Consider the following 95,229-nt stretch of genomic DNA (forward strand, 5'->3'; position numbering starts at 1 on the left):
TCTCCCGGTAGACCAGCGCACCCCCGCCGATCGCGGCGAGGCCCCCGACGGCGAGGCCCCCGAAGACGAGCGAGCGGCGCGAGATCGACGCCCGGCGGGCCGCGCCCGACCCATTCCGCGCGTCGCGTCCGACGGCGTCGTCGCCGCCCGAAGGCTCGTCGATGTCACTCACGGCGACTCCGTCCTGTGTTGCGCCCCCCGGCGACGGATTTTCGGGTTCCCCCTCGCCCTCGGGCGTACCTCGACGGTATCGCGATGCACGCCGCTCACCGCACACGAAACCCCGCGGCGGCGCGACGTCGCGGGCAGAGCGGACCGGTCACCGCATCGATCATCCCTCGGGTGACACCGCCCGGCGGAGCGGTCCACCCCACACATGGCCGATGCTCAGCCCGCGCCTAAGAACGCTCACGAGACTCGCCCCATGCAGACGTCCTCACCGCCGCGGTCTCTGTCGCCCGTCGCCCTCCGCATCCGCGCCGTCCTCAACGACTGGGACCCGATCGGAGTCCATCTCATCGGCCGGGGATGGCCCGACGACGAGTACGACGACCTCATCCAGCCGATCCTGAAAGCCCTCGAGTTCGCCCCGAGCGTCGACGAGCTGGCCGACGATCTGCGGGAGGTCGTCGAGGTCGACTACGGGCTCCCCTCCCCCGACGGATGCCACGACGCGGCCCGCTCGCTCCTCGCCCTGTCCCGCTGACCGCTAACCCTCGGCGATCCGGGGCGCAAGCCCTGCCGACCGGTCAGGACCGGGTCCTATCGTGCGGTTCATGGTCGATCTCTCCCGCCCTCAGACGCCCGATCCGTACCCGCTCCTTCCCGCCGCCGCGTCGTTCGACGTGGCCAGCGACGACATCGGCGACGGTCAGCCGCTGAAGGACGACCAGGTCGCCGAGAAGGGCAACACCTCCCCCCACCTGCGATGGTCGGGCGCCCCGGAGGGCACCAAGTCGTTCGTCGTCACCTGCTTCGACCCCGATGCGCCCACGCCGAGCGGCTTCTGGCACTGGGTGCTCGTCGACATCCCGGCCGACGTGCACGAGCTCGCTACGGGGGCCGCTGCGGACGACCTGCCCGGCGCGGCCTTCCACGTGCGCAACGACGGCGGCGAGAGCGGGTTCATGGGCGCCGCTCCCCCGCAGGGCGATCAGCCCCACCGGTACTTCTTCGTCGTCCACGCCGTCGGCGAGGAGACGCTCGGCGTCGACGCGGACGCGAGCCCCGCCGTCGTGTCGTTCAACCTGGCCTTCAAGACGCTCGGCCGGGCCATCCTGTACGGCACCTACCAGCACTGAGGCCGGGCGATGACGAAACGCAGTGAGGGCTTCGACAAGGACGAGACGATCGCGGACGTCGAGGAGCGTGTGAAGGTGCGCTTCCCCGACGCCTCGCCGGAGGTCGTGCACGACGAGGCGGTGGCCGCCGTCGACAAGTACGCCGACGCCCCCGTGAAGGATTTCGTCGACATCATCGCGGAGCGCGACGCCCGCGCGGCCGTCGAGGACGCCCTCGGTTCCGAGGCGTGATCAGCCGAGCTGCAGTTCCGCCTCGGTCTTCGGATACGAGCGCTGCAACCATTCGCCGAACTTGCGGGTCTTGAGGCAGTTGGCCCGGTCGGCGCAGCGGATCACCTTGTCCTGCTGCGTGTAGATCCGGTAGGTGTCCACCTTGCGGTCCAGCACGGCGCCGTCGAGGTTGCGCGGCAGGTTCTCGGACGGGTAGCCGACGAAGTACCGGATGCCGGGCGCCACCGCCGCGTCCGACGAGAGCGCTTCACGGACGACGGTGCCGACCACCGAGTGATCCGGGTGGTCGCCGGGGGCGAAGGCGCTCCCGCGCGGAATGTGCGTGAGCGTCGCACTCGGCCTCACGGCGTCGCCGAGCTCGCGCAACGATGCGACGAGTTGGTCGCGGGTGATCGCCGGGCCCCCGTCCACCGGGGCCAGCGAGCCGATCGAGCCGTCGATCAGCTTGCTCAGGGTGGCGAAGCCCGTCGCCGCGAAGCCGCCGTCCGTGATGTTGCCGTCCGGCAGCCGTACGTAGGCGACCGAGATGCGGGGATCCCCGTCCGGGCTGAGACGGCGGATGTGCAGGCCGGTGTCGAGGGTGATGTCGTCGGCGTGCCAGAGCCCCTCCTGCTCGCGCATGGCGTTGTAGGCGCGCAGGATGCCGAGCTCCCGGGCCTGGACGTACTCCATGCCCTTGCCGGCGTCGCCCGCCGTGAGGAAGACGGTCCGGACGCACTGACCCGCGGCGATGGCGTCGGAGATCGTGGGGTTGGCGAAGATGATGTCGTCGTCGGGATGGGCCCAGACGGTGAGGAGCGTGGGCGCCCCGTCGCAGACCTGTGCGGCCGGAGACGTGGGCGGACCCGGGGTCGGCGTCGGGGTCGGAGTCGGCACGGGAGCCGGGGCCGGGGACTCGGGGGCAGACGCCGACGGAGAGGGCGACGCCGCGGTCGGCGAGGTGGTGGTGTCGATCGCAACCGGATCCCCGGCGGGCCGTAGGAGGGCGAAAGCGAAGATTGCCGCCACGGCGACGAAGAGCACAGCCGCGATCGCGATCGCGGCGATGAGGCCCGCCGACCCCTCGCGTCGCGCGCCGGTGAGAGGCGGGGGGACGCGGGTCATCGTGTTCCTCCGGGCGGCGGGTGTGGCATCCCTCCCGCGTCGCGGGGGTGGTCTTGCAGGTGGCCGGTATCGGCCGATCCGCTGCCCGAGTGTAGGGGACGCATCCCTCACGAGGCCACCTGTGCCGCCCTCCGCGCCGACGCGAACCACCTCACATGGTGAATCCATGCCGCACGACGGGCGAGTTATGGAGTGAGTACTGGGGTGTTTCAGGCTCATGACAAGTAACGCAGGGTGACTTACCGGGTGACTTTGGCCTGTTATCGTTCACGGGGTAAGCCGACAAGCTCGCCGGTGGGGGGAGGAGCTGTACATCGTGACGTCCGACCTGCAGGTGAGTGCTGCTTCTGCTGACGCGGAACCGCTCGACGCGCGGGTGCCACGGGAGGCCGCGGCACCGACTCCGATGTACCGCCGAGATCCGTGGCGGCGGCGCTACCGGCTCAATCTCGCGCTCACCGACCTGTTCTCCCTCGTGTGGGTCGTCTACGGCACGCAGCTGCTCTGGTTCGGTCTCGGGAACGCTCAGGTCGCCGCCGGTCGCGACAGCCGGATCAGCGACCTGTCGTACTGGCTCTTCTCGGCGATCCTCATCATCACCTGGATGTGGGCGCTGTCGTTCGTCGACTCCCGCAGCGACCGGGTCATCGGCACCGGTTCGCAGGAATACGTCCGCATCGCCGACGCCAGCTTCCGCCTGTTCGGGACGGTCGCGATCATCGCGTTCCTGACGCAGATCGACGTCGCTCGCGGCTACCTGCTCATCAGCCTCCCCCTCGGCATCCTGGTCCTGATCTTCACGCGCTGGATGTGGCGACAGTGGCTGGTGGCGCAGCGCTCACGCGGTCTCTACTCCGCGAACGTGCTGCTCGTCGGGTCGCTGCCCTCCGTCACGCAGTTGGCGCGCGAGTTCGGTCGCTCGCCGAGCGCGGGCTATCGCGTCGTGGGTGCTTGCGTCCCCAACGGCAAGATCGCCGACGTCATCCCCGGTACCTCGATCCCGGTGATGGGGCACGTCGGAGACGTCACCCGCGCCCTGCAGGTGACGGGCGCGGACACGGTCGCGATCACGAGCGCCGATGACCTGCCCGCCGACAAGGTCAAGCAGATCTCGTGGAGCCTCGAGGCCGGCCGTCAGCACCTCGTCCTGGCTCCAAGCATCATCGACATCGCCGGCCCTCGACTGCACACGCGACCCGTGGCCGGACTCCCCCTCATCCACGTGGAGACGCCCAAATTCTCCCGCGGGCAGAGCTTCCTCAAGCGCAGCGTCGATCTCGTGGCGGCGTCCGTCGGCGTCGTCCTGCTGAGCCCCCTGCTCATCTTCCTCATCATCGCCGTCCGTCTCTCCAGCGACGGTCCCGTGTTCTTCCGCCAGACGCGCGTCGGGTTCCGCGGACGCGAGTTCACGATGATCAAATTCCGCTCCATGGTCGTCAACGCCGAAGACCTGCTCGAACAGCTCGCCGCGCAGGAGCGCGACTCGGGCAACGAAGTGCTGTTCAAGATGAAGAACGACCCGCGCGTGACCCCCATCGGGCGCATCATGCGGAAGTTCAGCCTCGATGAGCTGCCCCAGTTGTTCAACGTGATCGGAGGGTCGATGTCGCTCGTCGGCCCCCGCCCGCCGCTGCCCTCCGAGGTGGCCGTCTACGCCGATCACGTGCACCGCCGCTTCCTCGCCAAGCCCGGGATCACCGGCCTCTGGCAGGTCAGCGGGCGCTCCTCGCTCTCGTGGGAGGAATCGGTCCGCCTCGACCTCTCGTACGTCGAGAACTGGACGCTCCTCGGCGACTTCGTCATCCTCGGCAAGACCGCCCGCGCCGCCCTGGCGCCGGGCGAGACGGCCGCGTGAGAATCCTGCGCTCCCTCGCGGGTCCGCGAACCGGCGTGTCCGTGTCGCGTCGATGTGAATCTGAAAGGCTCTGATCGTGCGTTTGTCTGTGGTGGGTTGCGGGTACCTGGGAGCCGTGCACGCGGCTGCGATGGCGTCGATCGGGCACGAGGTGGTCGGCATCGACGTCGACGAGCGCAAGATCGCGTCGCTGTCGAAGGGAGAGGCGCCGTTCTTCGAGCCCGGTCTGCAGGAGATCCTCACCGAGGGCATCGCGTCGGGCCGCCTGTCGTTCACCACCGACATGTCGGCCGCGCAGGGCGCGAAGGTGCACTTCGTCGGCGTCGGGACGCCCCAGCAGGCCGGCGGCCACGCCGCCGACCTCACGTACGTGGATGCCGCCGTCGACGGGCTGCTCCCCTTCCTCAGCGAGGGCGACATCGTCGCCGGCAAGTCCACCGTGCCGGTGGGGACCGCGGCTCGCCTCGCCCCGCGCGTGGCCGAGCGCGGCGCCGTGCTCGTCTGGAACCCGGAGTTCCTGCGCGAGGGCTGGGCCGTCCAGGACACCGTCGACCCCGACCGCCTCGTGGCCGGCGTCCCGTCCGAAGACGGCAAGCCCACCGCCGAGGGCGAGCGCACCGCCGAGGTGCTGCGCGAGGTCTACCACCCGTCGATCGCGAAGGGCACCCCCTTCATCGTCACCGACTACGCGACCGCGGAGCTGGTGAAGGTCTCCGCGAACGCGTTCCTCGCGACGAAGATCAGCTTCATCAACGCCATCGCCGAGATCGCCGAGGTCACCGGAGCCGACGTCACCACCCTGGCCGACGCCATCGGGCACGACGCCCGCATCGGCCGCCGCTTCCTCGGCGCCGGCATCGGCTTCGGCGGCGGGTGCCTGCCGAAGGACATCCGTGCCTTCTCCGCTCGCGCCGAGGAGCTGGGCCGCGGCGAGTCCGTCGCCTTCCTTCGCGAGATCGACGCGATCAACCTCCGCCGCCGCGACCGCGCCGTCGAGCTGACCACCGACGCCCTCGGCGGCAGCGTCTTCGAGAAGAAGGTCGCCGTCCTCGGCGCTGCCTTCAAGCCCCACAGCGACGACATCCGCGACTCCCCCGCGCTCGACGTCGCCGTGCGCCTGCACGGCCTCGGTGCGCGGGTCACGCTCACCGACCCGGCTGCGATCGAGAATGCCCGTCGCATCCACCCCCAGCTCACGTACGAGGCCGACCTCGACGAGACCCTTCGCGACGCCGATGCCGTGATCGTCGTGACTGAATGGGACGAGTACCGTCGCGAGCTCTCCCCCGAGCACGCCGCTTCGCTGGCCCGGGGGCGCGTCGTCGTGGACGGACGCAACTGCCTCGACCCCGTCGCATGGCGTGCCGCGGGCTGGACGTACTTCGGCATGGGTCGCCCCTGACCGCAGATGCCGCACTCACGAACGCCCCGGCCATCGGCCGGGGCGTTCGTCGCACGAGGAGGGGAGCGACGTCAACGGTCGCGACGCGGCGGGCTTGCACGACCTAGACCGGAGGGACCCCTCCGTGCGAAAGGCCCGCCTCATGTCATCCCCCACCGCGAAGCCCGACTCCCCCACCGATCTGCACCCCCGTTCCTGGAAGTACGTCCTGCGCACGAGCGTCCGCGAGTTCGGCGCCGACCAGTGCACCGACATCGCGGCGAGCCTCGTCTATTACGGCGTCCTCGCCCTCTTCCCCGGGCTGATCGCGGTCTTCTCCCTCCTCGGCGTCGTGGGGCAGAGCGACGCCGCCGCCGACACGGTTCTGGACATCCTCAGCCAGGTGGCCCCGGGAGGCACCACCGACCTCCTGGCCCAACCCATCCGCGACCTCGCCTCATCGCCCGCGGCGGGCTTCGCGCTGGTCTCCGGTCTCGTCCTGGCGATCTGGTCGGCATCCGGCTACGTCCGCGCGTTCAGCCGAGGGATGAACCGCATCTACGAGATCGACGAGGGGCGCCCCTTCTTCGCCCTGCTTCCCGCCCAGCTCCTGCTGACCGTCGTGACGGTCGTGCTGGTGGCGTTCTCGGTGCTGCTCCTGGTCGTGTCGGGGCCCGTCGCCGAGGCCGTCGGATCCGCTCTCGGGCTCGGTGGCGCCGTCGTGACGACGTGGAACATCGTCAAGTGGCCGGTCCTCCTGGCCGTCGTGGTCGTCATCCTCGCCGTGCTCTACTACGGCGCACCGAACGTGAAGCAGCCGCGCTTCCGCTGGATCAGCGTGGGTGCGATCGTCGCGATTGTGATCCTCGCGGTGGCGACGGTCGGCTTCGGCCTCTACGTGACCAACTTCTCCTCCTACGACCGCACCTACGGCTCGCTCGCCGGCGTGATCGTGTTCCTCCTCTGGCTCTGGATCGCCAACATCGCCATCCTCTTCGGGGCGGAGCTGGATGCCGAGCTCGAACGCGGTCGCGAACTGCAGGCCGGAATGCCGGCGGAGCGCCGGGTGCAGCTACCCCCACGGGGCACGGCGAAGATCGAGAAGGCTCGCGAGAGGAAGGAGAAGGACGTCGCCGAGGGACGCCGCATCCGGCTGACCCGTGGCGAGGATCGCGACTGACCGCCGCGCGAGCGACCTCGCATTTCCTCCTCGGGCGTGACGAACACGCCCCGCGACGCGTCTGCGTAGTGACGGTCCGGAAGGGATCACCGCCGGACCCCGTGCAGAAGGAGGATGCCATGCGCAACAAGATCATCCTGATCGGCGCCGTCGCGCTCGTCGCCTATGTCGTGGGAACCCGCACCCCGCGCGTGCAGGTCAAGAAGCGGGAGTCCGTCGGGCACCAGATCGTGCGGCTCTGGGACGACCCCAAGGCGCGCCGCCGTCGGCACAAGGCGGCGAAGAAGGCCGCCCGCGCCGCGCGCAAGCGCGCCCGCCGCACCTTGCACGACCTGCGCTCCTGACCCGACGCCACCGAGAGAGAAGGGAACATCCCACCATGGGACGCACCGCCTCGAGTCGGACGCTGATCCGCTCGCGCCACAGCACCGCCGCCGCGCTGATCGGCGCGGGAGTCGTCGCCGTCATCGCGCTGATCGGCTTCCTCCCCCTCGTGGGCTTCCTCGCGGGCGCGACGGCGAGCACCGCCGGATTGGTGCCGTTTCCCGCGGTGAGCGTCTCGCTGGTCACGCTCGTCGGGCTGCTCGTGACGATCGCGCTGCTCGCGGCGTCCGCGACCCGCCGCCGGGCACCCGCGGCGTGGGCGTTCTCGGCGACGGCGGTGGTCGTGGCCGTCGTCGTGACGGCGTTCCCGCTCATCGCCGTGGTGGTGGGCTCCGTCGAGCGCGCGGGCGACCTGGGCAGCGTCGTCGAGCAGCTCGTGCAACGGTTCGGCGATCAGGGCTGATGCACGCCTGTGGATGACGCCCCCACACCAGGGCATGCGCATGCAAGAATGCTGCCGCGAGGAGGAGCCATGAACCCATCCCTTTCCGAGGTGCTGCACGACGAGAGTCACGACGACGACGACCTTTCGGCCGGCTTCCCGCCCAAGTGCCCGGCATGCGCGACCACGATGCAGCCGCACTCCTCCGGCGACGCGCGCGAGTGGTGGCGGTGCGGCGAGTGCGCTCTCCCCCTGATCGTCTGACCGGGCGGCTACGCTGAGCCCGTGGGGGCCACCATCCTGATCTCGATCTCCGCCGTCGTCTCGGCGGTGCTGGTCGGCTTCGTCGCTCGGCGCATCCTCGGCACTGCTGTCGGGTGGCCGCGCAGCATCGTGGTCGGCCTGCTCGTCTTCTTCCTCGGTGTGCCCTCGGCCCAATGGACGCTCCGGCAGACCGGCCTCACCGATACGGCCGCCCCCGTTCCGGCGAACGACGTCTGGCTGTGGGTCGGACTCATCGCCCTGTCGCTCGCGTGGGTGTTCGCCCTCGGCGTCGCCGCGCTCGTCGCGAGCGAGGCGATCTTCCCCACGCGCCCTCTCCCCAACCCGATCGACCTCGTGCGCGCCGCCCTGCGCCAGCGCAAGCGCACCCGCCGCTACCTCGAGATCCTGACGATCGCTTCCCGGCACGGCGTGGGATGGCTGTTCCACGGCGGTCACTCTCGCGTCGAGGAGGAGCTCAGCACCTCGGAAGAGCGCGCGAACGCGATCGTCGCGACCATCAACGACGCGGGAGTGAGCTTCGTCAAGCTGGGCCAGGTCCTCTCCACCCGCCGCGATCTCATCCCCGAGCCGTACCTCTCCGCCCTGTCCTCCCTGCAGACGAACGCCACCACGCTCGCGTGGGACACCGTCCGCGGGGTCATCGAGGCCGACCTGGGCGTGGCCATCGACGAGGTCTACGCGCAGGTCGATCCGGTCCCCCTGGCCGCGGCCTCGGTGGCGCAGGTCCACCGTGCCGTCCTGCGCGACGGCACCCCCGTCGTCGTGAAGGTGCAACGTCCCGCCGCCCGCGCCCAGGTCGAAGCGGATGCCGACATCATCGGCCGTCTCGCCCACCGGGCCGAGATGCGCACCCGCGTCGGCCGCGATCTGCGGATCGAGTCGGTCGCGCGGGGTTTCACGAGCACACTGGTGGAAGAGCTCGACTACCGGATCGAGGCCCGGAACACCCGGATGATCCTCTCCACCCTCGACCTCATCGACCGCGCGGAGCCCTCCCGCCGCGGTGTCGTGACGGCTCCCCGGGTCTTCGAGACGGCTTCGGGGCAACGCGTGCTCACGATGGACCTCGTCGACGGCGCGGCACTGAGCGACAGCGTCGATCGCCTCGCGTCCTTCTCCGCCGAAGAACGTGATCGTCTTGCTCAGACGCTGATGTCGACGGTCATCGAACAGATCCTGGTCTATGGCGTCTTCCACGCCGACCTGCACCCCGGCAATGTCCTCCTCAAGGACGACGGGACTCTCGGGCTCATCGACTTCGGTGCCGTCGGGATCATCGAACGCAGCCGCCGGCAGCACATGACCGCCTTCCTCCTCGCCGCATTGAGCGAGAACGACGTCGCCGCCACCGACGCGCTCCTGCTGATCGTCGATCCCCCGGACGGTCTCGACATGGACGCGTTCCGCCACGACGTCGGCGTCGTCCTCACGACCGAGCACCTCCGCACCGACGGCCAGGGGTCGATCTTCACCCGCATGGTCGACGTGATCCGCCAACACCGCATCGCTCTTCCCGGCGAGCTCGCCTCGGCTTTCCGCAGCTTCGCCACCCTCGAGGGGTGTCTTCGCGTCCTGGTCGACGACTTCGACATGGTCGGTCGCGCTCTTCCTCTCATGCCGACGCTGCTGCGTCGGACCCTGTCGCTGAAGCGCATGGCCACCGATCTGCAAGCGCAGGCCGTCATCTCGCTGGCGCGCCTGGAGCGGATGCCGCAGCGTCTCGACGCCCTGCTGTCGGGTGTCGAGAAGGGGTCGATCGGCGTCACCCTCCGCAGCGACGACGGGAACGACGTCAGCGGGATCCTCGGTCGCGTGACGGCCGAGGTCGCGTCGACGCTCGTGTCGATCGCCGCCGTCGTGATCGCGGTCGTCCTCGTCATCGCGGGAGGCGGTCCGGTCCTCGGCGGGTCGGTGACCCTGTTCGCCGTCCTCGGCGCGGTGATCGGTCTGTTCGGGTTCCTGGGGCTCCTTCGCATCGTGCGGAGGACGTTCACCCGACCGCGGTGAGGCGTCGGCGCGCCGTGCGCGATGCCGACCGCACCTCGGCAGTACGGTGAGCGCACCACCGACCGGTGGACGGGCTCCGAAGGAGAAGTCCCATGATCGCTCTCGCCGTCGTCGTCATCGCCGCAGCCGCCTGGGCGCTCACTGCGCTCGCCACGGGGATCGGACTCGGGCGGGTCATCGCCCGCGCAGATTCGGAAGAGGCGAAGGGGTCGTTGTCCGCAGCGCCGCGCCTGTCGGGAACGGTGCCGTCGTGAGCGGAGACCCGCCCCTCTGACGCCGGCCCGGCGCCTGACCTCCCGGAGCCGTGCGGCCGCATACCGGGCGTTCTCCCGCCTGCCGCGCCGAGGAGGGGCTACGCGTCGGCGCGCGGGAGCCGATCGTCATCCTCGGGGTACGCATCGTCGTCCACCCGGCGCCCCTCCTTGCTCGCGTCTTGCTTCTGCGCCGCCTCGCCCGCGCCCGCAGACCGAGCGGCGTCACCGCTCTCGCCGAATCCTCTCGAGGCTTCACCCGCGGCCCCACCCGAATCCTCGTTCGGCCCTGCGGTCGGAACCGCTGACTCGGTCGCCCCCGAGGCGATGTCTTTCAGGATGCGACGGGGGTGCAACGGCCGGGGGTCGTATTCCCGCCAGTCCGGTGCGAGCTCGTTGAGCTCGTCGACGACCTGAGCGCGACCCTGCTGATACATCGCGTGAAGGCGGCCGATATGGCGCGGAAGCGCCCGTCGTAGCTCGCGCAACCGCTCGGGTCCCATGATCAGACCGACCAGGACGGCGACGACGATCATCTTGTCTATCCCGAGGTCGAACACGTCAGCTCCTTCCGCTCGAATCGGCGCCCCGCAGGGCGTTCTCCCGCGCGTGGCGATACTCACGCCGACTGAGGGGACGTGCCACGGACGACCCTGCGGCTGACGGCGCCGGGAGGGCCGTCAGGGCCGCGAGGATCGACGAGACCGCCTGCGTCGCCTGCCGTTCGAAGGCGAGCCACGCGGCGTCGGTGCCCCCGACGGGGTCGAGCATGTCGTCCTCCTCGGCATCGCGCGGAGGACGACTGAGCCGTGAGCGCGACGCCGCCTGGACGAGGGCCGCCCAGCTCGGAGCTCGACCGGGAACCGTCTCCACCAGACGCGAGAACTCGCGGATGGTGAACACCGACGAGATGAGATCGGGGCGCAGATCGAGAACGACGCGACGGTGTGCGCGCTCCGCACACAGCACGGTATCCGCCGTGCGCAGGAAGCCCTCGTCCAGCCGCCGTGCGCGATGCCCCTCCAGGCTCAACCCGTAGGTGCGTCCGAGAGCGACGACCTTCTCGTCGGCAGGGCTGGAGGGCCGGGCGAGCGTCCCGGCGCTGTCGAACGTCAGGTGAGCCCGGTGCCCGTGGGGCGACCGTGAAGACAGCAGGGCTGCGACGAAGGCCGAACGGATCACGTTCGCGGTGCAGATGATGACGACGCGGTCGGCGCTCACGGTCACCTCGTCTCCTCGTGGCACGGTCGCCCCGTCGAAAGGAAGCACGGGGGTGAGCCCAGTAAAGCGGTGCTGCGGGATGCCGCCGTGCCATCCCTCCATCTCGACCCCGACGGCGATGCTGGTGAAGTCACGCCGGGGACCGGGCGAATGTCGAACGCCTCCGGAGCGACACGAGAGCGTGGACCGGAGCATGAGAGGACGGTCCTCCTCGAAAGGTCACCTCATGGGCATTTTCGGCAATGCATTCTCCGGCTGGCATCTCCTCCTGATCCTCGCCGTCGTCCTGCTGCTGTTCGGGGCGTCGAAGCTGCCGGGTCTGGCGAAGAGCGTCGGCGAGTCCGTTCGCATCCTCCGATCGGAGAGCAAGACGCCCGACGACGACGCCGATGACGCCGCAACAGCCGCTTCGCCTGCGGTGACCGATCGCGCCGCCGACAGCGGGCGCACATCGCCGTCGGCGTGAGCCGCGACGTGCGCGAGCGCCGTCGAAGCGAACGGATCCGGTCGGATGGGAGAGGAGGGGCGATGCCCCTCCTCTCCCATCTTTCGGAGCTCCGGCGCCGACTGATGATCGCGGCCGGCGCCATCCTGATCGGGGGCGTAGCCGGGTTCCTCCTCTCCGACCTCGTGATCGGTGCGGCCGCTGAGCCGCTGTCGCACGTGCACGGCCCCTCGGTCGCCACTTTGAACTTCACCCGACTCGGCGAAGCCTTCGACCTTCGATTCAAAATCGCTCTGACGCTGGGCATCGTCTTCGCCGCCCCGGTCTGGATCTGGCAGGTGTGGGCGTTCCTCGTACCCGGACTCACGTCGCGCGAGCGGCGGATCGGCGTCGGTTTCGTCTGCGCCGCCGTCCCCCTGTTCCTCGGAGGCGTGGTCTTCGGATGGCTGATCATCCCCCAGGTCGTGAACCTGCTGGCCGGGTTCGCGCCGGCGGCATCGACCACGATGCTGACCGCGGGTCAGTACTTCGACTTCCTTCTCAAGCTGGTCGTGGGCATCGGGATCTCCTTCGTTTCGCCTCTGGCCCTCGTGGCCCTGAATGCCGTGGGGGTGCTGAGCGCCCGGGCGATCATCCGAGGATGGCGGGTCGCCTTGGTGGCGATCATCGTCTTCTCGGCCGTGGTGACCCCCGCCTCGGACGTCATGAGCATGCTGCTCGTCGCTCTGCCCCTGTGCGTGCTCTACGTCGGCGCCGCGATCTGGACGTGGATCCACGATCGACGGAAGGCCCGCCGCGCGCGCTCAGGCGCCTGACGGACGTCCTCCGACGAAGTCCCGGAGGTGACGGTCGGCGCAGACGGCATCGACGAGTGCCCTCGTTGCCTCTCGGGACAGGGCGATCGACACCCCGCGGGGCGCCTCGACGACGAGCCACGTCTCGGCGTCGGCGGATCGACGGATGAGGCCGATCTCCCATTCCTCGAGGTGACCGCGATCGCGAGCCGTCGCGGCTCGCGTGCGGAGACTGACCGCGACGCCGCCGCTGCGATGGTCTTCATCGTCGGGATGCACGGTGCGACCGTGCTCCGTCGCGCACCAGTCGAACGCGCAGGGACGGGGGTCGGAGTCGAAAGCATCTTGTCGATTCATGGCGCACACCTCTCTCAGAGGACCGCCCGAGAGGGCGGACCGAACGGGGGTGGGCACGACACCAGTCTGCCGCGAACCTCCGACACTGCCGTCAGCGCCCGGGCGCGAGGCCGTCCGGCGGTGTCGGGACGAGGTCGCGAAGAGGAACATCGAGGACCTCCGACAGCAGCACCAGGGTGCGAAGCCGGGGATTCGCCGCCGTTCCCGGGTTCGACTCGCCCTTCTCGAGCTTCCGGTAGGTGAAGGTCGCGAGTCCGGCCGCATGCGCCACCTGCTCCTGAGACAGGTGCTTCCCGGCCCGCGCGCGGAGAAGTCGCACTCCGAGCTCTCGCGCGAAATCGGTCCAGGAGTCGGGCGCTTCGCTCATGCTTCCAGCTTGATCGGCGACCAACTCTCACATGAACATGTGAACATGCTGCCCTGGTACGGATTGCAACTCCGTCAGCGCCAGGAGGACATGGTGAGCGGGAAGGCGCTCGGGGTGATGGGGCGAGCGATCCGCGTGCGGGCCGCGACGTTCCACCGATCGCGCCCCACCACCTCGTGCCGCGTCCGCCCGCGCTCACGGACGCGGCTGCGCGCCTCACCCGCGCACTGCTCCTCTGCGGCCGACCGTTGCGCGCGCACGCGGGTGGGACATTTCCCGCGCCCACCGTCGTTTCCACACCCGGGCGGCGGTTTCTTCACGACCTCGGGGCGCGGTCCGCGGAGCACAGATGAACCCTTCCGTCTCAATTGTCGACTCACCCCCCACCTCGGATGACGTCACCCCTCTCACGGCCGAGCGACGCATTCCCTGGCAACGCCGGTACGCGCGACTCGTCCTCGCGATCGACACGATCGTGGTCGCGGTCGCCGTCTTCGGGTCGCAGCTCTTCTGGTTGGGCCCGCACGCGGTGGACGTCGCATCCTCTCCGCTGGACTACACCACTCTCTCGCTCGTCCTCTCCGTCGCGTGGCTCGCGGCCCTGACCGTCTGGGGAACGCGCCATCCCCGGGTGATCGGCTACGGGGTGACCGAGTACCGCGTGACGCTCGCAGCATCGTTCCAGTTGTTCGGCGCACTGGCGATCGTCGCCTACCTGGCAGGGGCCGACGTCTCCCGCGGATACTTCCTCCTGAGCCTCCCCATCGGGACCACCGCCCTGCTGACCGGGCGGGCGGTGTGCCGCCTCTGGCTGCGGAACCGCCGCCGTCACGGCGTGATGAACGCCCGCGTGATCCTGGTGGGCGGAGCAGACGAGAACGCCCGCGTCGCAGCGGAACTGGCGCGACAGCCCGCCGCCGGACTGCAGGTCGTCGGCATCCACGAGCTCGCGGGCGATGCAGCCGCCGCGTGGGACGACGCGCAGGCGGCGTCTCTGCGACGGCTCCTGACCGACCTGCGGGCCGACAGCGTGCTGATCTCGGGGGGCGCCCAACTCGAGGCGCGCGACATCCGACGGATCGGGTGGAGCCTCGACCCGGGCCAGCAGCATCTCATCGTGGCCGTCAACCTCACCGACGTCGCGGGACCCCGCCTTCATACGCGCCCCGTCGCCGGGCTCCCCCTCGTGCACATCGAGACGCCGCAGTTCTCGGCGACGCAGCGCCTCCTCAAGCGCGCCTTCGACATCGTCGGCGCCGCGACGCTCCTGCTCGCACTGTCCCCCGTATTCCTCGTGCTCGCGCTGCTGGTCCGCGCATCCGGCCCCGGTCCGGTGTTCTACCGCCAGGAACGCGTCGGTCAGGGCGGCACGCACTTCGGCATGATGAAGTTCCGGTCGATGGTCGACGGCGCCGACGCCAAGCTCCAGACCCTTCTCGCCGAGCAAGGGCGGGAGGGGACACCGTTGTTCAAGGTGGTCGACGACCCCCGCATCACGCCGGTGGGTCGCTGGCTCCGCAAGTACTCCCTCGACGAACTGCCCCAGCTGTTGAACGTGCTCGCAGGTCAGATGAGCTTGGTGGGCCCCCGCCCGCAGCGCGACGCCGAGGTGGAGTTCTACGACGACGACGCCCACCGCCGCCTCATGGTGCGCCCCGGCATGAGCGGCCTCTGGCAGGTCAGCGGTCGGTCCGCGCTCGCCTGGGACGATGCGATCCGGCTCGACCTCTTCTACGTCGAGAACTGGTCACTGGTGGGAGACCTCACCATCCTCGCGCGGACGTTCAAGGCGGTCCTGGTTCCGGGCGACACCGCTCACTGACTTCGACCGACGAGAAGAGGCGCCGACCATCTGGCCGGCGCCTCTTCTCGTCTTCGATGCGCGTGCTCAGATCGTGCGGCGGCGTCGACGCCCCGTCGCGGACGAGACGGGAGTCACGAGGGTCTCGTTTTCACTCGACGAGTCACCCTCGACCGGGACGGAGGTCCTGCGCTGCGAGAGGGTTCGCAGCCCGCTGACGTTCTCCGGGGGCAGCTCCGATGTCCGCCGACGAGGGCCGGTGGTCTCGTCTCCGTCCACGACCTCCGCGACCCGGCCCCTCCGACCGAATCGCCACCAGGACGCCTTCACCGCGCCGCGCGGCGCCCCGTATCCGTAGTACCCGCCGTACCGGCCCCCGTAGTACGACGAGTCGACGCCACGGAGGGGAGCCCGGTTCAGGACGACCCCGAGGAGATGTCCTCGCGTCTTGCCGATGTTCTCGGCGGCCCGGGAGAGCATGTCGTCGGTCGTCCGTCCCGCGGTCACCACGAGGACCGCACCGTCGGCCCAGCTCGCGATGACGGCGGCGTCGGCCACCGCGAGCGTGGGCGGGGAGTCGACGATGACCACGAGGTCCTCGGCCAGCTTGCGCGCCAGGGCCTGCATCCGCTGCGACCCGACCATTTCGCTCGGGTTGGGCGGGGTGCGCCCGGCAGCGACGACGAAGAGTCGACCGTTCTCGTCCACCTGGTGGGCGACCTGCTCGATCTGGGCGCGCCCGGCGAGCACGTCGGACAGCCCCACATCGTCGGAGAAGCCGAACATCCCACCCAGGACCGGGCGACGCAGGTCGGCGTCGACGAGGATGACGGCCTGCCCGGTCGCGGCGATGCTCACGGCCAGATTCGCCGCCGTCGTCGACTTGCCGTCACCGGGGAGCGGGCTCGTGATCACCATCACGCGCGCGGGCCTGTCGACGTCGACGTACTGCAGGTTGGTGCGCAGCTCGCGCATCGCCTCTTTGTGCGCGAACGAACCTCGGCCGTCACGGATGTCGTCGAAGGAGAAGACCGCGCGCCCCGACGCCAGTTCCTTGTCGACGGGCAGGATGCCGACCACGGATGCCGCGATGGTGTCGGTGATGTCCGAGGCTGTGCGTACGCGGCGGTCGAAGGCCCGGCGCACGAGGGCGAACACGACTCCCGCGAGCGCCCCGACGAGGGCGCCGATCCCGATGTCGAGCTTCACGTTCGGAGAGGAGGGCGAGGTCGGCAACCGCGCGGAGTCGCCCGCGATCAACCGCACGGCGCTCTCGCCCCCCTTCCCCGTCTGCAGCTGGTCGACCTGCGTCGTCATCCCCCGGATCCAGGCCTCGGCGAGGTCGCGGGCCGACTCCGGCGTCGGGCCGGTGGCATCGACGCGCACGTTCACCGTGTCGACGGGGTTGGAGACGCGGACGCGTTGCACCAACGCTTCCGGACTGTCGGTCAACCCGAGCTCGGACTTCGCCGTCTCCGCGACGCTGCGCCAGTAGCCCATGTCGATGAAGGACTTCACCTTCGACAGCGCGAGCTGATCGCCGGCGAGCGCGGCACCCGTCGATCCGTCCGAGGCGACGGCGGCGACGTACCCGCTGGCGTCCGCGGTGTACACCCGGGGTTGCACGGCGCTCCACGCCAGTCCCACCAGGCCGCCCGCGATCGTCAGGGCGACGATCGCCTTCCAGTACGCGCGCAGGATGCGCACCACTCGCTGCATGTCCACTCGTGTCCGCCTTTCCGCGCCCGCCGGATAGACCCGTCGGACCGCCCGCAGCATAGGCATGCGCGACGCGACGGCGGGACCGGCCCCTCCCCCGCCGCGACCGGGCGAGGAACCGAGCGGGTCGCTCTGCTGCCGTCGGAAAGGGTGACGCGGATGGGGTGATGAGGGGATGACGAGGAGGATGAAAGAGCCGCCCTCGATCCATCTCGTCCTCCCCCTCACCTCCAGGATCATTCCTGCGCGGTCGGCGACCCGTCGCGCGCACGAACGCGTCCGACCGGAGGCGTTCGGTTCCTGAACAGGAGGTACCGATGCTGATCGATGTGGACAGCCTGCCCACGAACGCGCGCTCCACCCGTCGCACGAGCCGCTTCTGGGCGCCCCGCGACGGCACGCTCGCTCGTCTGCACGACGCGCTGAGCGGCGACGTGGTGCTGGTCCGTGGTCCGGCCGGGGTGGGGAAGACCTCCCTGCTGCGCCAGTTCGCCGCTTCCCTCGAGGACGACCCGGAGCGCGGCGTGCAGCTCATCGATGCCGCCCAGGTTCCGGCGATCCCCGTCCCGCGCATCCTCGAGGCCTTCGCCGAGGGGCCGCCGGTCCACGTGCTCCTGATCGACAACTTCGTCGACGAAGCCGGGGTGACGACCGAGCACCTTCTCGGCATGCTGCGCAGCGATCCCACCCTCCGCCTCATCGTCGCCACTCGCGTGTCGACGGGGCTGGAGAGCCCGCTCGTGGCTCTGGAGTTCGACGTGCAGGTGATCGCCGCCGACGACCTGCGCATGACCCGCGACGAGTTGACCACGGTCCTCTCCCTGAACGGCGTCCCGTGGACGGACCCCGCCGTCGACGTGCTGACCGAGCTCACCTACGGCTGGCCCGCCCTCGTGCAGCTCGCAGGCACGCGTCTGCGCCTGGAAGGGACGTCGCTGCGGACGCAGGACGACGCCGTCGGTGCGGCGCGTTACGCGGTCGCCGCCCTGACCAACGACATGGAACAGCGCCTCGCCCTGCCCATCACCGACGAGATGCGCCTCCTCGCCGTCGCGCCCTACATCACCGCCCCCTTGGCCGAGGCGATCGGGGTGGACACCACGACCGTCCTCTCGCGCGATCTCCTGAATCGCATGCAGGCGGCGGGCCTGGTCTGGCCGGGCTCCACGCGCGTCACCCTCGCCGAACCGATCCGCGAGCAGTGGTCGGGGGTCATCACCGCCCGCAGCCCCCAACTCGTGTCCGCCGCCCGGCTCCGGCTCCTCGATCACCTCGTCGAGGGAGGAGAGCCTCTCCTGGCCGCTCAGCTCGCCGCCGACGCCGGCCAATGGAACACCCTCGCGGGAGTGCTCCGATCGTCGGGGCCCGAGATCTGGGCACGTGATCACGACGCCTTCACCCGTCTCGTCGCCGCCCTCCGCGCGAGCGGGCCCGCGGACCCGAAGGTCGTCGGCACCCTGCTCGCTCTCGACACCGAGACGGCGTCATCGCCCGAGACCCCGGCGCAAGCGGTCAGCGCCCTCGGCCGTCTCACGGATGCCAAGAGCGCCGCCGCGGCCGACCTCGATGCGCTGATCCTCCGCGTCAGCCTGCTTCGCGCTTCGGGCCGCTTCGCGCTGGCGACGGAGGCGGCGACGCTCCTCTCCGACGCCCTGCGGCGCCGCCATGACCTCACCGGCGAGCCGGTGCACGAGGGGTGGTACCAGATCGGGATGACGGCGTTCGCGATGGGCAAGCTCCGCGAGGCGACCGTGGGGCTGGGACAGGCCGAGCGCACGGCGCCTCCGGCACGGCGCATGCGCGTCCGCGGAGCCCTCGCCGTCATCGCCCTTCTCGAGGGCGACGTGCGCGGCGCTCGGCGCATCATCGAAGGCAATCGCGAGGACCCCTGGCTGAGGTCACCCTGGGGCGAGGGCATGCGCGTCGCCGAGGCCTGGCTGCTCCTCGAGACCGGCGACGCCGCGAAGGCCAGGGAACTCTTCGACGGCATTCCGGCGACCGAGGGAGCCCGCGAGCTGTGGCCTTTCGCCGCAGCGGCGCACACCCTCTCGTTCCTGCTCTCGGGTGCGGCACCCGATGCTCTCGGACTGCTGCGCGCCTGGACGGGGCGCGCGCGCAGCACGCCTCCCTCGCACTTTCAATCCACGCAGATCCTCACCGCACGAGCGAAGGTGCTGATCGCGCTCCGTCAAGCGAGGAAGGCGCTGGCGCTGTTCGAAGGACCCTTCGCGCTCTCGCCGGTGACAGCGCCCGCGATCGCCCTCTCTCAGCTGTATGCGGGACGCACGCATGAAGCCTTCGTCATGAGCGTGAAGTGGGGCCTGCACCACGAGCCGTCCGCTCGTGCGGCGCTGGAGAGTCTCGTCGTGAGCGTCGTCGCGGATGTGCGGCTCAACGGCGTCGACGCTCACCGTACGGCGGTGCAACGAGCGGAGGCACTCAGCACGCGTCACGATCTGTGGGGTCCGTGGAGCGCCGTCGCACCGGAGGATCGCGCTCTGGTGCTGCGGCTGCTGTCTCCCGCCGCGCGTGCGCAGGTCGCCGAACGTGCGTCGTTCTTCGCATCGTCGGTGAGCGTGCCCCATCTCACCAAGCGCGAGCAGGTGGTCCTCGCGCATCTGACACCCACGTCGACCATCGCGGACATCGCCCGCGCGCTCGTCGTCTCGCCCAACACGGTCAAGACGCAACTGCAGAGCCTCTACCGCAAGCTCGAGGTGTCGGACCGGTCGAGCGCGATCCGTGCGGCCCACGCCTGGGGACTCATCGAGGGCGACGGCGAGGGCTGACCGGGTGGTCGCGCCGCCGTCGACGCGACCACCCCACCACTGCGCGTCCGACGAAGAGCAGGACGAACACGACCACGACGCCGGGAACGGTCAGCGGGATTCCGGCCCCTCGCAGGACCATCAGCACGACGACCAGAGCCGCGACGGGCAGGAGGACGCCCGCCGCCCGCTTCAGCTGGCGAACCGTCAGAAGACCCTTCGCTCGGCGGCGCGGAGGGCGGGACCCCACGTCAGAACCCGCGTCCATCGGGCGTCGATTTCCGCAGCTCGCTCGCGATCTGCGATCCGAACACGCCGAACCAGGCGATCGCCAATGTCGCGGCCGTGAACTCCAGGTTGCCGCCCAGCACGGTGTCGCCCCGGAACAGGGCGAGCATCGCGCCGGTGAGAGAGGTCGCTCCGACCGCGACGAGGATGACGACGCTCGCCCCCCGCATCCACGGGCGCCGCCGCACCAGGGCGACCTGCCCCATCGCGACGATCGCGAGCAGGAAGCCGATCACGGCGAATGTGATGTGCACGAGATCCTGTGGGAGCGCTCCGGGCGTGAAGGGAACCGGACACCCCGGCGAGCAGGTGACGGCCGACGCGACACCGAAGCACAGGCCGCACAAGAGAAGAGTCGTGGCGATGGGCCACCCGACACGATAGGCGCCATCCGGGATCCGGTGGAGAGCCCGGTCGACGAGGACGGCCGCGACGGCCAGCAGCAGCAGCGCGAGGTTGAACACCGGGGCCGTCGGCATCCCGGTCGCCCCGAGCTGACTGACGTAGTGCACGCTCGGGTCCCACAGGCGGCAGACCCAGATGAGCGCCGCACTCGCGAACGCGGCGGCGGCGCCGCCCGCGGCCTGGGTGACGTGTCGGCTTGCGATCGCGGTCGGGCGGATGCCGGCCAACCGGTCGACGGTCTCGGTCATCGGCTCCTCCTGGATCGGGCTCCGCCACATTACCGTTCGACCGGTTCCCCTTTCGCAGGGTGGGGGTGATGTGCGCATCATCATGGGTGATTTTCCGGGGGCGGTCCGCGGATACGCTCCCGTCCGCGTCGGATGCTGGGCGTGCGGGCAGAGCGACAGCGTCATCGTGCGTGCCGGGGGGCCGCACCGTCGGACCGTCGCTCTGCCCGCACCCCCTGCGCAGGCCGGGCGGCGGCTCGCTCGGGCCCGCCGGCGCGACGCTCATGAGGCCTCCACCGACAGGCGAATCCGCGGGTGAGAAACGGTGCTCCCACGCGGCACGCATCGTCTCCGGCTGGGAGGCTCGGAGGGAGCGGATGCCGAGTGGCTCTCCCCCAGAACCTCACTCTCCCGTGGCTCTGCTCGCTCACGGATGCGCGGCCCCGGTCACGGCACCCGGCCGCAGGGCCGCGCATCCTCCACCCCCCAAATCCACGACCACCGTGACCGACGAGGTCGGGTCGAGGCGCGGGTGGCGATCATCAGGAGGAAGACGTGACCGAGCGACCCGACCGCAGCCCCCACGCCCTCGGCGACGACCGCCCGTCCGAAGCCGCAGCGGACGACTCCGCGCTCGACGCGCTGCTCAGGGCGGTCGAGGGCGACGCCGGTCCTGTCTTCCCCGTCGGGTTCCGCGGATACGACCGGGATTCCGTGGACGAAGCCGTCCGCGAACTCGGCGAGCGCGTGCGGCGCAGTGCCGAGGAGGCGCACGATGCGCAGCTCCGGGCCGAGTCGAGGTTGGCGCAGCAGCGGGCGGAGCACGACCAGGAGCTCGCGGAGGCCATCCGTCGGCACACGGAGGAGAACAGCGCGCTCCGCGAGCAGGTGCGCGAGGCCTCTGCCCGCGCGGCGGCGGCCGAGACGCAGGTCTCCGCGCTCTCGAGCGAATTCGCGGGCCGCCGCAGCGACGACGACCCCGAGCAGGGCCGCCAGCAGTTCGACGCGATCCTGCGCGTCGCCGAGGAGCAGGCGTCAGTCCTCGTGCAGAACGCCGTCGGGCAGGCGGAGCGGCTGCTCGCGAGCGCGCACGCCGAGGCCGCGGCGATCCGCGACGACGCGGTCACCGAGCAGGCCCGCCTCCGCGCGGAGGCGCAGCACGATGCCGATCAGATCCGTCTCCGCATCGAGACCGAGGCGACCGCGCACGCGGCGCGGCTGGAGCGGGAGGCGGCTCACGCAGCCGAGCGCGTCTCGCAGGCCGAGCGGGAGGCCGTCGCGGTGCGCACCGAGTCGGAGAAGGGGGCGGCCGCGCTGCGCTCGCTCGTGTCGCGGGAGACCGCCGACCTCCGAGCCAAGGCCGAACGCGACGTGCGGGAGATGACGGCGCGGGTGCTCGAGTTCGAGGAGTCCCTCACCCGGCGGCAGGACGAGGCCCAGCAGGAGTTCCTCGTGCTGCACGACCAGGCCGTGGCCCACGCCGAGCGGATCACGTCCGACGCGAGCGAGCAGGTGGCCGCGGCGCTGGAGCACGCGCGACGCATCGCAGCCCGGGCCGACGACTACGAACGTCTCGCTCGCGCACAGGCCCAGCAGGTCGAAGCCGATGCGCAGGTACGGGCTCGCGAGGTACTCGATGCTTCACGCGAACGGGCGCAGACGATCGCCGACACGATCACCCAGCACGCCGCCTCGGTTCTGCGCGATGCGGAGGACCGCACACGCGACCTGCGCTGGCAGCAGCAGCAACTCGGCAGCTTCATGGCCGAGATGAACGAGCTGCTTCGCGCCGTTCCGCGAGGCGGATCGGGCGGGCGCGACCTCGGCGACGACGACGGCACGAACTCGGCCGGGCCCGATGACACCGACGGCGATGCGGCCGACGCGGACGAACACACGGAGGGTCTCGCGGCATCCTCCGATCACGGAGAGTGAGCGCCGAGCCGCTCCTGCTCCGACTAGCGTGGAGCGATGCGCACCGTTCCCCTCGGCTCCTCCGGTCTCTCCGTCCCCAATGTCGTGGCGGGCATGATGCGGATCGACGACAAGAGCGACGCGGAGGTCCGCGCGCTCTACCAGGCGTCGCGTGACGCCGGCATCGACTTCTTCGACCACGCCGACATCTACGCGCGATCCCTCCACTCCGCGGAGGAGCGGTTCGCGCAGGCCCTGTCCCTGACCGGCACGGAGCGCGCCGAGATCCGCCTGCAGACCAAAGCGGGGATCGTGCGGGAAGGGCCGTACTTCGACTTCTCCTACGAGCACCTCGTGTCGTCGGTCGAGAGCTCGTTGCGGGCCCTGCGTACCGACTACGTCGACGTTCTGCTGCTGCACCGGCCCGACGCGCTCGTCGAACCCGACGAGGTGGCCCGGGCGTTCGATCACCTCGAGGAATCCGGAAAGGTGCGGGCCTTCGGAGTCTCGAACCACACGCCCCGCCAGATCGACCTCCTGCGGACGGCGGTCCGCCAACCGATCGTCGCCAACCAGATTCAACTGTCCATCGCGCACGCGCCCGTCATCACGCAGGGGCTCGCGGCGAACATGGAAAGTGCTCGGCAATCGGTCGTCCTCGACGGCGGCGGTCTCGTCGAGTACTGCCGCATCGAGGGCATCACGATTCAGGCCTGGTCTCCGCTGCAGGGGACGCGCGGAGGCGGCGGTGTGTTCCTCGGACACCCCGAGTACCACGAGCTCAACGCGGTCATCGACTCTCTGGCCGACCGATACGGTGTCACGCCCTTGGCGATCGCGGTGGCATGGATCACGCGGCATCCGGCGGGGATGCAGGTCGTCCTGGGCACGACGACACCGGGGCGGGTCACCGAGGCTGCGGAGGGCTCGGACATCGAGCTCACCCGGGCGGAGTGGTACGCGCTCGTGCGTGCCGCAGGTTACGTCGTTCCCTGAGCGCGTCGCTCGTCAGTCACCGCGGCGACGGCGTCGGCCTCGGGAGATCACGACGATGGCGCCGATGACGACGACGGCTGCGCCGAGGAGCGGGATCAGGACGAACGCGAGACGCCCGGCTTCCGCCTCGGAATCCGGTTGAGCCTGCTCGGCGACGACGGCGGAGGCCGAGGAGGCCGTGACCGCGACGTCGCCCTGCACGCTCGCCGACCCGGTGGGTGCGGCGAACGCGGGCACGGGTGCGAAGGCGATCGCGGTGGCGAGCACCGCCGAGGTGATCAGAGGGGATTTTCCGGTGCGCACAGCGTTCCTTCCGTCGGGTCGCCCAGGCTACGCACGCTCCGGCCGGTCAGCCCGGCGGTAGACGAGAGGGGCCGGGGAGGATATGGAGCACGGCCTGTCGCCTAGGCTGGCACCGACCGCCGACGAGACGAGGCCCACGAATGGCGCGATCCCGACGCCCGTGGGGCGCCGTCCTCAGCGGCGTCGCAGCGGTGATCCTGGCGGCGCCGACCCTGGTCTTCCCCGCGGATTCGCCGACGGAGCCGAAACTCGGTTTCCTGGCGGTCGGAACGGTCGTGTTCGCTGTCGCTGTGGTGAGGATCCGGTCGGAAGGGATCGAAGGCACCACCGCCCCGCCGGAGGAACCCGTCACCGAGGAGTGAGCGCCTCCAGGGCATCCGCGGTGATCACAGAGATCGGTTCGGTGGGCAGTTCCCACGACGCGAGGGGTTCCATGCAGTTCTTCCGTTCGTGGGTGTCCGAGTAGGGGCGGCCGTCGCCGGTTGACGAGTGGAGCGGAGGTCAGGCTGCGCGAGCGAGGCTACGCGCGACCTTCTGCCCCTGAGGGGCAGGGCGAGCGGACGCGGATGCCGTGGCGGGCTCGGCGAGCGCGACGTCGAGGCTGAGCCCGCGCGAGGAGTTGGCGTCGTTCGCCAGGCGCTTCAGGAGGTTCTGGTCGAGCGCCTCGGGCTGCTCGGAGTCGAAGACGAAACGCAGCGGGATCGAGGGCTGCAGCCAGATCGTGGACCGGCCGACAGGCTGATCCGGACCATGCACCCAGGACAACGTGAAGCTCTCTCCACGGCGGAGCTTGGTCGCGACGACCACCTTCACGTGCGCCAGCATGCGGTCGTCGATGTCGATCGGCTCCGTCGAGGTGCCGTAGAAGAGCTTCGCCATGATGATTCCCCTTTGCTCGTTGCTCACGGATGAACTTACTAGGTAGACTAGCGAATAGGCAAGCGAGATATTAGGAGAGCGATGACAATCGAAACCCCATCGCCCCCGTCGTATTGGTACAGCGAGAGCTCGGACGACGAGCGTGGCGCACGGATCATGGAGGCGATGCGGGCATATCGTTCCGCCGAGATGGCGATGCGCCGGCGCACCCAGGAGTCCATGGCGATGGGCGAGAACGAGCTGCTCGTCCTCCGCTTCCTGACACGATCGGCCGCAGCGAACTCCGCCGTCACTCCGATCGACCTCGCCCGGCATCTCGGCGTGTCGACGGCATCCATGACCGCCCTCCTCGACCGGCTCGAGAAGTCGGGGCATCTCCAGCGCCGCCCCCACCCGTCCGATCGGCGGAAGGTTCTCGTCTCGAGCACGACCCATGCCGACGACGAGATGCGCGACACCCTGACCGGCATGCACGCGCGCATGATGCAGGCCACCCGTGGCATGACGGAGGAGGAGACGGTCGCGGTCACGGGCTTCCTCGACCGGATGCGGTGCGCCGTCGCCGACCTCTGCGGCCGAAGTGGGACGTGCTGTCCGCCGGCACGGGCTCAGCACTCCTCCCCCCTCTCGTCGGACGCTGCCGCGTGAGGACCTCCGTCGGTGTCGAGATCGTCCTGCACACCGAGGCCGAGGCGTTCGTCGTCCTCTCGATCACCCCCGCGGACGGGTGGGCCCACGACGAGACCCTGACGGTCGACACGGACGGACGGGCGATCCCCGTGGTCGAGGTCGCGGACGCGCACGGTACTCGCGCGCATCGCGTCGTCCTCCCCGCGGGGCTGACCCATGTGACCTATCGCGGTTCCGTCTCCCCTCCTCGCGCGCCCGCCCCCTCAGACGAGATCGACCCCGTCCGCTACCTGCGCCCCAGTCGCTACGCGCCGTCGGACGATCCGCGCTTCTCGGACCTGGCGCCCTGGCGCTCCTCCTCGGCGCGGGAGCGCGTACGCGAGATCACCCAATGGGTCTCGGAGAGGCTCGACTACGTCTCCGGCGTCAGCGGCCCCACCGATACCGCTTCTGACACGCTCCGCCAGGGCGCCGGAGTCTGCCGCGACTACGCGCACGTGACCATCGCCCTCCTGCGCGCCGCGGGGATCCCCGCGCGACTCGTGTCCGTCTTCGCCCCGGGACTCGACCCGATGGACTTCCACGCCGTCGTGGAGGCGTTCGTCGACGGACGGTGGGAGGTCGTCGATGCCACCCGCCTCGCGCCCCGTGCGCACTTCGTCCGCATCGCGACCGGTCGTGACGCCGCCGATACCGCCTTCCTGACGACCGTGTCGGGCACGGCGACGTTGGAGTCGGTCGAGGTGACGGCGGTGGCCGACGGCGGTCTCGTCCCGGACGATCCCGACGCGTCGATCCTGCTGCGCTGACTCCGTCTCGAGACGGAGGCACGGTCATGCCACCCCTGGGTAGCGTCGGGGCATGGACCTCATCGTGCGGTCGCCTCGCCTGCTCCCCCGTCTCGTCGTCGGGCTCGTCGGCCTCGCTGTCGTGGCGCTGGGCGCGATGGCCGTTCCCGCGCCGGCGCGCGCAGACGTCGGCGACTTCACCTTCGACTCGTTCTCGGCCGACATGACGCTCTCCCGAGCCGACGACGGGCACGCGGAACTCGCGGTGACCGAGACCTTGGTCGCACGTTTCCCCGGCGAGGATCAGAACCGCGGCATCATCCGCTCCCTGCCCGATGATTACGACGGGGTCCCCCTGCACACGCGGGTGGTCTCGGTCACCGATGCCTCCGGCGCTCCCATCCCCTACGACGTCGAGACGGACCGGCGCGAGGTCCGGGTGCTCACGGGCGACGACTCCTTCGTGCGCGGCGTGCAGACCTACGTCATCTCGTACACCCAGCGCGACGCCATCCGTTCCTTCGCCGACACGAACGCCGACGAGTTCTACCGCGACATCAACGGCACGCAGTGGGAGCAGCCGTTCGGTTCGGTGAGCGCTCGCCTCCGGGTCGACCCCGCTCTGACGGATGCCGCCCTCGACGGCGCCGCGGCGTGTTACGTCGGGGCGCAGGGATCATCGCAGACGTGCACCCTCGACCGCACGACGGACGGGGGCGGCCTCGTCTTCGACGCGGGGGCCGAAGGGCTGGCCCCGGGAGAGAACGTCACGATCGCCGTCGGTTTCGCGCGCGGCACCTTCGTCCCGGGTGAGGTGGTCCGCACCCCGCTCGAGCAGTTCTCCGTCGATGCGGCCCCGCTCCTGGCCGGTTCGTCGCTCGGCGCCGTGGGTGTCGGCGCCGTCGGTGTGGCCGCAGCGGTCATGGCTCGGCGTCGCGGACGCGACGCCGAGGGGCGCGGCATCATCGTCGCGGAGTACGACCCGCCGGCGGGAGTCGACGTGCTGCAGGGCGCGGAACTGGTGGCGCGTCGCGGAACCGGCATCCCCGCCGCGATCGTCGACACCGCGGTGGCGGGGCACCTTCGCATCGTCGACGACGGCGACGCGCGGAGCCTCTCGCTCGAACTCGTCACGACCGAGGGAGCCGATGCGCTGCACGGGGCGGTCCTGGAAGCCGTCTTCGGGGCGCACGCACGGCCGGGCGCTCGCGTATCGCTCGGCCCCGACCGTCAGGACATCGCGAAGGCCCTGCAGCGACTCCCCCTCGCCGCCGCATCCGAGCTGCGCGCTCGCGGGTGGAGCGAGAAGCAGCGTCTCGGACGCTCCCTCGCCGTGACGGGTGTCGCCGTGGCCGCGTTCGTCGTCGCGGTGCTGGCCCTCATCCTCGCCGCGATGGGGACGACCCCGGCGTGGTGGCAGATCGCTGCGATCCCGGTGACGGTGGTGCTCGGCATCCTGAGTTTCACACTGCTGCGCTACCGCGATCGGATCACGGATGCCGGGGCCCCGGCGCGCGACCATCTTCGGGGGCTGCGCGAGTATCTGCAGCTCGCGGAGGCGGACCGGCTGCGCGTGCTGCAGAGCCCCGAAGGGGCGGAGCGACGACGGATCGACGCGGACGACGCGCGCCAGGTGCTTCACCTCTACGAGCGCCTCCTGCCGTGGGCCGTCGTGTGGGGCGTCGAGAAGGAGTGGTCCGAGGCGCTCGACACCCGGGTCCGCGAGAGCGGCGACGACCTGCACTGGTACCGGGGCGGCGGCGGATTCTCGTCCGCCGCTCTGATGTCGACGATGGGGACCCTGCGCACGGCGAGCACCCCGGTCACGACGACCACGAGCGGCTCGGGGAGTTTCTCGGGCGGCTCCTTCGGGGGCGGATTCTCGGGCGGAGGCTCGGGCGGTGGCGGAGGCGGCGGACGCTGAATCGACCGGTCACTCGGCGACGCGCACGACCTCTGCGATGACGCGCGGGTCGGCGAGCACGCGGAAGTGCCCTCCGCTCGCCAGTTCCACGTTCCGGGCACCGGCGAGCTCGCTGCCCTCGGGGATGTGCGGGTCGAAGGGGCCGTAGACCGACACGATCCTCGCGTTCGCGTCGGCCGCGGCCGCGAGCGCGCGCATGGTCGCATCCCCCGAGGCGAACGCGCGCAGCGAGGGCGTGGGCATGAGGCGGCTGTACCGAGACCCGCCGAAGGGCGTCGCGACGGCGACCATCGCCCGCACCCGAGCCCCCTCCGGGTCGAAGGCCATCAGGTGCTTGCCGATCAGTCCGCCCTTGCTGTGGGCCACGAGGACGACGTCGTGCAGGTCGCGGGACGACAGGAGAGCCGCGACGCGGCCGGCCGACTCGGCGATGGGACGACGGTTGTCGCCCAGCTCCGTGACCACGTGGACCGGGTGTCCGCGGCCGTGCAGCGCGCGGGCGAGCGGCTCCATGAAGCGCCACGTCTCGTAGATCCCGGGGAGGAGCACGAGGGGGCGGCCCGAGCCTTCCCGGAGGTCCTCATCGACTGCACGCCCCCAGGCCGCGCGCACCTGCGCTCGCACGGCGTAGGCGTAGTCCTTCGCCCACCACGAGAGGTCGCGTGCTCCGGTCCGCACGGCGGTCACGGCATCCATCGGCATCCCCCCATCCTGCGGGCACGGACGCGGACCGTCTGCGGGGTTGCGGCGATGGTGCCGCACACCCGCACAGCGGACGCAACCCCGGGATCTCGTCGCTCGAGGCCGCCCTAGGCTCGGGCCATGGACATCTCTGACATCCGCTGGAACGAGCCCGCACGGCAGAAGATCCTCGACGACGCCGACAACGTGCTGCGGGAGGCCGTCGTGGCGATCGCACGCGAGAGCGACGGGATCTCGTCGGACGAGGCCTTCGCGCAGATCAACGCGCGGATCAAGGACCGCTTCATCGACTACGAGCCGGGCCCCGATATCCGCACCTACGCCGACGCGATCGCCGCCGGGGAGATCCCCACCGACGACGCCGGATGACCCGCGGCACGATCCTGCCACCCGGGCGCCAGTTCGTCCTCACCTGGGGCGTTCCGCACGAGTACGGCGGGCTGACCGCCGCGCTGCTGCAGCGGTCCCGCCTCTTCGCCGGTCGGGGGGCGACACCGGTGCACGTCCTGACGTGCGACGATCGCGACGACCGCGCCGCGGTCACCGCCGAGCTGACCCGCCGCGACGCCCTCGGCGCCGGAGTGCGCGTCACCAACCTGTGGGATTGGCTGCGCGAAAACGAGCTGCGCGGGCGTCCGGTCTCGAGCGGCGCCGGATTCTCGCCTCTCCCCTCCGACGCGGAGGAGGAGTTCACGGGCGATGTTCTCGTGCGCCGTCTCCGCAGGGATGCCGACGGCACGGTGCTGCAGATCGACCACCTGCGCCCCGACGGAACGCTCGCGGCGAGCGATCGTCGGGACGTCCCGCACTCATCCTCACGACCGCGACGGATCATCGTGACGTGCGACGCGAGCGGCGCCCCCCGTGCCGCGTGGCGCGGGGTGCGCCAGCTCTACGCCGCGTGGCTGGACCGCCTCACGGCGGGCGAGCGATCCTTCCTTCTCGTCGACAGCAAGGCGATGGCGCGATTCGCCGCCGGCTACCGCCGGCCGGGGGTCATCGTGCTGCACGTCGTGCACGGTTCGCACCGCACCGACGACGGCACGGCGATCCGCCCGTCCCGCGCCGAGGTCTTCTCGCGGTTGAGCGCCTTCGATGCCGTCGTGTTCTGCACCGCGCGGCAGGCCGGGGACGTGCGACGCGAGGTCGGCCCCGCGCCCCTCCTGGCCGTCGTGCCCCACCCCGTCGTCGTCGCGGGAGACGTCGATACGCGCAGCCCGCGCCAGGGCGCGGTCGTGCTCGCGCGATTGGAGCCCATCAAGCGGGTGGAGCATGCGATGGATGCCGTGTCCCGCGCCCGCGAGCGCATGCCGTCCCTGACGCTCGACGTCTACGGCGACGGCCCGGACCGCTCGCGCCTGGAACGGGGCGAGGCCGAGGGCGTCCGTTTCCACGGCTTCGAACCCACGGCGCGTGACGCCCTTCGCCGGGCATCGGTCCTCCTGCTGACGAGCCGCTCGGAGGCCTTCTCGCTCGTGGTCGCCGAGGCGATGGCGGCGGGATGCCTGCCGATCGCGTACGACGTGCCCTACGGTCCGCGTGAGTTGATCGTCGACGGCCGCACGGGGTGGCTGGTACCCGCCGGCGACGTCGACGCCCTCGCCGAGGCGGTCGTGCGGGCGGCATCCCTCGATCCGACGACACTCTCGCGGATGCGTCGACAGGCGGTCGAGCGCGCGCGGCTGTACGACGAGTCGCGGGTGCTCACCAGGTGGGCTGTGACGCTTTCGCGCGCCGCACGGCGTCACCGCCTTCGCGAGGCGACCTGGCGAATCCGCGAGGTCGTGCGGCGCCGCCTTCGGATCGGCTGAGACCCCTGCCGAACGCGCCTGAGCGGGCGTACGCTGCCTCTACCCGGCCCCGGCATCGCCGGCGCGGATGACGCCGATCCGGCGTCCCCGACGACTCCCGCCCGTCGAGCCCGTCCCCCACACGGCTCCGGACGGGAGTCGTCGTCCGGGTCAGCGGTCCTCGCCGTAGCCGCGGATGCTGCGGAGGTCGTCCTTGAGGTCCTCCTTCGAGGCGTCGCCCGGGACGATGTCGTTCTGCGGCGCGCCGTCCTGAACGGCCGCGTCCGCCGCCTGCTGTTCCTGCGCGCCGTCCTTCTTCTCCTCGACGCCCGCGTCCGTGGCGCCGTCCATGATGGGGGCGTCCTGCGTCTCTTCGCGATCGGTCATCGTCGTCCTCCTCGGTGACAGTGTTACGGCATCCTGACCCCTACCTGCCGCCCGGAACCGGGGCTTGCGCCGCTCGGCCCGGAATGCTCAGACGCCGTGGTGCGCGGGGTGACGCCGCTCGAGGGCTGAGCCCTCGACATCGACGTTCGGCGCGATGCGGTCGAGCCAGCGCGGCAGCCACCAGACCGACCCGCCGAGCACGTGCATGAGCGCCGGCACGAGCAACATGCGCACGACGAACGCGTCGAACAGCACGCCCAGGGCCAGCCCGAGTCCCATGGACTTGATGATCACGGAGTCGGAGGCGATGAAGCCGGAGAACACCGCGATCATGATGATCGCGGCAGCCGTCACGACGGTGCGGCCCGCGCGGAAGCCCTGGGCGACGGCCAGGCGCGGCGCCGCGCCGTGAGCCCAGGCCTCGCGCATCCCGGATGCGAGGAACAGCTGGTAATCCATGGCGAGCCCGAAGAGGATGCCGACGAGGATCACGGGCAGGAAGCTCAGGATCGGGCCGGGATTGTGCACGCCGAACAGGTCGCCGAGCCAGCCCCACTGGAACACCGCGGTCACCGCACCGTAGGTCGCGAACAGCGACAGCACGAAGCCTCCTGTGGCGATGAGCGGCACGAGCAGCGAGCGGAACACCGCCACCATGATGAGGAACGACAGGCCCACGACCACGACGAGGTAGATCGGCAGGACGTCGGCCAGCCCTTCCGAGATGTCGATGTTGATCGCCGCCGCTCCGGCCACGCCGAGGGCGATATCGCCGTTCACGGGCGGCAGCGCGCGAAGGTCGCGGACCAGCTGCTCGGTCGACACGGCGTTCGGCCCCTCGGCGGGGATGACCTGGAACGCGGCGAGGGTGCGGTCGTCGGAGACGGCGACGGGGGCGACCGCCGCGACGTCGTCCTGCGCGAACAGTTCGCGGGCCACGTCGAGCTGCAGGCCCTGGACGTCGGCTTCGGCGGTGCCCGCGGGCAGGGCGGCGGTGACGAGCAGCGGCGCGTTCGCGCCGGCGCCGAAGGCATCCTCCGTCCACGTGAACGCCTGGTAGGCGGTCGAGTCCTCCGCCTCGGACCCTCCGTCGGGCAGCCCCAGACGCATCGACAGGGCGGGGATGGCGACGACGAGCAGGGCGGCCGTGGCGACGAGCATCGTGACCACCGCGCGCACCGTCGACATCGGCCGAACCGGGCGACCGGTCGTCGCGACGGATCCGGTCTCGATCCGGGCGGCGCGCCGGGGGTGCTCATCGGCGTCGATCGCAGCGGTACGGGCGGTGCGACGGGGGTGCTCCGCGGCATCCGCGGCGGCGGCGGCGCGGGCACGGGCCGCGCGACCGAGGACGCGCATCCTCGCGAGACCCAGGAGGGCCGGCGTCAGCGACACCGCGATCAGCACGGCGACGAGCACGCTGACGGCGCCCGCGGTACCCATGAGCCCGAGGAACGGAATGCCGGTGATGTTCAGCGCGAGCAGCGCGACGATCACCGTCATCCCGGCGAACACGACCGCGTTGCCGGCGGTGCCGTTGGCGAGACCGATCGATTCGACGACGTCCGCGCCCTGGAGCAGCTGCCGTCGGTGGCGGTAGAGGATGAACAACGCGTAGTCGATGCCCACGGCGAGGCCCAGCATCACGCCGAGGATCGGGGTGACGGATGCCATCTGCACCAGGCCCGAGAACGACAGCGTCGCCATGGCGCCGATGGCGACCCCGACGAGCGCCGTGATGATGGGGAACGACGCCGCCAGGAGCGACCCGAGCACGACGACGAGGACGATCGCCGCGATCGCGACGCCGATGGCCTCACCGACCCCGAGGATCTCGGGCACGCCCTGGGAGATCTCCGTGTTGAAGGCGACGTCCACGCCCGCGACGGGGTCGGCGGTGAAGTGCTCGACCACAGCCTCCTTCGATGCCTCGGCGAGCTCGAGACGGGGCTGATCGAACGAGACGTTCACGATCGCGGTCGATCCGTCATCCGATACGAGCCGGATGGCGTCCGCGAAGGAGAGGAGTTCGGCGCCGTCGTCGAGCTGCGCCTCCTGCGCGGCGATCTGCGCGAGACCGTCGGTCACCTGGGTCTGCTGCTGTTCCAGGGCGCTGCGCTGCTGATCGAGCTGCGCCTGCTGGCCGTCGAGGGCGTCGAGCTGCGCCTGCTTCTGTGCGGCCGGGAGGGGCGCGGCCTCGAGCTGCGCGCGGGCCGAGTCGAGTTGCTGCTGACCGGCGTCCAGCTGCGCAGCGCCCGCGTCGAGCTGCTGCTGGCCGGACTCGGCCTGCGAGCGCGCATCGGCGAGCTGCGCGCGGCCGTCGACGACCTGCTGGCGCTGATCGTCGAGCTGCTGCTGGGTCGCGAACGGATCGGTGACGCGGGCGACGTCGGGGAGGTCCCCCGACGAGTCGACGAGAGAGGTGATGGCGCTCTTCTGGTCGGCCGTCAGAGCCGAGCCGTCCGTCGTGCGGAACACCACCGCTCCGGAAGCGCCGCTGAAGTCCGGCAGCTCGTCCTGCAGTTCCGCGATGACGTCGCCGGATGCCGTGCCGGGGATGTCGAAGCTCGAGCTCAGGCCTTTGAAGCCGACGAGGAACCCGCCGACGACGACGCCGAGGATCACCACCCACACGACGATCACGGCCCAGGCACGCCGGGCGGCGAAGGTTCCGAGACGGTGCAGCAGTTCGGCCATGCGGTGTTCCTCTCGTGCGGTGCACGCGGAGGAGCACCGTCGGCTCCGACCAGTCCCGGCAAAGATAACACGGACCGTCTCGTCTTGTTTTGCCGCGCCATCCCCCAGAATGAGGGCATGGTTCTATCGCGAAGCGGACCGGTCCGAAGCGAGGCGGCGCATCAGGCGATCCTTGACGCCGCGGTGGCCCTCTTCGCCGAGCGCGGCTACGACCACCTCACGATGGAGGGCATCGCTCGGCGGGCCGGGGTCGGAAAGCAGACGATCTACCGGTGGTGGCCGAGCAAGGGCGACGTCCTCGCCGAGGCGATCCTCGAGGGACGGCTGCTCGGCCGCGAGCGCGTCCTGCCCGACACGGGAGACGCGCGCAGAGACCTGGCCACCTGGCTGAACGGGCTGTTCACGCTGCGGGCCAGCGCCGACGGCGAGGGATTGCTGCGCTCTCTCGTCGCCGCGGCCGCGGGGAGCGCCGAGACGGGTCGACGGCTGCGCGCGGAGATCCTCGCGGCACCGCTCGTCGAGCGACTCTCCACCGCAATGGCCGGAACGACCGGACCTCGACTCGACGCGGCGGCCGATGCGCTCCTCGGCGCCGTGATCCTGCGCGCGCTCAGCCGTGAGGAATTCGACTTCGACGACATGCTGCACCTGGTCGACGCCGTGATCGGCACGCCGACACCCCGCCGCTGACGCACTCCGCTCGCCGCCTCGGGGTCGTCAGCACCCTGACCTCTACCACGCGGCGCTGACCGGCGTCCAGACCGGGAACGCTCAGCCGCGTCGCGTACACTGGAGAGAGCAAGGGGAGTACTCCCACCGCGACGATCTCGTCAATACGGTCCACGTCATCGTGAACCCGGGACGTCGGCCCATCTCGCCGGGTGGAGGAGACCTTGGTGTCTTGTCGTACACCTTTCTCCCTTGGAGGCCGCCATGGGCGTCACCCCCCTCATCTGGATCATCACGATCGCGATCACGGTCGCGTTCTTCGTCTTCGAGTTCTTCGCGCACGTGCGGAAGCCGCATGAGCCGTCGATCGCCGAGTCCGCCCGCTGGTCGGCGTTCTACATCGGGCTCGCGCTGCTGTTCGGTGTCGGCATCGGCGTGGTGTCGGGCTGGACGTACGGCGGCGAGTACTTCGCCGGGTACCTCACCGAGAAGGCCCTGTCGATCGACAACCTGTTCGTGTTCCTGATCATCATGACCGGGTTCGCGGTGCCGAAGATCTACCAGCAGAAGGTGCTGATGATCGGCATCGTCATCGCACTGATCATGCGCGGAGCGTTCATCGCCGTCGGCGCCGCGCTGATCGAGAACTTCTCGTGGATCTTCTACCTCTTCGGCGCCCTCCTCCTGTTCCTCGCGTACCGCCAGGCGTTCTCGCACGGCGAGAGCGACCCTGCCAACGGCAAGTTCATGCAGTTCGTCCGCCGCGTGCTCCCCGTGTCCGAGGAGTACAACGACGACAAGCTCACCGTCCGCAAGAACGGCAAGCGCTTCGTGACGCCGATGCTGCTGGTCATCATCGCGATCGGCTTCATCGACCTGGTCTTCGCTGTGGACTCGATCCCCGCGATCTACGGTCTGACGAACGAGGCGTACATCGTCTTCACGGCGAACGCCTTCGCCCTCATGGGCCTGCGCCAGCTGTACTTCCTCATCGGCGGTCTGCTCGAACGCCTCGTCTACCTGGCGCAGGGACTGGCCGTCATCCTGGCCTTCATCGGTGTGAAGCTCGTGTTCCACGCCCTGCACGTCAACGAGGTGCCCTTCATCAACGGGGGCGAACCGCTGCTCTGGGTGCCCGAGATCCCGATCTGGTTCTCGCTGCTGTTCATCGCCGCCACGGTGGCCGTCGCCACGATCGCGAGCCTGCGCAAGACCCGGAACGACGACGAGAAGAAGAAGCGCGAGACCTTCGACGGCGAGAAGGTCATCCACGCTCCCGAGGACTGACCCTCCGAACCGATGACGGGCTCGCGGCGTTCGCCGCGGGCCCGTCGTCGTCTGCCGCATCCGATCGACGAGCGCAACCCCGGCGAGACGCTCCGGTGGTCGTCCTACCGTGGCCGACATGACGCGATTCGGCTACACCCTCATGACCGAGCAGAGCGGCCCGCGGGCGCTCGTCGACTACGCCGTCGGTGCCGAGCGCGCCGGCTACGACTTCCTCGTCTCGAGCGATCACTACTCGCCGTGGCTCACCAGCCAGGGCCACGCCCCCTACGCCTGGACCGTTCTCGGCGCGGTGGCGCACGCGACCACCGACGTCGAGCTGATGACCTACGTGACCTGCCCCACCGTCCGATACCACCCCGCGGTCGTCGCACAGAAGGCGGCGACGCTGCAGCTGCTGTCGGAGGGCCGCTTCACGCTCGGTCTCGGATCCGGCGAGAACCTCAACGAGCACGTCGTCGGCGAGGGATGGCCCGCGGTCCATGCCCGTCAGGACATGCTCGTCGAAGCGATCGAGATCATCCGCGCGCTGCACACCGGCGACCTCGTCACCTACGACGGCGAGTACTTCCGCGTCGACTCCGCCCGCGTGTGGGATGCCCCCGACGGCGGCGTCCCGATCGGTGTGGCCGTTTCCGGCGAGCACTCCATCGAGCGCTTCGCCCCCCTCGGCGATCACCTCATCACCACGGAGCCCGACGGCGACCTCATCAGCGGGTGGGATTCCCACCACGACGGAGAGTCGCGCAAGATCGGCCAGATCCCGATCAGCTGGGATCCCGACAAGGATGCCGCGATCGCGCGCGCTCACGACCAGTTCCGCTGGTTCGCGGGGGGATGGGCCGTCAACGCCGACCTCCCGACGCCGGCGGGCTTCGCGGGGGCTTCGCAGTTCGTCCGGCCGGAGGACGTCGCCGACTCGATCGCCTGCGGCCCGGATCTCGACGAGCTCGCGGAGAGCGTGCGTCCCTTCATCGATGCCGGCTTCACCGACATCGCCATCGTCCAGGTGGGCGACGAGCAACAGCAGCGATTCGTCGATGAGATCGCCGCTCCGCTGCTGGAGAAGCTCCGCGCCCTGTGACCGACGGCGGGACGCGCCCGACGGCGCGTCCCGCGGCTCACCGGCCGAGGCGTCCCGTCTCGGCGACCCACTGTTCGAGGCGCCAGACGGGGAGGCGGAAGACGCGGGCGACTGCGACCGCCGAGAAGCGTCCTTCGACGACCGCGGCGATGGCGAATTCCCGCAGCGACGTGAACTCCCGACCGGCGAGGGCCCCCTCCCGCAGTTCCGCGAACGTGCGGGGCTGGCGCGTCGCGACGGGTCCCGAGGCATCCAGGACGTAGGGCGACCCCGCCTCGACGGCTCGGCGACGCGTATGCGGATGCTCGGACGCTGACGAAGCCGGTGCCGGCGCGCCGGTGGGCGCGGCCCCGATCCCGACCGGACCGCGGGTCTGCGTCCACGGCGCCGGCGGGAGCTCGCCACCCCAGGTGACCTCCGTCGCCGGCACGACGGCTCCTGCCTGCTCGCGCAGAGGCCGACCCTCGGGAGGGGCGATGACGCTCGACTCTCCGATCGGTTCGGGCATCGTCGGCGCGGCCCTCGCAGACGTCCATGGCGCTGCGGGGAGCTCACCGCCCCAGACCACCTCGCTCGGCACCACGTACGAGCTCGCGACGGGAGGGGCCGGCGCGGTCTCGAGCCAGGGAGCCGGAGGCAGGTCTCCGCCCCACACCACGTCGCTGGGAACCACGTAGGCGCTCTGCGGGGCCACGGACGGCTCGGCGGGGGCGGGGACGGCATCCCCGAACAGCTCGCCGACCTCGACCTCGAACGTCTCGGCGAGCGCGACCAGCGTCGCCAGCGACGCCGTCGTGCGGCCCGCCTCGATCGCCCGCACGCGGGACTCCGACAGCCCCGCCTCGAACGACAGGGTCAGTACCGTCAGGCCGCGCTCTTCGCGCAACCGGCGCACGTGTCGGGCCAGCGTGCGCAGCACCTCGTCGAGACGCCCGTCGAGGGGTGCCTGTGTCATCCGGTCCTCCCGTAACCGAGGATGCCAACCTGTGTCCGGGGGAGACAGTGAACAGTACCGCGTTCACGGCGGGCAACGCGGCACGCCGTCGACGGCGCGCCGCCCGCCCGTCAGCCCCGCAGCCCCGCCGAGCCCAGGACGCGCTCGACGGAGATCTCCAGCACGACGCGCTCGGGGTTCACACGGGGTCGGCGATACCGCGCCGCGTAGAGCTCGACGGCGTGGGCCACGGCATCCGGATCATCACTCACGCGGGCGGTGCCTTCGAAGCTCATCCAACGGGCGCCGTCGACCGAGCACACCGAGGCGCGCCCGCCGCGGACGGCGTTGACGAACTTCTGCGTCCCCCGCGATCCGATCACGCGCACGATGCCGTCCTCATAGGTGAAGCCGACCGGGACGGCGTGGATCCGTCCCGACCGACCGAGGGTCGAGAGGGTGGCCAGGTGGTATTCGCTCAGGAAGGCGAGGGCGTCATCGGTCAGCACCCCTCCAGCGTGCCACGCGAGACGACCTCCGACACGGTCTTCGTGGCCGTCTCCCATCGACGGATGCCGACGGCTCGGGCCGTTCTCTCGAGGGGGGCGTGGTCGGCGAGCACCCGCAGCGCGTCGCCGAGGCGCTCCAGCGGAACCCGGCGGGCGAGCGTGACGTGCGGCGTCCACGCCCCCGGTCGCGTGTGGTCGCCGTCGTCTCCCGCCCCCGCGAGGTCGTGCACCCGCGCGTGAAAGTCCAGCAGCGCAGCCGAGGGGACCACCGAGCGCGCGATCACCCGCGTGCGCCCCGTGCCGAACAGCACGGGAGCCCCGAGGGTCATTCTCAGGGGAAGGGCGTCGGCGAGCGGTGCGCCTTCCGTGTCGGCGAGGGTCGGCCGCACCAGCAGCGTGATGTGGGGACGATTGCTCTCTCCGGTGTGGCGCGCCTGACTCGGCAGGTCGGCCGCGACGAGGGCATCCCATTCCCTGCGGATCGCCGCGTCGGATTCGTCGTCGAAGACGAGCTCCAGGCTGACGATGTCGCTCACGGTCGGATCACCGGGTCGACCACCACGCCGCCGCCACCAGTGCCGGCTGGAAGAAGAGTCGTCCGAACCGCTTCTGGTCGGTGTCGAGGCCGAAGGCCGACCGCCCCTTGCGCCATTGATCGATATTCCCCGGGAAGATCGCGATGAAGAAGGCCGCCAGAGCGGCGCCGACACGTCTACGCTCCCTCGGTAGCGCGACGAGAGCGAGCCCGAACGCCGCCTCCACCACTCCGGAGGCCACGACCACCGCGTCTCGATCGAGCGGGCCGTGCTCCACGAGGGCATCCGGCACCTGCGCCTGGAAATCCCGCCGAGCGAACGTCAGGTGCGAGATTCCGGCGAACATCATTGCCAGGGCCAACGCCCAGCGCACGAAGGTCTTCATGGCAGCACGCTAGATCGCGATCGTTCTCCCCCCGGCGGGCTTGACGACGCACGTCCGGGCTCTTCGCCCCCTCGAACCGGGCGCTACGACACCGGTCCGGTTCACGCAACCCCCGGCCGCTGACGACGCGTCGCGCTTGACTGGGAACACGTCAGACGAGGAGGTGCCCCATGACGATGACAGACGCCGGATCCCCATCGATCCGCGAGGAGGATCTCGACGCGCTGCTCATTCGGGCCGCCTCCGGCGACTGCGACGCATTCGTCGCCTTCTACGACGCGACGGCGCCGCGCATCTACGCCACCCTGCTCGCGCTGACGGGTGTGGCCGCGAAGGCCGAGCTGCTGCTGGAGGGGATCTACGTCGAGGCGTGGGAACGCATGCGCGGCCGTGACGCTCCCCCGTGCCCGGGCATGCAGTGGATGTCGGCCATCGCGCATCGGCACGCGTCCGGGCGGGCCTGAAGCCGCGGCAGAGAGCCGGAGCCAGGTGGACCGCCGCTGTTCAGGAAGCGTCGACGGGGGTTGCGATCACGTCGCGCGTCTCGAGGTCGACGGTCAGGCCGCTCGAGGAGTTCGCGGAGTTCGCGTACGTCTGAAGGAGGGCGGGATCGAGCATCTCGGGCTCGACCGCTCCGAAGACGAAGCGCAGCGGGATCGACGGCTGGATCCAGATCGTGCTGCGACCGGCCGCCTCACCCGATGGATGCCGCCACGACATCGTGAAACTCTCCCCGCGACGCAATTTCGTGGCGATGACGACCTTCACATGAGCGAGAACACGATCGGGGATCTCGATCGGGCGCTCGGAGGAACCGTAGAACAGTGAGCCCATCAGCTCCTCCTTCCGAGGATGCCATCTTCGATTATTTTACTAGGTTGGCTAACTATCGCCAAGTGAATTCACGGAGAATCTGCGGGAAATCGGATTGTTGGACGGGGGCGCGAATTAGTTCGGTCCTCTGGAATCTCGGAGACCGAACTACAATGGCGCCACGGGGGCCCGACCCGGAGGAGACGTATGACGATCGAGACCGCGCACGACCCCGCATCCACCGCCGCTCGGGCGGTCGAACGCCTCCGCCTCGCCGAAGCCCGTCTCGCGCGACGGCGTCAGACGGAGTGCGGTCCGAGTGAGAATGCGCGGGCCGCGATGCGCCTCATCCTCGAGCGCGCGGACGCCGGCGCACGCATCACCCCGACGGAGATCGCCCAGTCGCTCGCCATCTCCACGGCATCCGTCACCGGAATGCTGGACCGCCTGCATGCCGGCGGACTGATCTCCTTCGAGGCGAACCCCGCCGACCGACGCAGCAAGTTCGTGATGCCGTTCGATCGGGACGCCGATCCGGATGCCGTCGACCCCGTCACGGCTCGCATCCGGGAGTTCGCGCTCGATCTGCCCACCGACACCGCCGGTCAACTCGCGCAGTTCCTCGACCGCGTTCGCGAAGTCGTCGACGCCGAATGTCGCTGACGGCGTCAGGTCGCCGCGACCGCCTCCGGCTCGGGCTCGTTCGTGATGCTCAGGCCCCCGGGCGAGCTCGCCTCGTTCATGAGGTCGTCGATCCATCGACGATTCAGCTGCGGGGATCGGCTGCCGTAGAAGTGGAAGACCAGCGGGATCGACGGCGAGATCCACAAGCTGCGCGTCCCGCTGCCGTCACCGAGCGGGAAGTGGAACATGAAGGGCTCGCCGCGACGCAGCTTGTTCATGAACACCATGCGCAGGTGGGACAGGGTTCGATCCTCGATGTCGAACGAGTGACCCAGGGTGTTGTAAACCAGTTTTCCCACCATGACAGCGTACCGCGCTCCACCCGGTTAACTACTGCTCGACAGCTTCTCTCGAGCCTCAACTAGAGTGCTCAGCGTGCCCCGACTCCCGCGTTCCCTCCGCACCCGGCGCCGGGTTCCCCGCGCCGTGCTGGTGGCGCTCGCCGTGGTGGCGGCTGTCGCCGTCATCGCCCTGATCGCGGTCGTCGGCAACCTCGTCACGACCCTCTTCCAGACGTTGGCCGCCCGCCCGCCCGCCGTGGACACGCGCATCGTGGCGCCCGACGAATCGAAGGCCGCGCAGGCGGCGAGCGCCCCCGACGGCGACGCCACCGAGCAGGCCGCGGCGCAGTGGCTGGCCTCGCAGCCGACCACCTACTGGCTCACCCCCGAGATCGACCCCGTCGACGAGGTGTGGGACCGCGTCGCACACCTCGCCGCAGAGGCCCGCGATCAGGATGCCGCCCTCTCCATCGCGGTGTACGGCCTTCCCGATCGCGACTGCGGCAACCACTCCGCCGGCGGTCTCGACCCGGAGTCGTATCGCGCGTGGACGCAGCGCATCGGAGAAGCGCTCGGCAACGCGTCGGACATTCAGAAGATCGTGGTGCTCGAGCCCGACAGCATCGCCCTGTCGTCGACGTGCGGTACACCGTCCGACCGCGCCGGCTACCTCAAGGAGGCCGTCGACAACATCCGCGGGACCAACACGTGGATCTACATCGACGGGGGCCATTCGTCCTGGCATCCGGTGAAGGAGATGGCCGACCTGATCCGCGCGACCGGCCTTCTGTCCGACGTGCGCGGCGTCGCCCTCAACGTCTCCAATTACCAGGACACGGCGGCCGAGTTCGACTACGCCCACGCATTGTCCGACGAGCTGGGCGGCACGCACGCCGTGATCGACACGTCCCGCAACGGCGCCGGCCCGGCGGGGTCCGAGTGGTGCAACCCGGCCGGTCGTCTCGTGGGCAGCCCCGGCGGCTCGTTCGGCGACGGCGTCGTCGACACGAATCTGTGGATCAAGCCGCCCGGCGAGAGCGACGGCGAGTGCAACGGAGGGCCCACCGCGGGCACCTGGTGGCCCTCGGCGGCCGTGGAACTCACGCGCGACCAGCGCTGACCGCGCACCCGCAGTCCGCGCCGCGCGCAACCCGTCGGTCGTCATCGTCGGGAAGTGTGTCAAGATTGCGCTCGTCGCTTCGCGACACCGCGTCTCGGGGGAGTACGCGGGCACGATCCCGTGCGAAGCCGGAAGAGTGGGTGAAATGAGCGACAGCTCCGAGTTGCTGAAGACCGCGGTCATCGTCGAAGACGATCCCGACATCCGTCACCTCCTCGTCGAAGTGCTCGAGTCCGCCGGGTTCTCGACCGTCTCGGTCGGAAACGGCATCGACGGTGTCCGCGCGGTCCTCGCCTACCAGCCGTTGATCACCACCCTCGACGTGAACATGCCCGGCATCGACGGGTTCGAGGCAGCCCGCCGCATCCGTCAACAGAGCGACACGTACATCATCATGTTGACCGGCCTCGAAGAAGAGGCCGACGTGGTGCTCGGACTCGGCGCCGGCGCCGACGAATACGTCGTCAAGCCGTTCCGTCCGCGCGAACTGCGCGCTCGCATCGAGGCGCTCCTCCGGCGCCCGCGCGGCGGGGAGTCCCCCGCGAACACCGCCCCTCGGCAGGACAGCGTCGGCCGCTCCTTCCCGAATCCCCGCCCCGAGGCGACCACTCCCCCGGTGACCTCCTCGGCACCGAGCGCTGCGGTGATCGTGCCGTCGTCGCAGGGACCCGAACCCCGTGCCGAGGCGCAGGTCGCGGCCGCTGCTCGGACGGAGCTCGTGCCTCGCCCCGCCGCCGGCGACCTCACTCCCACCGGTGGAGCGTGGATCGCGCACCGCGACCTCCAGCTCGACCCCGACAGCCGTCTCGTCCGCGTCGGCGGCGAGGAACTCGAGCTGACGCGCACCGAGTTCGACCTTTTGGCGACCCTCATGGAGTCCAAGCGCCGGGTGCGCAGCAAGGCCGATCTCACGCTCGTCCTCCGCGGGGAGTCCTACGTCACGAGCTACTTCGTCGGCGAGGCCGACAAGAGGGCGATCGAGGCGCACATGACGAATCTGCGCCGCAAGCTCGGCGATAATCCGGCGAATCCGCGCTACATCGAGACCGTGCGCGGCGTCGGCTACCGGCTGACCTCGGAGCTGTTGGCCACGCCCTGAGCCCCACGTGAATAACGGATGCCTCGGCCCTCCCCAGGGCCGAGGCATCCGTGTCTCTGATGCGTTCGGGCGCGATCAGATCCTGTGTCCGTCAGACCTTGAAGCCGTGCTGGCGACGAACGAGCTTGGAGAACATGAGGAGGGTCTGCAGCACGGTGACCACGCCGACGATGGGCCATCCGATCCACAGGATCGAGGACTGCACCATCGGTCCGACCATGACCCAGATCACCGCGAGGGCGATGGCGACGGCGATGAGGACCACCATCGGGGTCCAGTGGCCCAGTCCACCACCGCGCTCCGCCTTGGCCTGCATCGCCCAGTTGTCGACCTTCTTGCGCGAGAGGAAGCGGGTCCACGAGCGCACGAAGTGGCTGATGCGGATCCACATGAACAACTCGGCGGGGAAGAACAGCACGGCGAAGAGGACGTCGCTGCGGTTGCAGTTCTTCATGGTTCGCGCGATGCGCAGGTTCAGCAGCATGGCGATCACCGGCGGGATCAGCCACAGGGGCGAGAACACGAAGGCGCCGATCGACAGCGAGCCCGCGAGCAGCGTGAGGAACGCGACGCGCACGAACAGGTTGGTCAGCATGCCGAAGTTCTCGAACCAGCGCAGACGCAGGTTGGGGTGGAAGGGCTGGCCCTTGGTGTCACCGCGCTGCCCCGGCCACATGAGTTCGATCGCGCCGTAGGTCCACTTGACCTGCTGGGCGTCGTAGCCCGACAGGGTCGTCATGCCGCCCACGTCGGCCCGCGCGTATGGGCTGATCTTGGTGAGGTAGCCGGCGCTCTTGATCTGCAGCGAGAGGAGCGAGTCCTCCACCTCGGAGTCCTTCACCCAGGGGGTCGACTGGTGGTTCTGCTTCATGGCGTCGCGCAGGGCGTTCGTCGAGAAGATCGAGAACTGTCCACCGAGGACGGCCATGTTGCGCCCGCGCAGCATGTTCTGCAGGTTGAACGCGGCGAACTGCGTGCGCTGCCCGGCGGTCAGGAAGCGGGCGATGACGCCCTTGATCGGCTTGTCGTCGATCGTGTAGATCGCCGAGATGCCGCCGATGCGGGAATCCGACACGGCCTCGGTCTCCAGGTACTCGACGGCCTTGGTGTCGGCGATGGTGTCGCCGTCGACGCCGAGGAGGTAGTCGTATCCCTCGACGAGCGAATACCCGTAATTGAGGGCACCCACCTTCTTGTCGGGGTTCTTGCCGATGTCGTGCACGAACACCTCGGTGAACTGCTCGCCCAGCTCGGTCTGCAGCTCGTGCGGCCCGCTGTACTCGGAGGCGATCTTGACGGTCGCGTCGGAGGTGTTGTTGACGACGACGTGGATGACGTCGGGCACACGGGTCTGCGCGAGCAGCGCCTCGATCACATCGGCGATCGACTCCTCCTCGTTGTACGCGGGGATGACGCAACCGATCGTCGAGCGGTGCACCGAGGTGTGCTCGAGCACCGCGGCGAAGTCGTCGGCGAAGCCGTGATCCTCCGCCGACGCCGACGCCGCCAGCTCGCCCTGGTGGAGGTTGAATTCCCGGGCGGTGGGGGTGAAGCTTCGCGCATCAGTCATGGCGGTGTCTTCCTGTCGGTGTAGCGGCGGATCGGCCATGTCCCACTCTGGTAGGTTCACCGCAAGGCGACCACCGCACACGACCACCGTCCCCGCAAGATTTCCGCAAGATTTGCGACGGACACCCGAAGGAGACGCGCCCCGTGATCTTCCTGGCGCTGCTGGCATCCATCGTCGCTGCGGGCATCGCGCTGACCATGCTGTTCCTCACCCATGGTCGACCGGACGACGACCGCGGCGGCCAACGCGCCGACATGGTCCGCTACTTCGGGATCGCCGCGGTCGCGGCCCTGCTCTGCGGCACCATGAACGTCCTCGAGACGGCCGGAGGCGGCGAAACGGCGGCGGCGGTGGGCAACGCCACGAATCTGGTCGCCGTCGGCCTGCTCTGGGCGGGCGCGCGGCGGCTGAACCATCGCCGCGCGATCGGGGCGGTCAGCACCGCCGCGGGCGCCGTGCTGATGCTGGGCTTCACGTTCCTCATCCCCCTGGAGGATGCGACGCTGCTGAAGACCGCCGGCCTGACCGTCTACGGCGCCCTGAGCGCGCTCGAGCTCTGGCGGCGGCCCCTCGGCGCTCTGTCCGGCGCACAGATCCTGTCGTGGACGCTGGGCTTCTATGCGGCGTACAACCTCTGCCGACTCGTGGTCGCCGCCGTCATGGGGCTGGAGCCCCTCGTCGGGAGCGGCCCCGTCTCGGCCGAGGCGACCGCCGCCGTCAGCGCCGTGGCCATCGTCCTCGTCTCCGTCGCGGCCGTGCGCTTGGGACGCCAGCTCGACGACGCACCGGCACCCGGCACACGTGCGCACGACCGGGGCTCCCTCCGCCGCGAGGCCGCCCGGATGATCGCGGCGGACTCGCCCGTGCGGGCCACGCTCGTCCGCGTGCCCGAGATCGACCTGATCCGCGCCGCCCACAGCACCGAACGAGCCGAGACGATGCTGCGCACCGTGGCGACGGCGCTCGAGGACGCGATCGACGACGCGGCGTGCGGGATGCCGTCACGCGACACGGTCTTCGCCGTCGCTCCCGCCGTCCTCGACGCGGCGGAGCTCGAGCAGGCGGTCCGCCGCGCCTTCGCGGGGCGCATGCCCGGGATCGACTACGACGACGTTCCCGACCTCGTCTTCGAGCACTACCTCGTGCGCGACGTCGATGACCTCTCCCTCCTGATGGAGAGCAGCCGCCAGCGCCCGCGGCAGGAGCACCGCGACGACTGAGGCCCGGCCCGTCGACGGCGTCAGTTCGAACCGGTGCTCTGCCCCCACCCGGGGGCGCGGCCGGTGCTCGACGACGTCCCGGTCGCCCCGGCACCGGCGCCCTGGCCCTGATCGGAGAAGATCGCGATCGGCAGGTACTGGTAGACCGTCTGCTGCGAGAACGACGAGTCGGTGTTCGCGGTACCTTCGACGGCCACGTTGAGCGCGAACTCGAGGGTGATGCCGTACGTGTCGTTGGGCAGTTGCCGGATGGAGGTCGTCGGCACCAGCAGGCCGCCCTGGAAGCTGTTCAGAAGCAGGCCACGGTCGGAGCGCAGGGTGTCCGAGGGAACCAGGGTGCGGGGATCGGCAGTGAACTGGAAGGGGTTCGAGACCTGGCCGCCCGTCTGCGCGGTCTGCGACGAGATCGACACGGAGGACAGGTAGACGCGGCGCTTCTGCGTGAGGACGGCCTTCTCGTCGACGCGGTTGTCGACGACGTTGATCGCGAAGCCGAACTGCTTCTCGTTCGTCGACGACCACTCCATCGTGCGCTTGGGGTTGACCGCCCAGACGTCCAACCGCACCTCGAGCCCGTCGGCCACCTCGGAGGTGAGCGAGACGGATCCGTCGTAGGTGAACTGCGAATCGAACGGCTTGGATGACGCCGACGCAGCCGGTTCGGGGGTGGCGACGACGACGGCCTGCCCGCCCGCTCCGCCGACCTGGCCGGGGAGCGAATTGAGCACATCGGCGATCTGGGCGCAGCCGGTCAAGGTCGCGGGAAGAACGACGGCCACGGCCAGGGCCGCGGCGATCGCGCGCGCGCGACGGTGAGAGGTCTTGCTCACGGGATTCTCCTGAGGTTCAGCGCGGGATCGCGCAGAGGTCGATGAACGACCATCACGCTGCGGGATGCAGGCCTCAGGGGGAATCTGACCGGGCGTCGTGACACGTGTGCACGCGCGGCGAGCAGAGACAGGATGGCGCGCTGAACACTACACCACTCTCTATACACTCGATGACATGGCATCCGCGAGGAGCGTCCCCCCGGCGGTTGTCGCTGGAGGCGCACACGACGAAGACGGCGCGAGCCCCAGCAGCCGTACGCGCTCCATCTGGCTCCTCCAACTCGTGCTCGGTGCCAGTGTGGTCATCACCGTCCTACTCGTCCAGGCGCTCGAGCCCTCCCTGTTCTCGCTGTGGTCGTTCTCGTCCGGCGTCGGCGTGGTCATCGCGCTCACCGCGGTCGCCATCGTCGTGCCGTGGCAGCGACTCCCCCGGGCGGCGGTGGCTGTCGTCCCGTTCGGCGACATTATCGGCATCGGATTGCTGAGCTTCGGAACCGACCTCCGGTTCGGATTCTTCTGGGTGTTCCCCATCATCTGGATCGCCACCCACTTCGCCCTCGCGTACCTCGTCTCCGCCCTCGGCACCGTCGGTGCGCTGATCGTCATCGACGCCGCCGTGAACGCCTCGGGGCCTGTCACGGCTCTGCGCCTGATCGTGGTGCTCCTGTCGCTGACGTTCATCGCGATCACGTCTTTCCTCTCCGCGCGTCAGACGCGCGCGTTCAAACAGCTCCTCCGCCGCCAGGCCAGCCGTCTCCAGGGCACGCTGCAACGCGTGTCCGGTCAGGAGCGGCGCGTCTCGCAGATGCTCAACGGTCTCGACACCGGCATCGCCCGCCTGTCCGTCGACGGCGAGGTGCTCGCGCTGAACGACACCTATGTCGACCTGTACGGCGTGGAGCGGGACGAGCCCCAGCGTCCCGGCGGTGCCGTCGAGTACGCGAACCTGCGCGGCGAGCCGCTGCCGGAGTCCGAGCGGCCGTTCGCTCGCGCAGCACGAGGCGAGCAGTTCGACGACGAGAGGGTGTGGCTCTTCGACACGCACGGCGAGTGGCACGCCCTGTCCGTGTCGACCCGTCGCCTCATCTCCTCGGACGAAGCGGAGAGCACGCTGCTGATCGTGCACGACATCACCGCGCTGATCGAGTCGGAGCGTGCACGTGAGCGACTCGCGGCCACCGTCTCGCACGAGCTGCGCAATCCGCTGACGGCCATCATCGGACATGCGGATCTCGCCCTCGACGACCCCGAGCTGCCCCCGAAGGTGCGAGACCAGCTGGAGGTCATCGCGGGAGCCGGCGAGCGCATGCAGGCGCTGATCTCGGAGATCCTCGCCAACTCGCGCGGTGTCTTCAAGGACCAGAACGGCCCTGCGACCGCGGACGCGAGCCGCATCATCGCGTCGTCGCTCGCATCCTTCCGTCCCGCCGCCGCGGCTCGTCGCGTCAATGTGATCGACGAACTGCCCCCGTCGGCCGAGGTCCTCGGTGACGCCTTCCGTCTGCGCCAGGCGTTCGACAACATCCTCAGCAACGCCATCAAGTACACCCCTGCCGGCGGCACCATCCGCATCTCCGGCGAGGTGTCCCCCGACGATGTCATCCTGCGCTTCGCCGACACGGGGATCGGCATCCATCCCGATGATCTCGCCCGTGTCTTCGATCCGTATTTCCGCGCTCAGAGCGTGCGCGACAGTTCCACCCCGGGCACGGGTCTGGGAATGGGGATCATCCGCACCATCGTCGAGGACCAGGGCGGCTCACTGTTCCTGGACAGCGAGCTCGGCGCCGGCACCACGGTGACCGTCATCCTTCCGGTGCGCAGCGAGGCGGAAGCCGCGTGATGCCCGACGACGTCCTGTCCAATCTGGGCCTGGCGCAGGCGACGGTGGCCACGCTCGGCACCGTGATGATCATCGGGCTGGGGTTCCTCCACCGCCCCTCCCGCTCCGCGTTGCTGTGGTCGCTCGCCTTCGTCCTGGCGATGACCAGTACCTGGGTCTCGGTGACCGGCGCGATCCTCGACGACGAGACCGTGCGGAGGGCGGGTCTCGGGCTCATGCTGGGCGCCCCGGCACTGATCTGGTCGGGGTTCCGCGCGCGTCGTGGGGTCGCCTCGCTGCCGTGGATCGGCGGCCTGCAGGCCGTCGTCACGGCGATCGTCTTCGTGTCCGTCGTCGATGTCAGCGCTTACGGGCTCGCGTTCCGACTCGCGTTCCTCGCCGCGGCGGTGTTCGCCGGACTCACGCTCGGCGAGCTGCGTCGCGCGGCCGATCGGCTCGAGCGCATGGCCCTGCCCCTCACGATCGTCTCCGCGGCATTCGTCGCCCTGGGCGCCGGCATCCTCATCTCCGGGCTCTCCGCCCCCGCGACGATCGGCGACCTCGCCCTCCCGCGCGTGCTCAACGGCCTGGCGATGCTGGTCTTCCTCGTCTGCGCCACGGTGTCGCTGCTGTATTTCACGTCGGTGTCCCCCAGTGGGCGGCGGGCGGCGTCCTCGTGGCCCCACTTCGTGGTCACCGCGTCCGACCGCCTGCGCCGCGCGGCTCAGGCCCGGGAGGAGTCCTGGGCGGTCCTTACCGTCCGGTTGGACGACCCTCAGCAGTTGCGCAGCGCCGCCGGCGAGAACGCCTGGATGCGACTCGTCGAGGAGTTCGAGAGGGTCGTCGCCGAAACGTTCCCCGCCGAAGCCGATCTGGGCCGAGAGACGCGCGGCCGGGTGGTGGTCGTCCTGGCGCGTCCGGACTCCGTCCTCCGCGAACAGGTGCGCACGGTGCTCCGACGCATCACCGAACTCGATGGATCGACCTCCGTCGGCGTCCAGCTCTCGGCGAGCGTGGGATGGGTCGCCGCGGAGATGGGCGGCTTCGACCTGCCGACCCTCATCGCGGATGCCGATCGCGCGGCCGCCGAGGCGACCCTGCAGGGCGGGGATCGCTGGCAGCGCGTGCGCGCGTGATCAGCCGCCGGATCCGGCCTCCCCGCCACCGGCGATCGCGACGGTGAGGGTGTCACTGGCGGTCTGCTTGGCGAACTCGTTCGATGTCGGGGTGGTCTGCACCAAGAACTCGAAGGTGAACTGGAGGGTGACGAACGTCGCCTCCGCCGGCACCTCCCCGACATTGAACGTCTGCGAATAGCTGTACGGAGACAGGACCAGATAGCCCGGGGCATCGGTCTGATCGGTCTGCGCCGCCAGCGGTGAGAACGACTGCGCCGCGTTGCCGGGGACCGCCGTCATGGTGGCCCGTTGCAGGTAGACCTTCTGTCCGTCATCCGGGGAGACCGTGGTCACCATCGACAGGCTCACGGGCTTCAACGCCGTCGGCGTCCAGCGGTCCATCGACAGCGTCGACCAGTAGTCGACCGTGGCGCTGACGGCCCCCGCGGTCAACGGCCGCTGCGTCGAGCCGCTGGACAGGTCGTTGCGGACGGGCTGCGGAGCGGAGGATGCCGTGGGCGTCGGCGAAGCCGAGGCCGTCGCCGGCGCTCCTCCCTGGGCCCACGGAGGAGCGCCGCATCCGGCGAGAGCGAACGCACCCGCGACCAGCAGTGCCGCGGCACCGATGAGCCTGCCGCGCCTCGTTGCGAGCCCCATTCGTCCTCCCCCGGATCGTTCCCTTCAGTGTAGGTGTCCGAGGACGGGCGGCTGCCGCTGGACGCCTAAGGTGTGCGCGTGAACCGCTCGTCCCCCTCGGTCCCTCCCCGTCGCGCCCCCGCCGTCTTCGCAGCCGTGGTGCTCGGCGTGTTCATCGTCGGTCTCGGCTGTGCCGTCTGGATCGGGCTGCGGGGCGCGTCGGCCGTGCAGCACCTGCGGTCAGCCCAGGCGACGGTCGGCTCCGCGACGACCGAGGTCGCCGATCCGGCGGGAGCGATCGAGCGCCTCGGCGAAGCCGCCTCCGACACCTCGGCCGCGCGCGCCCTGACCGCCGACCCGGTGTGGAGGGGCGCCGAGATCCTGCCCTGGATCGGACCGCAGCTCGCCGCCGTGAGGACCGTCGCCGCGTCGGTGGACGACGCGGCATCCACCGCCGTGCGCCCGCTCCGAGCCGCCGCCGCCGTTCTCGCAACCGGCGCCCTCCACACGCCCGATGGGGCCATCGACGTGGCAGGGATCGCCGCCGCGCGGCCCGCGGCCGCCGATGCGGCGGAGCGTTTGCGGACGGCCGCCGACCGCATCGGCGAGATCGACCGCACGCCTCTCCTTGGGTCCGTGTCCACGGCCGTTTCCTCGACCTCCGCCTCGCTGGATCGGGCGGCCACCGCCGCCGAGGCGCTGGAGCGCGCGACGACCCTGGTCCCTCGCATGCTCGGAGCCGACGGCCGACGCTCCACACTCCTGCTCTTCCAGAACAACGCCGAGTGGCGGTCCCTCGGCGGGGTGGTCGGGGCCGTGGCCCAGGTGGATGCCGATGCCGGGCGCCTCGCCCTCGTCGCTCAGGCGTCGAGCGCCGATGTCACCGCCTTCGTCGACGACCCGGTCCTGCCTCTGCCCGACGATGTGCGCGGCGTCTTCGACACGCGTCCGGCCCGGTACCTGCAGAACACCACCCAGGTTCCCGATTTCGCCGTCGGTGCCGCTGTCGCCCGTGAGATGTGGCGCCGCACGCACGGCGAAGAGGTCGATGCGGTCGTCGCGCTGGACCCGGTGACGCTGTCGTATCTGCTGCGGGCGACCGGACCCGTCACCCTCCCCACGGGCGAGGTGATCGACGGCGACGATGCCGTTCCCCTCCTCCTCGACGAGGTGTACCGCCGCTTCGGTGATCCGCGCGAACAGGACGCCTTCTTCCAGAGCGCCGCCGCCGCGGTCTTCGGGGCTCTGGCGGAAGGACGCGGCGACGCGACCGCTCTCGTCGAGGCCCTGACGCGGGCGGGCGACGAGCGCCGCCTCCTGGTGTGGAGCGCGGATGCCGCCGACCAGGCCGTGCTCGACGGATCGACGCTGCAGGGCGCTCTTCCCGTGTCCGATGACACCCGCACAACGGTCGGGGTCTATCTCAACGACGGCACGGGCTCGAAGATGGACTACTACCTGCACCCCCGCACGGCGATCGGATGGTGCGCAGACGGCCTGGCGACCCTCCGGGTGAGCCTGCGCAACGACGCGCCCGAGCCCTCCACGCTCCCGCCCTACGTGACGGGTGGGGGCGAGTACGGCGTCCGTCCCGGCGACGCGCTGACCGGCGTGTACGTCTACCTTCCGCCGGGGGCCGAGGTCGTCGACAGACGCACATCGTCCGACGGTGCCGTCGCCCCGGGCTTCGCGGGCGGCACGCACGACGGGCGGGCCGTGGTGAAGTGGTCCGTACAGCTGTCCCCCGGCCAGACGGGCGTCCTGGACCTCGACATCCGGATGCCGACCACCCCCCGCCTCGAGATTCTGTCCACGCCGACGCGGGATCCACGCGAGACGCCCGACGTGGGGGCGTGTCCGTCCGGTGAATGACCCTTCTTCGGCGGCCGCGGGTGAAGTCGGGAGGCGCGGGGCGTGAAAGGAAGCGGGACACGCCGCACCACGCACTCCTCCTCCGCGAGACTCCCCGGTGGAGCGGCGCGTTCCGCTTTTCGAACACCGGCTCGACCACGCCAAGCGAATGGGGCACACCATGAAGACCACGATCATCCGGGCCGTCGCGGCGCTCTCGCTCGCCGCCGCCGCTGTGCTGGCGCCCACGGCCGCCAATGCCTACACCGACCCCGCCGTGATCTCGGTGACGCCGCCCGTCGTCGCTCCGGGCGGCAGCGCGACGTTCACGACCGATCGCGAGGGCTTCGACGGTGACGAAGACGTGGCCATCTCGATCACCGGTGTGGCCGCGAAGGGCGTGACCCTCGCGTCCATCGCGACCGAGACCAACGATTCGCTGCGGACGAAGGCCGTCGATGGCAAGATCCACGCGCAGGTTCGCTTCCCGGCGAATGCGAAGGGCGTCTACTCGCTCACCTTCACCGGCGCCCGCAGCGGCGTGGTCCTCCACTCGAGCGTGACCGTCACCCCGGTCGGGGCACCGAGCGCCCCCGCCCAGGGCGGACTCGCGGTCACCGGCTTCGATGCGGGCAGCACGACGGGCCTGTGGCTCACCGGGGCGGCGCTCCTGGTCGGCGGTTCGGCCGTCGGCATCGGAACCGTCATCCGCCGCCGCCGCGCCTCCAAGAGCTGACCCTCCCGACGACAAGAGGGGGCCGTCCTCGGACGGCCCCCTCTTGTCGTTGCCGAGCACTCAGTCGAGGGCACCCGCACGCGATGGGGTGACCTCCGCTGTGATGAGGATCGGGAGGTGGTCGCTCTGTCCCTGGGGCAGCGTCTTGATGTGGGCGATGTCGAATCCCATCGACGTTGCGAAGTCGTAGTGCCCGCGGAAGAAGCGGTACCGCGTGTACGTCCGTGTGTCGCTGAGCGTCAGCTCGTAACCCTGATCGCGCACCTTCTGCCCGAGGTTCTCCTTGAAGACGGGGTAGTTGTAATCGCCGACCATCAGCGCGGGCAGCCCCGGGCCGAGGTTCTGCAGCTCCGTGAGCGCCGTTCGGATCTGATGGCGGCGGAGCGAATTGAGCGCGGTCAGGGGTGCGGCGTGGAAGGAGGCGACGATGACGTCTCGCCCGTGGTCGATGTCGCGCAGGCGCACACCGAGCATCCGTTCCTCGGCTGGTTTGAGCACGTAGTCGTGAAGCGACTTCTTCAACGCGATCGCCCGAACCTCCTCGGCACGGAACGTGTTCTCGCGGTAGTACAGCGCGAGACCGAGCCGGTTGCGCTGGGTGGCGTCCGCCAATCGGAGGCCGCCGATCCGCTCTGGGATGTCGGTGGAGTCGCACTCCTGCAGACAGAGCACGTCGACCTCGTGTTGCTCGACGAGCGCGGCGAGCTCACCCGCAGCGCGGTGCTTGTTGAGGTTGTACGAGATGACCTTCATGGCGGAGCCAGCCTACGACTCGCGTTGATGCCGCTCCTGAGGGGTTGCGCAGCAGCCGTGAGGTCGATTCAGGATGCCGACTCGTCGGCGTCCCGTCGGTTCCGTGTCTGCTCCGCGCGCGCCGCGAGCAGATCGTCGACGGGGTATCCGACCTCGGCGAGCACGAGCCCGCGGGCCGCGAGGACCTTCGTCTCCGGGATCCTCATACGTGCGTCGCGGATCGCCACCACGTCGTCGATCGCGATGCGCCCCTCCCCCACCGCGACGCACGCGCCCACGAGCGCGCGGACCATGCTGTGGCAGAAGGCATCGGCTCGCACGTTCGCCACGAGGACGCCGTCGTCGCCACGGTGCCAGTCGTATTCGAGCAGGGTGCGGATGGTGGTCGCTTCTTCGCGGGCCTTGCAGTAGGCGGCGAAGTCGTGGAGCCCGATGAGGCGACCGGCGGCGGCATCCATCGCCTCGACATCGAGGGCGCTGCGAACGGTCGTCGTCCGCAAGCGATCGAGCGGGTCGTAGCCCGTTGCCGCGTCTGCCAGCCGGTAGGAGTAACGACGCCATACCGCCGAGAAGCGGGCGTCGAAGCCCTCCGGCGCGAGAGACGTGCGACGGACCGTGACATCCGGATGGGCGCCGAGGACGCCGCGGACACGACCGGCCAGGGCGGCGACCGCGTCAGCCTCGTCGTTGTCGCGACGCCGTCGCGGCAGGCGGGCGATCTGCGCATCGTCGAGGTCGAGATGCGCCACCTGGCCGGAGGCGTGCACTCCCGCGTCGGTCCGCCCGGCCACGATCAGACGGGGCGAGCCGCCGATGATGCGTTCGAGAGCGCCTTCGAGTTCGCCCTGCACCGTCCTCAGGCGCGGTTGCCGCGCCCATCCTCGGAAATGCGTGCCGTCGTAGGCGATGTCGAGACGTATGCGCACACGTCCAGCCTACGAGCGCCGCAGCCGGGGAAACGACGGGTCCCCCGGTCGGGGATGGCCGAAAACGACGGAGCCCCCACCCTGATGGGGTGGGGGCTCCGTACGAGCAGGAAGCTCAGGCCTTGGCGTCGTCCTGGACGGCGTCATCGGCGGCGGCCTCAGCAGCCGCGCCTTCCTCGGGCGACTCGGCGCCGGCGTCGGCGGCCTCGTCGGTGGAGGTCTCCTCGACGGCGGGCTCCTCCGCAGCGGGCTCCTCGGCGGCCGGGGCGGAAGCGGCAGGAGCCGCAGCGGCCTTCGACGACGCCTTCTTGGCGACGGGCTCGAGGACGAGCTCGATCACGGCCATGGGGGCGTTGTCACCCTTGCGGTTGCCGACCTTGGTGATGCGGGTGTAGCCGCCGTCACGCTCGGCCACCAGGGGCGCGATCTCGGTGAAGAGGGTGTGCACGACCTCTTTGTCACCGATCACGCTGAGCACGCGACGACGCGCGTGCAGGTCGCCGCGCTTGGCGAAGGTGATGAGACGCTCGGCGAGCGGACGCAGGCGCTTGGCCTTCGTCTCGGTCGTCTTGATGGACTTGTGCGTGTACAGGGCTGCCGCGAGGTTCGCGAGAAGCAGACGCTCGTGGGCCGGGCCGCCTCCGAGGCGGGGACCCTTCGTGGGCTTAGGCATGTCGTGTTACTCCAGTGAAAGGTTCGGTCGGGTCCGACCGGGGTCAGACGGTCTCTTCGTCGTAGCCGCTGTAGAACTGGGCGCCGTCGAAACCGGGCACCGAGTCCTTGAGCGACAGTCCGAGCGAGGTGAGCTTGTCGCGCACCTCGTCGACCGACTTCTGACCGAAGTTGCGGATGTTCATCAGCTGCGTCTCGGAGAGGGCGACCAGCTCCGAAACGGTGTTGATGCCCTCGCGCTTGAGGCAGTTGTACGAGCGGACCGACAGGTCGAGGTCTTCGATCGGCATAGACAGCTCGTTCGAGAGGACGGTCTCGACCGGCGCGGGGCCGATCTCGATGCCCTCGGCCTCGACGTTCAGCTCGCGAGCGAGACCGAACAGCTCGGTGAGGGTGCGGCCGGCCGAAGCGACGGCGTCGCGCGGCGCGATGGACGCCTTCGACTCGACGTCGAGGACGAGCTTGTCGAAGTCGGTGCGCTCACCGGCACGGGTGGCGTCGACGCGGTAGCTGACCTTGAGCACCGGCGAGTAGATCGAGTCGATCGGGATCTGACCGGCCTCGGCGTACTCGTTGCGGTTCTGCGTGGCCGAGACGTAGCCGCGGCCACGCTCGATCGTCAGCTCGAGCTCGAACTTCGCGGTGTCGTTGAGCGTCGCGATGACCAGCTCGGGGTTGTGCACCTCGACACCCGCCGGAGCGGAGATGTCGGCGGCGGTGACCTCACCGGCGCCGGTCTTGCGCAGGTACGCCGTGATGGGCTCGTCGCGCTCGCTCGAGACGACCAGCTGCTTGATGTTCAGGATGATCTCGGTGACGTCTTCCTTCACGCCCGGGATGGTGCTGAACTCGTGCAGGACGCCGTCGATGCGGATGCTCGTGACGGCCGCGCCGGGGATCGACGACAGGAGGCTGCGGCGCAGCGCGTTGCCGATCGTGTAACCGAAACCGGGCTCCAGCGGCTCGATGACGAAACGGCTGCGGAACTCCCCGATCTTCTCCTCGGTCAGAGTGGGACGCTGTGCGATGAGCACTATGTGTTCCTTTCGATCACGTGCCCGCTATATGACACGTGTAATGGGGTGAGGTGTTGAGTTGTACTCGCGGGATGACGCTCGACCTCGGCGGTTTCGCGGCATCCGGAAGTCTGAGTCGCGCGTGAGCGCGGCGTTCCCGGGGAGCGACGAGCACTCCCCGGGAACGGACGCGTCAGACGCGGCGGCGCTTGGGCGGACGGCAGCCGTTGTGGGCCTGCGGCGTCACGTCCTGGATCGAGCCGACCTCGAGACCCGCAGCGGTCAGCGAGCGGATCGCGGTCTCACGACCCGAACCCGGACCCTTCACGAAGACGTCGACCTTCTTGACGCCGTGCTCCTGCGCCTGGCGAGCGGCCGACTCCGCGGCCATGCCGGCGGCGTACGGCGTCGACTTGCGCGAGCCCTTGAATCCGACACCGCCGGACGAGGCCCAGCTGATGACGGCACCCGAGGGGTCCGTGATCGAAACGATGGTGTTGTTGAACGTCGACTTGATGTGGGCCTGACCCACGGCGATGTTCTTCTTCTCCTTGCGGCGCGGCTTGCGCGCGGCGGACTTGGCCTGTGCCATGTGCGTTCTCCTGAATCCTGACGCTCAGCCCGCGGCTTAGCGCGCCTTCTTCTTGCCGGCGACGGTGCGCTTGGGACCCTTGCGGGTACGCGCGTTCGTCTTCGTGCGCTGACCGCGCACCGGGAGGCCGCGGCGGTGGCGCAGGCCCTCGTAGGAACCGATCTCGACCTTGCGGCGGATGTCGGCGGCGACCTCGCGACGGAGGTCACCCTCCACCTTGTAGGTGCCTTCGATGTGGTCGCGAAGCGCGACCAGCTGGTCGTCGGTGAGGTCCTTGACGCGGATCTCCTGGCTGATGCCAGTGGCGTTCAGGATCTCGACGGAGCGGGTGCGGCCCACGCCGTAGATGTAGGTAAGTGCGATCACCACGCGCTTGTCGCGCGGGATGTCGACGCCGGCGAGACGTGCCATGCGGCTCTCCTCAGAGTGTCGTGGAGGTGTGAAGCAGGATCGGTGCTCGGGCCTCCGCCCCGAGGTGTCCCCCACCCGCCTGCGCGGGAAGGATCTGATCCTGCCGATATGTATTCAGTTGGAAAAGGTGTCGAGCTGGAAGCTCAGCCCTGGCGCTGCTTGTGGCGCGGGTTGCTCTTGCAGATCACCATCACGCGCCCGTGACGACGAATCACCTTGCAGTGGTCGCAGATGGGCTTGACGGAGGGGTTGACCTTCATGATGTTCCTGTTTCGCTGTCTTCGAGACCGCGGGTGCGGCTCGTTACTTCTCGGCCGGACTCAGCGGTAGCGGTAGACGATACGACCACGGGTGAGGTCGTACGGGCTCAGCTCGACGACGACGCGGTCCTCGGGGATGATGCGGATGTAGTTCTGTCGCATCTTGCCCGAGATGGTGGCGAGCACCTTGTGACCGTTCGTCAGTTCGACACGGAACATCGCGTTGGGCAGTGCCTCGGACACCGTGCCCTCGATCTCGATGACACCGTCTTTCTTCGCCATAAACTCGCTCACGCTCAGTTGCAGACCGGCCGGTCTGCGGTGGATGGGGATTCGGTGCCTCGACACGCCAAGGAAGGCGCAACGCACCAAAGATCAAGCATACGTGGTAATACTCGCCCCGGCAACTCGCGGGGCGCGCGTCAGCCGTTCAGTCGGCCGACGATGTCCTTCTGCGGGTCGCCGGTCAGGTCGGACTGGTTCGACAGCACGGTCCCGTTCACGGCGATGGTCGGCGTGGCGATGCCGCTCTGCCCGGGCTGCACCGGGGTTTTCTGCGTCATCGCCGTGACGAACTTCGAGTAGGTCCCGTCGTCGATGCACGAGGTCACGGCATCCGATGCACCCGCCGATGTCGCGATCGACGCCAGTGTGGCGTTGTCGAGACCCGAGGTGTTCTCCGTGGGCTGCTGCGCGTACATCGCCTTCACAAAAGCCGGGATGTTGGAGGCGTCGTCGACCGCCACGCAGTACGCGGCATTCGCGGAACGCGTGGAGTACTGCGTCCCCTGCGATGCGCGGTCGAGGATCGAGATCGGGTGGATGTTGAGGGTGATCTCGTTGTCGGCGACGAGCTGATCGAGTGTCGGGCCGTAGCTCTGCTCGAACTGGTTGCAGATCGGACACATGAAGTCGACGTAGGTGTCGACCGTCTTCTCCCCCGTGCCGACGGAGATCGCGCCCGTCTCCGTGTTCACGGCCGACGACTGCGGAAGGGTTCCCGGCGAGGTCGCCTGGCTGTTGGCGAACCAGACCACGCCGCCCACGACGAGCACGACCACCACGACCGCGGCCGTGATCCCGATCGCGAACCAGTTCGTGGACTTGCGGACAGCCGCCATCATCATCAGTCGATCTCCTTCGGCACCACACCGAACGGCGCCAGTTTCTCGGCACCGCCGTCGTGAGCGGTGAGGACCCAGATGCCCCCATCATGCACCGCGACGCTATGTTCCCAGTGGGAGCCGTCTGTGCCGTCGACGGTGGACACGGTCCACCCGTCGTCCTCGACCAGGGTGGCCTGGTTTCCGATGACGACCATGGGCTCGATCGCCACCGCCAGACCGGGGCGTACTTCCGGACCGCGGTCCTCGACCGCGTAGTTGAAGATGCTGGGCGATTCGTGCATCTTGCGCCCGATCCCGTGGCCGACGTAATCGCGCAGGATGCCGTACCCGCCCTCGGGCGCGTGCTCCTCGATGTAGGACTGGATCGCCGCGCCCACCTCGCCGAGGTGGGTCGCACGGCTGAGAGCGGCGATGCCGGCCCACAGCGAACCCTCCGTGACCTCGGAGAGACGGCGGCGGGGGGCGACGAGCGCCTCCGGCGCGTCGCCCGGCACGATCACCGTGAAGGCCGAGTCACCGTTCCACCCCTGGAACTCCGCACCGGCGTCGATCGAGAGGATGTCGCCGGCCTGAAGAGGTCGTTCGTTCGGGATGCCGTGCACCACCTGCTCGTTGACCGACGCGCAGATGGTGTGGCGGTAGCCGCGCACCATCTGGAAGTTCGACTTCGCCCCCCGTGAGCCGATGAGACGCGCGGCCTCCGCGTCGAGCTGCAGGGTGGTCATGCCGGGCTCGATGAGACGACGGACGGCATCCAGCGCGTCCGCCGTGATCAGCCCGGGCTCGATCATCGAGCGCAGCTGCGCCGGCTTCTTGTAGATCGAGGAGCGCAGTCCCACGTCAGCGAGCCGAGATGCCGCGCGCGTCGAGCGCCGCGAAGATACGAGCCGTGACCTCGTCGAGGCTGCCGACACCGTCGATCTCGTCGACGATGCCGCGCGTGCCGTAGACGTCGAGGATCGGGGCGGTCTCCCGCTCGTAGATCCCCAGACGCGTCGCGATGGCTTCCTCGGTGTCGTCCGCTCGACCCTGTTCCGCCGCGCGCGCGGTCAGGCGCGACAACGACTCCTCGCGGGGGACGACGAGCGCGATGACAGCGTCGAGCGCCTCGTCACGCCCTTCCAGGAACTCATCGAGGTGCAGCACCTGCGCGAGGTTGCGCGGGTACCCGTCGAGGAGGAATCCCTCAGCGGCATCCTGTTGCGCAAGGCGGTCGCGCACGACCGCGCTCGTGAGCTCATCGGGGACCAGATCACCGGCGTCGATGATCGACTTCACCTGGAGGCCGAGCTCGGTGCCGTCTTTGACGTTGGCGCGGAAGACGTCGCCGGTGGAGACGACGGGGATGCCCAGGGCCTCGCCGACGCGAACGCCCTGCGTTCCTTTTCCGGATCCCTGCGGTCCGACGATCAGAAGACGCGCGGTCATCGCAGCAGCCCTTCGTAGTGACGCTGCTGGAGTTGCGCGTCGATCTGCTTCACCGTCTCGAGACCGACACCCACGATGATGAGGATCGAGGCCCCGCCGAACGGGAAGTTCTGGTTGGCACCGACCGTCGCAAGCGCCACCAGGGGCAGCAGCGCGATGAGGCCGAGGTAGATCGAGCCCGGGAGCGTGATGCGGGTCAGGACGTAGTCCAGGTACTCCGCCGTGGGGCGGCCCGCGCGGATACCGGGGATGAATCCGCCGTACTTCTTCATGTTGTCGGCGACGTCGACCGGGTTGAACGTGATCGCGACGTAGAAGTAGGCGAATCCGATGATCAGGAGGAAGTAGATCAGCATGTAGAGCGGGTGGTCACCGCGCGTGAGGTACTGCGAGATCCACGTCACCCACGGCTGCGGCTCCTGGCCCGCCTGCGGCTGGTTGAACTGCGCGATGAGCGCGGGGATGTACAGCAGCGACGAGGCGAAGATCACGGGCACGACGCCGGCCATGTTCACCTTGATCGGGATGTAGGTGTTGGTGCCGCCGTAGGTGCGGCGTCCGACCATGCGCTTGGCGTACTGCACCGGGATGCGCCGCTGCGACTGCTCGACGAACACGACGAGCGCCACGATGACGATGCTCACCGCCAGCACGAGGAGGAAGACCTCGACTCCGCGGGCGTTGAGGATGGAGATCATCGCGCCGGGGAAGGTCGCGGCGATCGAGGTGAAGATGAGGATCGACATGCCGTTGCCCACGCCGCGCTCGGTGACGAGCTCCGCGAACCACATGACCAGGCCGGTGCCAGCGGTCATCGTGATGATCATGAGCAGCTGCGCCCACCAGATGTCGTTGGTGAGCAGCTGCTGGCACTCGGGAACGCCGGCCGAGCCGAAGAGCTGACCCGAGCGGGCGACGGTCACGAGCGTGGTCGACTGCAGCAGCGCGAGCGCGATCGTCAGGTAGCGGGTGTACTGGGTGAGCTTGGCCTGCCCTGCCTGGCCCTCTTTGTACAGCGTCTCGAAGTGCGGGATCACCACGCGCAGCAGCTGCACGATGATCGTCGCCGTGATGTACGGCATCACACCCAGCGCGAAGATCGACAGCTGGAGCAGCGCGCCACCCGAGAACAGGTTGACCAGCGAGAGCAGGCCCTCGGTGCCGCCCGACTGGTTCAGGCACTGCTGAACGTTGGGGAAGTCGACGAAGGGCGTCGGCACGTGGGCACCCAGCCGGTAGATGGCGATGATGCCCAGCGTGAAGGCGATCTTCCGCCTCAGGTCGGGCGTGCGGAAAACCCGCGCGATGGCGCTGAACAAGGGAGAATCCTCCAGAACGATCTCGGCGCGCGACAGGGCGCACACCAAATCAGACTAACCCAGAAGGGGCCGACGGCCGTAAGGCCGCCGGCCCCTGTGGGGTCGGGCGTCAGTTGACGGAGCCGCCTGCGGCGACGATCTTCTGCTCAGCGGAGCCGGAGACCTTGTCGACCGAAACGGTCAGCGCGACCGAGATGTCGCCGGTGCCGAGCACCTTGACCTTCTCGTTCTTGCGGACGGCGCCCTTGGCCACGAGGTCGGCGACGGTCACGTCGCCACCCTGCGGGTAGAGCTCGGCGAGCTTCTCCAGGTTCACGACCTGGTACTCGACGCGGAACGGGTTCTTGAAGCCGCGGAGCTTCGGGGTGCGCATGTGCAGCGGCATCTGCCCACCCTCGAAGCCGACCTTGACCTGGTAACGGGCCTTGGTTCCCTTGGTACCGCGACCGGCCGTCTTACCCTTCGAGCCCTCACCGCGACCGACACGGGTCTTCGCGGTGTGAGCGCCCGGGACGGGACGCAGGTGGTGGACCTTCAGCACGCCGGGGCGCGCCGCGGGGGCTTCCTTCTTGGCGGCCGTCTTACCGGCCGTCGCCTTCTTCGGGGCGTCGACCGTAGCGGTCTCGTCCTTCTTGGCAGCCATTAGTCGATCTCCTCAACCTTGACGAGGTGGGCGACGGTCTTGACGTAGCCGCGCGTCTGCGCGTCGTCGGGACGGACGACCGAGTCGCCGATCCGCTTGAGACCGAGCGAACGCAGCGTGTCACGCTGGTTCTGCTTCTCGCTCACCTTGGACTTGATCTGCGTGACCTTCAGACGCTCGGCCATCAGGCACCTACCTTCTGAGCGGCGGCCTCGGCGCGCACGAGGCGGGCCGGGGCGACCTGGTCGAACTCCAGGCCACGGCGGGCGGCCACGGCGCGGGGCTCCTCGAGCGCCTTCAGAGCCTCGACGGTCGCGTGCACGATGTTGATCGTGTTCGACGAGCCGAGCGACTTCGAGAGGACATCGTGGATGCCGGCGCACTCGAGGACGGCGCGGACGGGACCACCGGCGATAACACCGGTACCGGCGGCGGCGGGGCGCAGGAGCACCACACCGGCAGCGGCCTCACCCTGGACGGGGTGCGGGATGGTCGAGCCCGAGCGGGGGACGCGGAAGAAGTTGCGCTTGGCCTCTTCGACACCCTTCGAGATCGCGAGGGGGACTTCGCGGGCCTTGCCGTAACCGACACCCACGACGCCGTTGCCGTCACCCACGACGACGAGCGCCGTGAAGCTGAAGCGACGGCCGCCCTTGACGACCTTCGACACGCGGTTGATGGTGACGACGCGCTCGAGGAACTGGCTCTCGTTGCGGTCGCGCGAACCACGGTCGCGCTGGTTGGTGTTGCGCTCGCGACCACCGCGACGGGGCTCGCGCTCGCGCTCGGCGGGGGCCTGAGCCGCAGCCGCACCCTCAGCCGGTGCAGTCTGCTCGGTCACTTCGGTCTCCTTGTTGTCACTCACAGGTTCAGCCCTCCTTCGCGAGCTCCGTCGGCGATCGCCGCGACGCGTCCCGCGTAGCGGTTGCCGCCACGGTCGAACACGACGTCGGAGACGCCCACGGCCTTGGCACGCTCGGCGACGAGCTCGCCGACCTTGCGGGCCTTGGCGGTCTTGTCACCGTCGAAACCGCGCAGGTCGGTCTCGAGGGTCGAGGCGGAGGCCACGGTGTGGCCCTTGCTGTCGTCCACGACCTGGACGAACACGTGGCGCGCCGAACGCGTCACGACGAGACGGGGGCGCAGCTCGGTGCCGACGACCTTCTTGCGAAGGCGCGCGTGACGACGAGCACGAGCGACAGACTTTGTCTTGACAGCCATGGTCACTTACCACTCTTTCCGGCCTTGCGACGCACGACCTCGCCCGCGTACCGCACACCCTTGCCCTTGTACGGCTCCGGCTTGCGGATCTTGCGGATGTTGGCGGCGGCCTCGCCGACGGCCTGCTTGTCGATGCCGCTCACGGTGACCTTGTTGTTGCCTTCGACCGTGAGGGTGATGCCCGCGGGCGGGTCGATCAGGACGGGGTGCGAGAAGCCGAGGGCGAACTCGATCGAGCTGCCCTTCTGCGCCACGCGGTAACCCGTGCCGACGACCTCGAGGCCCTTGGAGTAGCCCTGGGTGACACCGATGATGTTGTTGTTGATGAGGGTACGGGTCAGGCCGTGGAGCGACCGCGACTCGCGCTCATCGTCGGGGCGGGTGACGAGAACCTGGTTCTCCTCGACCGACACCTCGAGGGGCTGGGCAACGGTGAGCGCGAGCTCGCCCTTGGGGCCCTTGACGTTGACCTCCCGGCCGTTCACCGAGACGGTGACTCCGGCGGGGATGTCGATGGGAAGACGTCCAATACGCGACATGTCAGATCACCACACGTAGGCGAGGACTTCCCCGCCGACGCCCTTCTGCTCGGCCTGACGGTCGGTGAGGAGACCGGAGGAGGTGGACAGGATGGCGACGCCGAGTCCGCCGAGGACCGTGGGGACCTCGGTCGACTTCGCGTACACGCGAAGACCGGGCTTGGAGACGCGCTTGATGCCGGCGATCGACCGCTCGCGGTTCGGACCGTACTTCAGCGTCATGTTGAGGGTCTGGCCGACGCGGGCGTCTTCGACGCTCCAGTCGGCGATGTAACCCTCCTGCTTGAGGATGGCGGCGATGTTCGTCTTCAGCTTCGAGCTCGGCATCGACACGGAGTCGTGGTGCGCCGAGTTCGCGTTGCGCAGACGGGTCAGCATGTCTGCGACCGGGTCTGTCATCGTCATGTGTTGCTTCTTTCTTTCATGAGGTTTCGGCTGCCGTTACGCGACAGCCGACCTTCGATGACGGGCCCCCGGAAACCCGGGGGCCCGAGGGGTCAGGCCTGCTGGTCGGCCGACTGGAAGGGGAACCCGAGCTGGCGGAGCAGCGAACGGCCTTCGTCGTCGGTCTTGGCGGTGGTGACGATGGTGATGTCGAAACCACGCACGCGGTCGATGCGGTCCTGATCGATCTCGTGGAACACGGACTGCTCCTGGAGACCGAAGGTGTAGTTGCCGTTGCCGTCGAACTGCTTGGCCGACAGACCGCGGAAGTCGCGGATGCGGGGCAGGGCGAGGTTGACGAGACGGTCGATGAACTCCCACGCACGGTCGCCACGGAGGGTGACGTGCGCACCGATGGCCTGGCCCTCACGCAGCTTGAACTGCGCGATGGACTTGCGGGCCTTGGTGACGACGGGCTTCTGACCGGTGATCTTGGTGAGGTCGTCGACCGCACCATCGATCACCTTGCTGTCGCGAGCAGCCTCGCCGACACCGGTGTTCACGACGACCTTGACCAGGCCGGGGATCTGCATGACGTTCTCGTAGCCGAACTCGTCCTGCAGCGCCTTCTTGATCTCGGCGTTGTACTTCTGCTTCAGGCGGGGCTGGATCTTGCCAGCCACCGCGGCAGTGTCGGTGCTCATATTCAGAGGTCCTTGCCGCTCTTCTTCGCGTAGCGCACACGGACGGTGCGCTTGACGCCGTCCTTCACCTGCTCCTCGACACGGTGACCGACACGGGTCGGCTTCTTGGTCGAGGGGTCGACGAGCGCGACGTTGGAGATGTGGATGGGGGCCTCGAACGTCTCGATGCCACCGGTCTTGGTGCCGCGCTGGGACTGACCCACGCGGTTGTGCTTGGTGACGTAGTTCACGCCCTCGACGATGACGCGGTTCTGCTCGGACAGGACCTCGAGGACCTTGCCCTGCTTGCCGCGGTCGCCGCCGCGCTCGGGCTTGGCGCCCGAGATGACCTGAACCAGGTCGCCCTTCTTGATTTTCGCCATGATCAGATGACCTCCGGGGCGAGCGAGACGATCTTCATGAACTTCTTGTCGCGAAGCTCACGACCGACCGGTCCGAAGATACGGGTGCCACGGGGCTCCCCGTCGTTCTTCAGGATCACGGCGGCGTTCTCGTCGAACTTGATGTACGAGCCGTCGGGACGGCGGGTCTGCTTCACGACACGGACGACGACGGCCTTGACCACGTCGCCCTTCTTGACGTTTCCACCCGGGATCGCGTCCTTGACCGTGGCGACGATGACGTCACCCAGGCCGGCGTAGCGGCGGTTGGAGCCGCCGAGCACGCGGATGGTGAGCAGCTCCTTGGCGCCGGTGTTGTCGGCGACCTTCAGCCGGGATTCGTTCTGAATCACTTTTTACTCCTTGGGTTCCAAGCAAGCCGCGAGGCTTACTTGGCCTTCTCGAGGATCTCGACCAGGCGCCAGCGCTTGGTGGCGCTGAGCGGACGGGTCTCGTTGATGACGACCAGGTCGCCGATGCCCGCCGAGTTGGTCTCGTCGTGCGCCTTGACCTTGGAGGTGCGGCGGATGACCTTGCCGTAGAGCGGGTGCTTCACGCGGTCCTCGACCTCGACGACGATTGTCTTGTCCATCTTGTCGCTGACGACGTAGCCACGGCGCGCCTTGCGGTAACCGCGGGCGTTCTCGTCGCGAACATCGTTCTCGGCGTGCTCGTGACCGGCGACCTGCGCCTCGGCCTTCTTCGCGGTAGCCATTACTCCGCCTCTTCCTTCGCGGCGTCGTCAGCGGCATCCGCCTTCTTCGCCTTGCTCTTCTTCGCCTTCGCCGGAGCCTCGACCGGAGCCGGGGTGGCGCGGATGCCGAGCTCGCGCTCACGGATCACGGTGTACAGACGCGCGATGTCGCGCTTGACTGCACGGATGCGACCGTGGCTCTCGAGCTGGCCGGTGGCCGACTGGAAGCGCAGGTTGAACAGCTCTTCCTTGGCCTTGCGCAGCTCCTCGACGAGGCGCTGGTCTTCGAACGTGTCGAGCTCGCTCGGAGCGAGCTGCTTGGTGCCGATCGCCATTACGCGTCGCCCTCCTCGCGCTTGATGATGCGTGCCTTCAGCGGCAGCTTGTGGATGGCACGGGTGAGTGCTTCACGAGCGAGTTCCTCGTTGACACCCGCGACCTCGAAGAGGACGCGACCCGGCTTGACGTTGGCGACCCACCACTCGGGGGAACCCTTACCGGAACCCATGCGGGTTTCGGCCGGCTTCTTGGTCAGCGGACGGTCGGGGTAGATGTTGATCCACACCTTTCCACCACGCTTGATGTGACGCGTCATGGCGATACGAGCGGACTCGATCTGACGGTTCGTCACGTACGCGGGGGTCAGCGCCTGGATGCCGAACTCACCGAACGACACCGTGGTGCCACCGGTGGCCTGACCCGAGCGACCGGGGTGGTGCTGCTTGCGGTACTTGACCTTGCGGGGGATGAGCATTACGCCGACGCTCCTTCTGCCACGGGGGCCTCGTTGCGCGGGCCACGACGACGGTCGCCACCGCGGTCGTCACGACCGCGCGACTTGGGCGCGTTGGCCTGCTCGCGGGCGAGCTCCTTGTTGGTGAGGTCGCCCTTGTAGATCCAGACCTTCACGCCGATGCGGCCGAAGGTCGTCTTGGCCTCGTAGAAGCCGTAGTCGATGTTCGCGCGCAGGGTGTGCAGGGGCACACGGCCTTCGCGGTAGAACTCGGAGCGGCTCATCTCGGCGCCGCCGAGGCGGCCCGACACCTGGATGCGGACACCCTTGGCGCCGGCGCGCTGAGCGCCCTGCAGACCCTTGCGCATCGCGCGACGGAACGCCACACGAGCAGACAGCTGCTCGGCGACACCCTGCGCGACGAGCTGAGCGTCGGCCTCGGGGTTCTTGACCTCGAGGATGTTCAGCTGGATCTGCTTGCCGGTGAGCTTCTCGAGGTCGGCGCGGATGCGCTCGGCCTCGGCGCCGCGGCGACCGATCACGATGCCCGGACGGGCGGTGTGGATGTCGACGCGGACGCGGTCACGCGTGCGCTCGATCTCGATGTTGCTGACACCGGCGCGGTCGAGCGACGTGGTCAGCAGGCGACGGATCTTGATGTCCTCGGCGAGGTAGTCGGCGTAACGCTGACCGGGCTTCGTCGAGTCCGAGAACCACCGCGACACGTGGTCGGTGGTGATGCCGAGGCGGAAGCCGTACGGGTTGACCTTCTGTCCCATTACTTGCTCGCCTTCTTGTTGGCGCGAGCCGGGGCTGCCTCAGCGGCCTCGGGCGTCGCGAGCACGACCGTGATGTGGCTCGTGCGCTTCTTGATCTGGAAGGCGCGACCCTGAGCGCGGGGCTGGAAACGCTTGAGCGTCGTGCCCTCGTCGACGTACGCGTTCTTCACGTACAGGTCGGCGTCATCCAGGTATTCGTTCGTCTTGTCGGCGGTGACGCGAGCGTTCGCGATCGCCGAGGCGACGAGCTTGTAGATCGGCTCGCTCGCGCCCTGCGGCGCGAACTTCAGGATCGCGAGGGCCTCTTCGGCCTGCTTGCCCTTGATGAGCGCGACGACACGACGAGCCTTCTGAGGGGTCACGCGGATGTGTCGCACACGTGCGATGGACTCCACCATTTCTCTCTCCTCCTCGGTCGCCTTAGCGGCGACGGCCCTTCTTGTCGTCCTTCACGTGGCCGCGGAAGGTGCGGGTGGGCGAGAACTCGCCCAGCTTGTGGCCGACCATGGTCTCGGTCACGAACACGGGGATGTGCTTGCGACCGTCGTGCACGGCGATGGTGTGTCCCAGCATGGCGGGGATGATCATCGAACGGCGCGACCAGGTCTTGATGACGTTCTTGGAACCGGCTTCGTTCTGCGAGACGACCTTGCGAAGCAGGTGCTCGTCGACGAAGGGGCCCTTCTTAAGGCTGCGAGGCATCTTCCTCTACTCCTACTTGCGCTTCTTGCCGGCGGTGCGACGGCGGACGATCAGCTTGTCGCTTTCCTTGTTCGCGTGGCGGGTGCGGCCCTCGGCCTTACCCCACGGCGAAACAGGGTGACGACCACCGGAGGTCTTACCCTCACCACCACCGTGCGGGTGGTCGACCGGGTTCATGGCGACACCACGCACGGTCGGGCGGACGCCCTTCCAGCGCATGCGGCCGGCCTTGCCCCAGTTGATGTTCGACTGCTCGGCGTTGCCGACCTCGCCGATCGTGGCGCGGCAGCGCACGTCGACATTGCGGATCTCGCCGGAGGGCAGACGCAGCTGCGCGTAGGGGCCGTCCTTCGCGACCAGACGCACCGAGGCGCCGGCCGAACGGGCCATCTTCGCTCCGCCGCCGGGACGCAGTTCGATCGCGTGGATCACGGTACCGGTGGGGATGTTGCGCAGCGGCAGGTTGTTGCCGGGCTTGATGTCAGCGCCGGCACCCGACTCCACGACGTCGCCCTGCGACAGCTTCGCGGGGGCGAGGATGTAGCGCTTCTCGCCGTCCGCGTAGTGCAGCAGCGCGATGCGCGCGGTGCGGTTGGGGTCGTACTCGATGTGAGCGACCTTGGCGTCGATGCCGTCCTTGTCGTTACGACGGAAGTCGATCAGACGGTACTGACGCTTGTGGCCACCACCGATGTGACGCGTGGTGATGCGGCCCTGGTTGTTGCGGCCACCGGTCTTCGACAGCGGGCGCAGCAGCGACTTCTCAGGCGTCGATCGGGTGATCTCGGCGAAGTCGGCCACCGACGAGCCGCGGCGACCGGGGGTCGTGGGCTTGTACTTGCGAATAGCCATTGTTCTTGTCCTCTATCCCGACCGTCAGCCGACAGACGTGAAGATGTCGATGGTGCCGGACTTCAGCGTGACGATGGCACGCTTGGTGTCCTTGCGCTTGCCGATGCCGAAGCGGGTCCGACGGGCCTTGCCCTGACGGTTCAGCGTGTTCACCGAAGCGACCTTGACGCCGAAGATCTTCTCGATCGCGAGCTTGATCTCGGTCTTCGACGAACGGGGGTCCACCAGGAAGGTGTACTTGCCCTCGTCGATGAGCGAGTAGCTCTTCTCGGAGACGACCGGCTTCAGGATGATGTCGCGCGGGTCCTTGTTGACGGTGGTCATGCCGAGACCTCCTCGGTGGCAGCGCTCTTCGACGCGACGAACGCGTCGTAGGCGGCCTTGGTGAAGACGATGTCGTCGGAGACGAGCACGTCGTAGGCGTTCAGCTGGCCGAAGGTCAGCACGTGGACGTACGCGAGGTTGCGCACGCTCTTGATCGTCAGCTCGTCGTCGCGGTCGATGACCACGAGGACGTTCTTGACGGCACCCAGGGCGGTCAGCGCGGTCGCGGCGGCCTTGGTCGAGGGAGCACCCTCGATGCCGAAGCTGTCGACGATGTGCAGACGCTGCCCACGAGCACGGTCGCTGAGCGCACCCAGGAGGGCGGCGGCGATCATCTTCTTGGGGGTGCGCTGGCCGTAGTCGCGGGGCTTCGGGCCGTGGACGATGCCACCACCGGTCATGTGCGGCGCGCGGATCGAGCCCTGACGGGCGTTACCCGTGCCCTTCTGCTTGAAAGGCTTGCGGCCGGCACCCGAGACCTCGCCACGACGCTTGGTCGAGTGCGTGCCCTGGCGAGCCGCGGCGCGCTGCGCCACGACGACCTGGTGGATGAGGGGGATGTTCGTCTTGACGTCGAAGAGCGCGGCGGGCAGCTCGACAGAGCCGGCCTTGTTGCCGTCGGCCTTCACGACGTCGAGCGCGAGAGTCGAGTCAGCCATGATCAGGCACCCTTCACTGCGTTGCGGACGTAGACGATGCGGCCACGAGCACCGGGGACGGCGCCCTTGACGAGCATCAGGCCCTTCTCGGCGTCGACGGCGTGCACCGTGAGGTTGAGGACGGTCACGCGCTCGCCACCCATACGGCCGGCCATGCGCATGCCCTTGAAGACGCGGCTCGGGGTCGACGAGGCGCCGATCGAACCGGGCTTGCGGTGGTTGCGGTGCGCACCGTGCGATGCGGAGACACCCTTGAAGTTGTGACGCTTCATGACACCGGCGGTGCCCTTGCCCTTGCTGGTGCCGACGACGTCGACCAGCTGGCCGGCCTCGAAGAGACCGTCGACGGTGAGCTCCTGGCCCAGCGAGTAGTCGGCGGCATCCGCGGTGCGCACCTCGGTGAGGTGGCGGCGCGGGGTGACACCGGCGGCGTCGAAGTGAGCCGTGAGGGGCTTGTTCACCTTGCGGGGGTCGATCTGGCCGTAGCCGATCTGAACGGCGTTGTAGCCGTCCTTCTCGAGCGAGCGCAGCTGGGTCACGACGTTCGGGGCGACCTCGATGACGGTGACGGGAACGAGCTTGCCGTTCTCGTCCCACACCTGGGTCATGCCGAGCTTGGTGCCGAGGAGGCCCTTGGAGATCTTGGAGTTGATGTCAGCCATGTCGAACCTCAGAGCTTGATCTCGATGTTGACATCGGCCGGGAGGTCGAGGCGCATCAGCGAGTCGACGGCCTTGGGCGTCGGGTCGATGATGTCGATGAGGCGCTTGTGGGTGCGCATCTCGAAGTGCTCGCGGCTGTCCTTGTACTTGTGGGGCGACCGGATGACGCACACGACGTTCTTCTCGGTCGGAAGGGGAACCGGGCCCACCACGGTGGCGCCGGCACGGGTCACGGTGTCGACGATCTTGCGCGCCGACGAGTCGAGCCCGGCGTGGTCGTACGACTTCAGGCGAATGCGGATCTTCTGTCCCGCCATTGTCTGCTCTCTCTCTTTCAGCGTCTTACCCGACCTGGGGCATTGGACGCACGGTGGTGCTGACGCACCCTGGCACTTCCCCTCGCTCGCGCGAGAGATGCTGCACCGCTGTTCAGCTGTCAAACCGGATGCCACGTCGTGGCCTCCGGCCCGCCCCGCGCACGCACGCGTGCGAATCCCGTGAAGGATGAGGGGTTCGGTGTGGTGTTCTGCTGCCCGCGGCCCAGGACCCTGCGCTTCCGCGCCGCCTGTGCACTGCCGAGACAGTGATCCTGGCGCGCGCCGAGCGCACGCCGGAATGTGGAACTGGACTAGTCTACGGACCCCCGGCACGTGTCGCAAACCCGGGCGTGTCGCGTGCGGCGGATGCTCAGGATCACCCTTCGAACCCATCCCGAACCGGCGGAGCTGCGCCATAGGATGGTCGCGCCTGGGGGGCGACCACAACGACCATCGCGCGTCTCCGGCCGGACAGGAAGGCACGGATGAGTCCTGCTGACGACGGGTCTGCACCCGCGACCGTATGCACCGTCGACGCGATGGGCGTCGTCGTCGACATGCGCACCGACGCCCCCCTGCCGGACGGGATGCGCTCCCGCATCCTGGAGGCGTGGCGCGATTGCCGCGTCGGGGCCGAGGACACCCGCGGTCGTCGCGTGCTGAAGCTCCACCCCGACGCGTTCGTCGACCCCGACGGCGGGCTCTCGAACCTCTCCACCCTCGTCACCCTGGAGGCGCTCGACGCCCTCCGCGGCACGCGGCTGCTCTTGCACGCTGCCGGGGTGGCCACCGAGGACGGCCGCACGATCGCGCTGGTGGGACCCTCCGGCCGCGGCAAGACCACGGCATCCCGTCATCTGGGACAGCACTTCAGCTACGTGAGCGACGAGACCGTGGCCGTCGCCGACGACCTCGCGGTGAGCCCCTATCGCAAACCGCTCTCGGTCATCACCGAGGGGCTCGTCCACAAGGAGCAGATCGCGCCCAGCCACTTCGGGCTGAAGGGTCTGCCCGCTGTGCCGCTCCGGCTCATCGGGCTCACGCTCATCGACCGCCGGCCCGAATCCCCGACGGTCGGCCCCGAAGTCGTCGACCTCATCGACGCCGTCTGCGAGATGACCCCGCAGATCAGCTACCTGCCGGAGATGCCGGCCCCGTTGCAGCGGCTGGCGCGACTGTTCGACACGATCGGCGCCCCCACCCGGTTGATCTACCGGGATGCCACCGAGCTCCCGGCCCTCGTGCAGCAGATGTTCGATGCGCCCCCGCCGCGCGCCGAAGCCTGGACGCTCCCCCGCCGCACGGACTCCGTGGGTCCGTGGCGGGCCACCGCGTACGACGACGCGATCCTCGTGGACGGCCGCGCGTGCATCCTCCGCGACGGTGTGGTGACGGCGCTCGAGCAGCTCGGACGCCTCGTGTGGACGCTGTGTCTCGCGGGGGCGTCCGAGGAGGCGATCACCGAGGCGGCGGAGGCGGAGTTCGGCGAGCCGGCGGAGGGGAGCGCGTCGGCGGTGATCCGTTCCACTCTCGACGAGCTGCGTACACGCGGGTTCATCGAGGCCGCATGACCGATCGGACCTCTCCCCCGGTGCCGCGTGCGCGCGGATGGCGACGGGTGCGCCGGTCGCCCGTGACCCACGTGATCGCGGCGTTCATCGTGCTGGCCCTCGTGCAGCTGTTCCTGGTCAAGCCGTTCCAGGTGCCGTCGGAGTCGATGTCGCCCACGCTCGAGACCGGCGACCGCATCGTGGCCGACCGGATCTCGCTCGCCGTATCCGACCCGGCGCAGGGCGACGTCGTCGTCTTCTCGCGCCCCGACGCGTGGAAGACGGATGCCGCGCCGCGCGGAGCGCTGCGGACGGCGGCGGGGTGGGTCGGCGACCTCGTCGGGTTCGGTCCGAGCAACCTCGATGCGCTCGTGAAGCGCGTCGTGGGGACCCCGGGGTCGACGGTGCGGTGCTGCAGCGCTGAGGGGCAGGTCGAGGTCGACGGGGTCGCGCTCGACGAGAAGTACGTTCGCAACGACCTGCCCTTCATCGCTGGACAGCTCGACTGCGAGAGCGCCCCCACGTCCTCGCGATGCTTCGGCCCCATCGACGTTCCCGAGGGCCAGTACCTCGTGATGGGCGACAATCGGGCGAACTCGGCCGATTCGGTCGTCGGATGCCGAGGAGCCCCGGCATCCACGGACTGCGCACGCTTCGTCGACCGCGCGGACATGATCGGCGAGGTGCGCGCGATCGTGTGGCCCCTCGACCGCGCGTTCGGCCCGCTGGACTGACGGCGGGCGGGCCGCCGCTCCCCCATCCGCGGCGTCCTAACGACGACGGCGCCGCCCCCGAGGTGGGAACGGCGCCGGCGCGAATAGGTGTCAGGCGTTGCCGATGTGCTTGTCGACGTTCTGACGGACCTCGTCGACCTTCGCGTGCTGCTCGGCCGGCACGACCTTCTTGATCGCGTCGGCGGCCCCGTCGAGGATCTTGTCGCTGACCTCTTCGGCCTTCTCGCTCTTGAGCGCCTCTTCGATCTTGTCGCGGTTCTCGTCGAGGAGCTTCTTGCCCTTGTTGATGATGTCGTCGACGCCCATGGCGTTCCCCCTCACTCGGTCGATCCGGCCGGAACGCCGGGTCGATTCACCGCTCATTGTGGCGCGCGTGGTCATCGCGGGGGAAGACGTTGACGCGCACGGACGACGAAGGGCGCCGCGCGGTGTGCGCGACGCCCTCGTGTCACCGGTGGGTCAGATGGTGACGCCGCTGTCGATCGTCTCGAAGTTGACGGCAGAGGCCTCGACGACGGCGCGCGTCGGCGGCAGCGTGTTTCCCGAGGTCGGGCGGAGGATGACGTACGGAGCCGGAACGCGGTTCGCCGAGCCGTTGAGCAGCTGGCCGGAGTACGAGAACGTGATGCTGCCCGACGTCCCAGACGCGACGGTGCCGCCGGACTGGGTCCAGCCGCGCAGGTTCTGGAGGATCGGGGTGTAATCGCCCGATCCCGACCACTTCACCGTGATCGTGGGCGCCGACGCGTAGTAGGAACCGGCCGGGTACTCGTCGCCGTTTCCGTCGTAGATGAAGAACCCGAAGCCCGAGGTCGACTGGTTGATACGGATCTCGTTCGGGTTGCCGCCACGGTAGGTGGAGATCGACGTGCCACCGTCGAGCGTGCTCGCGGACCCCGACGGCACAGGCTGCGGTCCGGTCGTGCTGGCGGAGGCCAGCGGCGCGGCGACGGCCACGGCGATGACGGGCGCGGCCCAGGCCGCGGTCTTGATGACGGCGCGACGGCTGACGGAGCCGGTCGCGGTCTCGGAGTTCTCGGTGCTCATGTGTGCCCCCCAGGGGTTTGATCGGATGTCTCGTCCGTCATCGGGTGAGGAACGAGGTGACAACACGGCGATGATCTCGACGCGGGGAGGTGAGCACGCGGGTGAGTGGCGGAAGACGGCGTCTCGGGTATGAGAGATGGCGCGTCAGGCGCGAACCGCGTGCGGGCGGCGCGCAGCGCGCACGCGCGTCGGAGAGGGATGCCCCTCAGCGGCGAACGCCCGAGCAAGAGACGAGCCGTTCGCGAGACCGCAGGTGTGCGCCACCCGCTCGATCGAGAGCGAGGAATAGGCCGGATCGCGCAGCAGTGTCATGGCGTGCCGAACACGCGCGCCCCGGATGCTGCGGTCCATCGTCGTGCCGCGCGCCGTGAACTGCCGCTGCAACGTGCGCAGCGATGTGTTCAGCTCCGCGGCGACGGACGCCGCCGACAGGTCGGGATCCCCGACGCGCGCGGTGATGACCGACAGGGCGGCCGCGTGCAGGTCCGCCGCGGGCTTGTCGTGCCGGGCTTTCAGCGACGCCACGACGACGCCGACGATCATCTCCTGCAGCAGTCGCTCCATGAAGTAGAGCGAGAGCCCGGTCTGCCGGTCCCGCGTCGTCGCGCAGGTCCACGCGAAGGTCAAGAACGGCCAGAAGAGGGCGGATTGCGTGTCGATCGCGTGCGCGAAGGGAGCCTCGATGCCGATGCCGTTCAGCACCTGAGCGGGGAACGTCAGCACGAGGTGGCACTTGGCCGCCGGGGGCGTCGCCGCCTGCGCTCGTGAGGCGAGCAGCGCCGTGCTCGGCCCCTTCTCGGTTACCGCCCCACGGATGGACGGAGGGCGATCGAGCGCGATGAACAATGAGACCTCGTCGTCCGCGGCTCCGGATGCCACGGACACCGGTCGCGCGTGAACACTCGCGCGAATACGCACGCTGCCGAATCCGGCTTCGATCGGAGCGGTGTCGTTGAGCGCGATGACCACCGACGCCCCCCGACGCAGTACGACAGGACCGCACCGGATGCGCGATCGTCGCGCCGGATCGCAGCCCAGCGCGTCACCCATGCAACCGGGAGGACCGCAATGCTTTCGCGGTGGAACGTCAAGGGATTGTCAAGATTGCGCTAAGACTTGCACAATTCGCGCAGCCGGGGGCCGCGAGCGGTGAAGCTCACGGCATCCTTCCTGCCTCAGAGCCCGGCGGTGGCTCGAAGAGATCGAGGATCGTCAGCTGGAGAAGCCGGCGACGAACGGGTCGCACGACGGATCGATCGTGACCGGGGTGTCGCTCGCCGTCGGGGTGTGGCGCAGATCGAGCGGTCCGAGCGGGCCGGAGGGCAGCTGCACGGTGTACGAGACGGTGCGGGTCTCGCCCTGGCCGAGCGTGACCATACGGCTCTCGCCGGTGTTGCCGTTCTCGTTGCCGCTGCGCGACAGTGACGCGATGTCGCCCTGCCCGGGATCCATCGCCGTGATCGTCGCCCCGGGAGGTGCGAAGAACAGCGTGTCCAGCATCATCGTGCGCGGAGGCAGGCCGTAAGAGCTGTTGCGGAAGCCCAGCGTGTAGGCGTTCGTGATGTCATCCGTGATGCCGTTGCGCATGTTCATGCTGACGTTCACGGTGCGATCCGCTGCGTTGCACGAGGCGAAGACCTCGGTTGAGAGGTGGTACTCCAGCTTGCTGACCGAGAAGTCGTTCAGGTAGATGCCCAGCTGCGTCGACGCGGCGTTGTCGCCGCGCAGACCGCCGTCGAGACCGACCTCCGTGACGAGGGACTGGGCCTGCTCGTCGGTGAACCAGAGGTTGATGCGCTGCTCCTGCGCGCTGCGCGTGAGCTGGTCGAACATGGCGATCGGGTTCCACTGCCCGGCGGCGAGGCGCGAGAAGACCGTCGACGACACGGCCGCGAAGAACTCGTCGGACGAACGTCCGTTGTCGCCGGCGTCGCCGTAGCGCTGGTAGGCGTCGCTGAGCACGAGCTTCACCGCGTTCTCCGCGGTGATCTGCTCACCGGTCGGCAGATCGACGGGTCCGAGAACCTCGAGCATGTGCGCGAGCACGACCGGGTCGATCGAGATCACACCGTCGAACTGCGAGCCGTCGGTGCGCTTCCACAGCGATTCGAACAGCCGTGCCGTGGTCGGGAAGTCCGGTGAGAACGTGAAGTCCTGCGAGTACCGCGTGAACGTGTCGGGGTAGAGCGCGAGAGTGCTCTCGGGTAGGTCGAGCGCCGAGCGGCCGGCTTGACCGGCCGCGTAGAACGCCATCGAGTCGGACTGCTCCTTGAGCTCTATGCGTCCGTTGTCGACGACCATGACGCTCGATGCGGCGGGGTTGCCGCCGGTTGCGCGGATTTCGGCGTTGTTCTGGAAGAGCACCAGGTACGTCTTCGGTCCGTCGGCTCCCGCGGCAGCCAGCAGCGACGGCAGGTACTTCTGCACCAGCGTGAGCGAGGGGGCCGCCTGATCGACGATCTGGGCGACCTGGTCGAGCGGCTCGGTGACGATGGGCAGCAGGTTCGTGCGGTCGATCCCGTCGGTGACCACCTTGGCATCCGTGAACGCGGCGGTGATCTCGGGCAGAGCGCCCTCGGCCGCGCGGAAGGGCTCGAGGTTGATGCCCCCGCCTTCGACGGCGAGCGACGAGAAGTCCGAGGCCGACAGCAGCGCGACCGTCGGCGGGAGCGCCCGCGCGGTCAGCTCTCGCGTCATCGCGGTGAGGCTCTGCACCGCCTCGGTGTTGTCCTTGACGAGAGGAAGGGAGGATGCCAAGTCCCAGAGCGGTCCGGACGAATTGGCGTCCGCCCGATTCGTCTGCTCGAGCACCTCGCCCGAGACCTGGTTCAGACCCGCGATGTCGCGGTTGGCGACGATCTGCGGAACGAAGGAGAGCTTCGCCTGCGCCCCGAGGAGGTCGGTGCGCACGACGCCCGCCTGGTGGGCGAACGCGAGGGCGACGGCGGCCACGCCGAACACGGCGAAGCCGAGGGCGCCCAGGGTCCAGCCGGTGATGGCGGCGGCGAGGGAGGCCCGCGGGGAGGGCTTGAACGTTTCGTTGGCGCCGGGGCGGCGTGAGCGGTCGCGCCGCGAGCTTGTGTCAACAGAGCTCATAGATACGTCCCCGAGGCGTTGCTCGCGTTGGTATCGGTGTCGTCCGGGTTTTCGGTCGAAGGACCTTCTGGCGTCTTCTCCGGCTGCGGAATGGAGGGAGTGGTGCCTGAAGGCGTCGGCGTCGGCGTCGGCGTCGGCTGCGGCTGCGGCTGCGGCTGCGTGGATCCACCCCCGGTGTTCGATCCACCCGAGCCCGGGTTGCGTGTCGGCTGCTGGGTGGGCGTCCGCTCGCGTTCGGCCTCTTCGAGAGCGAGCACACGCTGATTCTCCGCGCGAAGAGCGTCGACGGCCGCGGCGTAAACGGGCATCTCGGCGAGACCGTCTCCGCCCGCCTGCTGGGCCGCCGTCACGCGTGCGGCCGCGTCGGTGACCGCCGAACGGAAGGTTTGAGCCGCGGAGTCGTTCTCGACGACCAGCTTGTCGGCCTCCGTCTTGATCGTGGATCCGAGCGCCGTGAGCTGCGACTTGAAAGCCGACACCGCCGCGGTGATCTGCGTGCGGGCGTCGCGCGCGTCGGTGATCAAGGTGGGCAGTGATTCGCGGGCGAGGCGAACGCCGTCGATCGCCTTGCCCACGTCAGCAAGCGACTTCTCGTCGATCGACGCGCGCTGGTATTCGGGGATGGAGACGGGCGTCGCCGTGGCGGACGCCTGCAGCAGCGTGCCCCGAGCCGTCTCGGCCGCGCCCAGGGTTGCTCCGTCGACGCGGCCCTGCAGAGCTACGAAGACCGACTCACTGGCCTGAGCCAGCGATGCTGCCTCCGTCACCGAAGCGTCGTAGAGGTCGGCCGCGGTCTGCAGCACCTTCGTGTCATTGGCGAGCTCCGCCTCGCGCTCGCGAAGACTGACCATCGCGTCGTCGGCGGGGTTCGCCGTCGCGCGCTGTACGACCGCGAAGGACGCCGTGCCGACGATGGCGAGCACCGCGACCACAGCGGCTGCCACGCTCAGATAGTTGACCGCGCCGGCCTTGCGTCGTCCCCCGAACAAGGGCCGCTTGCCGACTTGCGCCAGTTCCGGGGCCTGCCAGCCGGCATCCTCGGCGGACTTGCCGCCGGCGCCGACGAGCGCAGACAGAGCGGCGCGAGAGTCGGGTGTGGATGCGGGGCGGGAGCCGCCGACGAGGGCCTTCAACGCGCTCGGAGAATCGTCGGACGACGCCCGCGGCGACCCGCCGGTCAGGTCGGAGAGATCCTCCGATTGGGAGGGCGCGGAGTGCGGGGCGCTCTCGCCCACGAGGGCGCGCAACCGCGCCGATTCCGAAGCGGCTCGCGCGTCGACCGAAACAGCAGCCGCAGCGCCCACCAGGTCGCGCAAAGCGCTGTTTTCTGTCGGGGCCTTCGCCGCCGAACGTGCGTTGCCTTCTGATTCGGTCGAGGATCCGACGAGCTTTCTGAGATCGTTCATGGCGTCTCCTCGGCGCATCTCCGGCGCCGTTCTGCGAATGTCGTAGGGTAGTCGAGGGGGCGCCGGGTACGGCGCGGATTGTCTCGGGCAAGAATAGCCGCAGAAATCGCGCGCATCCGCCGGGCACCTACTCACCTACACGACGGGCGAATGGACGAGGCTTGGAACTGCGCGACTATCTCCGGATCCTGCATCGCAATTGGATCCTCATTCTGGCGCTGACGGTTCTCGGCGGCGCGGGTGCGTACGGGTACTCGCTGGTACAGACGCCGACCTACGAGGCGAGCACTCAGCTATACGTTTCCGTTCGTTCAGACAGCACGGGGGTCAGTGAACTCGCGCAGGGTACGAACTTTGCTCGCCAGGCTGTCGTCAGCTTTGTCGACGTCGTGGACAGCGCGCTAGTGCTCGACCGCGTGATCAACGACCTCAACCTCGACACCACCGCCCAGGATCTGGCCCGCTCCGTCGACGCCTCGTCTGCCACCAACTCGGTGATCATTTCGATCCGGGTCTCAAGCGAAAACGCAGAGCAAGCTGCAGCCATCGCAAATTCGGTCGGCTCTAACTTCGCGGACGTTGTCGTGAACCGGCTGGAAAAGCCGGACGGAGATGCCGCAAGCCTGGTCCGTGTCGAAACTATTGCGCCCGCTCTAGTCCCCACCTCCCCCGCATCTCCACGAATTCCCGTGAATGTTGTTCTGGGCATCGTTTTCGGCCTCGCGCTGGGGCTCGGGGTAGCGGTTCTTCGATCATTCCTCGATACCCGAATTCATTCTCTGCACGACATCGAGGCCGCCACCGAGGCCCCTGTACTTGGTGGCATTGCCCTCGACCCGGACGCGAAGAAGCGACCACTCATCGTTCACGCGGACCCTCGAAATCCGCGTGCCGAGTCGTTCCGCAGCCTGAGGACGAATCTCCAATTCGTCGACGTCGATGGCTCGTCACGCTCCTTCGTCGTGTCGAGCGCAGGGCCGGGCGAGGGGAAATCGACCACGACAGCAAATCTGGCTATCGCTCTCGCTGAAACCGGAGCACGAGTCGCGCTGGTGGATGGCGATCTGCGTCTGCCGCGTGTTGCGGACTACATGGGCATTGAGGGTGGCGTCGGTCTCACCGATGTATTGATCGGCCGGGCGGAACTCGTAGACGTTCTTCAGCCATGGGGAACTGGCAAACTCTTCGTGTTGCCCTCCGGGCGGACCCCTCCGAACCCCTCGGAGCTTCTCGGAAGTCAGGCAATGCAACGGACGCTCACCGCCCTGGCCGACGCCTTTGACTACGTACTGGTCGACGCACCTCCCCTCCTTCTCGTAACCGACGCGGCGGTGATCTCTCGCTTCACAAGTGGAGTACTGATGGTCGCAGCCTCGGGCACGACGAAGAAGCCCCAACTGACCGCGGCAGTCGAGAAGCTCGGCGCAATTGGCACGCGCCTCTTCGGAGTCATCGTCACGATGCTGCCCGCGAAGGGGCCCGACAGCTATGGATACGGGTCCTATTCCTACGCTGAATCTCTCGCAGACCCTTCAGAGCGCACGCGCGCTGGTCGCAAGAAAGCGAAGGCGAAGAAGTCATGACTTTCCGCGTCCTCATGGTTTGCACCGGCAACATCTGCAGGTCACCCACCTCTGAACTCCTACTCGCTCGCGAACTCGCTCATGTAGACGGCATCGAGGTGGCGAGTGCCGGCACCGCAGCGCTTGTTGACGGCAGCATCCCGACGCCCGCCCTGAATCTGCTTGCGGAGTCCGGAGTGGACGGGTCAGCGCACCGAGCGCAGCAGTTCACTCCCGAGCTACTGCGCTCGTCGGACCTCATACTGGCAATGGCCCGCGAGCACCGCCGCGCGATAGTCGAGCTCTCGCCCGCAACCACCCGACGAACCTTCACCATTCGCGAATTCGCTCGAGTCATCGGGCACCTAGGGCAATGGGACGGAAAGTTAACCCACGCCAGCGCGGACGACCGTCTGCGCTCTGCGGTGAATGTGGCCGCTGGCCACCGGGGGCTAGTCCCGCAACCCTCGGATCCAAGCGAGCTCGATGTTGTCGACCCCTATCGGCGATCGGACGATACATACCGGCTCTCCTACTCGCAGCTTCAGCCGGCCGTTGAGACCGTTGGAGATTTCCTGGCCCGCGCCGCCGGCTCCTGACGAAACATGTTGCTCACTTCGTGGTCATCCGCCGCTAGAAAGAGCCTGTTACGTTCGGGCCTTGGGAAGAGCGGAGGCTCTCGACCCCGGTGGTCAGCTGCGTTTTCGACCGCCAACGCCCTTCCTTTCATTGATCTCCTATTTTCGATCAACCCCCGATTTTGGAGTACGCACTAATGACTACACCCCGTCGCGCACTGGTCACAGGCATCACTGGCCAGGATGGTGGACACATTGCAAGCCTGCCCCACTCGAAGGGCTACAAAGTATTTGGCCTCATCCGAGGGCAGAACAATCCGCGGCGTGAAGCCACCCAAGCCGAGTATCCGTACGTAACGCTGATTGAAGGCGACCTCACCGATCCCACATCCGTTGTGCGGGCCGTAGAGACAAGTGATCCCGACGAGTTCTACAACCTCGCTGCCATCAGCCATGTCGGATACTCGTTCAAGAACCCAACACTCACCGCAGACGTCACCGCAAAAGGTGTGCTCAACGCTCTCGAAGCAGTGCGTATAACGGGGCGGGCTCAGAAGACCAGGTTCTACCAGGCTTCTACTTCTGAGATGTTCGGAGGACTCGATTACAACCGCCCTGGCGCCGGGTACAACGAGAATTCCCTGTTCCACCCCCGTAGCCCCTACGGTGTCGCCAAGCTTTACGGTCACTGGATCGCGAAGAACTATCGCGAGAGCTACGATATGTACGTCGCCTGCGGCATTCTGTTCAACCACGAGGGCGAGCGCCGCGGCGTCGAGTTCGTCACCCGCAAGATTACGCACGCCGTTGCGCGAATCAGCCTCGGGCTTCAACCCCACATCGAGCTAGGCGACCTGTGGCCAAAGCGGGACTGGGGCTACGCGGGGGACTACGTCGAGGGCATGTGGCGGATGCTGCAGCACGACACCCCCGATGATTTTGTGCTCGCCACCGGTGAGACGCACTCTATTGAGGAATTCCTGACCCTCGCTTTCGCGGAAATCGGTATCGACGACTGGACCCCGTACGTCGTGCAAAACCCGGCGTTCATGCGCCCCGCCGAAGTCGATATCCTCCTCGGCGACCCCGCGAAGGCCGAGGACGAACTTGGATGGCGACGAGAGGTCGACTTCCCCGGACTCGTCCAGCGCATGGTTGCCCACGATCTGGCGGAACAGGCCCGCTTGCAGCAGCGATGACCCACACGCTCGTCGTCACGGGCGCGAATGGCTTCGTCGGGTCGCAAGTCGTTTCCTTGGCGGCACAGCGCGGCCTCACGGTGTGGGCGGTGGGCCGCGAGACTATCCCCGCACCCGCAGTCGCCTTGCACGCCGATCGCTACTTCTCCGCTGATCTGGCCGAGGGCTGGCCCATTGCGGACTCCTTCGACGCGGCTGTGCACCTAGCCGGTCTCGCCGCGGTGGGACCGTCCTTCGCGGACCCTCAGCGCTACATCGAGATCAACAGCCGGATCATGACGCATCTCGGTGAAAGCCTGACGTCTCGGGGCGAGCACCCGCGCATGATCGTGGTGAGCTCCGGCGCGGTCTATGCGCCGACACCCTCTGGAACCGTCGACGAGAACAGCCCAACTGCCCCGTCGAGCCCCTATGTCTTCGCGAAGCTTCTCGTCGAGCAGCAGGCCCGCTATTACGCCACACGTGGTCTGGACACGGTAATTGCCCGCCCGTTCAACCACATCGGCCCGGGCCAGAGCCACGGATTCATCGTCCCCGATCTCACCGCCGCCGTCCGCGCGGCGACACCGGGCGAAGCTGTCCGAGTCGGCAACCTCGCGGCCCAACGCGACTACACCGATGTGCGAGACGTAGCATCCGCGTACCTGACCCTCGCGACCGCGCCCGCACACGCCCACGACCTCTACAACATCTCCACCGGTAGCTCACGGAGCGGCCACGGTCTACTCGCAGTCATCAGCGACGCGCTCAACCGTCACGACCTGACCGTCGAGGTCGACCCGCAGCGCATTCGCCCCAACGACCCGCCGCGCATCGCCGGCGATTCCTCGCGTCTGCGAGACGAGTTCGGATGGGAACCTTCTATCCCCTGGGAAGACTCGGTCCGCGAGTACGTAGCATCCGTCTCTGGGTGACACATCCCTTCCCCGCATCGCCCATCGAGGAGATCCCTGTGACCACCGAGAAGCTGGACAATAGCGACGTCGCGATCGCGCACGACTACCTCACCCAACGAGGCGGAGCCGAGAAGGTCGTCCTGGCTTTGCAGCGCGCTTTCCCGTCGGCGCCGATCTACACGACGCTCTACGAGCAGTCGACCACCTACCCCGAGTTCGCGAGCTCGACGATCATCACATCGCCGCTGGACCGGATCGGCCCGCTCCGGCGCTCACATCGGCTGGCTCTGCCCTTCCTCGCCTGGGCCGCGTCCCGCATCCGGATACCGGCCCGTCACACGATCGTCAGCTCAAGCGGCTGGGCGCACGGCTTCGTCACCAGCGGCTCCAAGATCGTCTACTGCTACTCCCCCGCGCGTTGGCTGTACCAGCGAGACGCTTACTTCGGATCGTCAAAGCGCACCCCGCGACGCCTCGTGCTGAACGTGCTCTCGCCCTTCCTCAAGCGCTGGGACCGACGCGCCTCGAGGACGGCGACGACGTACTTCGCGATCTCGACGGTCGTGCAGCAGCGCATCAAAGACACGTACGGCATTGACGCGGAGGTGCTCCCCGCACCCCACACCGTGGACATGACGATCCGGCAGGAGCCCGTCGAGCTGCCCGCAGCCCTCGCCGCCGAACCGTTCTTCCTCTGCATCTCGCGGCTCCTGCCCTATAAGAACGTCGACGTCGTCATCCAGGCATTCAACGAGCTCGGTTTCCCGCTCGTGATAGTCGGCGCAGGCCCAGAGGAGCGTCGCCTCGCCTCCATGTGCGGAGATAACGTCGCGATGGTCAAGAATCTCACCGACGGCCAGATCCAGTGGCTGTACGCACGATCCCGCGCGGTGGTGTCGGCCAGCTTCGAGGACTTCGGCCTCACTCCGATCGAAGGCGCCGTCCATGGCAAGCCCTCGATCGTGCTGCGCTGGGGCGGGTTCCTCGACACAATTGCGGAGGGCGTCACCGGGGTCTATTTCGATTCACCGACCCCCTCCGACGTCGCAACGGCCGTCCGCGACTTCACCACGCGCGACTGGGACGGCGACCGCATCCGCGCGCATGCGGAGCTGTTCACCGAGGAGCACTTCGCCCGACGCCTGCGGGATGAGATTGCGCGGATTGACGCACTCCCGACGGGCGGCCGTGGGGAGGCGGCATCGTGAGCCGGCCGACGCGCCCGGGTGGTGTGAATGTCGTCTTCGCTGATCACTCCAGCGAACGCGGCGGAGCGGAGTTCGCGCTGGTGCGTCTTCTGCAGACGTCGCAGCCGTGGCATCCGACCGTCGTCCTGCCTCGCGCCGCGCCCGGGGCGACCAATGTCTTCGCGGAATCCCTGCCGGAGGGCGTCGCCCTTGTACAGACCGGCCCCCGCCATGTGGCACGACAGCAGGGCGGTTCGGGGGCGCTCGCGGCAGCGCGTCTGGCTGCCAAGATCCTTGCCTCGGCGTTCGATCTCGCGCGACTCCGAGCGGTACGTGACGCTGACGTGCTCGTAGCGAACACCACGCGCGCAAGCGTCTACGTGGCGGCAGCGGGTGCCCTCACCCGCACGCCGTTCGTCGTGCACATCCGCGATCTCATCACCGAGGATGCCATCGGCGGACCCGCCACGCATCTCATGCGACAATTCGTCCTGCCGCGAGCCGCAGGAATCATCGCCAACTCGCGGGCCACGCTCGAGACCGTGCTGCCCTACGTACGCACCGACGTCGTCGACGTCATCCCGAGCCCGTCCGGTCTGCACCCGGTGGATCCCGCGACCGTCACCGTGCCGGCGACGGTCGCACGGATCGGCCTGGTCGCCCGGATCGACCCCTGGAAGGGCCAGGAGTTGCTTCTGCGCGCCTTCGCGTCCGCTTGCCCGGACGGGGGCGCCCGGCTGGTGTTCTTCGGGGGACCGTCATTCGGCCACGAGGAGTTCCTGCGGGACCTGAACGCGCTCGCGCGGGAGCTCGGTGTCGAGGAGCGGGTGGAGTTCGCCGGACACAGCAGCGACATCGCCGCCGCGATCGACTCGCTAGACGTCTGCGTGCAGTGCTCATTGAGACCCGAGCCTCTCGGACAGAACGTGCTGCAGTACCTGTCTGCCGGCAAACCCACCATCGTCTCAGGGGAGGGGGGGCCGGCCGAGTGGGTGGCCGATCGGGATAACGGCCTCGTGTTCGCTCCGCGGGAGGTCGAATCGCTCGCCGCCGCGATCCGAACGCTCATCGACGACTCGGACCTGCGCGGCAGACTCGCGCGTAGAGCCGCAGCGACCCCCGATCTGCTCGTGGACGAGGAAATCGGTATCCGGATCCGTGACGTCGCCGAGCGGAGCGCGAATTGGTGAACCAGATCTGTTTCATCGCCGCCCCTCTGATCGCCCGCAGCGGCGTCTACAACTCCACTATTGAGCTGGTGCGCACGGCCCGTGCCGCTGGCCTCGAATGGTCTGCGGTGCTCGGGGTCTCGGCGAAGGCTGGCGGTAGGGCAACCGAGGAGGACGGCATCCGCGAACTGGAGCTCGAGCCGTCCGGAATTGGGGGCGTTCGGCGCCTCAGCCGCGACCTCTCTCGACTCCCCGAGGTCGTCGCGGCCGACCTGCGCGTCAGCATGGTGCCGCAGAGCGACATGGCGCTGAGCCTGGGCCCGGCGCCATGGGTCGCCTACCTGCGCGGACTCCCCTGGCCTGCACCGACCGAGGCGGGCGCGCTGAAGACCGCCGTCTGGCGCACTCTGGAGCTGCTGGCCCTGCGGAGAGCTCGCGAGGTGTGGGCAACGACGCCGACTCTGGCGAGCGACGTGGGCGGAGCAGTCGATCGCCTCGTCCCGCCGGGACTGGTGCCGCCGACGACTCCACCGGCGTCCGGCGCGGCATCCGGCGACGTCGTCTGGGCGGCACGCTTCTCACACGATAAGAATCCGGAGCTGTTTCTTCGTGCGCTCTCCGGAAGCGGCATCACAGGCGTGATGTACGGGTCCGGCCCGCTGGAAGAGCAAATACGCGCGAGCGCACCCGCCAACGTCCTAGTCGGGGGCTGGCGTTCACGCGAGGACGTGTGGGCCTCAGCGCGTATATACGTCGGGACATCCACCCGGGAGGCGTTCGGCCGCAGCGCCGTCGAAGCGGCGATGCTCGGCATCCCCCTGGTCGTCTCCCGCGCGTTCGGCTGCGCCGAGATGCTCTACACCGACGCTGCACTCGCACGCGCACTCGTGCTCGACCCCGCCGAAGTGCCCGCGTGGGCCGCTGCCATCGCGCGCCTGTCGACGGATGAGGCCTTCTACGAGGAAGCCTCCGCGCATGTGCGCGCGAACGCCTCGCTCCTGACCGTCGAGTCAGCGGTCGAAAACGTGCGCTCCGCGGCATCGCGAATTCGCCTGGTCTGAGGGTCGACCGCCGACCGCGGTTCAGGCCCAGCGTCCCGCGGGCGTGCCGGGGCGTCGGACCCCGCTCGTTAGCGCCTTGGGCGGCAGCGTTTTGCGCGGGCCTGGCTGGCACACTATGCCAACTAGAAGAGGGAACCAGTAGGACTGCTGGTCGTAGAACGCCGAGGTCGCAGCGAAAAGAACCATCGCCATCATGAGACCGGCAGGAACTGCGGCGGTCTTGCTTCGCAACGAGTGCGCGAACAGGCGGATGAAGCCTACCGTCGCAAACACCGTCCAAAGGAAAAAGAACAATCCACCCTGATACCACGCGTGAAGAATGTAGTTGTGCACTGGCGTATAGCCGTTGTAGGTGCCGGCGTTCATTGAGTCCATGCCGACACCGACGAGCGGATTGGCGCTAATAAAACGCCACGCCCATTCGTAGGTCAAGATTCTCGTGCCGACGGAAGCTGCGCCGCCGTCTACGTCGGCAGTACCCAACACCACCTCAAGGCGGGTGGTGATGGGGGATATCGCGCCGAGCGGATCGAGACCGCCTGCGCCGGCGAAGATCGCCACGAGCGCACCACCCAGCACAACGGCAATGAAAGCAGCAACGAGACGACGCTTCACCGCGAGGATGACCACAACACCCGTCATCATTGCGAGCATCGAGCTCAGGCTCCCACTGAAAACGAGCGCCAGCAAATTCAAGACGAAGAGCGCCGCGAGGAGTACCTTCAGCGTGCGACTTGCCCGGGGGAAGGCCGCAAGTAGCGCAAGCATCGCCAGGACGGACATGATGCCGAGAACGTTCGGGTGCCCCGCCAACCCGGAAGCACGCCCGAAGATCAGCTCGGTCTCGAACGGCGTGCCACCAGCGAGCTGGATCATGCCGATAACGGCGGAATAAGACTGGGAAAGCACGAAGGCGGCCCCAACGACCCAGAGAAACGCCCTGCTTCTGAGCACATAGTACCGGAGCACAAAAGGTGCGAGGCCTACGAGCAACCCAAGTTGGATTCCGACCGAAAGGCTCGCGGCAATATCTGAAGAGACGCCCGAAATCAGACCACCAAGAGGTATCAGGAAGATTCCAGACACCCACAGCATTGGGAAAGGAGGACGCGCAACTCGTCCGCCAATAACACACAAGACCAAGAAAATTAATACCGACCACGAGATCCTCGAGGCTAGCGTGGCGTCCGATACGACGAAGCGGTCGAGAGGCAAGAGGGCAGCGAGGACGCTGAAGAAGGAGATACCGATGATGTGTCGGCGGCGTTGGGCCTCACCAGTAGCCGCTGGACTTACGCCCGGAACAGTGGAAGTCATCGACGCTTCCGGACCACTGTGAGCACTTCCCGAACCTGGCTTCGATAGATCGGTACTGCGAACAGCAGCACCCCAAGGTATACAGCGCATGCCGCCAGGCCGATAACGATGGCCACGACAGGTGCACCGACCATTGAGGTTACCAGAAGACCAATTCCGGCCACGGGGAAGCCCATCGAAAACACAATGGCCAGCGCGGAAACGATGAGACGTCCCGTGGGCGTGTCGGTTGCGCGCGCGGCCCACAGCATCTGCGCGATCCAAAAGACGGCGTATCCGGCGCTCACACCCCACGCCACCCCCAGGAGCCCGAAGGGCAGGCCCGCCAGGATGCCGACGACGATGACGGGCTGCGCGACGAGGTAGAACCGGAACTGCCGGCCCGCGTGCCCCTTCGACAGGAACAACCAGTACGGCACCTGACCCATGGCGCGGAAGACCCCGGAGATGGCCAGGACCTGCAGAACCGGAGCCGACGCGATCCAGGCCTCGCCCAGCACGACGCGCACCAGAGGCTCGGCCATCCCGACGATCGTGCCGTAGCAGACCGACGCGAGGCCGACGCTGAAGAACTGCCCGGCCCGGATGAAACGGTTGAACGCCCGGGCGTCGTCCTGCACGCGAGAGAGGATAGGGACAGCCACCCGCGACATCGGCGCGGTGAGCTGGGTCAACGGCAGGACGACGATCTGATAGGCCCGGTTGTACAGACCGAGCTGCGTGCTGCCAACGGTGAGACCCAGCGCCACGGTGTCGAGGTTCTTCGACAGGTAGGCCAGGGTCTGCGTCCCCGCAAGGGCTCCGCCGAAGCGGAGGAATCGCCGGATGGACGTCGACCGGGAGTACCCCCGCGGCCACCACCGGGCGAGGAGGAGGTCCATGACGAGTCCCCCCGCGGCGATCACCAGCGCCTGGATCACGAGAGCCCCGTATCCACCGATGCTTACCGCCCACACGATCGCCGCCGCGAGACCCAGGGCCTGCGGCAGAGCCTCGGTGAAGCCGAGCACCATGAAGCGCAGGTCCCGGTTGATCTGCGCTTTGAACTGCGTCGCGATGCCGTTGATGAGAAAGGTGAAGGCCAACGCGTGCGTTATGTCGACGAGCTCGGGGCGTCCGTAGAACGCCGCGATCGGCTCGGCGAGTAGGAAGGCGATACACGTCAGGACGGCACCGATGAGGGTGTTCGCCCAGAAGAGGTTCGACTTCTCCTCCGGCGAGACGGTCTTGGCCTGCACGCTCGCCATGGAGAGGCCCATGTCCCGCAGGAGCTCTCCGATGCCGATGAGCGCGGTGACCATCGCGACGAGGCCGTAGTCGGCCGGGTCGAGGAGTCGGGCCAGGATGACGATGCTCAGGGCGAGCAGCACCAGCCGCACCCCCTGCCACAGCACCGTGGCTCCGGCCCCGCCGAGCGCCGACCGCCCCAGACTCTTAGCGGCCATCCACGACCCCCAGCGGGGCACCCATGGCACCCTGCGCCACGTCGTCGATGCGACGCACCGCGGCCGCCAGGAGGCGCTCGGCCTCGGGCCGACGTTCGAGCGCAGCGGCCACCACGGCGTCCACGGAGGCCGCGTCGGCATCCGCGACGGGCACGGAGACCCCCGAGTATCCGATCGCTTCGAAATGGCGCCCGACCTTGTAGTTCGGCCCCATAGACAACGCCAACGGCACGGCGCCCTCCGTCATGGCGACTATGAGCACGTGTAGACGGTCGCTCAGCACGAGCGCCGAACGGCGGTACACGTCGCGGAGAAGCCGCTCCTGCTCGCCGTGCGTGCGCCCGTCGGACCAGTCGACCAGTTCCGCGTCCAGCGCGGCAGCCAGTTCCTGCGACCGGGGAGAGTCTCGCCCGACCTGGGTCACGACGGCGATGCCGAGACCCCGGGACCGCGCCGCTTCGCGAACGGCCGAGACGAGGGCCGGGGTGAGGACGGGTTTGTCCGAGCGGTACGAGAGCACGAGCAGGTCACGCCCCTCGGACTCGGTGGACCCGCGTTCGGCGAATCCCCAGTCGGGCATGACCTCGCCGAGCCGGAAGGTCGCGTAGGTGTCGGCATCCCGCCATGCCACGATGTTGCTCAGCCGGAAGAGAGCCCGGTAAACAGGGGTCAGGCGCGGCTCGGGACTGCGCTGGCCGAGCCCCAGACGCAAGACCCGTCCCCGCTGCAGCCGGATCGCGAGAGAAGCCGGCACCATCCGCAGCTGCGCGAGCAGATAACGGCGCCCGAGGATGAGCTCACCGGGCTTGTCGACGAACCACGTGCCGCGACCTCGACGGATAGAGCGCCAGAGCGCCGACCGCCACGCCGCCTTTTCGTGGTAGACGACGTCGTCGTCGGACAGCGCGAGCGCGGTGACGAACTCCGGCGTCGCCGGTCCCAGGAAGACGTGCAGTGTGCCGCGCGTTCGGAGCTGGTCGAACATCGTGCGACGCAGGACCACATCGCCGATGTTGTCCTCCTGTCCCGAACCCAGAACGAAGATCGTTGTCATTGCGATGTTTCTCTATCCCTCAACCGATTCCGCGGGGCGCGCGTACTCCGTGATGAGCCGACCGCGGCTCGCCCCGATCCATCCGATCCCGCGCGTGACGTAGGCCGCGCTGCGGGCCTGCACTCCGCGCCCCGTCACGAGGTCACGGGCGATGGCGGCCGCGCCGTACGCCACCCGCGCCGCTCCGTCGAGGACGAGGCGCGGGCGCGAACGCGCGCGCAGCATCATGCGTCCCGACACGTTCCCCTCACGGATGCCGCGGCGCCAGATCCAGCGCAGGTTCGCGCGCTCGGGCGGCACGTCTTCGTCGACGACCGCCTCGTCGCACCACACCATGCGCGCGCCGGCGTCGCGCAGCACCCGGAAGAACGCGGTGTCGCTTCCGCCCGTGAGGGAGAACGTCTCGTCGAACCGCGGGAACCCCAGCGAACGCAGGTAGTTCAGCCGCACGAGCGTGTTGTTCGTGGCCGGCGACAACGACGGGTCGCCGGTGCGGAACCGGGCCCGCTGGATGAACCCGCCGCGCGCGATCCACGCCGGAGCGTCCGGGGGCAGCACCGAGATGACGGGCCCCGACACGACGTCGGCGTCGTACTGCGCCTGAGCCTTCTCGAGCTCGCCCAGCCACCCGGGCCGCACCCGCTCGTCGTCGTCGACGAAGATCAGGAACCGGTCGTCGTCGGCGACTATATCTAGGCCGCGGTTGCGCGCAGCGGCGATCCCGGGGCGCGGCTCCACCGCGTACTCGATGTCGAGCGGAGACTCCTCGCACACGGTGCGCGCCGTGCCGGCGGCGTCGTTGTCAACAACGGCGATCCGGACGCGGCGGCCGACCACCTCCGGCTCGAGGGACCGGAGGAGGTCGTCGAGGAGATCGGGTCGCTTGTACGTGGCGATCGAGATCAGGAAATCTGCCATGGCTCGTCGTTCCTGTGAGTCGGGGAGAGGTCGGGCATGGTCTGGCCGTGAGCGGTGAGGGCGCTGCGCGCCGCGTGCCATCCGGCCATCCCGTGGACACCGGCGCCCGGCGGAGTGGCCGCCGAGCACAAGTAGACCCCCGGCAGGGGGGTACGCCACGGGCGTGCGGTGAGGGTCGGGCGGGTCAGCAATTGCGCGAGATCGACACGACCGCCCAGCACGTCACCGCCGATGAAATTCGGGTTCAACTCAGCGAACGAGGTCGCGGGTCGCACCTCACGGTGCACGATCGTGTCGCGGAATCCGGGCGCGAAGGTCTCGACACGTCGGATGATCGCTTCTGCCGGGTCGCGGTGCGAGCCGTTCGGGACGTGCGCGTAGGCCCAGACGATCTCGCCTGTCGACGACTCCGGCAGACGCGATCGGTCGAGGCGGGTAGGCTGCGACATCAGCACGAACGGCGCCGCGGAGTGGCGGCCGCGCCGGGCATCGATCTCGGCGCGCGAGATGTCGCGCTCCCAGCCGCCCAGATGCACGGTGCCGGCGTCGCGGAGCCGCGCGTCCGACCAGGGCACCGGCTCCGACAGCACGAGATCGAGCTTGGCCGCGGCGTTGCCGTAGCGATACCGACCGAGACGGGCGCGGTAACGCGTCGACAGCAGACTCCCGGCCGCGCGCGCGAAACCGCGGGGACCGGTATCGAACAAGGCGATGTCGCCTGGTGTCCAGACCTCGCGGATGTCGTCCACCAGCGCGTCGGTGACGATCCGGCCTCCATGCGCTCGGATGTCGTCGACCATGGCATCCGCGATGGCACCCGACCCGCCCACCGGCACCGGCCACCCCACCGAGTGCGCCTCGGCGGCGAGGACGGCACCGACGAACCGGCCGGCCATCGAGCCGAACGGGGCCGCCCCGTGGGCGACGACACCCGACGCCAGAGCACGCGCGGGGCCGGTCAGCGCCGAGAACCCGACCGCGCTGGATGCCAGCGCCAGCGCCCCCACCACCTCGGCGGGCCGCCCGCGCAGCGCAAGACCGCTGAGAGCCCGAACCGCGGAGATGTTCCCCACGAGCGGACGCATGACCACGCCCCACCCGCGCCCGGACGGACCGAGTTCCTCCACGGTTCGAGCGAGGTCGCGGTAGGCGACGGCCGATCTCCCCTGGAGCGCGTGCGCGAACGAGATCTCCGGCGTCACGAAGGGCACACGCCGGTCGAGACCGAAGGACGTGAAGAATTTCGACGCCAGCGCCATCGGGTGCACCGCGGAACAAACGTCGAACAGCCCACCGCCTTCGGAAAACTCGGCGGTGCTGAGGCCTCCGCCGGGCCTGGAATTCTTCTCGTACACCGTCACGTCGTGACCGGCGCGCGCCATGACGACGGCCGCGGCCAACCCGTTCGGTCCGCTCCCGACGACGCTGACCCTCACCCGCACCGCCTACGCACGCTGCACCGGAGCGGTCGCCGACGGCCGTCGCGAGACGATCCGGTGAACGATCCACATCACGACGGGCGAGAAGAAGACCGCGTACACCAGCGTGTAGTCGATGAACGAAATGCCCAGTGTCAGGTAGACGCCGGTGTGAAAGCACGCCAGGAGCAGGATCCAGCACCGATAGATCGTCGGGGTGAGGACGAACACGATCAGCAGGCCCTCGGCGGCGATCGTGGCGTAGTCCAGGAGCTTCCAGAAGAGGTCGGCGTCCAACGGCAGGAGCCATTGGCCCAACGGGCCCGGCTTCTCGCCAATGGCGATGTCACGGGCGATGTAGCCCCGGGTCGCCTGACGCGACGGGTCGAGCCAGCCCCCGAGGACCTTGGGCACCGCTGCGGAGAGCATCGCCCAGCCGATGGTCATGGCGTACAGCAGGACGGGCATGCCGCGAGCGGGCAGCAGATCCCGACCCCGCCGTGTGCGCCACCACGCGTCGACCGACCACCGGCTCCCCCAACCGGCGAAGACGAGGAACAGCGGCACCAGCTCGAAGAGGATGAAGTGGTCGACCTTAGAGAAGGAGTACGAGATACCGGCAGCGGTGACCATTACCGCGGTCATCAGGATCGAGGTCGGAAGAGTCAGGATGCCGAGGGCAAGCAGCACCGCGAGCACGAAGCGGATCACCGATAGGGCGATGAGCAGCCCCTCGGGCGGCACGCTGTGGAGGAATCCGAACAGCCCCGGTCGCGGGTGGACGAATTCGTCCGGCACGGCCGCGATCCACAGGATGTCGACGGGGAAGAGCAGGAGCCACAGCCCGTAGGCGATGCGTAGGACGGCCAGAAAACGTGCGTCGGGGCGATACGACTCCGCCGCACGGACGATGAGTCCTTCCAGGCGGGCGATCACAGCGTCACCTCAGTGACCCGGCATGGCTGACGATCAGAAACGCTGGCGTCCTTCACGTCGACCCTCGCGTCCTCCCAGCACAGGCGCAGATCGGAGATGTCGTCACGTCCGGTGACGTCCTGGACGCGTCCGCGGAGCCACTCCTTGAGGTGCGGAGAGACGTTCTCGCCCTTCGGGGGCGCGAACACGTAGTCCAGCGATGGCCGCGCCGTGGAGAAGCGGAGCGTGCTCATGATTGCGTACGGATCTATGTCGGCGGACGTACCGTCGTCGAACTCTACGGAGCCGGACACGAACGTCACGGGGTACGTTCCGTCCGTGCCGGCCGCGAGGCCGAAGCTGGGCATCCGGACCATTGGATACGGTTCGGGCCGGACCTTGAAAGAGATGAATCCCTGAATGGCGAGGAAAGCGAGGAAAGAAGCAACCAGGATCAGCCGCCACGGACGTCTCACCGATGTCTCCCGCTCATAAGTCGAATCCACCACGGCTCCCCTCCGTCGCTTCCTAGTGCGCCGCTTCGAACTCGCGGAACACCCGTGCGCCCGCATCCCACAACCGCCGCAACGACGCTATCAGCCGCGCATGTCGGCCAGATGACGGACCGACCACCGTCACGTGCGGCCGGGGACATCAAGATCGTCAGGGCGCTAGGGTGACGTCGATATACGCCCGCTCGCCCGATTCTTTGGATGAGACATTCACAAGTAGTGCGTTCTTGCCTGCATCGTCCTGGGTCAGCCCGAGCGTGAATGCCCCCGCGCCCGACGAAACGCCGGACTTCACCGCCTCCGTCAGATCCGTTGCAACACGCGATGCCGTCCTCGGCGCCAAGAAACTACCCACCAAGTCCCCCACGGCCGGACGGTTTGCCCACGTCACCGACCCTTCCGACCACGCCCCCGTCGCCCGATGCACGTCCACCCGCATCACCGCGGGATCCGTCCCCGCCTCCTGAATCACCGCATTCGTCGACAAGACCGCCGACGTCACCGACTTCCCCGCCAGCGCCGACAAATCAAACTTCAAATACGACACTCGTTCAGCCGTCGTCGCCAAAGGACCTTTCACCCGCAACGACCACGACGAACCATAATTAGTCGACGAATTTCCACTATCCGTATACGCATCCTCCGACACAAAGATACGCAACGACGTCGGATTTGGATCCACCACCTTCACATCCACAGAAGACGACACCACCACGCCCGCAGCCTTCGCTGTAACCGTCAACGTCGACTGCCCTGGTGAAACCGCTTTTACCGACCCTGACGCCGACACCTGGAGCACTCCCGGAACCGACGAAACCACTGACACGTCGGCTCCTGAAAACTTGCGACCCATCGTGTCCTTCACCACGATCGATGGCGTCACCTCCGCGCCCAACGACATCGGTGACGGCACCCCCGATATCGACACCGACTTGACCACCCCCGGCGGCACAGCCGCCGTCGCCGGCGCTAGGGTGACGTCGATATACGCCCGCTCGCCCGATTCTTTGGATGAGACATTCACAAGTAGTGCGTTCTTGCCTGCATCGTCCTGGGTCAGCCCGAGCGTGAATGCCCCCGCGCCCGACGAAACGCCGGACTTCACCGCCTCCGTCAGATCC

At 68.8% G+C, this 95,229-nt stretch carries 112 protein-coding genes (1 of these 112 running past the window's edge); 44 read left to right on the top strand and 68 right to left on the bottom strand.

All coding sequences use genetic code 11. The annotated features are described in order from the left end of the window. Window positions 1-172: the 5' portion of a PIG-L family deacetylase gene (locus ACFZA2_RS04070; protein WP_391400950.1), read on the bottom strand. It extends 914 nt beyond the left edge of the window; only the first 172 of its 1,086 coding nucleotides appear in the window; it begins with the start codon at window positions 170-172; the stop codon falls past the left edge of the window. A 252-nt stretch (window positions 173-424) separates the two neighbouring features. Between ACFZA2_RS04070 and ACFZA2_RS04075 the strand changes: the two genes are divergently transcribed. The 3 genes from ACFZA2_RS04075 to ACFZA2_RS04085 all read left to right on the top strand — a co-directional run bounded on the left by ACFZA2_RS04075 (window position 425) and on the right by ACFZA2_RS04085 (window position 1,532). Further along, the gene (locus tag ACFZA2_RS04075) at window positions 425-706 is read left to right on the top strand and encodes a hypothetical protein (protein WP_391400953.1); all 282 of its coding nucleotides are present in this window, start codon (window positions 425-427) and stop codon (window positions 704-706) included. A gap of 70 nt (window positions 707-776) precedes the next feature. Next, window positions 777-1,301 (top strand): YbhB/YbcL family Raf kinase inhibitor-like protein, encoded by a 525-nt coding sequence (locus tag ACFZA2_RS04080; protein WP_391400956.1) that lies wholly within the window; start codon window positions 777-779, stop codon window positions 1,299-1,301. A 9-nt stretch (window positions 1,302-1,310) separates the two neighbouring features. Further along, complete coding sequence (locus ACFZA2_RS04085; protein ID WP_363386920.1) at window positions 1,311-1,532, top strand: three-helix bundle dimerization domain-containing protein; 222 nt, start codon at window positions 1,311-1,313, stop codon at window positions 1,530-1,532. On the opposite strand, the gene ACFZA2_RS04090 is transcribed toward ACFZA2_RS04085, so the two are convergent. Continuing rightward, a complete protein-coding gene (locus ACFZA2_RS04090) occupies window positions 1,533-2,636 on the bottom strand; it encodes a PIG-L family deacetylase (RefSeq protein WP_391400960.1) in 1,104 nt (367 codons plus the stop codon). Window positions 2,637-3,012: 376 nt separating this feature from the next. On the opposite strand from ACFZA2_RS04090, the gene ACFZA2_RS04095 reads away from it, so the two are divergent. The 8 genes from ACFZA2_RS04095 (at window position 3,013) to ACFZA2_RS04130 (ending at window position 10,364) form a co-directional block, all read left to right on the top strand. Next, window positions 3,013-4,491: a sugar transferase gene (locus ACFZA2_RS04095; RefSeq protein WP_391401518.1), complete on the top strand. Its 1,479-nt coding sequence runs from the start codon at window positions 3,013-3,015 to the stop codon at window positions 4,489-4,491. 76 nt (window positions 4,492-4,567) lie between these two features. Beyond that, the gene (locus ACFZA2_RS04100; protein ID WP_391400963.1) at window positions 4,568-5,893 is read left to right on the top strand and encodes a UDP-glucose dehydrogenase family protein; all 1,326 of its coding nucleotides are present in this window, start codon (window positions 4,568-4,570) and stop codon (window positions 5,891-5,893) included. Between the two features lie 142 nt (window positions 5,894-6,035). Next, on the top strand, window positions 6,036-7,052 hold the full coding sequence (locus ACFZA2_RS04105; RefSeq protein WP_391400966.1) for a YihY/virulence factor BrkB family protein: 1,017 nt from the start codon (window positions 6,036-6,038) through the stop codon (window positions 7,050-7,052). A gap of 119 nt (window positions 7,053-7,171) precedes the next feature. After that, complete coding sequence (locus tag ACFZA2_RS04110) at window positions 7,172-7,396, top strand: hypothetical protein (protein ID WP_391400968.1); 225 nt, start codon at window positions 7,172-7,174, stop codon at window positions 7,394-7,396. Between the two features lie 35 nt (window positions 7,397-7,431). Beyond that, window positions 7,432-7,839 (top strand): MFS transporter permease, encoded by a 408-nt coding sequence (locus ACFZA2_RS04115; RefSeq protein ID WP_391400971.1) that lies wholly within the window; start codon window positions 7,432-7,434, stop codon window positions 7,837-7,839. Between the two features lie 69 nt (window positions 7,840-7,908). Then, on the top strand, window positions 7,909-8,082 hold the full coding sequence (locus tag ACFZA2_RS04120; protein ID WP_391400974.1) for a hypothetical protein: 174 nt from the start codon (window positions 7,909-7,911) through the stop codon (window positions 8,080-8,082). A 21-nt stretch (window positions 8,083-8,103) separates the two neighbouring features. Next, window positions 8,104-10,110, top strand: coding sequence for an ABC1 kinase family protein (locus ACFZA2_RS04125; RefSeq protein WP_391400977.1), 2,007 nt, complete (start codon window positions 8,104-8,106; stop codon window positions 10,108-10,110). A gap of 92 nt (window positions 10,111-10,202) precedes the next feature. Then, entirely contained in the window at window positions 10,203-10,364 is a 162-nt protein-coding gene (locus tag ACFZA2_RS04130) for a hypothetical protein (protein ID WP_391400980.1), read from the top strand. 98 nt (window positions 10,365-10,462) lie between these two features. Here the strand turns inward: ACFZA2_RS04130 and ACFZA2_RS04135 are convergent, their stop codons facing one another. Beyond that, window positions 10,463-10,921, bottom strand: coding sequence for a twin-arginine translocase TatA/TatE family subunit (locus ACFZA2_RS04135; RefSeq protein ID WP_391400983.1), 459 nt, complete (start codon window positions 10,919-10,921; stop codon window positions 10,463-10,465). A gap of 1 nt (window position 10,922) precedes the next feature. Further along, complete coding sequence (locus ACFZA2_RS04140) at window positions 10,923-11,588, bottom strand: hypothetical protein (RefSeq protein ID WP_391400986.1); 666 nt, start codon at window positions 11,586-11,588, stop codon at window positions 10,923-10,925. A 220-nt stretch (window positions 11,589-11,808) separates the two neighbouring features. On the opposite strand from ACFZA2_RS04140, the gene tatA reads away from it, so the two are divergent. Then, on the top strand, window positions 11,809-12,048 hold the full coding sequence (gene tatA, locus ACFZA2_RS04145) for a twin-arginine translocase TatA/TatE family subunit (protein ID WP_391400988.1): 240 nt from the start codon (window positions 11,809-11,811) through the stop codon (window positions 12,046-12,048). A gap of 62 nt (window positions 12,049-12,110) precedes the next feature. Next, window positions 12,111-12,842, top strand: coding sequence for a twin-arginine translocase subunit TatC (tatC, locus tag ACFZA2_RS04150; RefSeq protein ID WP_391400991.1), 732 nt, complete (start codon window positions 12,111-12,113; stop codon window positions 12,840-12,842). Here the strand turns inward: tatC and ACFZA2_RS04155 are convergent. Then, window positions 12,831-13,178: a hypothetical protein gene (locus ACFZA2_RS04155; RefSeq protein ID WP_391400994.1), complete on the bottom strand. Its 348-nt coding sequence runs from the start codon at window positions 13,176-13,178 to the stop codon at window positions 12,831-12,833. The genes tatC and ACFZA2_RS04155 overlap by 12 nt on opposite strands. Window positions 13,179-13,269: 91 nt before the next feature. Beyond that, window positions 13,270-13,545, bottom strand: a complete 276-nt coding sequence (locus ACFZA2_RS04160) for a helix-turn-helix transcriptional regulator (RefSeq protein WP_391400997.1) — start codon at window positions 13,543-13,545, stop codon at window positions 13,270-13,272. A 349-nt stretch (window positions 13,546-13,894) separates the two neighbouring features. On the opposite strand from ACFZA2_RS04160, the gene ACFZA2_RS04165 reads away from it, so the two are divergent. After that, window positions 13,895-15,367 carry a sugar transferase gene (locus ACFZA2_RS04165; RefSeq protein ID WP_391401000.1) on the top strand — a complete coding sequence of 491 codons (1,473 nt, stop codon included), beginning with the start codon at window positions 13,895-13,897 and terminating at the stop codon, window positions 15,365-15,367. Between the two features lie 66 nt (window positions 15,368-15,433). On the opposite strand, the gene ACFZA2_RS04170 is transcribed toward ACFZA2_RS04165, so the two are convergent. Beyond that, the gene (locus ACFZA2_RS04170) at window positions 15,434-17,065 is read right to left on the bottom strand and encodes a polysaccharide biosynthesis tyrosine autokinase (RefSeq protein ID WP_391401004.1); all 1,632 of its coding nucleotides are present in this window, start codon (window positions 17,063-17,065) and stop codon (window positions 15,434-15,436) included. A 317-nt stretch (window positions 17,066-17,382) separates the two neighbouring features. Here ACFZA2_RS04170 and ACFZA2_RS04175 point away from each other — a divergent pair, with 317 nt between their 5' ends. After that, window positions 17,383-19,854 carry a LuxR C-terminal-related transcriptional regulator gene (locus ACFZA2_RS04175; RefSeq protein WP_391401007.1) on the top strand — a complete coding sequence of 824 codons (2,472 nt, stop codon included), beginning with the start codon at window positions 17,383-17,385 and terminating at the stop codon, window positions 19,852-19,854. Here the strand turns inward: ACFZA2_RS04175 and ACFZA2_RS04180 are convergent. Then, entirely contained in the window at window positions 19,829-20,083 is a 255-nt protein-coding gene (locus tag ACFZA2_RS04180) for a hypothetical protein (protein ID WP_391401010.1), read from the bottom strand. The genes ACFZA2_RS04175 and ACFZA2_RS04180 overlap by 26 nt on opposite strands. 1 nt (window position 20,084) lies before the next feature. Then, a complete protein-coding gene (locus tag ACFZA2_RS04185; RefSeq protein ID WP_391401013.1) occupies window positions 20,085-20,774 on the bottom strand; it encodes a DUF998 domain-containing protein in 690 nt (229 codons plus the stop codon). A 534-nt stretch (window positions 20,775-21,308) separates the two neighbouring features. Between ACFZA2_RS04185 and ACFZA2_RS04190 the strand changes: the two genes are divergently transcribed. Further along, complete coding sequence (locus ACFZA2_RS04190; RefSeq protein ID WP_391401016.1) at window positions 21,309-22,688, top strand: cell division initiation protein; 1,380 nt, start codon at window positions 21,309-21,311, stop codon at window positions 22,686-22,688. Window positions 22,689-22,724: 36 nt separating this feature from the next. Continuing rightward, complete coding sequence (locus tag ACFZA2_RS04195) at window positions 22,725-23,663, top strand: aldo/keto reductase family oxidoreductase (RefSeq protein ID WP_391401018.1); 939 nt, start codon at window positions 22,725-22,727, stop codon at window positions 23,661-23,663. 12 nt (window positions 23,664-23,675) lie between these two features. Here ACFZA2_RS04195 and ACFZA2_RS04200 read toward each other — a convergent pair whose 3' ends face one another. After that, window positions 23,676-23,966 (bottom strand): hypothetical protein, encoded by a 291-nt coding sequence (locus tag ACFZA2_RS04200; protein WP_391401021.1) that lies wholly within the window; start codon window positions 23,964-23,966, stop codon window positions 23,676-23,678. 140 nt (window positions 23,967-24,106) lie between these two features. Between ACFZA2_RS04200 and ACFZA2_RS04205 the strand changes: the two genes are divergently transcribed. Further along, window positions 24,107-24,328: a hypothetical protein gene (locus tag ACFZA2_RS04205; RefSeq protein WP_391401024.1), complete on the top strand. Its 222-nt coding sequence runs from the start codon at window positions 24,107-24,109 to the stop codon at window positions 24,326-24,328. Between the two features lie 139 nt (window positions 24,329-24,467). On the opposite strand, the gene ACFZA2_RS04210 is transcribed toward ACFZA2_RS04205, so the two are convergent. After that, window positions 24,468-24,845: a hypothetical protein gene (locus ACFZA2_RS04210; RefSeq protein ID WP_391401026.1), complete on the bottom strand. Its 378-nt coding sequence runs from the start codon at window positions 24,843-24,845 to the stop codon at window positions 24,468-24,470. Window positions 24,846-25,010: 165 nt separating this feature from the next. Here ACFZA2_RS04210 and ACFZA2_RS04215 point away from each other — a divergent pair, with 165 nt between their 5' ends. From ACFZA2_RS04215 to ACFZA2_RS04225, 3 genes are read left to right on the top strand one after another with little or no spacing between them, the layout of a single operon-like run. Next, complete coding sequence (locus ACFZA2_RS04215) at window positions 25,011-25,493, top strand: MarR family winged helix-turn-helix transcriptional regulator (protein ID WP_391401029.1); 483 nt, start codon at window positions 25,011-25,013, stop codon at window positions 25,491-25,493. Continuing rightward, window positions 25,490-26,284, top strand: coding sequence for a transglutaminase family protein (locus ACFZA2_RS04220; protein ID WP_391401032.1), 795 nt, complete (start codon window positions 25,490-25,492; stop codon window positions 26,282-26,284). The genes ACFZA2_RS04215 and ACFZA2_RS04220 overlap by 4 nt, the downstream gene beginning before the upstream one ends. Before the next feature lie 52 nt (window positions 26,285-26,336). Continuing rightward, window positions 26,337-28,187, top strand: coding sequence for a DUF2207 domain-containing protein (locus ACFZA2_RS04225; protein WP_391401034.1), 1,851 nt, complete (start codon window positions 26,337-26,339; stop codon window positions 28,185-28,187). Between the two features lie 9 nt (window positions 28,188-28,196). On the opposite strand, the gene ACFZA2_RS04230 is transcribed toward ACFZA2_RS04225, so the two are convergent. After that, on the bottom strand, window positions 28,197-28,889 hold the full coding sequence (locus ACFZA2_RS04230; RefSeq protein ID WP_391401037.1) for an esterase/lipase family protein: 693 nt from the start codon (window positions 28,887-28,889) through the stop codon (window positions 28,197-28,199). Between the two features lie 120 nt (window positions 28,890-29,009). On the opposite strand from ACFZA2_RS04230, the gene ACFZA2_RS04235 reads away from it, so the two are divergent. Together ACFZA2_RS04235 and ACFZA2_RS04240 are read left to right on the top strand one after the other, a co-directional pair. Continuing rightward, complete coding sequence (locus ACFZA2_RS04235; RefSeq protein ID WP_391401039.1) at window positions 29,010-29,258, top strand: hypothetical protein; 249 nt, start codon at window positions 29,010-29,012, stop codon at window positions 29,256-29,258. Next, window positions 29,255-30,700: a glycosyltransferase gene (locus tag ACFZA2_RS04240; protein ID WP_391401043.1), complete on the top strand. Its 1,446-nt coding sequence runs from the start codon at window positions 29,255-29,257 to the stop codon at window positions 30,698-30,700. Before ACFZA2_RS04235 ends, ACFZA2_RS04240 begins: the two co-directional genes overlap by 4 nt. Before the next feature lie 150 nt (window positions 30,701-30,850). Here the strand turns inward: ACFZA2_RS04240 and ACFZA2_RS04245 are convergent, their stop codons facing one another. Together ACFZA2_RS04245 and ACFZA2_RS04250 are read right to left on the bottom strand one after the other, a co-directional pair. Next, window positions 30,851-31,066 (bottom strand): hypothetical protein, encoded by a 216-nt coding sequence (locus ACFZA2_RS04245; protein ID WP_391401045.1) that lies wholly within the window; start codon window positions 31,064-31,066, stop codon window positions 30,851-30,853. Between the two features lie 87 nt (window positions 31,067-31,153). Next, window positions 31,154-33,763 (bottom strand): MMPL family transporter, encoded by a 2,610-nt coding sequence (locus ACFZA2_RS04250; RefSeq protein WP_391401048.1) that lies wholly within the window; start codon window positions 33,761-33,763, stop codon window positions 31,154-31,156. A gap of 117 nt (window positions 33,764-33,880) precedes the next feature. Between ACFZA2_RS04250 and ACFZA2_RS04255 the strand changes: the two genes are divergently transcribed. From ACFZA2_RS04255 to ACFZA2_RS04265, 3 genes are all read left to right on the top strand, one after another. Then, window positions 33,881-34,453, top strand: a complete 573-nt coding sequence (locus ACFZA2_RS04255; protein ID WP_391401050.1) for a TetR/AcrR family transcriptional regulator — start codon at window positions 33,881-33,883, stop codon at window positions 34,451-34,453. A gap of 243 nt (window positions 34,454-34,696) precedes the next feature. Beyond that, complete coding sequence (locus ACFZA2_RS04260) at window positions 34,697-35,719, top strand: TerC/Alx family metal homeostasis membrane protein (protein WP_315993586.1); 1,023 nt, start codon at window positions 34,697-34,699, stop codon at window positions 35,717-35,719. Window positions 35,720-35,837: 118 nt separating this feature from the next. Then, window positions 35,838-36,803, top strand: a complete 966-nt coding sequence (locus tag ACFZA2_RS04265; protein WP_315993587.1) for an LLM class F420-dependent oxidoreductase — start codon at window positions 35,838-35,840, stop codon at window positions 36,801-36,803. 37 nt (window positions 36,804-36,840) lie between these two features. Here the strand turns inward: ACFZA2_RS04265 and ACFZA2_RS04270 are convergent, their stop codons facing one another. The 4 genes from ACFZA2_RS04270 to ACFZA2_RS04285 form a co-directional block, all read right to left on the bottom strand. Beyond that, the gene (locus tag ACFZA2_RS04270) at window positions 36,841-37,758 is read right to left on the bottom strand and encodes a helix-turn-helix domain-containing protein (RefSeq protein WP_391401055.1); all 918 of its coding nucleotides are present in this window, start codon (window positions 37,756-37,758) and stop codon (window positions 36,841-36,843) included. A gap of 110 nt (window positions 37,759-37,868) precedes the next feature. After that, window positions 37,869-38,246 (bottom strand): PPOX class F420-dependent oxidoreductase, encoded by a 378-nt coding sequence (locus ACFZA2_RS04275; RefSeq protein ID WP_391401058.1) that lies wholly within the window; start codon window positions 38,244-38,246, stop codon window positions 37,869-37,871. After that, entirely contained in the window at window positions 38,240-38,782 is a 543-nt protein-coding gene (locus tag ACFZA2_RS04280; RefSeq protein WP_391401061.1) for a 2'-5' RNA ligase family protein, read from the bottom strand. Before ACFZA2_RS04280 ends, ACFZA2_RS04275 begins: the two co-directional genes overlap by 7 nt. A 7-nt stretch (window positions 38,783-38,789) precedes the next feature. After that, entirely contained in the window at window positions 38,790-39,167 is a 378-nt protein-coding gene (locus tag ACFZA2_RS04285) for a hypothetical protein (RefSeq protein ID WP_391401064.1), read from the bottom strand. Window positions 39,168-39,337: 170 nt separating this feature from the next. On the opposite strand from ACFZA2_RS04285, the gene ACFZA2_RS04290 reads away from it, so the two are divergent. After that, complete coding sequence (locus ACFZA2_RS04290; protein WP_391401067.1) at window positions 39,338-39,631, top strand: hypothetical protein; 294 nt, start codon at window positions 39,338-39,340, stop codon at window positions 39,629-39,631. A 40-nt stretch (window positions 39,632-39,671) separates the two neighbouring features. On the opposite strand, the gene ACFZA2_RS04295 is transcribed toward ACFZA2_RS04290, so the two are convergent. Further along, window positions 39,672-40,001: a hypothetical protein gene (locus ACFZA2_RS04295; RefSeq protein ID WP_391401070.1), complete on the bottom strand. Its 330-nt coding sequence runs from the start codon at window positions 39,999-40,001 to the stop codon at window positions 39,672-39,674. A gap of 186 nt (window positions 40,002-40,187) precedes the next feature. Between ACFZA2_RS04295 and ACFZA2_RS04300 the strand changes: the two genes are divergently transcribed. Next, entirely contained in the window at window positions 40,188-40,643 is a 456-nt protein-coding gene (locus ACFZA2_RS04300; RefSeq protein WP_391401073.1) for a MarR family transcriptional regulator, read from the top strand. A 5-nt stretch (window positions 40,644-40,648) separates the two neighbouring features. Here the strand turns inward: ACFZA2_RS04300 and ACFZA2_RS04305 are convergent, their stop codons facing one another. Then, a complete protein-coding gene (locus ACFZA2_RS04305) occupies window positions 40,649-40,963 on the bottom strand; it encodes an ATP-dependent DNA ligase (protein ID WP_315993595.1) in 315 nt (104 codons plus the stop codon). A 76-nt stretch (window positions 40,964-41,039) separates the two neighbouring features. Between ACFZA2_RS04305 and ACFZA2_RS04310 the strand changes: the two genes are divergently transcribed. Then, on the top strand, window positions 41,040-42,065 hold the full coding sequence (locus ACFZA2_RS04310) for a glycoside hydrolase family 6 protein (RefSeq protein ID WP_391401076.1): 1,026 nt from the start codon (window positions 41,040-41,042) through the stop codon (window positions 42,063-42,065). A 145-nt stretch (window positions 42,066-42,210) separates the two neighbouring features. Next, entirely contained in the window at window positions 42,211-43,164 is a 954-nt protein-coding gene (locus ACFZA2_RS04315; protein WP_391401079.1) for a response regulator, read from the top strand. A 91-nt stretch (window positions 43,165-43,255) separates the two neighbouring features. Here the strand turns inward: ACFZA2_RS04315 and ACFZA2_RS04320 are convergent, their stop codons facing one another. After that, a complete protein-coding gene (locus ACFZA2_RS04320) occupies window positions 43,256-44,734 on the bottom strand; it encodes a glycosyltransferase (protein WP_391401082.1) in 1,479 nt (492 codons plus the stop codon). 143 nt (window positions 44,735-44,877) lie between these two features. On the opposite strand from ACFZA2_RS04320, the gene ACFZA2_RS04325 reads away from it, so the two are divergent. Then, on the top strand, window positions 44,878-45,954 hold the full coding sequence (locus tag ACFZA2_RS04325; RefSeq protein WP_391401085.1) for a hypothetical protein: 1,077 nt from the start codon (window positions 44,878-44,880) through the stop codon (window positions 45,952-45,954). Between the two features lie 20 nt (window positions 45,955-45,974). On the opposite strand, the gene ACFZA2_RS04330 is transcribed toward ACFZA2_RS04325, so the two are convergent. Beyond that, window positions 45,975-46,784 carry a fructose 1,6-bisphosphatase gene (locus ACFZA2_RS04330; protein ID WP_391401088.1) on the bottom strand — a complete coding sequence of 270 codons (810 nt, stop codon included), beginning with the start codon at window positions 46,782-46,784 and terminating at the stop codon, window positions 45,975-45,977. Window positions 46,785-46,959: 175 nt separating this feature from the next. On the opposite strand from ACFZA2_RS04330, the gene ACFZA2_RS04335 reads away from it, so the two are divergent. Both ACFZA2_RS04335 and ACFZA2_RS04340 read left to right on the top strand, forming a co-directional pair. Next, window positions 46,960-48,627 carry a sensor histidine kinase gene (locus tag ACFZA2_RS04335; protein ID WP_391401091.1) on the top strand — a complete coding sequence of 556 codons (1,668 nt, stop codon included), beginning with the start codon at window positions 46,960-46,962 and terminating at the stop codon, window positions 48,625-48,627. Beyond that, complete coding sequence (locus ACFZA2_RS04340) at window positions 48,627-49,742, top strand: hypothetical protein (protein ID WP_391401094.1); 1,116 nt, start codon at window positions 48,627-48,629, stop codon at window positions 49,740-49,742. The genes ACFZA2_RS04335 and ACFZA2_RS04340 overlap by 1 nt, the downstream gene beginning before the upstream one ends. On the opposite strand, the gene ACFZA2_RS04345 is transcribed toward ACFZA2_RS04340, so the two are convergent. After that, on the bottom strand, window positions 49,743-50,381 hold the full coding sequence (locus ACFZA2_RS04345; RefSeq protein WP_391401096.1) for a hypothetical protein: 639 nt from the start codon (window positions 50,379-50,381) through the stop codon (window positions 49,743-49,745). A gap of 78 nt (window positions 50,382-50,459) precedes the next feature. On the opposite strand from ACFZA2_RS04345, the gene ACFZA2_RS04350 reads away from it, so the two are divergent. Beyond that, window positions 50,460-52,232 (top strand): DUF4012 domain-containing protein, encoded by a 1,773-nt coding sequence (locus tag ACFZA2_RS04350; protein ID WP_391401099.1) that lies wholly within the window; start codon window positions 50,460-50,462, stop codon window positions 52,230-52,232. Between the two features lie 160 nt (window positions 52,233-52,392). Continuing rightward, window positions 52,393-52,947, top strand: coding sequence for a hypothetical protein (locus ACFZA2_RS04355; protein ID WP_391401102.1), 555 nt, complete (start codon window positions 52,393-52,395; stop codon window positions 52,945-52,947). 60 nt (window positions 52,948-53,007) lie between these two features. Here the strand turns inward: ACFZA2_RS04355 and ACFZA2_RS04360 are convergent, their stop codons facing one another. The 32 genes from ACFZA2_RS04360 to rpsJ all read right to left on the bottom strand — a co-directional run bounded on the left by ACFZA2_RS04360 (window position 53,008) and on the right by rpsJ (window position 71,044). Then, window positions 53,008-53,700, bottom strand: coding sequence for an endonuclease/exonuclease/phosphatase family protein (locus tag ACFZA2_RS04360; RefSeq protein ID WP_363387035.1), 693 nt, complete (start codon window positions 53,698-53,700; stop codon window positions 53,008-53,010). Between the two features lie 68 nt (window positions 53,701-53,768). After that, on the bottom strand, window positions 53,769-54,626 hold the full coding sequence (gene truA, locus ACFZA2_RS04365) for a tRNA pseudouridine(38-40) synthase TruA (RefSeq protein WP_391401106.1): 858 nt from the start codon (window positions 54,624-54,626) through the stop codon (window positions 53,769-53,771). A 115-nt stretch (window positions 54,627-54,741) separates the two neighbouring features. Beyond that, window positions 54,742-55,299: a 50S ribosomal protein L17 gene (gene rplQ, locus ACFZA2_RS04370; protein ID WP_391401109.1), complete on the bottom strand. Its 558-nt coding sequence runs from the start codon at window positions 55,297-55,299 to the stop codon at window positions 54,742-54,744. 43 nt (window positions 55,300-55,342) lie between these two features. Next, window positions 55,343-56,332: a DNA-directed RNA polymerase subunit alpha gene (locus ACFZA2_RS04375; RefSeq protein WP_058230893.1), complete on the bottom strand. Its 990-nt coding sequence runs from the start codon at window positions 56,330-56,332 to the stop codon at window positions 55,343-55,345. 175 nt (window positions 56,333-56,507) lie between these two features. Next, window positions 56,508-56,906: a 30S ribosomal protein S11 gene (gene rpsK, locus ACFZA2_RS04380; RefSeq protein WP_013583990.1), complete on the bottom strand. Its 399-nt coding sequence runs from the start codon at window positions 56,904-56,906 to the stop codon at window positions 56,508-56,510. A 36-nt stretch (window positions 56,907-56,942) separates the two neighbouring features. Then, window positions 56,943-57,317, bottom strand: coding sequence for a 30S ribosomal protein S13 (gene rpsM, locus ACFZA2_RS04385; protein WP_076673723.1), 375 nt, complete (start codon window positions 57,315-57,317; stop codon window positions 56,943-56,945). A 143-nt stretch (window positions 57,318-57,460) separates the two neighbouring features. After that, entirely contained in the window at window positions 57,461-57,577 is a 117-nt protein-coding gene (rpmJ, locus tag ACFZA2_RS04390) for a 50S ribosomal protein L36 (protein WP_005050492.1), read from the bottom strand. Between the two features lie 60 nt (window positions 57,578-57,637). After that, the gene (gene infA, locus ACFZA2_RS04395; protein WP_013583992.1) at window positions 57,638-57,859 is read right to left on the bottom strand and encodes a translation initiation factor IF-1; all 222 of its coding nucleotides are present in this window, start codon (window positions 57,857-57,859) and stop codon (window positions 57,638-57,640) included. A gap of 140 nt (window positions 57,860-57,999) precedes the next feature. Further along, window positions 58,000-58,704, bottom strand: coding sequence for a DsbA family protein (locus ACFZA2_RS04400; protein WP_391401117.1), 705 nt, complete (start codon window positions 58,702-58,704; stop codon window positions 58,000-58,002). After that, window positions 58,704-59,543: a type I methionyl aminopeptidase gene (gene map / locus ACFZA2_RS04405; protein WP_391401120.1), complete on the bottom strand. Its 840-nt coding sequence runs from the start codon at window positions 59,541-59,543 to the stop codon at window positions 58,704-58,706. The genes ACFZA2_RS04400 and map overlap by 1 nt, the downstream gene beginning before the upstream one ends. Before the next feature lies 1 nt (window position 59,544). Beyond that, complete coding sequence (locus ACFZA2_RS04410) at window positions 59,545-60,132, bottom strand: adenylate kinase (RefSeq protein WP_363387050.1); 588 nt, start codon at window positions 60,130-60,132, stop codon at window positions 59,545-59,547. Continuing rightward, entirely contained in the window at window positions 60,129-61,451 is a 1,323-nt protein-coding gene (secY, locus tag ACFZA2_RS04415; RefSeq protein WP_315993612.1) for a preprotein translocase subunit SecY, read from the bottom strand. Before secY ends, ACFZA2_RS04410 begins: the two co-directional genes overlap by 4 nt. 109 nt (window positions 61,452-61,560) lie before the next feature. Further along, entirely contained in the window at window positions 61,561-62,094 is a 534-nt protein-coding gene (rplO, locus tag ACFZA2_RS04420; RefSeq protein WP_264629984.1) for a 50S ribosomal protein L15, read from the bottom strand. After that, a complete protein-coding gene (rpmD, locus tag ACFZA2_RS04425; protein ID WP_013583998.1) occupies window positions 62,094-62,279 on the bottom strand; it encodes a 50S ribosomal protein L30 in 186 nt (61 codons plus the stop codon). The genes rplO and rpmD overlap by 1 nt, the downstream gene beginning before the upstream one ends. Next, a complete protein-coding gene (rpsE, locus tag ACFZA2_RS04430) occupies window positions 62,279-62,959 on the bottom strand; it encodes a 30S ribosomal protein S5 (RefSeq protein WP_055959318.1) in 681 nt (226 codons plus the stop codon). Before rpsE ends, rpmD begins: the two co-directional genes overlap by 1 nt. After that, window positions 62,956-63,315 (bottom strand): 50S ribosomal protein L18, encoded by a 360-nt coding sequence (gene rplR, locus ACFZA2_RS04435; protein ID WP_043361012.1) that lies wholly within the window; start codon window positions 63,313-63,315, stop codon window positions 62,956-62,958. Before rplR ends, rpsE begins: the two co-directional genes overlap by 4 nt. 2 nt (window positions 63,316-63,317) lie before the next feature. Next, complete coding sequence (gene rplF, locus ACFZA2_RS04440) at window positions 63,318-63,854, bottom strand: 50S ribosomal protein L6 (protein WP_136585941.1); 537 nt, start codon at window positions 63,852-63,854, stop codon at window positions 63,318-63,320. Window positions 63,855-63,860: 6 nt separating this feature from the next. Beyond that, the gene (rpsH, locus tag ACFZA2_RS04445; protein ID WP_013584002.1) at window positions 63,861-64,259 is read right to left on the bottom strand and encodes a 30S ribosomal protein S8; all 399 of its coding nucleotides are present in this window, start codon (window positions 64,257-64,259) and stop codon (window positions 63,861-63,863) included. 92 nt (window positions 64,260-64,351) lie between these two features. Then, a complete protein-coding gene (gene rplE / locus ACFZA2_RS04450; RefSeq protein WP_315993613.1) occupies window positions 64,352-64,942 on the bottom strand; it encodes a 50S ribosomal protein L5 in 591 nt (196 codons plus the stop codon). Between the two features lie 2 nt (window positions 64,943-64,944). Next, window positions 64,945-65,304, bottom strand: coding sequence for a 50S ribosomal protein L24 (gene rplX, locus ACFZA2_RS04455; RefSeq protein ID WP_076673708.1), 360 nt, complete (start codon window positions 65,302-65,304; stop codon window positions 64,945-64,947). Window positions 65,305-65,306: 2 nt separating this feature from the next. Further along, window positions 65,307-65,675, bottom strand: coding sequence for a 50S ribosomal protein L14 (gene rplN, locus ACFZA2_RS04460; RefSeq protein WP_013584005.1), 369 nt, complete (start codon window positions 65,673-65,675; stop codon window positions 65,307-65,309). Between the two features lie 35 nt (window positions 65,676-65,710). After that, complete coding sequence (gene rpsQ, locus ACFZA2_RS04465) at window positions 65,711-66,037, bottom strand: 30S ribosomal protein S17 (RefSeq protein WP_076673706.1); 327 nt, start codon at window positions 66,035-66,037, stop codon at window positions 65,711-65,713. After that, on the bottom strand, window positions 66,037-66,351 hold the full coding sequence (rpmC, locus tag ACFZA2_RS04470; protein ID WP_058623969.1) for a 50S ribosomal protein L29: 315 nt from the start codon (window positions 66,349-66,351) through the stop codon (window positions 66,037-66,039). Before rpmC ends, rpsQ begins: the two co-directional genes overlap by 1 nt. Beyond that, window positions 66,351-66,770 carry a 50S ribosomal protein L16 gene (rplP, locus tag ACFZA2_RS04475; protein WP_013584008.1) on the bottom strand — a complete coding sequence of 140 codons (420 nt, stop codon included), beginning with the start codon at window positions 66,768-66,770 and terminating at the stop codon, window positions 66,351-66,353. The genes rpmC and rplP overlap by 1 nt, the downstream gene beginning before the upstream one ends. Then, window positions 66,770-67,528 carry a 30S ribosomal protein S3 gene (gene rpsC, locus ACFZA2_RS04480; protein WP_058230882.1) on the bottom strand — a complete coding sequence of 253 codons (759 nt, stop codon included), beginning with the start codon at window positions 67,526-67,528 and terminating at the stop codon, window positions 66,770-66,772. The genes rplP and rpsC overlap by 1 nt, the downstream gene beginning before the upstream one ends. Then, window positions 67,528-67,926 carry a 50S ribosomal protein L22 gene (gene rplV / locus ACFZA2_RS04485; RefSeq protein WP_136585944.1) on the bottom strand — a complete coding sequence of 133 codons (399 nt, stop codon included), beginning with the start codon at window positions 67,924-67,926 and terminating at the stop codon, window positions 67,528-67,530. Before rplV ends, rpsC begins: the two co-directional genes overlap by 1 nt. Window positions 67,927-67,948: 22 nt before the next feature. After that, entirely contained in the window at window positions 67,949-68,230 is a 282-nt protein-coding gene (gene rpsS / locus ACFZA2_RS04490) for a 30S ribosomal protein S19 (RefSeq protein WP_013584011.1), read from the bottom strand. Window positions 68,231-68,242: 12 nt separating this feature from the next. Then, on the bottom strand, window positions 68,243-69,082 hold the full coding sequence (gene rplB, locus ACFZA2_RS04495; protein WP_013584012.1) for a 50S ribosomal protein L2: 840 nt from the start codon (window positions 69,080-69,082) through the stop codon (window positions 68,243-68,245). A 24-nt stretch (window positions 69,083-69,106) separates the two neighbouring features. Then, window positions 69,107-69,406 carry a 50S ribosomal protein L23 gene (gene rplW / locus ACFZA2_RS04500; protein WP_013584013.1) on the bottom strand — a complete coding sequence of 100 codons (300 nt, stop codon included), beginning with the start codon at window positions 69,404-69,406 and terminating at the stop codon, window positions 69,107-69,109. Next, on the bottom strand, window positions 69,403-70,065 hold the full coding sequence (rplD, locus tag ACFZA2_RS04505) for a 50S ribosomal protein L4 (protein ID WP_307446362.1): 663 nt from the start codon (window positions 70,063-70,065) through the stop codon (window positions 69,403-69,405). Before rplD ends, rplW begins: the two co-directional genes overlap by 4 nt. Window positions 70,066-70,067: 2 nt before the next feature. Then, window positions 70,068-70,727 carry a 50S ribosomal protein L3 gene (gene rplC, locus ACFZA2_RS04510; protein WP_076673698.1) on the bottom strand — a complete coding sequence of 220 codons (660 nt, stop codon included), beginning with the start codon at window positions 70,725-70,727 and terminating at the stop codon, window positions 70,068-70,070. A gap of 8 nt (window positions 70,728-70,735) precedes the next feature. Further along, window positions 70,736-71,044, bottom strand: a complete 309-nt coding sequence (rpsJ, locus tag ACFZA2_RS04515; RefSeq protein WP_013584016.1) for a 30S ribosomal protein S10 — start codon at window positions 71,042-71,044, stop codon at window positions 70,736-70,738. A gap of 485 nt (window positions 71,045-71,529) precedes the next feature. Here rpsJ and ACFZA2_RS04520 point away from each other — a divergent pair, with 485 nt between their 5' ends. Next, window positions 71,530-72,615: a PqqD family peptide modification chaperone gene (locus ACFZA2_RS04520; RefSeq protein WP_391401140.1), complete on the top strand. Its 1,086-nt coding sequence runs from the start codon at window positions 71,530-71,532 to the stop codon at window positions 72,613-72,615. Then, window positions 72,612-73,328 carry a signal peptidase I gene (gene lepB, locus ACFZA2_RS04525; RefSeq protein ID WP_391401141.1) on the top strand — a complete coding sequence of 239 codons (717 nt, stop codon included), beginning with the start codon at window positions 72,612-72,614 and terminating at the stop codon, window positions 73,326-73,328. The genes ACFZA2_RS04520 and lepB overlap by 4 nt, the downstream gene beginning before the upstream one ends. 90 nt (window positions 73,329-73,418) lie before the next feature. Here the strand turns inward: lepB and ACFZA2_RS04530 are convergent, their stop codons facing one another. From ACFZA2_RS04530 to ACFZA2_RS04550, 5 genes are all read right to left on the bottom strand, one after another. Further along, window positions 73,419-73,634: a hypothetical protein gene (locus ACFZA2_RS04530; RefSeq protein ID WP_275797916.1), complete on the bottom strand. Its 216-nt coding sequence runs from the start codon at window positions 73,632-73,634 to the stop codon at window positions 73,419-73,421. Between the two features lie 153 nt (window positions 73,635-73,787). Beyond that, a complete protein-coding gene (locus ACFZA2_RS04535) occupies window positions 73,788-74,375 on the bottom strand; it encodes a hypothetical protein (RefSeq protein WP_315993617.1) in 588 nt (195 codons plus the stop codon). Between the two features lie 144 nt (window positions 74,376-74,519). Continuing rightward, the gene (locus ACFZA2_RS04540) at window positions 74,520-75,344 is read right to left on the bottom strand and encodes a helix-turn-helix domain-containing protein (RefSeq protein ID WP_391401146.1); all 825 of its coding nucleotides are present in this window, start codon (window positions 75,342-75,344) and stop codon (window positions 74,520-74,522) included. Window positions 75,345-75,587: 243 nt separating this feature from the next. Further along, entirely contained in the window at window positions 75,588-77,471 is a 1,884-nt protein-coding gene (locus ACFZA2_RS04545; RefSeq protein WP_391401149.1) for a DUF4012 domain-containing protein, read from the bottom strand. Continuing rightward, window positions 77,468-78,877 (bottom strand): hypothetical protein, encoded by a 1,410-nt coding sequence (locus tag ACFZA2_RS04550; protein ID WP_391401152.1) that lies wholly within the window; start codon window positions 78,875-78,877, stop codon window positions 77,468-77,470. The genes ACFZA2_RS04545 and ACFZA2_RS04550 overlap by 4 nt, the downstream gene beginning before the upstream one ends. Before the next feature lie 161 nt (window positions 78,878-79,038). Between ACFZA2_RS04550 and ACFZA2_RS04555 the strand changes: the two genes are divergently transcribed. The 7 genes from ACFZA2_RS04555 to ACFZA2_RS04585 all read left to right on the top strand — a co-directional run bounded on the left by ACFZA2_RS04555 (window position 79,039) and on the right by ACFZA2_RS04585 (window position 86,529). After that, window positions 79,039-80,460: a polysaccharide biosynthesis tyrosine autokinase gene (locus ACFZA2_RS04555; protein WP_391401155.1), complete on the top strand. Its 1,422-nt coding sequence runs from the start codon at window positions 79,039-79,041 to the stop codon at window positions 80,458-80,460. Further along, window positions 80,457-81,038 carry a low molecular weight phosphatase family protein gene (locus tag ACFZA2_RS04560; RefSeq protein WP_391401158.1) on the top strand — a complete coding sequence of 194 codons (582 nt, stop codon included), beginning with the start codon at window positions 80,457-80,459 and terminating at the stop codon, window positions 81,036-81,038. The genes ACFZA2_RS04555 and ACFZA2_RS04560 overlap by 4 nt, the downstream gene beginning before the upstream one ends. Window positions 81,039-81,214: 176 nt before the next feature. Then, entirely contained in the window at window positions 81,215-82,216 is a 1,002-nt protein-coding gene (locus tag ACFZA2_RS04565; protein WP_391401161.1) for a GDP-mannose 4,6-dehydratase, read from the top strand. Further along, window positions 82,213-83,130: an NAD-dependent epimerase/dehydratase family protein gene (locus ACFZA2_RS04570; RefSeq protein WP_391401164.1), complete on the top strand. Its 918-nt coding sequence runs from the start codon at window positions 82,213-82,215 to the stop codon at window positions 83,128-83,130. The genes ACFZA2_RS04565 and ACFZA2_RS04570 overlap by 4 nt, the downstream gene beginning before the upstream one ends. 38 nt (window positions 83,131-83,168) lie before the next feature. Continuing rightward, window positions 83,169-84,320 (top strand): glycosyltransferase, encoded by a 1,152-nt coding sequence (locus ACFZA2_RS04575; RefSeq protein ID WP_391401167.1) that lies wholly within the window; start codon window positions 83,169-83,171, stop codon window positions 84,318-84,320. Further along, complete coding sequence (locus ACFZA2_RS04580; RefSeq protein ID WP_391401170.1) at window positions 84,317-85,489, top strand: glycosyltransferase family 4 protein; 1,173 nt, start codon at window positions 84,317-84,319, stop codon at window positions 85,487-85,489. Before ACFZA2_RS04575 ends, ACFZA2_RS04580 begins: the two co-directional genes overlap by 4 nt. Next, window positions 85,486-86,529, top strand: coding sequence for a glycosyltransferase family 4 protein (locus ACFZA2_RS04585; RefSeq protein ID WP_391401173.1), 1,044 nt, complete (start codon window positions 85,486-85,488; stop codon window positions 86,527-86,529). The genes ACFZA2_RS04580 and ACFZA2_RS04585 overlap by 4 nt, the downstream gene beginning before the upstream one ends. A gap of 21 nt (window positions 86,530-86,550) precedes the next feature. Here the strand turns inward: ACFZA2_RS04585 and ACFZA2_RS04590 are convergent, their stop codons facing one another. The 8 genes from ACFZA2_RS04590 to ACFZA2_RS04625 form a co-directional block, all read right to left on the bottom strand. Further along, window positions 86,551-87,615 (bottom strand): O-antigen ligase family protein, encoded by a 1,065-nt coding sequence (locus ACFZA2_RS04590; protein ID WP_391401176.1) that lies wholly within the window; start codon window positions 87,613-87,615, stop codon window positions 86,551-86,553. Between the two features lie 227 nt (window positions 87,616-87,842). After that, entirely contained in the window at window positions 87,843-89,291 is a 1,449-nt protein-coding gene (locus ACFZA2_RS04595) for a lipopolysaccharide biosynthesis protein (RefSeq protein ID WP_391401178.1), read from the bottom strand. After that, window positions 89,281-90,345 carry a hypothetical protein gene (locus ACFZA2_RS04600; RefSeq protein WP_391401181.1) on the bottom strand — a complete coding sequence of 355 codons (1,065 nt, stop codon included), beginning with the start codon at window positions 90,343-90,345 and terminating at the stop codon, window positions 89,281-89,283. Before ACFZA2_RS04600 ends, ACFZA2_RS04595 begins: the two co-directional genes overlap by 11 nt. 12 nt (window positions 90,346-90,357) lie before the next feature. Further along, window positions 90,358-91,263: a glycosyltransferase family 2 protein gene (locus tag ACFZA2_RS04605; protein ID WP_391401184.1), complete on the bottom strand. Its 906-nt coding sequence runs from the start codon at window positions 91,261-91,263 to the stop codon at window positions 90,358-90,360. Then, window positions 91,248-92,705: a phytoene desaturase family protein gene (locus ACFZA2_RS04610; RefSeq protein ID WP_391401187.1), complete on the bottom strand. Its 1,458-nt coding sequence runs from the start codon at window positions 92,703-92,705 to the stop codon at window positions 91,248-91,250. The genes ACFZA2_RS04605 and ACFZA2_RS04610 overlap by 16 nt, the downstream gene beginning before the upstream one ends. Before the next feature lie 3 nt (window positions 92,706-92,708). Then, a complete protein-coding gene (locus ACFZA2_RS04615; RefSeq protein WP_391401190.1) occupies window positions 92,709-93,617 on the bottom strand; it encodes a hypothetical protein in 909 nt (302 codons plus the stop codon). Continuing rightward, entirely contained in the window at window positions 93,614-94,105 is a 492-nt protein-coding gene (locus ACFZA2_RS04620) for a hypothetical protein (protein WP_391401193.1), read from the bottom strand. Before ACFZA2_RS04620 ends, ACFZA2_RS04615 begins: the two co-directional genes overlap by 4 nt. 154 nt (window positions 94,106-94,259) lie before the next feature. Then, window positions 94,260-95,229, bottom strand: a 970-nt coding sequence (locus tag ACFZA2_RS04625) for a DNRLRE domain-containing protein (RefSeq protein WP_391401194.1), incomplete at its 5' end; no start/stop codon positions are given.

It is taken from the genome of Microbacterium sp. NPDC007973, from assembly GCF_042958465.1.
In the GTDB taxonomy this organism is placed as follows: Bacteria; Actinomycetota; Actinomycetes; order Actinomycetales; family Microbacteriaceae; genus Microbacterium; species Microbacterium galbum.

What these genes read in the sequence shown, in the direction of transcription:
- ACFZA2_RS04075 (WP_391400953.1), top strand. Translation starts at nt 425, where the DNA reads ATGCAGACGTCCTCACCGCCGCGGTCTCTGTCGCCCGTCGCCCTCCGC.
- ACFZA2_RS04080 (WP_391400956.1), top strand. Translation starts at nt 777, where the DNA reads ATGGTCGATCTCTCCCGCCCTCAGACGCCCGATCCGTACCCGCTCCTT.
- ACFZA2_RS04085 (WP_363386920.1), top strand. Translation starts at nt 1,311, where the DNA reads ATGACGAAACGCAGTGAGGGCTTCGACAAGGACGAGACGATCGCGGAC.
- ACFZA2_RS04090 (WP_391400960.1), bottom strand. Translation starts at nt 2,636, where the DNA reads ATGACCCGCGTCCCCCCGCCTCTCACCGGCGCGCGACGCGAGGGGTCG.
- ACFZA2_RS04105 (WP_391400966.1), top strand. Translation starts at nt 6,036, where the DNA reads ATGTCATCCCCCACCGCGAAGCCCGACTCCCCCACCGATCTGCACCCC.
- ACFZA2_RS04110 (WP_391400968.1), top strand. Translation starts at nt 7,172, where the DNA reads ATGCGCAACAAGATCATCCTGATCGGCGCCGTCGCGCTCGTCGCCTAT.
- ACFZA2_RS04115 (WP_391400971.1), top strand. Translation starts at nt 7,432, where the DNA reads ATGGGACGCACCGCCTCGAGTCGGACGCTGATCCGCTCGCGCCACAGC.
- ACFZA2_RS04120 (WP_391400974.1), top strand. Translation starts at nt 7,909, where the DNA reads ATGAACCCATCCCTTTCCGAGGTGCTGCACGACGAGAGTCACGACGAC.
- ACFZA2_RS04130 (WP_391400980.1), top strand. Translation starts at nt 10,203, where the DNA reads ATGATCGCTCTCGCCGTCGTCGTCATCGCCGCAGCCGCCTGGGCGCTC.
- tatA (WP_391400988.1), top strand. Translation starts at nt 11,809, where the DNA reads ATGGGCATTTTCGGCAATGCATTCTCCGGCTGGCATCTCCTCCTGATC.
- tatC (WP_391400991.1), top strand. Translation starts at nt 12,111, where the DNA reads ATGCCCCTCCTCTCCCATCTTTCGGAGCTCCGGCGCCGACTGATGATC.
- ACFZA2_RS04155 (WP_391400994.1), bottom strand. Translation starts at nt 13,178, where the DNA reads ATGAATCGACAAGATGCTTTCGACTCCGACCCCCGTCCCTGCGCGTTC.
- ACFZA2_RS04160 (WP_391400997.1), bottom strand. Translation starts at nt 13,545, where the DNA reads ATGAGCGAAGCGCCCGACTCCTGGACCGATTTCGCGCGAGAGCTCGGA.
- ACFZA2_RS04165 (WP_391401000.1), top strand. Translation starts at nt 13,895, where the DNA reads ATGAACCCTTCCGTCTCAATTGTCGACTCACCCCCCACCTCGGATGAC.
- ACFZA2_RS04170 (WP_391401004.1), bottom strand. Translation starts at nt 17,065, where the DNA reads ATGCAGCGAGTGGTGCGCATCCTGCGCGCGTACTGGAAGGCGATCGTC.
- ACFZA2_RS04175 (WP_391401007.1), top strand. Translation starts at nt 17,383, where the DNA reads ATGCTGATCGATGTGGACAGCCTGCCCACGAACGCGCGCTCCACCCGT.
- ACFZA2_RS04185 (WP_391401013.1), bottom strand. Translation starts at nt 20,774, where the DNA reads ATGACCGAGACCGTCGACCGGTTGGCCGGCATCCGCCCGACCGCGATC.
- ACFZA2_RS04195 (WP_391401018.1), top strand. Translation starts at nt 22,725, where the DNA reads ATGCGCACCGTTCCCCTCGGCTCCTCCGGTCTCTCCGTCCCCAATGTC.
- ACFZA2_RS04205 (WP_391401024.1), top strand. Translation starts at nt 24,107, where the DNA reads ATGGCGCGATCCCGACGCCCGTGGGGCGCCGTCCTCAGCGGCGTCGCA.
- ACFZA2_RS04210 (WP_391401026.1), bottom strand. Translation starts at nt 24,845, where the DNA reads ATGGCGAAGCTCTTCTACGGCACCTCGACGGAGCCGATCGACATCGAC.
- ACFZA2_RS04215 (WP_391401029.1), top strand. Translation starts at nt 25,011, where the DNA reads ATGCGGGCATATCGTTCCGCCGAGATGGCGATGCGCCGGCGCACCCAG.
- ACFZA2_RS04225 (WP_391401034.1), top strand. Translation starts at nt 26,337, where the DNA reads ATGGACCTCATCGTGCGGTCGCCTCGCCTGCTCCCCCGTCTCGTCGTC.
- ACFZA2_RS04230 (WP_391401037.1), bottom strand. Translation starts at nt 28,889, where the DNA reads ATGCCGATGGATGCCGTGACCGCCGTGCGGACCGGAGCACGCGACCTC.
- ACFZA2_RS04235 (WP_391401039.1), top strand. Translation starts at nt 29,010, where the DNA reads ATGGACATCTCTGACATCCGCTGGAACGAGCCCGCACGGCAGAAGATC.
- ACFZA2_RS04240 (WP_391401043.1), top strand. Translation starts at nt 29,255, where the DNA reads ATGACCCGCGGCACGATCCTGCCACCCGGGCGCCAGTTCGTCCTCACC.
- ACFZA2_RS04245 (WP_391401045.1), bottom strand. Translation starts at nt 31,066, where the DNA reads ATGACCGATCGCGAAGAGACGCAGGACGCCCCCATCATGGACGGCGCC.
- ACFZA2_RS04250 (WP_391401048.1), bottom strand. Translation starts at nt 33,763, where the DNA reads ATGGCCGAACTGCTGCACCGTCTCGGAACCTTCGCCGCCCGGCGTGCC.
- ACFZA2_RS04255 (WP_391401050.1), top strand. Translation starts at nt 33,881, where the DNA reads ATGGTTCTATCGCGAAGCGGACCGGTCCGAAGCGAGGCGGCGCATCAG.
- ACFZA2_RS04260 (WP_315993586.1), top strand. Translation starts at nt 34,697, where the DNA reads ATGGGCGTCACCCCCCTCATCTGGATCATCACGATCGCGATCACGGTC.
- ACFZA2_RS04265 (WP_315993587.1), top strand. Translation starts at nt 35,838, where the DNA reads ATGACGCGATTCGGCTACACCCTCATGACCGAGCAGAGCGGCCCGCGG.
- ACFZA2_RS04270 (WP_391401055.1), bottom strand. Translation starts at nt 37,758, where the DNA reads ATGACACAGGCACCCCTCGACGGGCGTCTCGACGAGGTGCTGCGCACG.
- ACFZA2_RS04285 (WP_391401064.1), bottom strand. Translation starts at nt 39,167, where the DNA reads ATGAAGACCTTCGTGCGCTGGGCGTTGGCCCTGGCAATGATGTTCGCC.
- ACFZA2_RS04290 (WP_391401067.1), top strand. Translation starts at nt 39,338, where the DNA reads ATGACGATGACAGACGCCGGATCCCCATCGATCCGCGAGGAGGATCTC.
- ACFZA2_RS04295 (WP_391401070.1), bottom strand. Translation starts at nt 40,001, where the DNA reads ATGGGCTCACTGTTCTACGGTTCCTCCGAGCGCCCGATCGAGATCCCC.
- ACFZA2_RS04300 (WP_391401073.1), top strand. Translation starts at nt 40,188, where the DNA reads ATGACGATCGAGACCGCGCACGACCCCGCATCCACCGCCGCTCGGGCG.
- ACFZA2_RS04315 (WP_391401079.1), top strand. Translation starts at nt 42,211, where the DNA reads ATGAGCGACAGCTCCGAGTTGCTGAAGACCGCGGTCATCGTCGAAGAC.
- ACFZA2_RS04320 (WP_391401082.1), bottom strand. Translation starts at nt 44,734, where the DNA reads ATGACTGATGCGCGAAGCTTCACCCCCACCGCCCGGGAATTCAACCTC.
- ACFZA2_RS04335 (WP_391401091.1), top strand. Translation starts at nt 46,960, where the DNA reads ATGGCATCCGCGAGGAGCGTCCCCCCGGCGGTTGTCGCTGGAGGCGCA.
- ACFZA2_RS04340 (WP_391401094.1), top strand. Translation starts at nt 48,627, where the DNA reads ATGCCCGACGACGTCCTGTCCAATCTGGGCCTGGCGCAGGCGACGGTG.
- ACFZA2_RS04345 (WP_391401096.1), bottom strand. Translation starts at nt 50,381, where the DNA reads ATGGGGCTCGCAACGAGGCGCGGCAGGCTCATCGGTGCCGCGGCACTG.
- ACFZA2_RS04355 (WP_391401102.1), top strand. Translation starts at nt 52,393, where the DNA reads ATGAAGACCACGATCATCCGGGCCGTCGCGGCGCTCTCGCTCGCCGCC.
- ACFZA2_RS04360 (WP_363387035.1), bottom strand. Translation starts at nt 53,700, where the DNA reads ATGAAGGTCATCTCGTACAACCTCAACAAGCACCGCGCTGCGGGTGAG.
- rplQ (WP_391401109.1), bottom strand. Translation starts at nt 55,299, where the DNA reads ATGCCTAAGCCCACGAAGGGTCCCCGCCTCGGAGGCGGCCCGGCCCAC.
- rpsK (WP_013583990.1), bottom strand. Translation starts at nt 56,906, where the DNA reads ATGGCACAGGCCAAGTCCGCCGCGCGCAAGCCGCGCCGCAAGGAGAAG.
- rpsM (WP_076673723.1), bottom strand. Translation starts at nt 57,317, where the DNA reads ATGGCACGTCTCGCCGGCGTCGACATCCCGCGCGACAAGCGCGTGGTG.
- rpmJ (WP_005050492.1), bottom strand. Translation starts at nt 57,577, where the DNA reads ATGAAGGTCAACCCCTCCGTCAAGCCCATCTGCGACCACTGCAAGGTG.
- infA (WP_013583992.1), bottom strand. Translation starts at nt 57,859, where the DNA reads ATGGCGAAGAAAGACGGTGTCATCGAGATCGAGGGCACGGTGTCCGAG.
- ACFZA2_RS04400 (WP_391401117.1), bottom strand. Translation starts at nt 58,704, where the DNA reads ATGATGATGGCGGCTGTCCGCAAGTCCACGAACTGGTTCGCGATCGGG.
- ACFZA2_RS04410 (WP_363387050.1), bottom strand. Translation starts at nt 60,132, where the DNA reads ATGACCGCGCGTCTTCTGATCGTCGGACCGCAGGGATCCGGAAAAGGA.
- rplO (WP_264629984.1), bottom strand. Translation starts at nt 62,094, where the DNA reads ATGGCTGCCAAGAAGGACGAGACCGCTACGGTCGACGCCCCGAAGAAG.
- rpmD (WP_013583998.1), bottom strand. Translation starts at nt 62,279, where the DNA reads ATGGCCGAGCGTCTGAAGGTCACGCAGATCAAGTCCAAGGTGAGCGAG.
- rplR (WP_043361012.1), bottom strand. Translation starts at nt 63,315, where the DNA reads ATGGCTGTCAAGACAAAGTCTGTCGCTCGTGCTCGTCGTCACGCGCGC.
- rplF (WP_136585941.1), bottom strand. Translation starts at nt 63,854, where the DNA reads ATGTCGCGTATTGGACGTCTTCCCATCGACATCCCCGCCGGAGTCACC.
- rpsH (WP_013584002.1), bottom strand. Translation starts at nt 64,259, where the DNA reads ATGACGATGACAGACCCGGTCGCAGACATGCTGACCCGTCTGCGCAAC.
- rplE (WP_315993613.1), bottom strand. Translation starts at nt 64,942, where the DNA reads ATGAGCACCGACACTGCCGCGGTGGCTGGCAAGATCCAGCCCCGCCTG.
- rplX (WP_076673708.1), bottom strand. Translation starts at nt 65,304, where the DNA reads ATGGCGAAAATCAAGAAGGGCGACCTGGTTCAGGTCATCTCGGGCGCC.
- rpsQ (WP_076673706.1), bottom strand. Translation starts at nt 66,037, where the DNA reads ATGGCTACCGCGAAGAAGGCCGAGGCGCAGGTCGCCGGTCACGAGCAC.
- rpmC (WP_058623969.1), bottom strand. Translation starts at nt 66,351, where the DNA reads ATGGCGATCGGCACCAAGCAGCTCGCTCCGAGCGAGCTCGACACGTTC.
- rplP (WP_013584008.1), bottom strand. Translation starts at nt 66,770, where the DNA reads ATGCTCATCCCCCGCAAGGTCAAGTACCGCAAGCAGCACCACCCCGGT.
- rpsC (WP_058230882.1), bottom strand. Translation starts at nt 67,528, where the DNA reads ATGGGACAGAAGGTCAACCCGTACGGCTTCCGCCTCGGCATCACCACC.
- rplV (WP_136585944.1), bottom strand. Translation starts at nt 67,926, where the DNA reads ATGGTGGAGTCCATCGCACGTGTGCGACACATCCGCGTGACCCCTCAG.
- rpsS (WP_013584011.1), bottom strand. Translation starts at nt 68,230, where the DNA reads ATGCCTCGCAGCCTTAAGAAGGGCCCCTTCGTCGACGAGCACCTGCTT.
- rplB (WP_013584012.1), bottom strand. Translation starts at nt 69,082, where the DNA reads ATGGCTATTCGCAAGTACAAGCCCACGACCCCCGGTCGCCGCGGCTCG.
- rplW (WP_013584013.1), bottom strand. Translation starts at nt 69,406, where the DNA reads ATGACCACCGTCAACAAGGACCCGCGCGACATCATCCTGAAGCCGGTC.
- rplD (WP_307446362.1), bottom strand. Translation starts at nt 70,065, where the DNA reads ATGGCTGACTCGACTCTCGCGCTCGACGTCGTGAAGGCCGACGGCAAC.
- rplC (WP_076673698.1), bottom strand. Translation starts at nt 70,727, where the DNA reads ATGGCTGACATCAACTCCAAGATCTCCAAGGGCCTCCTCGGCACCAAG.
- rpsJ (WP_013584016.1), bottom strand. Translation starts at nt 71,044, where the DNA reads ATGGCGGGACAGAAGATCCGCATTCGCCTGAAGTCGTACGACCACGCC.
- ACFZA2_RS04520 (WP_391401140.1), top strand. Translation starts at nt 71,530, where the DNA reads ATGAGTCCTGCTGACGACGGGTCTGCACCCGCGACCGTATGCACCGTC.
- lepB (WP_391401141.1), top strand. Translation starts at nt 72,612, where the DNA reads ATGACCGATCGGACCTCTCCCCCGGTGCCGCGTGCGCGCGGATGGCGA.
- ACFZA2_RS04530 (WP_275797916.1), bottom strand. Translation starts at nt 73,634, where the DNA reads ATGGGCGTCGACGACATCATCAACAAGGGCAAGAAGCTCCTCGACGAG.
- ACFZA2_RS04535 (WP_315993617.1), bottom strand. Translation starts at nt 74,375, where the DNA reads ATGAGCACCGAGAACTCCGAGACCGCGACCGGCTCCGTCAGCCGTCGC.
- ACFZA2_RS04545 (WP_391401149.1), bottom strand. Translation starts at nt 77,471, where the DNA reads ATGAGCTCTGTTGACACAAGCTCGCGGCGCGACCGCTCACGCCGCCCC.
- ACFZA2_RS04550 (WP_391401152.1), bottom strand. Translation starts at nt 78,877, where the DNA reads ATGAACGATCTCAGAAAGCTCGTCGGATCCTCGACCGAATCAGAAGGC.
- ACFZA2_RS04560 (WP_391401158.1), top strand. Translation starts at nt 80,457, where the DNA reads ATGACTTTCCGCGTCCTCATGGTTTGCACCGGCAACATCTGCAGGTCA.
- ACFZA2_RS04565 (WP_391401161.1), top strand. Translation starts at nt 81,215, where the DNA reads ATGACTACACCCCGTCGCGCACTGGTCACAGGCATCACTGGCCAGGAT.
- ACFZA2_RS04570 (WP_391401164.1), top strand. Translation starts at nt 82,213, where the DNA reads ATGACCCACACGCTCGTCGTCACGGGCGCGAATGGCTTCGTCGGGTCG.
- ACFZA2_RS04595 (WP_391401178.1), bottom strand. Translation starts at nt 89,291, where the DNA reads ATGGCCGCTAAGAGTCTGGGGCGGTCGGCGCTCGGCGGGGCCGGAGCC.
- ACFZA2_RS04600 (WP_391401181.1), bottom strand. Translation starts at nt 90,345, where the DNA reads ATGACAACGATCTTCGTTCTGGGTTCGGGACAGGAGGACAACATCGGC.
- ACFZA2_RS04605 (WP_391401184.1), bottom strand. Translation starts at nt 91,263, where the DNA reads ATGGCAGATTTCCTGATCTCGATCGCCACGTACAAGCGACCCGATCTC.